Source organism: Leeuwenhoekiella aequorea, assembly GCF_004104375.1.
GTDB classification, from domain to species: Bacteria; Bacteroidota; Bacteroidia; order Flavobacteriales; family Flavobacteriaceae; genus Leeuwenhoekiella; species Leeuwenhoekiella aequorea.
On the sequence record NZ_QOVM01000002.1, the window covers coordinates 576,717 to 692,059 of the forward strand.

Genomic DNA, 115,343 nt, shown 5'->3' on the forward strand with positions numbered 1-115,343 from the left:
AAATAATTAGAAGATAAACTTCTAATAATGAGTACGAACTGGCTCGATTAAATTGAGATTGGCTAGTTCGTACTTTAATAATATTTAAAAATAAAACTATGAGTATTTCAATAAAAAACCAAGTAGCACTAGTCACTGGTGCAAACCGCGGAATAGGTAAGGCAATCACCGAATCATTTTTAAAACACGGTGCAAAAAAAGTATACCTAGCCGTAAGGGATACAACATCAACTCAAGAGCTGGAAGAGACTTACGGTGATCGTGTAGTTACACTGGAAGCTGATGTATCAAACACAGTATCGATTCAGAAACTAGCAGAGCAAACTCCTGATGTCGCTATTGTAGTAAATAATGCAGGTATTGGTTCACCATGTGCAACTCTTGATGAGGATGTTTTAGAAAGCTTAACAAAACAACTTGATGTTAATGCTTTTGGACTTTTACGTGTTGCCACTTCTTTTGCAAAAACCTTAGAAAAAAATAAAGGAGCACTCGTTCAGCTTAACTCGGTAGCTTCTATTAAAAATTTCCCTCATTTATCTACTTACTCAGCATCTAAAGCTGCCTCGTATTCTTTGACTCAAGGATTAAGAGCAGAACTATGTCCTAAAGGAGTAACTATTCTAAGTGTACATCCAGGACCTGTAGATACAGAAATGGGCGCTGCAGCAGGATTTGAAGATGGTGCAGATACCTCAGTGATTGCCGAAGGAATCGTAACTTCTCTTGAAGCCGGGGATTTTCACTTATTTCCCGATGAGATGGCAAAGCAATTTGAAGATGCTTATAGCAACTTTTCTGAGAAAATAGTTTTAGCCGATCTTTCTGAATAATTAAATAATAGACTTATGATCAAGTTAACTGTAATGTATCCTAATAATGTAGACTTAACATTTGATAAGGATTACTATTTAAGCAAACACGGAAATTTAATTGCAGAATTATTAGGTGAAGCAATTATAGATTCTGATGTGAACTTTGGTATTGCTTCAGCATCACCTACTGAGTCCGCTCCTTATGCTGTGATTGCAAATATCACTTTTAAATCTATGGAAAGTTTTGAAAAATCTTTTGGCGCTAATGCCGAAACAATTTTAAAAGATTTACCACATTTTACCAATGCAGAGCCGGTAATTCAACTCAGTGAGATTGTATAAAATTAATAACTTAAAAACCAATCAAGTATGAAAATTAAACTGTTATCAGGAATAGTGAGCTTGGCATTAATCTCTTGTGGATTTAACGATAAATCTAAAGTTGAAATAAGTTCTGAAAATTCTCAAGAAGAAAAAATAGCTGAACCCGAATTTCAAAATAAAGGTCACGAATTAGTTTATGCAGTAGCTCAAAAGGTTGGAAATAAAGATTCACTTTGGGCAAAAAATGATGTGATTTACACATATACTTACAAAACTCCAGATGGTAAAACCGATGTTAGTACCGAAAAATACCTTTTTGACGGTGAACTTTCCTACGGCTCTTATTCGAAACATGAACGTACTCTTCCACAGTTAGAAGGAGTAATTGAGCAGGGATTTGATGGTGAAAATTATTGGTTACGTCACAACGACACCTATTTATCTGATGAGGAAATGATGAAGCAAGTTGCTTTTAATAGACCTACTAATTTTTACTGGTTTACGATGATGCAGAAGCTACTTGACGACGGTATAAACTATGAATACTTGAATAAAAAAACAATCGACAGTATAACCTATGACGTTGTAAAAATAACTTTTGATCTTAATGAGGATAAACCTAAAGATATCTATCAGGTTTATATTAATGAAGAAACTAATTTAATAGATCGCTTTTTGTTTACAGTAGCAGATTTCAATGTTGTAGAAACTCCGTATTTGATGGTTTTAGAATATGAAGAAATCGATAATATGCTGATACCTACATCTCGTAAGTATAAAAAATCATCTTGGGATGGTGAGTTAACAGATGAGCCGTGGATTTATGTAAACTGGACTAATATCAAATTTGATAATGGTCTTAATAAGGATGTTTTCACAAAATAAAGGTGATGACTTATACGCTTTCCCAACAATTATCTAAGCAACAATTAGCCGGTCTTGTATTTAAAGAGGTTTTTAGAACCGCTACAGATAAACCGGGGTTTTTCCATATTAATTTGGGCAGCGATAGTTCGTCAAAAGCGTTAAGATCATTAATGGTGACACTTAAAAATGAGCTATCACTATTATCATTAGTTCATTTTAAAAAGTCATTAGCTTACCATTGGCTGGTGCGATTTGATCAACAGGTAAATACTCCGTTTCACATTGATAATGCAGGAGATCAATCATTTCTTATGTTAGGTTATGAACCTAGTGAAATTGCCAGTGAGTTATCTTTTGCTGATTTTCATAGGTATGCAAAGGCAGATTTAAAAACCTCGGAAAATTATCTAAACACTTTTCAGCCTGTTTTTAAAGCTGAAGAATCTCAACTAGCTCCTTTCACAACCACATTAAATTCTTTTAAGAAAGACTCGTACAACTTGGTGATTATAAATAATAGTCACCCCAGATCCACGGAAACTTTAGGTGTTTTTCATAAAGCACATATTAAACATTGTGATCTACAAAAAAGCAGAATAGTTAACTCAATGCTTATAAATATGGTGGATGAATCTTTTGAGAATAAAACGGAACCGAGTGAAACAAATTTCATAGACACTTCTATAATAAGTAAATAAAAAAATATGGCTAATAAACTGAAAATTGATATTGTATCTGATGTTGTTTGTCCGTGGTGTATAATAGGCTACAAAAGACTAGACAAAGCAATTAGAGAATTAGGTCTGGAAGATCAGATAGAATTAGAATGGCAACCCTTTGAGCTCAATCCAAATATGCCTGTTGAAGGTCAAAATTTACGTGAGCATATAGCTGAAAAATACGGATCTACCACAGCGCAACAAGAAGAATCTCAACAACGTATGATAGATGCCGGTGCTGAGCTGGGATTTACATTTGATTATTTTGAAGAGATGCGAATGGCTAACACTTTTGATGCGCATATCTTGCTAGAATATGCTAAAGATTTTGGGAAGCAAACCGAATTAAAAATGCAATTGATTAAAGCATTTTTTAGTGAGCGTAAAGATGTTTCTAAACAAAGTGTACTCAAGGAGGCCTTGTTGAAAGTAGGTCTTAATGCTGAGGAAGCTTTAAAACGCTTAGATAGTGAAGAAGCACGCTATGAAGTGCGCACAACCCAATCTTACTGGAAAAATCTTGGTGTGAATTCGGTTCCTACCGTTGTATTCGATCGCAAGAGCGCAGTTACTGGCGCGCAGCCGGTAGATGTTTTTAAACAAGTTCTTCTTGAGGCAATGGGCAAGCAAACGAGTTAGCAACAAGCAATATCAGATCTCAAGCTGGGTTAATAATTACTAAGTCTTGAGGGTAAATAAATGATATTTAATGTCATATCCATTTTTTAATTAGGTACTATTTTAAAAAAGCTGATATTAATTTAAAAATTAATATCAGCTTTTTTATTCTGTATAAGTATGTGATTTTTGAATAAATAGCTAAATTACAGTCTATTATCTCCGTGATTATGAATAGTAAAAAATCCTTGAAAATTTATTATCAAGTGGAGAATAAATCGATTTATATCGATGATGATCACAACAGCTATATGTTTTTACAGAAATTTTTAATGGTTCTTATTCTTGCTAACTCAATATTAAATCTCTTGAATATTTTTATGAATAGAATACGTTTTTAATCTGTAGTATGGATTTTAATGGGTGTGCTAAGTATCTATTATTTGTATATCTATTTCTTCAAAATAACCATGAAAGACGAGTTACCCATTTCTCAAATAAGTCACTTATCAAAACGGACATTTTTTAGAATTAATCACTACTCAATTGTATTGAAAAATGGTAAAAAACGAAGCCTTCCTCAAGTGAAAACTCAGGATGACGTTAAACAATTAGAAGTTATACTTGCAACTTTCCAAGCAAATCCTAAGTATAATTAACTACACATTTTGTGAAACTAGAACCGGCCCTTTATAAAATTCATAAGTCTGAATAATGAAGCTTAAAGATAGATTTAAACTTATTTCTTATCATTTTAATTTAAAAAGAAAATTCAAGTTAAGGTTTGCAATTACATTGCGACTAGTGTATCTATATAATTTCTTACACTACAAAAAACCTTCCGCAGTACATGGATAAACTTAAAGGAATTGCCTTCGTTTCGATAGGCGCTGCCAGTTATGGTGTTTTAGCAACCATAGTAAAACTTGCAAATAATGCCGGTTTTGGTACTGCTGCACTTACGTTTTTACAGTTTGTATTTGGAGTAATCGTACTTAGTATAATCTCCTTTGTTTCAGTAAGAAAAAACAATTTAACAGCTACAAACAACACTATTTCCTCAAATAAATCAAAGTTCAAATTGCTGCTCTTCGGGTCTTCGCTCGGATTTACAAGTTGTTTTTATTACCTCGCTATTCAATTTGTACCGGTTTCAATAGGTATTATTCTACTTATGCAAACGGTTTGGATGAGTATCATTCTAGAGTTTTTTACTGAAAGAGAACGGGTTAACAGAACAAAACTTATAGGTGCAATTGTAGTCTTAGCCGGCACAGCCCTAGCCTCTCGCATTTTTGAAAGTGATTTTACATTTAGTCCGTTGGGTTTTGGATATGGTTTTCTGGCTGCTTTATCCTATACAATCACTATGTATGCGACTAATAAAATATCACTAGACTTACCTAACATTACTCGAAGTAAATATCTGGTTCTTGGGGGATTTATTGCTATTATATTCTTTTGGAATTATCAAATCACCGAAGAATTAAATACACTCGAACTTATTAAATGGGGCGTAATTCTAGGGTTATTTGGTACGGTTTTACCTCCAATTTTATTTAATAATGGTGTTCCAAAAATTGGCGCAGGATTAGCTGGAATCTTAGCCACGTTAGAAATACCAGTTTCTATCTTAAGTGCCTATTTTATGCTCAACGAGCGTATAGGATTATTACAAGCATTAGGAATCTTGATCATTTTAATTACAATAATAAAAATCAACACGCATAAAGAAAAAGTCATATGAGTTTTTTAGAAGTAATGCAAAGTCGTTATACAACAAAGAAGTTTGATGCTTCAAAAAAAATAACGCCAGAAAATATCGAAGCCCTAAAAGAAATTCTGCAGTTAGCTCCATCCTCAATAAATAGCCAACCTTGGAAATTTACATTTGTTTCCAATTCAGAAATAAAAGCAAAATTAGCTGACGTATCTTGGATTAATACTTCAAAAATTCTCAATTGCGATACGCTTATAGTTTTAAGTCGTGTTAAAAGTTTAGAAGCTTTTGAAGCACGAATCGAGAAAGAATTACCTCAAGGAGCTGTTGGTTTTTACAATGATTTTATCAAAAAACTACCGGAACCACAAATTTACGCCTGGTTTGAAAAACAAGTATATCTTGCACTAGGGGTATTATTAAGTGCTTGTGCAGATATGGGAATTGATGCAACACCTATGGAAGGAATTGAGCCAGATGCATATGATACAATTTTGGGCCAAAAGGAACACACGACTCTGGTTGCCGTAGCAATTGGATATAGAGACGCAGATGATACAAATCAACCTCATATAAAACCAAAATCCAGAACCGCATTAAAGAATGTGATTGAAGAAATATAATTTGCGTTATTCAAGATAATAGCAAAGTCTGATAATTGTAAATCGGTTATCAGGCTTTGCTGCTAGATATCATGCACACCATTAATCACAAAGTCATCAAATCTTAATATAATCCCAAGCTGAAGACTTTTAAAAAGCAGAACTTTACAACAATTTTTAAGACAGATAATGCAGCACAGAAGTTATGAGTAAAATTAAGACAGCAATAAAAGCGACTTATTTTAGTATCATAGGCAATGTGATTCTAGCTATTTTAAAAGGTATTGCTGGTATTTTTGGAAACTCGTACGCCCTTATTGCTGATGCGATTGAATCTACCGCAGATGTTTTTGCCTCTTTTCTGGTACTATTCGGTTTAAAATATGCAGATCGTCCACCAGATGACAATCATCCGTATGGTCACGGTAAAATAGAACCTCTCGTAACGTTTATGGTGGTTGCTTTTTTAGTTACCTCAGCATCGGTAATTGCATATGAAAGTATCCAAAATATACAAACTCCGCATTTGTCACCTAAGCCCTGGACGTTGCTGGTACTCGGCTCTATAATTATCTGGAAAGAAACTGCTTTTAGAATTGTTTTAAAGCGCAGTATTGAAACTAACAGCTCTTCATTAAAAGCAGATGCCTGGCATCATCGCAGTGATGCAATTACATCTGTAATGGCATTTATAGGAATTAGTATTTCACTGATTTTTGGAAAAGGTTTTGAAGCTGCAGATGACTGGGCCGCATTACTAGCCTCTGGTATAATTATCTACAATGCTTACTTGATTTTTAGACCTGCTCTGGGTGAGATCATGGATGAAAACAGATATGACGATGTCATTGAAGAGGTACGGGTAAAATCTCTGGAAGTTACCGGAGTATTAGATACTGAAAAAGCTTTTATTCGGAAAGCTGGTATGAATTACCATCTTGATTTACATGCAATTGTAGATGGTGATATAAGTGTAACAGCGGGGCATATAATTGCGCATAAATTACAAGATCACCTTAAAGAAGAAATTCCCAACCTCAATTTTATATTAATTCATATTGAGCCTGGGAATCCTGTAGATTTTGACTCTACATCTACAAATTAGATGTAGTGAAATATCTGTTTTTATAAACCGGCAGCGGCGTCTTTGTCTAAAAACCAAGTTAGCTCACCCTCTTTAGGAGCTACTAAACTTGCCGGAAATTTTTTATAATCTTCAAGTTCATTAACTATTAATGATACTTTTTCTTTTTTACTAGCTCCCGTTACTAGAAATGCAATTGTTTCTGCAGCATTTATAACTTTACCGGTAATTGTAATACGTTTTTGACCACTTTCAGGATGCGTAGCTACTCTGCAACTTTCTGGCATTTCCCATAATTCAATCTGATGTGGAAAAATTGATGCAGTATGACCGTCATCACCCATACCTAGAATAACCAAGTCAAAACGCGGTATTCCATTTAAGCTTGGTAAATTATCGCGTAATACATTTGTATAACGCTTCGCCTCTTCTTCAGGATCAGCTTCTCCTAAAATTCGATGAATATTTGCTTCCGGAATATCAATTTTTGAAAGCAAATGAGTAACCGTCATTTTGTAATTACTCTCTTCATCTGTAGGAGCTACACAACGCTCATCACCCCAGTAAAAATGCACCTTCGACCAGTCTATTTGAGAATTATATTCTGAAGCCAGTTGATCAAAAACAATTTTAGGCGTGCTTCCTCCGGAAAGTGCAACATTCACCTCTTTTTTATCAGCGCAAAGTTCTTTGAAAAAATAAGAGAATTCTTCGGCAACTTGCTGTTTTGTATCTTTTATACGTAAGTCCATAACTATGGAAATTTTTAATTATACTTCAATTTAAATAATGCAAAAACCGGATTCATCGGTAAGATGTTCTCCAGGATTTCGCCATCCGTTGCTATCTTCAATAAGATCATCAGAATCTTTGGGACCCCAAGTTCCCGCAGGATAACCGTACGTATTCACATCTTGACCGTTTGCCCAGTATTCCAAAATAGGATCTACAAACGCCCAGGCAGCTTCTACCTCATCTGCACGTGCATATAAGGTCGCATCTCCTTGCATAGCATCTAGTAATAGACGCTCATAAGCATCCATTATATTGGAGTCTGATAAACTGCTATAGTAAAAATCCATATTCGCACGCTCTACCTGAAAGCCTTGACCAGGTACTTTTACACCAAATTTGATTAAAATACCCTCATCTGGTTGAATACGAATAATAAGCTTATTGTCTTTATTATTTATATCCTGATCCTTAAATACCTGATGATGCGGAGTTTTAAAATGTATAACAACTTCAGTTACTTTTGTAGGCATTTGCTTTGCGGTACGCACGTAAAATGGAGTGTCTTTCCACCTCCAGTTATCCACAAAAAATTTAATTGCTGCGTAGGTTTCAGTTTTAGATTCAGGATCTACACCTTCCTCTTCTCTGTAACCTTTTACGCGCTTACCATTGATACTAGAAGCAACATACTGCCCACGCATGGTATTGTGAAACAGTTCTTCTTCAGACCTCATAATGCGTAATGATTTTAAAGCTTTTACTTTTTCATTACGTATTTCTTCAGCATTAGAATTTATAGGTGGCTCCATTACAATTAAAGAGACAATCTGTAATAAATGACTCTGAAACATATCGCGCAAAGCACCAGATTTATCATAATATCCACCGCGTTTCTCTACGCCTACCGTTTCTGCATTTGTAATTTCTACGTGATGAATATAATTTCGGTTCCAGAGAGGTTCAAAAATTGAGTTAGAAAAACGCGTTACAAGTAAATTCTGAACGGTTTCTTTACCCAAATAATGATCTATTCTAAAAATCTGATTCTCTTTAAAGTATTTCTGTAAACCTTTATTTAATTCCTGAGCAGTTTCTAAACTATAACCAAAAGGTTTCTCAACAATTATGCGTCTAAAGCCTTTATCATTTCCAGAACCTTTAGTTAATCCTTGATCTGAAAGATTTTTTGCTATCGGCTCATATAAACTAGGCGGTGTAGAAAGATAAAACATAAAACTACCATTAGTTTTACACTCTTTATCTAAGCTTTCTATACGATTTTTAAGATCTGTATAATCTGAGTCATAATCATCTCCCAGATCCTGATAATACATTATATCTGCAAATTTCTTAATGAATGCCGCATCCTTAGTTTTTACTTCTTCTTTTAAATAGGGACTCTCATAAACAACTTTTTTACGAAACTCTTCGTCGCTCATATTGCTACGGCTTGCTCCTAGAACAACAAAATTTTCAGGGAAATGTCCACCTTCATACAAGTGATATAATGCAGGTATTAATTTACGAGCGGTAAGGTCTCCAGATGCTCCAAATATAACCAGCAATTGATTTGATGTAGAATTCATAAAGAATTTTGATTTTTTAATGATTTTTGTAGTCGATAATGGTTAGTTGCAATTATAACATGAGTTTATACAATAAAGTAGTAATAAGTCAATGTTATCATTTAATTTTGGCTATAACCAATACAAAAATAAGGCATCTTACCTGCACACAAGAGGCTTTATAAAAACATTATAGTGCAAATTTAAAAGAACAATAAATAATTATTATGGAGCATAAAAATTATGATTTTGGCCTTGTAGGTCTTGGTGTAATGGGACGTAACTTTATATTAAATGTCGCAGACAATAATTTTAAGGCCTACGGTTATGATCTGGATCAGGAAAAGGTTGATGCACTCAAGACAGAAGGCGGTAATCTTGAAAAAGTTGATGCATCATCAGATATAACAACGTTTATAAATGCACTTTCTGCTCCGCGAAAAATTATGTTGCTGGTACCTGCAGGTAAAATTGTAGATCAAGTAATAGAATCATTACTTCCACATCTGGATCAAGGAGATATAATTATTGATGGAGGAAACTCTTTTTTTACAGATACAGACCGTCGTGAAGCTTATTTAAAAGAAAAGGGTATAAACTTCTTTGGAGCTGGTGTTAGTGGCGGTGCCGAAGGAGCTCGCAAGGGCCCAAGTATTATGCCGGGTGGAGATGCTGAAGCATACACACATATCAAACCTATTTTTGAAGCAGTAGCCGCAAAATTTAAAGGAGAACCCTGTGTTGCGCATTTAGGTCCTAAATCTGCCGGAAACTATGTGAAAATGGTTCACAATGGTATCGAATATGGTATGATGCAACTTACTTCTGAAATCTATGACCTACTTAAAAAGTCACTCGGATTAAGTAATGATGAATTGCATCAAATATTTGATCGTTGGAACAAAGATCGTCTACAGTCTTTTCTTGTAGAAATTACTGCTGAAATATTTGCTCAGAAAGATGATCTGGGAGACGGAGATCTTGTAGATATGATACTTGATAAAGCCAAGCAAAAAGGTACCGGGAAATGGACTTCGCAAAATGCAATGGATTTAGGAATTCCTGTACCTACTATTGATGTCGCAGTAAGTATGCGTGAGATTTCTGCATTAAAAGAAGAACGTATCGTTGCAGATAAATTATATAGCAGACCAGAACCACAAGAGATTGATAAAGACAAATTAATCGCTATGGCAGAAAAGTCATTATACTTCTCTTTTATAGCTGCATATGCTCAAGGTTTACATCAGCTTGCAGATGCATCTAAAGAGTATGAGTACGATCTCGATATGTCTGTTATTGCAAAAATCTGGAGAGCCGGTTGTATCATTAGATCTGGTTTATTAGATGCTATTTCAGAAGCTTATATTACAGATAAATCACTTCCTAACTTATTACTAGCACCTGCATTTGTTCCTAAAGTACAAGAAACAATGGCGTCTGTAAGAGAGACCGTGGCGTATGCTGCTATGAGCGGAATTCCGGTTCCGGGATTATCTGCATCATTAAATTACTTCGAAGCATATACCTCAAGTCATTTACCACTAAACTTGATACAAGCGCAACGAGATAACTTTGGTTCACATACCTATGAGCGCATAGATCGCGAAGGTATTTTTCACACAGAATGGGGAAAATAAGAACCTATTAAATACAAATTAAAGAGCCCAATAGGGCTCTTTTTTAGTTTAAGCCGTGTTATTTAGAGAATCTCCGTATTTTAAATGCTTCAAAAATTCAATTTTATGTTTAGAATATTACAGCTATTTATTACTTCTTTAGTCTTATTATCCTGCACCGTAAAAGCTCCTGTATTTGATCTTGTTATTCATAATGTTAATATTATAAATCTAGAAAAAGGAGAGATTCTAAATGAACAATCTGTTTTTATAAATGCAGATACTATTCATTCTATAGTACGTACAAAAGATTTACTAACTAGTGCTGCAAAAACACAGATTGACGGAACAGGAAAATATCTTATGCCGGGTTTGTGGGATAATCACGTTCATTTTAGAGGTGGTGACAGCCTTATTGAAGAAAACAAGAAATTCTTAAATCTCTATCTCGCTAATGGAATTACTACCGTGCGTGACGCAGGTGGTGATTTAACAACTTCAGTAATGCAATGGCAAGAGGATATGAAAAATGGAGTTTTAAACGGACCCACAATTTATACTTCGGGACCTAAGATTGATGGTCCCGGCGCAACCTGGGCAGGTTCTTTAGAAGTTTCAACTTCTGAAGACATAGAAAGAGCGCTCGACTCCCTTCAGTCTTTAGATGTGGATTTTGTAAAAATTTATGACAGTAAGATTTCCGCAGAAAATTATCTTCAAACTATTAAAAAAGCAGAAAAACGCAGAATCATAACCAGCGGCCATATGCCCTACTCCGTAACTCTTGAAGAAACTACTGCAGGAGGAATTGATGCCATCGAGCACTTGTATTATATTTTGAAGGGTTGTTCCCTAGAGGAAGCCGCAATAACTGAAGCGGTTAAAACTGGAAAGATGGGATTCTGGTCTTCTTTAGATCGTGTTATCAAAACGTATTCTGAAACTACAGCGACAAAAACATTTAGTAGTTTAACAGAGCGTGATGTGTATGTAGTCCCTACACTACACATAGGTAAAACCCTGAGTTATTTAGATGAGCATGATCGTACAGGAGATACAAACCTCAACTATATAGGTCCTGGAATTAAAAAAACATATAAAGGTCGTATTAATAGTGCACTAGGCGCCTCACCAGTATTTATACGAATGCGGAAAAAATTAGATTCTACATTTGTTAAGTTAACCGGCGAATTGAATAAAAATAAGGTTGGCCTTCTTGCAGGTTCAGATTGTGGTGCGTACAACTCTTACATCTATCCAGGTATCTCCTTACACAACGAACTCGAAGCATTAGTAGGAGCTGGTTTAAGTCCGTTAGAAGCACTTAGAACTTCTTCACAAAATGGGGCTAAATTCTTAAAAAAGACCGTTCCAACAATACAGAGCGGTGGTCGAGCAGATTTAATAATTATAAATACAAATCCGTTGCAGGATGTCAAAAGCACACAAGATATTTATGAAGTAATCAAAGCCGGAAGAGCATTCAATAGAAAAAAACTAGATAGCTTATTAGAAGCTTCAATTTATTAAATTTAAGAGCTAGAAATATTTAATTGCTTATTACCATTAACACAGAAATTTTATGAGTTTAAAAATTACCATACTTCTTCTTCTCGTTACTTTTTCAACTTTCGCACAAAAAATAAAAGTTCCTGTTGATACAACCAGTACATCCACTTATAGTGTTACTATAAAAGGTAAAACCATTCCGTATAGAGCTGAGTTAGGGTTCCAACCAGTATGGGATGAATCTGGAAATCCCGTAGCTACTCTAAATTATACATACTATTCACGTACCGATATTAAAGATGATCAAACGCGACCACTTGTAATAAGCTTTAATGGAGGTCCTGGATCTGCATCTGTATGGATGCATATCGCCTACACCGGACCCAGAATACTTAAAATAACAGATGAGGGCTTCCCGGTACAGCCTTATGGTATAAAAGATAATCCTTACTCGATTTTAGATGTTGCAGATATCGTCTTTATAAATCCGGTAAATACAGGTTACAGCAGAATGCTTCCTAATGAAAAAGGAGAAATGCCAGACCGTAAGGAGTTTTTTGGGGTAAACGCAGATATAAGCTATCTAGCCAGTTGGGTAAATACTTTTGTTACCCGTCACAACCGCTGGAGATCTCCAAAATTTCTTATTGGGGAGAGTTACGGTACAACTCGTGTTTCTGGTCTGGCAATGGAACTACAACAAAGTAAATGGATGTATATCAACGGCGTAATACTTGTATCTCCTACAGAAATAGGCTTTGAATTTGAGGGACCAGTAGAAATCGCAAATCGATTACCTTATTTTGCTGCAGCTGCCTGGTATCACAAAGCTTTACCGCCAGAACTTCAGAATAAAGATTTATTAGAAATGTTGCCTGAGGTTGAAGCCTACGCGGTAAATGAATTACTTCCTGTGTTAGCCAAAGGAGGATCTGCTACTACTATTGAGCGAGCACAAGCAATTGAAAAAACTGCATATTATTCTGGTCTTAGCCAGAAAACGGTAGCCCAGCATAATCTTGCGGTACCATTTAACTACTTTTGGAAAGATTTATTACGTGACAAAGAAGGGTTGACCATAGGACGTCTTGACTCTCGCTATAAGGGATTAGATATTGCTAATGCAGGGTCCTCACCAGATTACAACAGTGAACTCACCTCATGGTTACATAGTTTCACACCTGCGATTAACTACTACATGACTCAGGAACTTAATTTTAAAACAGACCTTACCTATGACATGTTTGGCGACGTAAGACCTTGGGACCGTACTAATAATAATTCTGGCGCCGATTTACGCGAAGCAATGGCAATGAACTCAAATTTGCACCTCTTGGTTCAATCTGGTTACTATGATGGCGCTTGTACGTATTTTAATGCCAGGTATATTATGAATCAGATAAACATCAATGGTAAATTCACAAACCGCATGGATTTTAAAGGATATCGCAGTGGTCATATGATGTATCTACGTAATGAGGATCTCAAAAATGCCAACGAAGACTTACGTGTATTTATAGAAAAAGCAAGTAAGAATATTGCTCAAGGTGCCAAGTACTAAAATTGACAACCATATTTAAGATTCTATTAATCTTAGTTATTCGCTAAGCTTGAATGTATAGATTAAATTTGCAGGATGGATTTATCTCAAGTAAAATTAGTGGTTTCTGATATGGATGGCACACTCCTAAATGATAAAGGGGTGGTTAGTGATTTATTTTTTGAACAGTTTGAACAGCTTAAAAAACATGATGTAAAATTTGTTGCCGCAAGCGGAAGACAATATTACAGTATGATTCACAAGCTCGAGCCTATTAAAGATGAGATTACAATTATTGCAGAGAATGGCGGGATGACGGTTATCGCAGAAGAAGTGACCGATACTTGCACAATAGATACAAACACTGTTCATGATTTGATACGAGATATGCGTAAAATAGAAGATGCGCATATTGTACTTTGTGGTAAAAAACAAGCTTATGTAGAGTCAAAGCATCAGGAGTTCCTAAATATATTTGATGAATATTACTTTAGATATAATCTGGTAGATGATCTTACTGAAATAGAAGATGATGATTTCTTCAAAATTGCCGTTTATAGTTTTGGAGGATCAGAAAAAACAACTTACCCAGCAGTAAAACATCTCGAAGATAGAATTAAAGCTAAAGTGTCTGGTGAAAACTGGTTAGACTTAAGCCATTTACATACAGATAAAGGGCGTGCATTAAAAATTATTCAATCAAAATTGAATATCTCTAAAGAGGAAACGATGGTTTTTGGAGATTACAATAATGATATTGAAATGTTAGCGCTCGCTCATTTTAGTTATGCAATGCAAAATGCACATCCTAACATCATTAAAGCTGCTAATTATAGCACAAAAACCAATAATGAAAATGGTGTAGAATATATACTGGGAAAACTTATTGAAGCAAAAGAGCAGCTAGTTACCAAATAATGTGATAACCACACTTCGTGATCCACCATTATTTCTGTGCTCACATAAGTAAATGCCTTGCCAAGTCCCTAAATTTAATTTGCCATTCGTTACCGGGATTGTGACAGAAGCTCCCATTAATGAGGCCTTGATATGTGCAGGCATGTCATCTGGGCCTTCAAATGTATGTTTATAATAGGGTGCATTTTCAGGCACCATTTTATTTATATGACTTTCAAAATCATCACGTACTGTAGGATCGGCATTTTCATTTATAGTAAGACTAGCAGAAGTGTGTTTAATAAATACCTGTAATTGACCTACTTTAATCTTATTGATGTGCTCTAAGTGGTTTTCAATTTCTGAAGTAACTAAATGAAACCCTCTGGCTTTAGGTCTTAGTTTTATTTCTTTCTGAAAAAAATGCATATATGCTGACTTTAAAATTTAGTTGAATAAAGTTACAGTTTTTAGATAGGCTCTAAAATTTCTAGCTGTGAATAATGCTTAATAATGGTCTTTCAGGTTTTACTAAGGACTCCTATCTTAGTACTGAATCTTTAAACCATAAGAAATGTCAGCAATTCTGAAAATAACTCCGCTTCAAAACCAGTGGGATACACAAGATCCTTTTTTATTTTGTGCTTTTCATCATGATTTATATCCCGAAGGGAATGGACATTCTGGACCTAAAGATTCACTGGCAGGACGCACTATAGGTCAAGATTTTACACAACGTGATGGCTGGGCAATGTACCATGGTTCAAAAGTACCGGGTTTTCCGGCACATCCACATGTAGGTTTTGAGACAGTAACAATTGCAGAAGAGGGATATGTGGATCATTCAGACTCCTTAGGTGCTGCAGGTAGATTTGGTAATGGAGATGTACAATGGATGACTGCTGGTAAGGGTGTTCAACACAGTGAAATGTTTCCGCTACTCAATACTGAAGCTAAAAATCCGCTGCTGTTATTTCAAATCTGGTTAAACTTACCTACAAAGAGTAAAGGTGTGAACCCTTATTTTGGGATGATGTGGCACGAGAACATTCCAGTGATTAGCATAAAAGACACTAATAATAAGCAAACGACAATTAAATTAATTGCCGGTGAATTTTCAGATACCCAATCTCTAAATCCGGCACCAGATTCTTGGGCAGCAGATCCTGAGAATGCAATAAATATCTGGTTGATTACCTTAGAACCAGATGCAGAGTTTACACTTCCGAAAGGAAAATCTGGTGTTAATCGTTCGCTTTACTTTTATGAGGGCAACATTCTTTTTTCCGAAGAATTTACAATCCCCAGTATGCATCAAATAAAAGCAGATGCAACTAAAGATCTAACATTAACAAATTCTGACCAGTTCGCTCAGATTTTACTTTTAGAAGGTATGCCCATAAATGAACCCGTTGTACAACACGGCCCATTTGTAGGTAATTCTAGAACAGATATTGAAAAAGCCTTTAGTAACTTTCAAGAGACCCAATTTGGTGGTTGGCCCTGGCCTTCACAAGAATACACCCACGATGTAAATTTAAAGCGATTTGCGAAATATCCCGATGGAAAGATTGAAGAGTTGGAGTTTTAAAAAGGCTAATGTGAAAATTATCTTAATTTTAATTTACATTTAATCGTACTTAATTGCTATTAAACGGTTAATATTGTATTGTTAAAACTTATCCCAACTTTTATGGTTAAAAAAATTACGCTATTAAGAAAGAGCATTTTACTGTCTTTCCTATTTATTAGTTTAGGATTTTCTACAGCAGCCTATGCACAATGTGCCGGCCAAGATGCCAATTTGAGTACCTGTAATAAAGAGGTAAACCAATTTATTGACCTGTTTGCAGCTTTAGGTGGAAGTCCAGAACGCGGAGGTACCTGGATAGATGTTGATAATACAGGTGGATTAAATGCAACTACTGGTATTCTAAATACGTGGCAAATAAGTAGTGGTGGTACATTTAGTTACACCTACACAAATGCAACGTGCTCACAAAGTGCTACAGTTACCCTAGCATTAGCCGGTTTTCCAGGACAAAGCAATATGCTTGCGGTTGCTTGTGATGATAATACACGGGTTAATCTATTTCAATTTACCGGAGGTAGCCCTGCTGCTACCACTCCCGGAAACTGGATGCTTATTGACGTAAATAATGAGCGTGGCGATAATGTTACCACCATAAGTAATGCTCTTACAGGTCGCAATTTTAATGCTTTACAAGCAGGTACAGGTACTTATACATTTAGATATACAATTACTGATCAACCAGCTATAGATTGCCAGTCTAGTTCAGGATCAACTTCGTCGTTATCGAGTATGGTACGCCTGGAAGTATCCCCTGCACCAAACGCCGGAAATCTTGATATTACGACAAAAACAATTTTCTGTGAAACAGACGATTTTAGCAGCCTGCGTAATTTTGATTTAAGAAATGTGATTGTAAATGAAGATGAAGGCGGTACGTGGACTGAATCTAGAACAAATGAAATTAGCAATGCTAATGATAGTTTTATAGATATTCAAAACATTAGAGATACTTACGGGGTAGGGATTTATTCTTTTACATATACAGTAGAGCCTATTAATCAAATATGTAATGAAAGTGAGATAACAGTAGATATAGTTATTGAGCAAGTTGCAGATTTTAGAAACGCAACTTTAGAATTTTCATTTCCAGAAGCCCTTGATGATGTAATTTGTGAAGATACACTTCCCATAAATCCTGTAGTTACCATCACAGGGGATATTGCAGATATTCCAAATGGTGATTATGTAATGACCTACAGCGTAGGCACTGCTCCTAATACTGGAACAGAAATAATCACAGTGACTATGACTGATGGTATAGGTACATTTAATGCCAATCCTTCATTTTTTACGGGAGTAGGAATTGCAGAACTGGCCATTACATCTATACAGGATCCTAATACAGAAGGTACTTGTATTTCTTACATAGGTGATTTAAGAGATACACTTACAATTATAGGTCTTCCTAATCTTTCAGATATTGCCTTAAGCGTTAATCAGCCATTATGTTTAGAGGAAGATGGTGTATTTAATTTAAGTGATGCAGGTACAACGCCAGAATTAGAACTTATCGATGGTTCTTATAGTTTTACCTATTCTTTAAGTAGTGGTGGTGTAGCAACAACGTATACGCAAAATGCCGATGTAGTAAGCGGTATGGCATCTATAACTCTAGCGTCTAATGCACTTGCTACCGCCGATGATTATATTCTTACGCTACTCAACGTGACGAATGATGCAGGCTGTAGTACAGATACTAGTGTAGAAACAAACTTTACTGTTAATCCTAAACCCAATGCGGAAACAATTGCAATAACTGTTACAGATGCTTGTGAAAATGATCTGGTTACTGTCACCATATCTGACTCTGCTGCAACACCTAATCTTATTGATGGAGTTTATGATTTCAATTATGAGATAAGCGGAGCAATTAACGCAACTAATCAAGTTGCAACCCAAGTTACTATCACTAATGGAACAGGATCTTTCGATTTACCTGCTACGCTTTTAGTAAACGGAGATTCAAGTTTGACCTTAGTGGGGATTGTGAATACGATAACTACTTGTGAAGCAGATAATCTGACAATATCAACTTCAGATTTCACAATTACACCTATTCCCGATGCCTCTAATGCATTACTTGCATTTGCCGATATATGTGAAGACAATACAGGTTCATTACTTATAACTGCACCAGCTATAGAAATTCAAGATGGCACGTATACAGTTTTGTATGACCTAAGTGGTGCCAATGCATCGAGTCAAAACCAATCTACAGTTACATTTACAGCTGGCGTTGGGACATTAGAAATACCTGCGGTACAATTAGAAAATGCCGGTACCAATACAATAACTATAACTAGCTTATCTACGAATGTCTTGAATTGTGAAGCAACAGGCTTACCACTTACTCAGGATTTTGAAATACTTCCTACTCCAGATCTTGAGTCCACAACGATAACAGCTACAGATATATGCTTAGGAGAAAATGGCCAAATACTTTTTTCTAATTCAAATCTTGCCGATGGTTCTTATGAAGTAGAATATGAATTAACTGGAGCCAATTTATATAGTAATCTTGAAACTGTTCAGTTTGTTCAAGGAAACGCCACCCTATCATTAGATGCATCTTTTTTAATGAATGATGGCAACACAACTTTTACTATTGAAGCCATTACTAACCCATTGTCTAATTGTGCAAATACCACTTTATATACAACTTCATTTACTATAAATCCTATTCCTGAACTAGCTACTGAAAGTATAAACGCTTCAGATATATGTTTAGCAGAAAACGGACTAGTTAGTATTTCGAACGCTACAGGTCTTTCTGACGGAGATTATAGTATTACCTATGATCTATCAGGTTCAAATTCTTCAAGCAACCTTTCTGCATCAGTAACCGTTACTAATGGTTCTGGAGTTTTTGAAATACCAGCAACCGTATTAACTCAACTGGGGATTACAACTGTTACTATCACTGCAGTTACAAACTCAACAAGCTGTGCCCCTGGTACATTAAACATCAGTAATGATTTTGAAATTTTTGATCTGCCTGATGCGACCGGTGTAACGTTAACAACAAATGATGTGTGTTTTGGAGAAGCTGTATCTATAGCTATCGATAACGCTTCTTCTCTCACAAATGCTAGCTATATGGTTACCTTTCAGTTAAGTGGTGCAAATACTACGCAAACTATTACTGCCGAACTAACATTTGTATCGGGTTCTGCAAATCTTATACTTGATTCTGAATTACTTACAAATGCCGGTAATACTACTTTTGAAATCTTAGATATTCAAAATTTTACAACGTTATGTAGTGCTTCAAATTTATCTGCAGCGCCGGTTCAATTTAATTTAGAAGATCCTGAAATTCCAACAATTAGTACTACAGGTTCTATTTTCTGTATAAATGATGATCCTACAGTGGCAGACTTATTGGCAAATATAAATTCGTCTTTTGAAGTTCTTGTTTATGATGCACCTACAAATGGTAATTTAATTAGTTCAACTGCTTCTTTATCTGCAAATACAACTTATTATTTTGCCGCGCAGAATACAAGCACCGGTTGTGAAAGTTCGCAGCGCTTAGCAGTTACAGCAGATTTAACTGGATGTGATTCAGTCTTTATTCCTGAAGGCTTCTCTCCTAACGGTGATGGAATAAATGATTTATTTGAAATGAAAAACATTGATATCATTTATCCCAACTATACAATCGAAATATTTAACCGAAATGGAAGCGTAGTTTTTAAGGGTAATGCTTCAATAGGACCTTGGAACGGTCAGGCAAATCAAAATCGCCTAGGTGGAAACACCCTTCCTAATGGAACATATTTCTACATCATCAATTACAATAACGGCCAAAAAAGTTCTAAACAAGGCAAAGTTTACTTAAACAGATAAAAGGATAATCTCAATGAAAAATTCAACTTCAAAATATAGTCTTTTTGCAGTGCTTGTCCTTTTATGTACAAGTATGTTTGCACAGCAAGATCCAGAATACACTCAATATATGTATAATATGAGTGTCATAAACCCTGCATACTCATCAGTAAATAAAGCTAAAATAGGTGGAATTTATAGAGCCCAATGGGTAGGAATAGATGGAGCACCAACAACAGCGAGCTTTTTTGCTCACTTACCTATGTCTGATAAAGTAGAACTAGGTCTAAATATTGTGCACGATGAAATAGGAGATGTTGTACAAGAAACAAATCTAAATGCAGATTTTGCTTATAAGCTACCTATTCAGGAAAACGCTACCCTTGCGCTAGGTTTAAAAGCTGGGGCATCATTTTTCAGTACAGATTTTAGTAGATTACAACTAGGTAGTGGTGGTGCTGCAACAGATCCGTCCTTTGACCAAAATATAAATGAAACCTATCCTACCATAGGTATAGGTGCCTACTACTTTTCTGAAAAGTATTACGTAGGAATTTCTGCTCCTAATCTTGTAGCATCTTATCACCTGGAAGATGAGAACGGAATACAGCGATTAGGAAGTGAGAACACTCATTATTTTCTAACAGGAGGTTACGTATTTGAGCCTACTTCAGATTTTCAGATTAAACCCTCTTTTATGGCAAGATGGGTTAATGGTGCTCCGGTAAGTATAGATGTGAATGCTAACGTGCGTTTCTATCAACGATTTGAAGCTGGTATAGGTTATCGAATTGATGATGCTGTTACCGGCATGCTTAATTTTGAAGTTACACCTGGCGTTCGTGTGGGTTATGCTTATGATTACACTACATCTAACTTAGGTGAATACAACAACGGTAGCCACGAAGTAATGGTTTTGTTTGATTTTGATCTATTGAGCAAGTTACCATCGTATTTAAAATCACCACGTTTCTTCTAATTTACGGTATAATGACTATGAGAACTTACACACTATTTTTTATACTGCTTACCGTATTTCAAGCAGGATTTTCACAAAGTAAATCACTAAAAGAAGCTAATAAGCTTTTTGCAAATCAAGCCTATGTTGAGGCAATAGCGGCTTATGAGGATGAAGAAACACTTGATTCTACAGCATTATTAAATCTAGCAAATGCTTATTATTATACAGCCGATGCTGAGAATGCAACTGCAGCTTTTGCTAAGGCCTGGTCTTCAAATCCGAACCAAAGTCTTTCAACGTATTTTAAATATGCAGATGCTGCAAAACGCACAAATAATTATGATAAAGCGAATGAGCTGCTATCTATTTATACCGGCGAGACTATTTCGATTTTACAGGATGCTGAAGCCACAGGAAAAGATCTTCCGCAGTATTTTGTAGCACAACCTCTTGATGTATCCTCTGCTTATGATGATTTTGGAGCCACGTATTTTGACAGACAAATTGTTTTTGCATCTAATCGGAATACAGAACGCCCCAACTATGCGTGGGATGGCAAACCGTTTTTAGATTTGTATTATGCAACTGTATCTGGATCCGCACTTACAGATGTAGGATTGTTTCCCGGATCTATAAATACAGATACTCACGAAAGTAATGCTGTATTTTCACCAGATGGAAAGCGAATGTTTTTTACAAGAACTAGTCCGCAGCTAACCCGTATCGAAAAAAATAAAGTAGGTGTTCTGCAAATCTACAGCGCTACTTTGGTAGGTACAAAATGGTCTGATGTAAAGTTATTGGAAATTAATAACTCAAAATATTCGGTAACACACCCGGCGATAAGTCCCGATGGAGAATGGTTGTATTTTTCAAGTGATATGCCTGGTGGATTTGGAGGTTTTGATATTTATAAAGCACAGATTAATCCAGATGGAAGTATAACTAATGCTGAAAACCTGGGAGCGCAAATTAATTCTGATAAACTGGAACAATTTCCATTTATCGCTCAAAATGGAGACCTTTATTTTGCAAGTAATAGAGTTGAAGGCTTAGGTGGATTAGATATATACCGAAGTGTTTTAGAAGATGGAAACTTTCAGAAAGCTTTTAATTTAGGTGCCTCCTTAAATTCTAATGCCGATGATTTCTCCATTATTTTGAATGAGAAAGAAGAAAAAGGATTTGTTTCTTCTAACCGCACTGGAAAAGACAAATTATATGCGCTAACTATTTATCCAAATATCGATTATCTGGTATTAGGTAATGTGGACGATAAAAAAACTTCCAGACCTATAGAAGGTGCAGAAGTGACTATGTTTAATGCAGAAACCGGATCTGTTTTAAAAGCAGTATCTGCAAAAGACGGAAGTTTTAAATTTGAAGTAAGTCCTAATAGCTCCTACAATTTTAAAACAAATAAAGAAGGCTATGCTCCTGCCGAAAAAGAGGTGAATATTGAGTATTCACCAAGCACTAAAACAGTTATTAAATTAGAGATGCTTGCATATAAAGATTCTGATAGCCTTATAGTTTACAACGAGCGAAATAACACGACTCAAGTTAATCTGGAGAAAATATACTTTGATTTTGATAAGGCTTCAATACGTAATGATGCTGCACTTATACTCAATAAATTAGTTACTGTTATGCAAAAATATCCTACAATGAAAGTTGAAGTAGCAGCACATACAGATTCTAAAGGTTCAGACAGTTATAATCTCGAATTGTCAGAGCGTCGGGCGCAAGCAACTAAAGCCTATTTAATCTCTCAGGGAATCTCAGAAAGTAGACTAACCGCTAAAGGATATGGAGAGACAGATTTAATAAATGATTGTAATTCTATAAACTGCTCAGATGCACAACAAGATGCTAACAGACGTAGTGAGTTTACGATTATCAATTAATAGTATAGACATAAAAAAACCCGCTCCTAGAGCGGGTTTTTTGTTTTAAGGGAAATTGAAACTTATAGTCCGCTTATATAGCTTCCATAAAGATCTTTAAAGCGCATTCCTTCAGACATGCGGTATTTACTAAGTTTTTTAAATTCAACCAGTGCCCATAGAATAAATTCTTTCATAAAGTATTGATCTTTTTTGTCAAGATCAGGTTGATACGTATTTATTAATGTTTGCAATGGGGCTACCTCATCAAGCATTTTTTTATAAGACGCATCATTTAAATCATCTAACAATTGAAAATCGGTTTGATCAAAGAACCACGCAATGATGGGATCATACGGATTATTTTGATCCTGCTTTTCTAATTTTTTAATTTCTGGAAAATAGGTTACAAATAAGGTCTTGATTGCGTCACCTAATAACATATTTGCTACGGAAGCTGCTCCCTCCTGCTCTCCCTCATAAACTAACTCTACTTTCCCAGTAATTGCAGGGATCATACCTGTAAAATCTCCCAGTCGCACTGTGGTAGTTTCATCTCCTGCCTGTAATGCTCTACGTTCTGCAGTACTCAAAAGATTCTCATATGCTGTAATACTCATACGAGCACTTACACCACTTTTCACATCGATATATTCACTCTCACGGGCTTCAAAACTTATTTGCTCTAAAAGATCTTTAGCTAGCGAAGGAACATAAATTTGTTCCTCACCACGTCCATCTTTACGAGCCTCTTGTTGCGTAATGGTACGGGCAATCTCTATAGTTTCTGGGTAATGCGTGAGTATTTGAGAACCTATTCTGTCCTTCAAAGGTGTTACAATGCTTCCTCTATTTGTATAATCTTCGGGATTTGCTGTAAATACAAACTGAAGATCTAAAGGTAATCGCAACTTAAATCCTCTAATTTGAATATCTCCTTCTTGTAAGATATTAAACAACGCTACCTGAATACGAGCCTGAAGATCTGGTAATTCGTTAATAACAAAAATACACCTGTTGGCACGAGGAATCATTCCAAAGTGAATCACCCGATCGTCTGCATAACTTAATTTTAAATTTGCCGCCTTAATAGGATCTACATCACCTATTAAATCTGCAACAGTCACATCTGGAGTTGCAAGCTTTTCAGCAAAGCGATCATCGCGATGTAACCAATCAATTGGAGTGTTATCTCCTTTCTCTTCGATTAGATTAATCGCATAACGTGATAAAGGTTTGTAAGGGTCATCATTTAATTCAGAACCTTCCACAACAGGCACCCATTCATCAAGTAACTGAACCATAAGACGGGCTAAACGTGTTTTTGCTTGTCCTCGAAGCCCCAGTAAGTTTATATTGTGTTTTGATAATATCGCACGCTCTAATTCTGGAATTACGGTATATTCATAACCATGAATTCCCTCAAACGAGTTCTTTCCTTCCTTGATATTCTTTAATAGATTTTGACGAAGTTCATCTTTAATACCGCGGCTGGTATAATTATCTTTTTTTAATTCGCCTAATGTCTTGATTGCTGGTTTACTCATAGTCTTACTTTATTTTCTTTATCTAGCGTATTCTCTTTTTTCTATTAGTCTCATAATCTTCAAAAATCATTTCTCCTAGTCCTTTTAAACCCGTGTAAAATGCTTTTCCTTGATTAGCTTCTGTAAACTGTCTTACAAATTGCATGAGGTAAGGATCCTGCGCAATCATAAAAGTAGTGATCGGAATTTTAAGTTTTCGTGCCTGACTCGCCTGACTATAACATTTATTAACTATATATTCATCAAGCCCAACACTATTCTTATAATACCTGCCATCAGATTCTCTAATGCAACTGGGCTTCCCATCAGTAATCATAAAAATCTGCTTATTCGTATTCCTTTTACGTCTCAATATATCCATTGCTAACTGAAGTCCGGCAACCGTATTTGTATGATAAGGACCTACTTGTAAATACGGTAAATCTTTAATTTTTATAGGCCAGGAGTCATTACCAAAAACGATAATATCGATTGTGTCTTTTGGGTACCGGGTTGTTATTAATTCGGCAAGTGCCATGGCAACTTTTTTTGCTGGTGTAATGCGATCTTCACCATACAAAATCATACTGTGACTTATATCTATCATTAGTACGGTACTCATTTGTGCTTTGTGCTGCGTTTCTTCAACAATTAAATCGCGTTCTGTGAGATCAAAATTGCCCATCCCGTTGTTTATCTGGGCGTTTTTTAAACTTTCGGTCATTGATACGCGATCGAGTCCATCCCCAAAACGATACTCGCGGGTTTCTCCAGTATGTTCATCTCCGCTACCTACACGATTGGTTTTATGATTACCTAAACCTCCACGCTTTAGATTACCAAAAATTTGATCAAGAGCACGTTGTCTAATAGCTTGCTCAGTTTTAGCAGTAATAGAAATTGATCCGTTACCGTCTGGTTCAATTTCTTCTTTAAGATATCCTCGTTCCTTTAACTCTTCAACAAAATCGTCTAAGGTATAATCGGGATTAGTAAGTTTATATTCTTTATCGAGTTCTTTAAGCCAATCCATTGCTTCGTCAAAATCTCCTGAAGTATGTGTAATCAACTCTTTGAAAATTTCAAATAACTGATCAAACAATGATTGCTCGGGAGCTTCGTATGTTTTAAATACAAAACCCTTGCGTAAATTTTCCTTTTTCATAGTACTTAAAATTACGGATTTTTAGACTTTTCACCTTAGAAAGTAACGAAAAGCTAGGCGTAAAAATTTACCTTAATATGCTATACTATTAGACGTCTTGGACAGCATAGGATTACATATAAAACAAAAAAACCCTTCATTGCTGAAGGGTTTTAAATAGTGACTTATTAAAGTCTTACATTTTTGGCATAACTACTGCATCAATACCGTGAATCACTCCATTAGAAGCATCAACGTCTGCCATAGTTACTTTTGCTTTACTTCCGCTAGCGTCAGTTACAATAACATTCTCACCATCTAAAGTAGCAGTTAACTCACCACCCTGTACAGTTTTAATCACAAAACTTCCATTGTTTTCTTTAATAGCTTTAACTATATCTGCAGCCATATACTCTCCAGAAACTACGTGGTATTTTAATAGACCAGCAAGTTTCTCTTTGCTTTCAGGTTTAGTCAAACCTTCTAAAGTACCTTCAGGTAATTTATTAAATGCATCGTTAGTAGGTGCAAATACTGTGAATGGTCCAGAACCATTTAAAGTTTCTCCTAATTCTGCAGATTGAATTGCAGATACAAGGGTTGTAAAGTTTTCGTTATCCATTGCGATAGTAGCGATAGTCTGCTGCTCTGGCATTGTTTCTTCAGTTTGTGCTTCTGCCTCCATAGCCATTTGCTCTTCGGTCATAGTTTCATCAGCCTCTTTGTTTTCACTGTCTTTGCAAGATGTAAATGCTAAAGTAGCAAGTACTGCCATACTTAAAAATATCTTTTTCATAAGTGTTGATTTTAAATTTTAGTTGTTCAAAAGTATATCGAAATTCGTTCTCTTTTACATTTTAGTATTTAAGCTTCTGTTAATTGTATTTTATTTATGTTAATGCAAAATCAAAATGCCATTCTGAATCTTAATTTTTTAATTTTCTTAACTTTAGAAACTAAATCCAGTTAATTTTAATTATGAAAATAAGATTACTTCTTTCTTTTTTAGCAGTATCGCTAAGCATGTTTGGTCAACAGGTTAATCTCGACCTTTTAAAAAATATTAAACCCCGAAGTGTAGGCCCTGCTGGTATGAGTGGTCGAATTACCGCAATTGATGCCGTTACAAATAATCCCGATATTATTTACGCGGGTTCTGCAAGCGGTGGTATTTGGAAATCAACTTCTGGGGGTGTAACCTGGAAGCCTATTTTTGAAAATGAAGCTACGGCTTCTATAGGAGCAGTGGCAATACAGCAATCAAATCCAGCTGTAGTTTGGGCAGGTACCGGTGAAGGAAACCCGCGTAACAGTCTTAATGGTGGATTCGGAATTTATAAAACGCTTGACGGTGGCAAAACATGGAAATGTATGGGATTAGAAAACACGCGCCATATATATAGGGTGCGTATTAATCCTTCAAATCCAGATATTGTCTATGCCGCCGCTATAGGCTCTCCTTGGGGAGAACATGAAGAACGTGGTGTGTATCGCACAATCGATGGCGGTAAAAACTGGGAAAAAATTCTCTATGTGGATCAAAAAACCGGCGCAGGCGAATTAATTATGGATCCTACTAATTCCAATAAACTTATTGCTGCAATGTGGCAGCATAAGAGAGATCCTTGGTTCTTCAATAGTGGTGGTCCAGGATCTGGATTATACATTACTTATGACGGTGGAGATACCTGGAAAGAAATCACATCACAAAATGGTTTACCAGAAGGAGATTTAGGACGTATGGGTCTTGCCATTGCTCCAAATAAACCAAATATCGTCTACGCCTACATAGAATCTAAGAAAAACGCATTGTACAGATCTAACGATGGCGGTGAAAACTGGAAGAAAGTAAATGATAATATGGATGAGATAGGAAATCGTCCTTTCTATTATGCCGAAATCTATGTCGCCCCTAACAATGAAAATCGTGTCTATACTGTATTTACATATATTAATGTATCTGAAGATGGTGGTGCAAGTTTTAATGAACTAATGCCGGCTTACGGTGTTGAGAATGGTGTTCACCCAGATCATCACGCCTGGTATATACATCCTACAAACGCAGATTTTATGATAGATGGTAATGATGGAGGATTAAATATTACCCGTGATGGCGGAAAGTCTTGGCGCTTTGCGGAAAATATTCCGGTAGGTCAATTTTATCATATTGCTGTTGACAATGAATTTCCATACAATGTTTATGGAGGAATGCAAGACAATGGAAGCTGGAGAGGACCAGCTTACGTCTGGAAAGATCAAGGAATACGCAATGCCTACTGGCAGGAAATATCGTTTGGTGATGGTTTTGATGTAGTACCAGATCGCGATAATTCACAGTATGGATGGTCTATGAGTCAGCAAGGATACGTGAGCAGATATGACCACATTACAGGAAATAACTATTCTGTGCGTCCTACACATCCAGACCCTGAAGTAGAACTAAGATTTAACTGGAATGCTGCTATTAATAGTGATCCTTTTGATAACAGCACATTGTATTTTGGGAGTCAGTTTGTGCATAAATCAACAGATAAAGGTCTTACTTGGAAAGTTATATCGCCAGATCTAACCACCAATAATCCTGAAAAGCAAAAGCAAAGCGAGAGCGGGGGTCTTACAATGGATGCTACCGGTGCAGAAAATCATACGACAATACTTGTAATTGAGCCTTCTCCAGTAGAAAAGGATATGCTATGGACGGGTTCTGATGACGGTAAAGTATTTTATACGTTAAATGGTGGTACAAGCTGGACAGATGTATCAAAAAATATTAAAGGTCTTCCCGAAGGTAGCTGGATAGCTCAAATAAAAGCTTCTGCCACAAATAAAGGTGAAGCCTTGCTTGTAGCCAATAATTACCGCCGTTTTGATTACAAACCCTATGCATACCGTACTACTGATTATGGTAAAACATGGAAAAGCTTGGTTAAAGCGGAAGATGTAGGCAGTTATACACTTTCTATTTTAGAAGATAAAATTCAGCCCAAGCTTATGTTTTTAGGTACAGACGATGGACTCTATATAAGTTTTAATGCAGGTGCAAACTGGCAAAAATGGACTAATGGTTTTCCAACCGTTCCTGTAAAAGATATGGTTATTCAAGAGCGTGAAGATGATCTTGCGATTGCAACATTTGGGAGATCTATCTGGGTGCTAGATGATCTTAAACCTTTGAGAGCATTGGCAAATGACACCCAATTAGTCACAAAAATGAATTCTTCAGAATCACCGGTACTCGAAGTATTCCCCACTCCCCTGACCTATCAAAATGCTTCTCAACAACCTACCGGAAGTAGATTTGGAGCAGATGCTACTTTCAACGGACAAAATCGACCCGGCGGTGCTCACATAAAATATCTTTTCATCCCTAATAAAGATGTCAAGAAAGACTCAGTAAAAAACGAGTCTTTGGAAAATACTATTCAATGGGATAGTATCACCTTAAATATCTATGACGGATCACAATTAATACGCACTTTAAAAACTAAGTCACCAGATAGTGCAGGTACGTATACGATGAGATGGAATATGGATGAAAAAGGCAGCGACAGACCCTCCCGCACGTTACGTGAACGTACTTCAGAAGCTGGTGGTGTTTCTGTAAAACCGGGAAGCTATAGAATCGTTATGAATTATGGCGATCTAGAAGATGAACAATCTATTACCGTTAAAAGCGATCCAAGATTAACTATTTCATCAGAGGCAATTAAAGAAATTTATACCGCTCAGAAAAATTTAGAACAGATGATTCAAATTTCTGCTGATGCTGTAAAACAATTGGTCGAAAGTAAAAACATTGCTAAAGGGTATATAACTGATCTTAAAAAATTAGATAAGAAAAGATATGAAGCACAAATAGATAGTTCGACAGCAATTGTAAAAACAATCGACAGTAAAATTGCTTTATTTTTAGGGAATGAAGATGACAGACAGGGAATTACACGCAATAAGGAGGTCACTGTGTTGAATCGTATATATGAAGCAAACAGCTATGTAAGAAGTAGACCTAATGGAATAACTAAAACGGAAACTATTCTTATAAAGCAAGCTAAAGACGAACTTAATAATGCACTTCAAACCGTCAATTCGTTTTTTAATGAAGAATGGATCTCCTATAAGAATGAGATGCAACAGTTAGAAATTGATCCTTTTAAAGAGGTTAAAATTTTTCAGCTTTAAAGAATCTTTATAAAACATTAAAAATCCCGATTGCTCGTTGCAATCGGGATTTTCTTTTTTATTAGTTTACTATAATACCTAGTTTTTTTGAATGAGAAATCGCTTCAGAACTATTTCTAAAGTAGCAAGTCGCAACTTGCATACGTTCAATATTTTTTAAAGTATCTGCAATTTTTCGTTTTGACGATCTCTTAGTTTGCCTTAAATAAACGGCCTTAATATTTAAAGGAAATATTTTACATATACGTTCATAGATATACGCGTCGTGTTGCGAGTCATCACCTAAAAGCACATACTGCTGCTTCGGGTAAAATGATATTATATCTTTTATCTTAACAAACTTGTGATCGTGATTTCCTCCTCCCGTGGTAAGAAAATCTGATATTCCTGTTTTAATATCTTTTAATTTAATAACCGCCTTAGGTAACTCTTGCAGTTTTGAAAACTGTACGATAAAATCATATAGATTCCATTCACTACTAGATACATAAAAAAACGAATTGCTTTTTCCTTTTTCTTTATGACCACTATTGCTTAATGCTGCATAATGCTTAGCTACATCATCAAATATTTTACGCTTGTTTACATTACGAGCAAGCATCACATATAACTTTTTAAAAATATTACCGCTATGCGAAATAAGAAAGGTATCATCTATATCTGATATAATACTTAATTCACTTTTGTAAGGTTTCAGTAATTCTGCATTTTCAACAATACCATAATTTACTTCATCTAGTTTACAGATAACCTGATACTCGTGCCAGCCACTTTCTAATTTTTCATTAAAAGGAACCGTAAATCTAAAATAGCCATCATCCATAGTACGAGTTGTGACTTCCAGATTTTTAAATCTTAGTTGTACTTCGACATTCTTAAGGGGAGAGATTCTAAACATATGCAATACCGCAAATGCATGTTTAAAGCCTTTGCGATCTGCCTGATATTTATCTGGAGCCCAAGATTTAAAAACGTGCCCAAAAACAATTAGCTCATCGTCATTAACATAACCTCGGTATACTTGTAAATCTAGTTTCACTATTGGTAATTTATTAACGTTGTCGAGTTGTCAAAATACCTAATTTTAAATCGAAATTTACTTAATGAAAGCACAAAAGAGCATATTACTTGTAATCAATCCTATTGCGGGAGACACCGATAAAAAGCCCATTATCGAGGCTTTTAAAAATCACGTAAGAACGAATGGAAATACACCATTAGTTTATGAAACTACGGGTGAAAATGACAATGAAGCTATAGCAAACTATATAGACGATCACGATGTAAAGCGGGTGCTAATTTCTGGTGGTGATGGTACAATACGACAGGTTGCAGACGGTTTGAAAGAGCGCTCAATAAACATTGGGTTATTACCCTCTGGATCTGCAAACGGATTAGCTTCAAATTTTTTAATTCCTGAAAACTTAGAAGACCAACTTGACATTGCGCTGGGAGATACATTTATTGATCTGGATGTTCTTGACATTAATGGTTATACCAGTTTACATATTGCAGATTTAGGTGTAAATGCTAAGCTTATTAAAAACTATGAAAAGTCTGAAATACGTGGGAAATTGGGTTATTTTCTACAGGCTATACCTACCCTATTAAATTCTGATTACCCATTTGAAGTCGAGATTTTTGCTAATGGAAAAAGTCACAAAGAAGAAGGTGTACTCATTGCAATAGCAAATGCTAATAAATTTGGAACCGGTGCAAATATTAATCCGACAGGAAAAATGGATGATGGTCTATTTGAAGTACTTATTTTTAAAAATCTCAGTATTAAAGGTATAATTCAAACCTTTTACGATGATGCGCCACTTGATCCTGACTTTGTAACGGTAATAAGTAGTAAAGAAGCTACTATTAAATGTACTAAACCTATTGCATTTCAAATTGACGGTGAGTTTATAGGTGAGCAGTCGCTTGTTGAGGCAAAAATGACTCCCCATAAACTACGAATTGCTATTCCGTAGAATAATTAAAAATTATGTATTTTGTTAAGCTATCTATAATTCTTTGGTAAGCGATTTGCATTCCTTTAATTTAGCTACACTAAACAATCAAATATATTATTATGAAAAACTACGCAATACTTTTTTCTCTTGCTCTTACACTAGGTTTTACATCTTGTAAAAGCGATAAGAAAGATAAGGAAGAGGATGTAACAACTACTGAAACTACCGAAACAACTGAAGTACCGGTAGTAAAAAAAATAAACGTATCACTTGATGCTAAAAGTGGAAGTACTGCAAAGGGTACCGCTGTTTTTAAAGAAGAAGATGGTAAAGTTGTGATGACTGCTGTCTTTGAAGGATTGCAACCGGGTACTCATGCAATTCATATTCATGAAAACGCAGATTGTTCTGCAGAAGATGGTACTTCTGCCGGAGGACACTGGAATCCTACAAAAATGCCACACGGTAAATGGGGCGATAGCGAAGGATACCATAGAGGGGATATCGGTAATTTTGAAGCAGATGACAATGGTAATGGTACTATTACAATGACTACAGAAGAGTGGTGCATTAGCTGTGAAGATAACACAAAAAACATTGCAGGTAAAGGTCTTATAGTACACCAGGGTGCTGATGATTTCACAAGTCAGCCTAGTGGTGATGCTGGAGCTCGTGTAAGCTGTGGTGGAATCATTGAATAATCTTACTAGAAAATAGATCAAGTACTAAAAGCAGCCTTCTTGGCTGCTTTTTACGTTTTATTTAATACATTTAGCCTTAACTAACTTATGCTATGCAGCCAGACGATTTAATACTGAGATTACAGCAAAAAGATGAAAAAGCTTTTGAACGTTTGTACACATTGTATTCTCAAAGCATTTTTGGAGTAATAAATAGTGTTCTGCACGACACCGAAGCTTCAGAAGAAGTTTTACAGGATGTTTTTATTAAAGTGTGGGACAATTGTGACTCGTACTCCTCAAAAAAAGGAAGATTTTTTACGTGGTTACTTAATATCGCGCGAAATGCCGCTATCGATAAAACCCGTTCTAAATCTTTTAAAAATCAAAAGAAAAACCTCACTCAAGAATATTTCGTAGATATTATTGAAAGCAAGAATAGCTTTTCAAACAAAATGGATGCTATAGGTATTAGTAAGTACATCAAAACTTTAGGGGAAGAATGTAAAAAAGTAATTAACCTGTTATTTTTTAAAGGTTATACGCAAAAAGAAGCTTCTGAAGAGTTGAGCATTCCGCTAGGTACTATTAAAACCCGTAACAGACTTTGTCTAAATAAATTAAGAGAAATACTAGTCGAGTAAGATGAATATACAAGAATATATAAATTCTGGCATCCTTGAATTATACGTTTATGGAGCTTTGAGCCCTCAGGAAAGTGAAGAGGTTTCTAAGGTTCTTAAACAGTATCCAGAGGTTGAAACTGAAGTTTCAGAAATTGAAGAAGCTTTAAAAAGTTTAGCCTCAGCTGCGGCTCCTTATAATCCTGAGCAGATGCTAGCTGCAATAAAAGCTAAATTAATTAGTCACGGCGGGATTGTACAGATGCACCCGACTCCTATTAATAAGCGCGCACGTATTATATCGTTCATAAGCGTTGCCGCCTCATTGATCTTTTTAGTAGGCATCTTTGTACTGCTTAACAGAACAAATAATTTACGTCAAGAACTTCGAGTTGTAGAGGCTAAGAATGCCATAATGCAGACTAAAGTAGATGATTCAGAAAATTCTTTAAATCAAGCTAAAACGATATTAGCAGTAATTAGAGATCCTAAAGTCACAAAAGTGCCTCTTGCCGGTCAACAAGTTGCTCCAGACGCTTATGTTAATGTTTTCTGGGATAAAGAAAATAACAAAGCTTATATAGATGCACTGGGCTTACCAGAACCTCCACAAGGAATGGTTTATCAGGTTTGGTCTTTAAAACTTGATCCACTTACTCCTACAAGTATGGGGTTGTTAGAGGACTTCTCTAATAATGAAAATAAAGTGTTCTCTTTTGATAATCCAAATGAATCTCAAGCTTTTGGAATAACACTTGAGCCTGCAGGTGGTAGTGAAACACCTACTATGGACCAACTTTATACTTTAGGTGTTGTTACGAATAATGCTTAATTAAAATACCGCATAATTATAAATGCCTCTAGAGTTTTCTAGAGGCATTTATAATTAGAAAAAATAGGGCATAAAAAAAGAACCACCTGCCTTCTCCAAAACATGGTGGTTCTCCAACTAACAAAAAATCCAAAAAAACTAATCAACTAACCAATTGATATTCATTTTTCTTTTTCATAATTCCGACTAATCGGGAAACTGGATTTTTTTCCAATTTTAAATAGTTAAATGCCCAACTTAATCTATTTACTACATTTACGTAATAGCGTTTTCTATGGTTTTCTTATTTCTATTTTTTTTGTGTTAAAGTGAATGTTAATATAATAAACCCAGCATTTATCAACGCTACCAAAGATTATTTAAGGAAAATCTGTTAAGTACACAATATAATTTTCGAACTAAGAGTTACACAGACTTAATTTCAAAACAACATTATAATGAATCCTTCATCTCCCGGATGGATAACAAAACACCAACCTATACTTAAGAAGAAAATTCTGGAGCGACAACCAGACTTTGAATTATTTTACAACAACCTTCTGGAAACCGGTTTTTTATATGGTGTTTCTGTTACTACCTGGAGTTATGGCGATCAGGAGCCTTTGCGATGGACGGAAATAGAAAGAACAAAACTCAACTTTCACGATAGCCTGTATTTTGCATATTTCAACTATTCTAATAGTGAAGATGGTTTCTTTGAGGCAATTACAGATTTTTACTCTCAACTTAACCCTAAAGAATTCCATTATTTTGGTTATTTCAAAAAACCAAAACCAAACGCATCTTCATTAGAAAAAATAATACAAGAACGTATTCAAACTAATACTCCGGTATTACAGAAAAACTTTAGCAATCTTATAACCAATGCCCTTTTATTTCTAGATGTAATTGCATTTGATTATTTTCTTAACAAAGGGGTTAATAGTATCACATTTGCTCAAGAGTTAGAAGCCAGACTTATGAATACAATCTGGCTGGCTCTTATGCAAAAAGAGGAGAAAGAGTATTATGATAAGCTGTTACTTAAACTATTTGAAAAATCATTACGCTATTCTAGTAGTTTATCACGTGAAATACAAAATATTGAAGATTTGCAACTCGCAAATTATCCTAAACTCATTCAGAAGAAATATTTATTAGATATGGCAGCACTTGCTATATGGCATGATTCTAGTATAGATCGTTCTGAATATTTATTTCTGAAAAGCTTAGGGAAATCTTTAAAATTACCTCATCAAACTATTGAAACTTCTGCAAATTATGTACACCGCTTCATAGTCAATAACCGCAATAAAATTGCCTATTTTAACTCTAGTAATCCCGTTAAGCATTTTTACAAGCAAACTACAAAAACAGTTAAAATACTAATTCTACGTAATAAAAAACGATTGCTGCAAGAGCTTTCTGAGAGTAAAGGTCTCGTATTATTGTTGAGTCAATCTACATTTAGAGATTTAAGTAAAAATGAGAAAAAGAGGGTAAAAACACAATTACTCAGTATTTGCAAAACTGTACCGTCATTAGCAATATTTATGCTGCCCGGTGGCGGAGTTCTACTTCCGCTTTTAGTAAAATTTATACCCGAACTACTTCCCACTGCCTTTAATGATAACCGACTAGATGATGAACTGGAAACAATATAAAATAGCGGGTGAAAGTTTAAATTATATTGAAGTTATTTAGCAACTTCGCTTTATGCTTCAATTTATCACAAAAGTTAAACTCATATTTAATAATATCACCGGTAAAATAGGTTTTTATCCTTCACTATTTGCCTTTGGAGGTCTTTGTTTAGGTTTTATAATGCTTTATGCAGAAAGTCAAGGCATTTCAAAATTTCTCATAGAAAACGCGCCTAAATTAGTCATTAATGATGCAGATACTGCCCGTACGCTACTAAGTACTTTTATAGGTGGCATAATATCACTTATGGTATTTAGTTTTTCTATGGTAATGATATTACTCAATCAAGCTTCTAATAATTATTCACCCAGAATTCTGCCCGGTTTAATATCAAACAAAAGACATCAGTACGTTTTAGGATACTACATAGCTACATTAATCTACTGCATTCTTGTTCTACTAAGTATTAAACCTACAGATAACAAATATCAGCTTCCAGGTTTTTCGGTACTTATAGGAATAATACTGAGTATGCTGGTACTGGCATTGTTTATCTATTTTATCCATTCAATTTCTGAAGCCATTCAGATTAATAAGATAATTGAAACTATTTATCAAAAAGCAAAGCTTCGCCTTACAGAACTCACAAGTCAAACTGATGAAGAATATAGCCAGGAAGATTTTCCGGATAGCGAAGACTGGAATATTATCCGTATTGATAAAACAGGCTATCTTCAAACCATAGCGACTAATGCCCTACTAGAATTTTGTGATGAAGCTAATTGCAAAGTTGAACTCTTGGTAGCAAAAGGCACTTTTATATTAAAGAATATTCCTATTGTAAAATGTAATATAGAACTCGATGAAAAACAACAAGATCAATTATTTACTTGCTTTGGTTTCTCCCGAAGCGAGATCGTAACTCATAATTATGTATTAGGATTTAAACAGCTCACTGAAATTGCAATTAAAGCAATGAGTCCTGGGATTAATGATCCTGGCACTGCGATTACCTGTATAGATTACTTGTCAGAATTGTTTGCTCTAAGACTATGTAAAAAGGATTTCAGTTATTTTAAAAATAAAGATAATCAAGCGGTAATAAGTTTAAGAACTATAAATTTTAAAGAGCTTATTTACTTTGTATTTGTACCCTTACGCATTTATTGTAAACATGATATAATAATGCTGCACAAGATGCTTACTGCCTTGTATTTCTTATTGCAAAGCGAAAGTGTAATCGATGATGCTCAGGAAATCATTATTAATGAGGCTAACTTAATTTTGCAAGATGCAAAGCAAAGTATCACAAATGAAGAAGATCTAAGCGGCGTATTTGCAATACGTGAGAAAATTGCTGCGATAAATACCACGACTATAGAGCTTGTAGCATTAAACCCTTAGGATAGCCACAATTTAAAGTCCTTTACGCGTTCTCTACTCACAATGATATCTTGATCTGAACAGGATTTCAATTTTACCTGCAGTCGGGAATTTGTATAACTTACAATATCCTCTATCGCTTTTATATTTACAAAGTACTTTCGGCTTACTCTAAAAAATTGATCTGGTGCTAGTTCATCTTCCAAAAGCTCTAGCGTGGTATCCAGTAGATAGTCGCGTTGTTCCCGTGTACGTGCGTATGTCCCTTTATTTTCGCTATATAAACAAACAATATCTTCAACATTAATTAGCTTTATATGCTGCCCGATTTTAACGGTAAAACGTTTTTTATAATCTCGCTCCACCGGATTGATACCTAATAATTTTCGGATATCATCAAAATTCACCTTTACATCTGCCTGAACAGGATTTTGTTTTTTAAATTTTAATACCGCATTTTCCAATTCTTCATCATCTATAGGCTTTAACAAATAATCAATACTATTTAATTTAAAAGCTTGTAGCGCATATTCATCATAAGCAGTAGTAAATATTATAGCACTCGTTACAGTAACGGCATCAAAAATCTCAAATGATAAACCATCACTTAATTGTATATCCAAGAATATTAAATCTGGATGAGAATTATTTGTAAACCAGGTTATGGCTTCTTCTACTGAGTTTAACTGTGCCAGAACATTTAAATCTAAAGCTTCCAGCATTCGAGTAAGACGCCTTGCAGCAGGTTTTTCATCCTCAATAACAAGTACATTCATAATGATACAATGATTAATAAATTAAGAGTCTAATCCCAGTTATTTATAGAAGAGCTTTTTTCTTCTTCCTGCTCTAAGTATTCTTTTATTTTTCGCTGTTCCCATTTTTTATACTTATACTCTATTTTACTACCGCGAGTAATATAGAAATAATAAATAAGGAGACCCATTCCCCAGCAGGATGCCAAGATAACCGGTGACCACCACGGGATGTAACTGCTTATCGCTCCGTCATCAAATAAACCGGCACAAAATGCAAAGTAAGCGAGACAAACCACAATATAAACAGGTATGGAATTATAAAAGTTTTTGAGTTTTTTTACTCGTTTTGCTGCTTCTGTATAATTTGAATGTTCCATTTTATCTTTTTTTTAAACTTATTCCCAACGCCCCATAGTTGATTGCGACTTATCTTCACGATCCATAAATTCTTTTATTTTTCGTTCTTCCCAATCTTTTGAAACAATTGGATTCCAATTAAAAGCTTTCGCTGCATGAAATAACAAACCTATCCCCCATCCAAATGCAGGCCATAAGAACCAAGGGTATCTCAATTCATTTGTATAATAATTTAATGCTGCTAAACCACCTATAACGAGTACATAACTCATTAAACTACCATAAAACTTTTTTAATTCTCTCACTTGTTCTTTAGCCTGAAAGTATCTGCTTTCTTTGTCTAAGTTTTCCATTTGATTTAATTGTTAAGATTAATATAGAGCAAATATCATAGCTTCTTTGGATCTGCTCAAGTTTTAGATACTCGACTGTAGAATTTACTTACTCAATTGTAATTAGTTATCCGTTTTCTTATCCATTAGTTCTCTAATTTTTCGGGCTTCCCAGTTCTTGCCTAGAAATAGATTGTAATTAAACACTTCAGCACCGTGAAAAAATAATCCCAATCCCCATCCTAATGCGGGAAATATCGACCAGGGAAATGAGGTGCTGTATAAATTTAAACCTATGAGTATAGGAATAATCAAACAATAGAGCCCCAGATTTATATAGAAACCCTTTAGTTTTTCTACGTGTTCTTTAGCGAGAGCATATTTTTTCTCTGATAAGTAATTTTGAGTATTCATAACAGGTTGTTTTAATTGATGAGTTAACAGCGGTATTTTCACTATAAATTCTTCTGAGTTTTGCTCAATAAGTATAGTACGCGTTGAAAGCAGCGCATAACGTTGTCTAATATTTATAAGTCCTACGCCACTACTTTTTGCAATTATTTTTTTTGGCTGAAGATTATTACTAATAACCAGATAGTTATCAACTTCTTTGATTGTGATATGTAATTTGTATAAATCACTTACTACATTATGCTTCACAGCATTTTCTAAAAGAAGCTGCAATGCCAGTGGTACTACCTTTGCGGCAGAATTAATGGCCTTATCCGGTATTGAGAATACAATACTATCTTCATAACGCATTTTTAAAAGTGTCATATACGTTTTAGCAAAAGCCAACTCCTCATCTATTGCTATGAGTTCTTTATTTTTTTGCTCCAGAACATATCTATAAACCTTAGAAAGCGAGGTAGTAAATTTTTGTGCCTGCTGCGGATTTTCTTCAATTAGACTGGTAAGTACATTCAAACTATTAAAAAGAAAATGCGGATCTAATTGGTTTTTTAATGCATCAAATTGAGCTGATGCAGTACCTGCGATAATTTTCTGTTCCTTAACTTGTCGATCTTTCTTGTAGCGATAATAGAAAAAAGAATAGAATATAATATTACAAACTAACGCTATGAATATAGGAATCCAGTATTCAGAAAATGATTCCTCTTGTACAAAGAGTACGACATCAATATCTTGAGTAATTGATTTTATAAAAATTCTTACCAGAAATATCCCAACCACAGTTACTAGTAAACTTGCAATTATGGCTTTATAAAGATGTTTTAAAGAATAAAGCTTATCAACGTGCTTTTTAAAGAAATATCTAAATACAGCCATATTAAGCATATACAACGCGACTGAATAAAGGAGACTCTGTAAAAAGTCTATTACAAGATTACTATCTATTCTTAATGTATTACCTAACGCGAGATGTATTGCTAGAAAAACAAGATAGATTGCAATACCTACGACTAGAGCTTTCCCAAACTCTTTTAAAATGTTATTCATACTTTCTTAGGTAGTTGGTCATTTTTTGTTGAGATTATAAAGTTATGACAATCCCTGAAAAGCACTGTTGAAGGTTGAGCTAGTCTAGTTTCTATTGAATGTTTTTCAACAATCTTTGTACGGGGTTGCAAGTTACTTTCTGATGAGTCTGCTAGTAGGATTGCATTAACGATTATTAAAATAAGTTTAAACATAGCCAGCTGTTTTCATTATTAGATACATCAAAGATGATAAACAGTGCTTTATAACCTAAATAGGATTGACTCAATTGTCAAATTAGCCTACTCAAATGTAACATGCTTTATATTTAAGCAGAACGTTAACAATGACATAAAAACTTTTAACGTCAAAATGAATTAATATTTTTGCTCAAATTCCTACACCCCAATTCATGTTACATAAAAAAATACTTCGGGTATTATCGTTTGCAATTAGTTTAATGATTATAATTTCCTGTGCCAGCAAACGCACACAATACCTAGATACTAAAACTAAGACTATTACTACAACAGGTGATACTTCGTCATATCGAAGCGTTTATTTAATGGGAAATTTGGGCTCAAGCAAAAGTGGGCCGAATAAAAAATTAATTTCTGCCTTTGATAGTGTGCAAAGCAGCAACGCAAGCAAAGAAGATTACTTGGTTATTCTGGGAGACAATATTTATGCAAATGCTTTAAAGAAAGGAACAAACGAGGAACAACTAGAACAGAGCATCTCGTTAATCAAATCTTTTAATGGAGAGACGCTTGTAATTCCGGGAGAAAATGAATGGAATGATAAAGGTGCAAAAGGTGTAGAAAAAATTGAAGATTATATTGAAAGTAAAATTGGTAAAGACAATCACTTTCAACCAGAAAATGGTTGTCCATTAGAAACAATAACTGTTGATGATGAAACCGAAATCATTATTGTAGACTCCCAGTGGTATATTGAAGATTGGAGTAAACATCCAAATTTTAATGATAAATGTGCCATAAAAACGCGTACTCAATTAATTACAGCTTTAAAAGACGAAGCCAGAAAAGCTAGACATAAAAATATTTTGCTTGTTATGCATCATCCACTATTCTCAAATGGGATTTATGGTGGTGAAATGAGTACACGATCATTATATAAACCTTCCGCAGAAAATGCCTTTATTCCCCTGGCTGGATTTGGTTGGGCTTTTATGAGAACCCAGGGTGGATTATCAAAGCAAGATCAGTTTAATCCATTAATGAATGACCTAATGCGTGAGATCAAAAAAATGGCCATTGATCTTCCCAGACTTTTTGTACTTTCTGCTCACGAACGCTCACAGCAATATATCGTAAATAAAAATATACGCCAGATTATTTCTGGTACAGGTAGTAAAACGGAATATGCTCGCTTAGGAAAAGATGGATATTTTTCTTCGGTAGCTCCTGGTTTTACCGAGTTGCGTCTCTTCAAAAACGGATCATCAACCGTTCATTATTATACACTTGAACAAAATAAATTAGTCGAGAAATTTTCTAAAGTAGCATTTGCGCAGCCTAAACCTTTTCCCTTAGATTCATTACCTGCTAACTTTTCAAAATTTGAATCCGCTCGAATTTACCCAACAGAGACCGTTAAGGTAACCCCAGAATTTGAAGAGAAATGGGGCAAACACTACAGAGATTTATATGGAGTTGAAATTAAAGCACCAGTCGCGATATTAGATACGCTGTATGGCGGACTTCAAGTAGAGCGAGCCGGAGGAGGAAATCAAACCCAATCTTTACGTTTGGTAGATAAAGATGACAAAGAATACAATATGCGAGCTTTAGCAAAAGATCCTTTTGCCTTTTTAAAATCATCTGGATATGATGATTTGGACGCACAAGCTTATTTTAAAGGTACACTTCCCGCCCAATTGATAGAAGACTTTTATACTGCAGCTCATCCTTATGGAGCTTTTGCAATCCCTAAACTAGCAGGTGCTGCAAATTTAAATCATACGCATCCTAAAGTTTTTTATGTACCTAAACAGCCTCGATTAGGAGATTTTAATCATAGTCATGGAGATCGTTTATATATGATCGTAGAAAAGCCAGATTCTGATTTTAATGGCGATCATATGTTTGGCTTTAATGAAGATGTAGAAAGTACCTCAGATCTTTTTGAAGCAATACGTGAAGATGAAAAAAATCGAGTCGATGAGCTAGAATATATACGAGCGCGGGTTTTTGATATGCTTGTAGGAGATTGGGATCGCCACGAAGATCAATGGCGCTGGGCAGAGCAAAAAGACAGTTCGGGAGTTGCCCATTATATTGCAATCCCAAGAGATAGAGATCAGGTGTTTTCAAAATTTGATGGAAAAATCATTAAAAAACTACAGAAATTTATGCCCAGCACTCGCGAACTGGCAAACTACGGTCCTGATATTGAATTTATAGAAAAATTTAGTGAAAGTGCCATAAATCTCGATCGTGCTGTATTGCAACGTACTTCAAAAAAAGAATGGCTTGATGCAGTAGTATATATTCAAGAAAACATAACCCCAGCAGTGGTGGCAAAGGCCTTTAAAGATATGCCAGAAGAAGTTCAGGATGAAAACTGGAAAAATATTCAGGAAGATTTACTGAAACGAAAAGCGAATTTAAAAGCAATTGTAGAGCGCTATTATGACTACTACATAAGATTTCAGACCTTAAAAGGTACCGATAAGGATGATCACTTTTATATAAATCGCAATTTAGACGGTACAACTCAAATAAAGGCTTATCGCATAGAGGATGGAAAAGATGGTGCTTTGCTTTTTGACCGCCTTTTTAATCCTAAAGAAACAAAGGAGATTTGGATTTATGGGCTAGATGATGACGATCGTTTTACCACCACAGGTGATGCAAAAAGTAAAATTAAACTTGTGATTGCAGGTGGGCAAAATGATGATATTTATGACTTACAGAATGGAAATAATCTTACCGTTTATGATCAACCAAAAGGGAATAAAATTGAAAAAAATAAAGGTGCTCGAGTACGATTTAGTTCGGTTTATGAGAACCATATTTATGATACCGAAAGACTCCCTTCTGAAGCAAAACAAGTAGGTTTAAATGTTTCTTATAATCCAGATTGGGGAGTAGCTCCACATCTAATTATTAAACGTCAAAAATTAGGATTTGAGCGCAATCCGTTTACATCACAATTTGTAGCTGATGTACACTATTTTTCATTAATGCAAGCAGCACAATTTAAAGGTGAAGTTCATTTTTCAAATATTTTTCCGGAGTGGAATTTTAAAATTTCAGGATTAGCAACTACAAATAATTACACTGAAAACTTTTTTGGCTTCGGAAATAAAACCCAAAATAACGCAGCCCATTTTGATCAAAATCGCATAAATATGCAAAAATTTGAAGGTGGCGCAGGTGTGTATTATAACGGAGAATATGGTAGTTCATTTGAGGCGTCTTTTAACTACCAGCAATATAACCTTGATCAATCACTTTTACTCAACAACTACAACCATCTGAATTCTAACAATTATGCAACTTTAAAATCTATTTATTCCTACACGAGTTTAGATCAAGAAAAATTTCCTACACGAGGTATGCTTTTTGAGGCTTCAGGATTTTATAGTGATAATCTGGACAACCGAGAAACAGTCTTTGCTACAGATCCAAAACTTATCTTTTGGAACGCGATAGATTCCTCCAGAGATCTTATTTTAAAAACCCAAATAGATGCCGCACTTCGATTTGGAAATGATATCCCTTTTTATCAAGCAGCAAAATTAGGTGGTAATTCAGGTTTACGAAGTTATCGTTTAGGAAGATTTACAGGCGATCAAATGTTGCATTCTTCAGTAGATTTATTATATCAAATTAAGCCAATTAAAACGGCTTTATTTCCTATTCGATCGCATCTGTATTTAGGATACGATTTAGGTAGAGTTTGGTTGAATAATGAAGATTCAAATCGATGGCATGACAGTTACGGTGGAGGTGTGAATTTTAGTATTGGAGAATTTCTATCTAGTAGCTTTGGATACTTTACCGGTTCGGAAGGGGGGCGTCTTCAGTTTGCTCTAAAATTTGGTGCATAACCCAATTTAAATTTAGATTTTCTAATCTATGTAACCCGAGTTACTGTATACCAGAAGAGGTGTATTATCTTTGCATAAGAAAATAGATAAGATGAACATAGAACAAATTTATACGGGTTGTTTAGCTCAGGGAGCATACTATATTGAAAGTGAAGGAGAAGTTGCAGTTATAGATCCTTTACGGGAAACAAAACCTTATATAGATCGTGCCGAAGCAGATAATGCTAAAATCAAGTATATTTTTGAAACACATTTTCACGCAGATTTTGTGAGTGGACACGTAACTCTTGCAAAGGAAACAGGAGCTGACATCATATATGGCCCTCAGGCAAATCCCTCTTTTGACGCTATAATCGCAAAAGATAATCAGGAATTTAAATTAGGTGCAATTACCATCAAGGCCCTACACACTCCCGGTCATACAATGGAAAGTACTACGTATTTACTGATTGATGAAAATGGAAAAAATCACGCTATTTTTAGTGGAGATACTTTGTTTTTAGGTGATGTAGGTCGTCCAGACCTGGCTCAAAAAGCAAAAGAACTATCTCAAGATGATCTTGCTGGTTTTTTATATGATAGTTTACGTACTAAAATTATGCCGCTAGCAGATGACATTATAGTGTATCCTGCCCACGGTGCCGGCTCTGCTTGTGGAAAAAATATGATGAAAGAGACCGTGGATACACTGGGCAATCAGAAAAAGATGAATTATGCACTACGTGCAGATATGAGTAAAGAAGAGTTTATTGCCGAAGTTACAGATGGCTTACTACCTCCTCCTTCTTATTTTCCGCTCAATGTAAAAATGAATAAAGAAGGCTATGACGATATAAGTGATGTTATTGAACGTGGTACACAAGCGCTGGATCCTGATGCATTTGAAAAAGCCGCAAATGATACCGGAGCTGTAATCTTAGATGTGCGCAAACAATCTGCATATGCCAAAGCTCATATTCCAAGATCAATATTTATAGGTATTGACGGTGGTTTTGCTCCTTGGGTAGGCGCTCTAATAGCAGACACAAAGCAGCCTATTTTATTAGTTGCAGAAGAAGGAAGAGAAGAAGAAACGATTACACGTCTTTCCCGCGTAGGTTTTGACGGAACTATAGGATATTTGAAGGGAGGTTTTAAATCTTGGGTAAGTGCTAATAAACAAACTGATTCTGTACACTCTGTTGCAGCTACTGAATTAGAAAAAGCTGTTAATCAAAATGAAAATACACCGGTCTTTGATGTACGTAAACCAGGTGAATTCGAAGCAGAACATCTAAAGATTGCACAAAGTACTCCCCTAGATTTTATAAATAAACATCTAAAAGATTTCCCTACAAACACAGATTTTTATATTCATTGTGCAGGTGGTTACCGTAGTATGATTGCTGCCAGTATTTTAAAAAGTCGTGGAATTCATAATTTAATTGATGTACAAGGTGGTTATAAATCTTTAAAGGAAACAGATCTAAAAACAACCAACTTTGTTTGCCCATCAACACTAAAAAAGTAATTTGATGAAGTTTATTTTATCCTTTATAATCATTGCGGCATTTACTTTAGGAGTCAATGCACAGAATTCTAAACACCAAATTTTAGACAAGGCTACTTACCAGGATAGTTTAGTTCAACCGAATGCGACTTTAATTGATGTACGCACTTCTGAAGAATATGAGAGCGGTCACCTAGATAAAGCTCAAAATATCGATTTTCTCAACGAAGAACTTTTCATAACAGAGATTGAAAAATTTGATAAGTCACAGCCTATCTATATTTATTGTCGTTCAGGAAATCGTAGCGGAAAAGCAGCTACTTTGATGCAAAAACTTGGGTTTCAAACTATATATGATCTTGAAGGTGGTTATCTGAACTGGACTTCACAATCTGAATTTGAAAAGTGATTATCCATTTATTGTAATCAAGAAAAAATTCTGATTATCCTTTTAATTGCGGTACTTCAATATAGGACCAGATTCATTTCCTAATATTATTAGATTAGTAGTATCAAGAAATAATCCTGTTTCTACAATACCAGGCACTTTAAGTAACTTTATTTCAAGTGCTTTTAGATCTTCAATCTTAAATATATCTACATCTATAATGTAATTATTTTCATCAGTACTATAAGGTTGTCCATCTTTCGTACGTTGTATAGGTTGTAAATTTTCAGCTTCCAAAAAATTTAAAATTTGTTTAGTCGCAAATGGAATAACTTCAATAGGAAGTTTAAACGCACCCAGCTTCTTAACAGCTTTGCTGCTATCGGCTATGATAATATTATACTTCGTATTCCAGGCAAGTATTTTTTCACGAAGTAAAGCTCCTCCTCCACCTTTGATTAGCTGAAAATTTTCGTCACATTCATCAGCGCCATCAATTGTGATGTCTATTTTGTCTATTTCGTGTAAATCCACAATTTTAATCCCTAATTCTAATGCTATTTTTTGTGTAGCCTCAGATGACGGGACGCAGGTCAAATTCATACCTCTCTTTACGAGATCTCCTACTGCGAGAATCATATGCTTTGCAGTAGATCCCGTACCAAGGCCTACAACCATATTATTTTTAATGAATTTAACTGCCTCTAAAGCAGCTTGTTGTTTCTCTTGATCAGCAGTCATCAGATAGAATCTTGTGGTGGTTTAAGTGTTTAAAAATAAGTTTATTTTTTTGAGCAAACGTTTATAATCTTCAGGAGTATCTATGTCTTCAATTTTATTTTTAGTATTCAAAACTATAAGATTTTCCATTCCTGAATTTAAAATATAACGCGCACCTACGTCACCAGAAAGCTTTCCCAATTCTCGATAAAATAGTTGAGGAAAAATTGCCGGCACTCCTAGTTTATCTCCGTAACCAGAAGCAACACAGCTATCGGGATTTTTTAATGCAGTATTGATTAGTACGTTTAAATATGCTGTATTTATAGCAGGCTGATCGGCAAGCATAATTAAAATCGAATCGTATCTCTTTTTCTCTAACTCATTTACACCTGTTGCAATACTATGACCTAATCCCTTCTTCCATTCTGGATTATAAATAAATTGCACATCTTGCTTAATTTCCTTTTTGATAACTTCAGCATTAGCTCCTATAAGACAATAGACAGATGCTATGTTAGCTTTGCCCGCTTGAAAAATTGCGTGGCCTAACAATGTGGTATTTTTATAAGGCAATAGCTGTTTAGCTTCACCCATTCTACTGGCGCTTCCTGCAGCAAGGATTAATACCGCTATCTTCATTTGAATGATTTAAGCTTAAAACTAATCATTGTTTAAAAACTATATATATCCTTTCTGGTTTTTATAATCTGTATAAATAGAAGTAGCCATCGTATAAACTTGTTAAGTTTTTATTAATTTAACCTAAATAAAAATTTCTACTATGCCTATTTACAATCTTACGGTCAATGGCAAATCAATGCAAGTTGATGCTGAACCAGATACACCCTTGCTTTGGGTTTTGCGCGACGAACTTGATCTTGTAGGTACAAAATTTGGCTGCGGTATAGGCCAATGTGGCGCTTGTACGGTACACATTGACGGTGCAGCTACACGAAGCTGTTTGCTACAAGTAAGCTCTCTAGAATCTGCAAAAATAACAACTATTGAAGGGATTTCTGATGATGGCACACATCCCGTTCAAGTTGCCTGGAAAGAGCATGATGTACCGCAATGTGGTTACTGCCAGGCAGGACAAATTATGACTGCGACATCTTTTCTAAAAAATAATTCCACTCCCTCAGAATCTGAAATTCGTGATGCGATGAGTGGAAATCTTTGCCGTTGCGCTTCCTATAATCGCATTGAACAAGCAGTTGCGGCTGCCGCAAAAAAACTATCTTAAAATAGACGTTATGAAAACAACAGTAAAAATGACGTTCAGCAGACGAGGATTTATTCGCACATCAGCACTTGCGAGTGGCGGACTTTTAATAGGTTTTAATTTTCTCACCGCCTGTAAAGAAGAGGTACAACCTCCGGTTGATATAGCCAATTTAAATTTTAATGACTTTAATGCTTACATACAAATTGCAGATAATGGGTATGTAACCATTTTTTCTCCTAATCCTGAAATAGGTCAAGGTGTAAAAACAGCAATGCCAATGCTTGTTGCAGAAGAATTAGATGTCCCGTGGGATCACGTTTTTGTGAAGCAAGCAGGTCTTGATACAGATAAATATAGAGGTCAAGTAGCCGGTGGTAGTCAATCAATTAGGCAAAACTGGGCCGTCTTAAGACAAACTGGAGCAACAGCAAAACAAATGCTTATAAATGCAGCAGCGGCAAAATGGAAAATTAATGCTGATGAAGTAACTGCAACAGGTGGCATTATTACTTCACCCTCTGGTGAAAAATTAGGTTACGGTGATGTGGTGAAAGAAGCAGCAGCTCTCGAGGTTCCTGAAAATGTAGTGCTTAAAGAACCTAAAGATTTCAAGATTATAGGTAAAGATACTTTAAATGTAGATTTAGATAACATTGTTACAGGGAAACCCTTATATGGTCTCGATTACAAAAAGGAAGGTATGACCTATGTATCTGTTTTGCGCCCGCCTGCATTTGGAATGAAATTAAAAGATTTTTCAGATGTAGATTCACGTGCAGTTACAGGGGTTTACGATGTGATTCAATTTGGCGATAAAATAGCTGTTCTTGGTAAAAACACCTGGGCAGCTATGAAGGGTAAAAAGGCATTAAAGGCTAATTGGCAAAATGATGCATTAGAGAGCACAGAAATGCACGATAAAATTTTGCTTGATCTGTTAATCAGTAAAAAAGGCGAAATCCGTAGAGAGGATGGCGATGTTGATAAAGCATTTGCCGAAGCAGACCAAATTATAGAACGTATATACGAATCTCCATTTCTTCCCCATAACTGTATGGAACCGATGAATTTTTATGCGGATGTCACGGAAGAAAAAATTCATCTCGCAGGTCCTATCCAAACTCCGGAAGGTACAGCCGCGCAGGTTGCAAAATTATTAGAACGAGAGCCAGAAGAGGTCGTTTTAGAATTGACGCGTATGGGTGGTGGTTTTGGGCGTAGACTTTACGGTGACTTTGTTTTAGAAGCTGCAGAAATTTCGAACAAAGCTAAAAAACCCATAAAGCTCATATATTCACGAGAGGATGATATGACTGCCGGTATTTTTAGACCTGCAATTAAATATAAAATTTCAGCATCCTTAAAAGATGGAAAAATTACAGGTTACAAACTGAAAGAGGCGGCCATTAATAGCAATATGTATGGTCTTATTCCTCATTTTTTCCCTGCAGGAGCGATTGCTAATTTAAGAATTGAAAGCGCCAATTATCAGAGTAATATTACAACAGGTGCCTGGCGGGCTCCTTATACTAATTTTCTAGCTTTTGCAGAACAAAGCTTCTTTGATGAAGTGGCAGAAAGTCTAAATCAAGACGCTGTACAACTGCGTTTAGATTTGTTAGATAATGTCGTTGACGGAGCAGATGAGCGAATACAGTATTCTGCTTCCAGAATGAAAGAAGTGATTAAAGTTGCCGCTGATAAAGGCAATTGGGGTTCAACTTCAGAAGGCGTTTACAAAGGCTTTTCTGCGTATTACAGCCATAATACACACGTGGCTGAAGTTGCAGAAATACGTATGCAAAATGGAGTGCCAAAGGTGAGCCGTGTAACAGCTGCTGTAGATTGTGGTATTGTAGTAAATCCTACAGGAGCGAATAATCAAGTCGTTGGCGGAGTTTTGGACGGTATAGGCCACGCTATGTATGGTGATTTTATTTTTATAGATGGTAAGCCTTCATCAACAAATTTTGACACCTATCGATTAATACGTATGCACGAAACTCCTAAAGTAGATGTTCATTTTATTGAAAGTGAACGTGCACCTACAGGTCTTGGTGAACCCGGATTACCTCCCGCAGGTGGTGCCGTGGCAAATGCAATTAAAGCGGCTACCGGTAAGCGATTAACAAAACAACCTCTTCTTAAATATCTTACAGAAGCAGAAACACAATTAAAAGGATAAAAAAAAGAGATCTCAACGAGATCTCTTTTTTTTTTAGAATTTATATCCTATTGATACACTATAATTTCTAGGAGCTATAGGGTTAATACTATTATCATCGTGTATGTTGTAGTTAAGCTCATTAGTACAATTTGCAAGCTTTGCACGTAGCGTAATATGATTATTCAAAATGTAACCTATTGTAGCATCTAACTGAAAATAATCGGAAAGAGGTATAAGTTGTCTTCCACTATTAGGGTTTATAGTTTGAAATGACCTACCGGCAAATCGTTCTCCAAAATACGAGCCTATCACACCTAAATTTAGTCCATTAAGAATTCCCGATTCAAAACGGTAATCTGCACTTAAATTTGCGGTATGTTTAGGATTATATCTAAATGAACTTCCTACTATATAAATATTCGATTCAGTATATTTCATCTCATTAAAGCTGTATCCGGCTAATAATCGTAATCCTTTTAAAGGATTAGCTGTAAGATCAACTTCTACTCCTTTACTTTCAGTTGCTCCAGCTAGCTCCTGGACGGTATTATCGGTTAATGAAGTTTGTGCTAGATTACTATTTTTAATTAAGTAGGCAGTTATATTAAAAAGCAATTTGTTTCCGAAGAATTCATTTTTTAAACCTACTTCAAATTGATCGATTATAGATGGTTCTAAAGCGTTGCCATTTATATCAATTCCTGTATTTGTTTCAAAAGAATTTGCAAAGCTGGCAAATATAGAATTGTGTTTTGTAGGCTGAATAATTAACCCAAAACGAGGTGTGAATGCATCATCGTAGAAGTTTATACTACTTGTACTTAAATCTGGCAAGTTTGTAATTTTACTTTCAGTATCTTGATACGTATAGCGCACTCCAGCAAGAACTTTTACATAGTCTGTGATACGTATTAAATCTTGAATATAAATACCAAAACGCGATACCGGCGTAGTCGTTAATCTATTTTGATCAAGCTGTGGAATGTCATTTCTAAAATTAGCATAATCCGGGTTAAATATATTGATTACTTCATAAAAGCTCTCTCCATTATCTTGTTCTGAAAATGTATTGTATCTATAGTTTTTTGTTCGATAATTTTCAACGTCTGCACCTACTAAAAATTGATGTTTTAAAAAGCCTGTATTAAAAATACCTTTTAAGTCAAATTGGTTGATATTATAATTGTCCTGAATATCATTTTTTTGAATATTACGTTGCCAATCTCCATTTTCTTGTATAATACCACCTGAAGTATTAGGACGGGTATTTGCAAACAGATTAGTATTATAATGACGAAAAGAATTAATATAAGTCAAACCCCAACTATCAGAAAATTGATGATTTAAGGTAGCTGTCACCGATAATTGTTCAGAATCAAAATAACCCCACTTCACTCCTGTAAATTGTTCACGAGGAAGATCTACTAATTGGTAATTAATTATACCCGCACCAAAATCTGGTGTACGCGAATCATTTGTATAATCTGCTTCAATAAGTAAATTCGTCTTTTTCCCTAATTTGAATAAGAATGATGGATTAATATAATAAGTTTCAGAAGAAACAAATTTTCTATAGCTGTCTGCAGATGTATAGGAGCCATTTAATCTGAAGGCACTGGTTTTTGATTCATTTAAAGCCCCATACACATCAAATGTGGGTTTTATTAAATCAAAACTTCCCAACGTTAAATCTACTTCACCACCAAATTCAAACTGTGGCTTCTTTGTCACAAGATTAAGTATTCCTCCAGCTTGCACATTACCAAATAAAATAGCTGCACTACCCTTTAAAATTTCAGCTTGCTCTATACCACTTGTTTCAATACGCATTCCATTAAAATAGCGCACCCCATTTTTAAATGTGTTACTACTTCCTAAGCTATATCCACGAGAAGCAATCTCCTCTTGATAACCACCTGTAGTACCCATTATATAAACACCATTGGTGTTTTTGAGAATATCTGTCAGCGAATTTATCTGCTGATTTTCTAATGTTTGTTGAGAAATTACAGCTGCACTTTGCGGTAAATCAAGTGGCTTAATTCCCGCTTTAGCAGCATTAGGTGTTCTATTAAACAAACTACCAGATACGATTACCTCATTTAATTGATTATTAGCTTCTTCAAGTTCTATTACAGAAAGATTAGTGGTTTGCCCACTAATTATATTTACTTGTAAAAACTGAGTTTTAAATCCGAGGTGAGCGATTTTTACTGTGTAAACTCCGGCATTAAGATTATCTATTGTAAAATCACCTTCAGCATTTGATATGCTATATTTATTAAGGTTATCTATACTTATTGTTGCACCCTCAATTTCTTCCTGAGAATTTGAAATAATTTTTCCTGATAAAATGCCCTCTTGAGCAAGCACACTATTAGACACTAGCAGTGCAAAGATTATAAATAGAAACCTTGATAACATCCTTGTTTAGATTAATTAAAAATAATGCGCGAAACTAATCTCAGGAATGATATAAAACAACATTTATTTAGAATAAATCTGCATAATGTTAATGCGCTGTAATCAAGTGTTTTACCAGGTTTATAGTACTTAGAAGATTAATATAGCAATATAATTGAGGAGCAATATCTTAAATAATTGTACCAAATACGTATCCTATAAAAGCAGTTGCGCCCATAGCAAGGGTTCCCCAAAGTGTCACACGAATAACAGCTCTTCCTATTTTAGATCCCCCAGTTCTAGCGGCAATGGCTCCAAGAGTCACTAAAAATAATATTGCACACAAATATTGAATATATTCCATATATTCTATGGGAGCAATAAAACCAACTATCACTGGTAGTCCACCACCAATTGTAAATGCAGCTCCACTATACCATGCTGCTTGTAAGGGCTTCGCTTGTGTAATCTCGTGTATTCCTAATTCGTCTCGTGCGTGAGCTTCTAGTGCATTATGTTCAGTTAATTGTGTAGCTACTTCAAGTGCAACTGCTTCAGTAAGGCCCCTCTTAATATAAATTTGCTTAAGCTCATGCAATTCTACAACAGGCATTGTTTCTAATTCTATCTGTTCGCGATCAAGATCTGCCTTTTCAATATCACTTTGCGAACTTACAGAAACATATTCTCCCGCGGCCATGGATAAGGCACCAGCTACAATCCCGGCCACTCCTGCAAGTACAATGGCTTCTCTATTTTCACTTGCAGCTGCTACTCCTATAATAAGACTCGCGGTAGATAAAATTCCGTCATTTGCGCCTAATACTGCAGCCCTAAGCCAATTACTGCGCTGTGTATAATGATCTTCTTTTTGCATATTACTAAATTTAACCAAATCAAATTGAATCTCGGTTTTCCGCTAAAAAATACTAGCTGGATTACTGTAATTTTAATATCCAGATAGGATATAATTAATACCTTGCTAATCTAAAAATCATAAAATGACTCTTGTTTTTGCTACCCATAATGCAAATAAATTACGTGAAATACAGACTTTAATGCCAAACTATAATCTGAAAAGTCTAACCGATATAGGATGTATTGAAGATATTATCGAAGACGCTGAAACAATAGAAGGTAATGCATTGTTAAAAGCAAAATATGTAAAAGAAAAATATGGCTATGACTGTTTTGCAGATGATACCGGACTAGAAGTTGAAGCGCTCCAGGGAGCACCAGGAGTTTATAGTGCCCGATATGCCGGTGAACAAAAAAATGATGCCGATAATGTAGCCAAATTACTAACCGAATTAAACGGTATAGAAAACCGAAGTGCTCATTTTAAAACTGTTATTGCTCTTTTCATAAATGATAAAACCTATACGTTTGAAGGCATTTGTAAAGGTTCTATCACACGAGAAAAAATGGGTGATAATGGTTTTGGCTATGATCCTGTTTTTGTACCCGAAGGCTATGATATGACATTTGCTCAACTGCCACTATCTACTAAAAATAAAATAGGTCACCGCGGAAAAGCTACTGAAAAACTTATTAATTCACTTCAAAATTTATAAAAATTCGCTGTTATTCTAACCACTTGACCCTTAGATCGATGAGCTAATTCTATTTATTTAAATACAATTCATTGATATTTAGGCAACTAAATGATTACATACATCTACATCTTCTTACATTAATTAACATTATCTTTGCAGCCTCTTAAATCGACGTTGATTTGAGATAATTTTTTTATATGAATACATTTAAAGCGTTAGGACTTAATGATGCCATCTTGCAAGCTGTAACCGATATGGGTTTTACAGAGCCTTCAGAAGTGCAAGAAAAAGCCATCCCGGTCCTATTACGCGAGGCAACAGATGTGGTTGCACTCGCTCAGACAGGTACAGGTAAAACGGCAGCATTTGGTTTTCCGCTTATTCAAAAAGTAGATGCAACCAGTCGCAAAACGCAGGGATTAATAATCTCTCCAACCCGTGAACTGTGTCTACAAATTACAAACGAACTTAAAAGCTACTCTAAATATGTTAAGGGTTTAAATACCGTTGCTGTTTATGGTGGAGCTAATATACAAGAACAAGCCCGTCAGATTTCACGTGGTGCTCAAATAATCGTTGCTACGCCGGGTCGTATGCAAGATATGATGCGACGTAATTTGGTTGACATTTCAGGAATTGATTTTTGTATTCTTGATGAAGCAGATGAGATGCTTAATATGGGATTCTATGAGGATATAACAACAATTCTTGCAGATACTCCTAAAAACAAGCAAACCTGGTTATTTTCGGCTACTATGCCTAAAGAAGTTGCTCGCATCGCTAAGCAATTTATGAATGACCCTATAGAAATTACTGTAGGAACCAAGAATATGGGTGCTGAGAATGTTTCGCACGAATATTATATGGTTAACGCTCGTGATCGTTATCAGGCTTTGAAGCGTCTGGCAGATGCTAATCCTGAAATTTTCTCAGTTGTATTTTGTCGTACTAAACGCGATACCCAGAAAGTGGCTGAACAACTTATAGAAGACGGTTATAATGCTTCTGCATTACATGGAGATTTAAGTCAAAATCAACGTGATCTTGTTATGAAAAGCTTTAGAGCGCGTCAAATACAAATGCTTGTTGCTACAGATGTTGCTGCACGTGGTATTGATGTAGATGATATAACACACGTAATCAACTACCAATTACCAGATGAAATAGAAACCTATACGCACCGTAGTGGCCGTACAGGACGTGCCGGTAAAACGGGTATTTCTATGGTTATTGTTTCAAAAAGTGAAGTACGTAAGGTTAGAACTTTAGAAAAAATAATCAACAAAAAATTCATTCAAAAAGATATTCCAACAGGGATGGAAATTTGTGAAGTCCAGTTAATGCACCTTGCAAATGATATTCGTAATACCACGATTAACGAGGAAATAAACCCTTATCTTTTTAGCATAAATGAAGTTCTCGAAGGCTTAAGTCGTGAGGAACTTATTAAGAAAGTATTTTCTGTAGAATTCACTCGTTTCTTTAATTATTACAAGAAAACAAAGGATCTAAATGCCGGAGTTGTTGCAGATATGAAAGAAGAGTCTGGGGAGTCTACTAGATACTTTATCAATGTAGGTCAGCGTGACGGATTTGACTGGATGAGTTTAAAAGACTTCTTAAAAGATCTTACCGGTCTGGGTGAGGGAGTTTACAAAGTTGATTGTAAAGACTCATTTTCATTCTTTAATACCGATACGGAACATAAGGATACTATTTTAGCTCTTTTTGAAGATTTTAATCTTAAAGGACGCTCTGTACACGTAGAGATTACTAAAGACACCAGAAGTGGTGGCGGCGGTGGCGGAAAACGCAAACGTAACGACAGAAGAAGTGGTGGTTCTGGAGGCGGCGGAAGACGTAGAGACGACTCTGGTGGAGATGGTGGATTCAAGAAGAGGAGATCATCAGGTGGTTCAAGCTCTGGAGGCGGTAGAGGTCGCAGCAGTGAAAATGCTGGTGGTGAACGCAGAGGTAAAAGTAAACCGGAAGGAGAACGCGAAAATAAGAGTCCGTTTTCAGGAAAAAGAAGAAGGAGAGATCGTTAATACATCATTAATTTTCTAAGATTTGTCACATTTGGTATGGTTTTACTGTCTCTTTTTCTAAATTGATTATACTATGAAGAAGATTTTTATACTACTCCTATGTATTGTCTTGCCCACTTTTGCCTTTGCGCAAAGCACAGTGACAGACGATACAGAAGAATCGCTTATTGAAGGTACTGTTATAAACGCAACTACAGAGGAGGTTCTTGAAGGAGTTAATATTATAAATCTAAATACTGTAAAAGGGACAACTACCGCTACAGATGGAACTTTTAAAATCAGGGCGTCTTCAACAGACACCCTGTTTTTTTCATTTTTAGGTTTTAAAACATTACAAGTACGTGTTACAAATGACTGGAAACGTTTTGGCGATGTAAAAGTTAAAATGACAGAAACCGGAATCGCTTTAGAAGAGGTTGTCGTTAAAAATGTCGAATTAACTGGATATCTTGAAATCGACGCTAAGAACGTTCCTGTTTATAAAAATGTGCGTTATAGTATTTCTGGTTTAGATACTGCTTACGAAGCGGGTAATTCGCAACCGGGAGCCATAAACAAAGTATTGAGTGCTATTTTTAATCCGGCAGACTTTTTAAACAAAGTCTTTTCGAATAAAAGTTCGCAAATGCGGAAACTTAGGCAAATGAAAGAAGATGATAATATTAGAAATCTTCTGGTAACTAAGTTTGATAGAGAAACGTTAAGTGCATTGCTACAGGTTCCTAAAGAAGATATAGAAGCTATTCTTGGAAGATGCGACTATTCACAGAGCTTTGTAAAATCTGCTAACGATCTTCAAATATTAGATGCGTTGAGCAGTTGCTATGAAGAATATAAAGTTCTCAATAGAGATAAATAATAAGCAACTTAAGATTTTAAAATAGGAAAGTCCGTAGTATTCACATACTACGGACTTTTTTTTTAGTTCATTCTATATTAACTATAGCCCTTATTTTCTAATTCATAACGTGTCACTAGTTTGTCATAATCTTTCAAATTTCTTTTAAGCCATAACTCCTTAATATCAAGACAATCGGACGCATTTAACTGCCAGTCAAGATTGGATTTGCGTAAACGTTGTGTAAGTTCTTGAAGTAAAATTGCCGCACATACAGAGATATTAAGACTTTGAGTAAAGCCAAATGTGGGTATATAAATGTATTCATCTGCAGCCTCTATTACCGTATCTGTAAGCCCATCTTTTTCACTTCCGAAGAATAAAACGGTAGGTTGATCTAATACAAAATCATCTAACTTATGCGCAGTATGATGCGGTGTCGTCGCAACAATTTTATAACCTTTTTCTTTTAAGGAATTCAATGCTTCTTTGGTGCTCGAATATCTATTTACGGTAGTCCATTTCTGTGCTCCCATAGCGATTTCTCGATCTATACGCTTTCCTTTTAGCTCCTCAATTACGTGCACATCTTGCACACCAAACGCATCGCAACTACGCATCACCGCACTGGTATTATGTAGATGACCTACGTCTTCTATAGCTACTGTTAAAAAACGGGTACGCTGTGCCAGTACCTCTTTAAAAAGTTGTTGACGTCTGGGCGTGAGATAGGTTTCTAAGTAATTGTGAAGACTTTGTTTCATACTGTTCAAAAATAAAATAAGCTAAGCAATCCTACTTGATAATCTCGTTATTTGTGTTAATTCTCCTTGTTGATGGTTATTTTTATACTGGATAAATTATCGGCATAAATTATGAAAAAGGTAGTAGTACTTTCTGGTGCAGGAATCAGTGCAGAAAGTGGTCTTAAAACATTTAGGGATGCTAATGGATTATGGGAAGGTCACGATGTAATGGCGGTCGCCAGCCCAGAAGGATGGCAGAAAAATCAAGATCTTGTTCTGCATTTCTACAATGAACGCAGACGTCAATTAAAGACCGTAACTCCCAATGCAGCCCATTCTGCATTAGTAGATTTAGAAAAGCAGTATGAGGTATCTATTATCACACAAAACGTCGATGATTTACACGAGCGTGCCGGCAGTAGCTCTGTAATTCACTTACACGGCGAACTTTTAAAAGCCAGGAGTTCTGTTGATGAAAATATTGTTTTGAATTGGGATACAGACATTTGCACCGGCGATTTGTGTGAGAAAAATAGCCAGTTACGACCTCATATAGTGTGGTTTGGTGAGCAAGTTCCGTTGCTTGAAACTGCTGCTCATTTAGTATCTCAAGCAGATATAATTATAATCGTAGGAACATCGATGCAGGTATATCCAGCCGCAGGACTCATCGATTATGCTAAGAATTCTGCTCTCATTTATTTTATAGATCCTAATCCGGCATTAAAATCAAAACAAAATTTACACGTAATCCCAGAAAAAGCGTCTATAGCATTGCCTAAGCTGGTTGACGAATTGATATCTAACTAAGGCTTTGATATTTTCATTCTTAGAAATTAAATATTCTAAAACAATCTGGTAACGCATTCTTGCTCTTTGTAGTTTGTTAGTAGGATATAGCTGCGTATCTTTGCTTCTTAAAATTAAAATGCAATTATGTCGCTATCTTCATTAGAAGCTGTATCACCTATAGACGGTAGATATTCAAATAAAACCGAAATATTATCTGCTTTTTTTTCTGAAAAAGCACTTATTAAATACCGTGTAAAGGTAGAAGTTGAATATTTTATTGCTTTATGCGAAATTCCACTTCCTCAACTAGCAGACTTTCCTAAGAAGCATTACGCAGATTTGAGAGGTATTTATGATGATTTTTCTACTGAAGATGCAGAGAACGTTAAAAATATTGAAAATGTTACCAATCACGACGTCAAAGCCGTTGAGTATTTTATAAAAGAGAAGTTTGATGCATTAGGACTTACTAATTCTAAAGAATTTATACATTTTGGACTTACCTCTCAAGATATAAATAATACCGCAATCCCGTTAAGCCTTAAGGATGCAACAAATCAAGTTTACATACCTCAACTTCTTGAAGTTATTGACCATTTAAAACAGTTAGCAGATGAGTGGGAAACTATTCCTATGCTCGCACGTACTCACGGTCAACCCGCATCTCCTACTCGATTAGGCAAAGAAATTGAAGTGTTTATTGTACGTCTGGAAGAACAAATACGTCTTTTAAAGGATATTCCAAGTGCGGCAAAATTTGGTGGTGCTACAGGTAACTTTAATGCACATCACGTAGCCTACCCACAAGTCGACTGGAAAAATTTTGGATCTTCGTTTGTAAACGGAACCCTTAAACTTCATCATTCTTTCCCTACTACACAAATAGAGCATTATGATCACATGGCTGCTCTTTTTGATACCATGAAGCGTATAAATACGATTATCATAGATCTAAACAGAGACTTCTGGCAGTATATTTCTATGGAATATTTTAAGCAAAAAATTAAAAAAGGTGAAGTAGGTTCATCTGCAATGCCACATAAAGTAAATCCTATTGACTTTGAAAATAGCGAAGGAAACTTAGGAATTGCAAATGCTATTTTTGAACATCTATCTGCTAAGCTTCCTATCTCCAGATTACAGCGTGATTTAACAGACAGTACCGTACTACGTAATATTGGTGTGCCTTTAGGTCATACGATAATAGGATTTCAGAGTACATTAAAAGGTCTAAACAAATTGCTATTAAACGAAAGTAAATTTGCTAAAGATCTTGAAAATAACTGGGCAGTTGTAGCAGAAGCTATCCAAACCATTTTGAGAAGAGAAGGATATCCTAATCCTTATGAAGCTTTAAAAGGGTTAACCCGTACTAATGAGGTAATTAATCAAGCATCTATGCACGCTTTTATAGATACATTAGATACTAGTGCTGCTATTAAACAAGAATTAAAAGCTATTACTCCGTCGAACTACACGGGTATTTAAATTACAATAGAAAATCGCTAAATCTGATCTGAGTACAGGTTTGTGTAGTATTCTCCCTGCGGGCCTAGCATGAATACTTAATCAAACACAAGTACTTTCAGGTTTAGCGATGATCTTTTAAATAATTCCGATTTGAATTAAACTAATTACGTATTAGTCTTCGATTAAATCATAGACCTGATTTGCTATTTCTAACTCTTCATTTGTAGGAATAACTAAAACTTTTACACGAGATTCTTGAGCGTGTATCTCTCTTAGCTTCTTAGAACGTTCCGCATTGCTGTTTTCATCCAGATAAACACCTAGATAATTCATATCACGGCAAACTGCACTACGTAAATAACTACTATTTTCTCCAATTCCTGCTGTAAAAACTAGGGCATCCAAACCATTTAATGCAGCAGCATATGCGCCAATATATTTTTTAATACGGTATGCATTCATTTCCAGAGCTAATTTGCACGTGGCATCTCCACTTGCCGCAGCTTCCTCAATATCTCTTAAATCGCTAAAACCTGTGAGTCCCAGCATTCCGCTTTTTTTATTCAGAATATCATTAACCTCACTTATAGAATATCCTAAATGTTCTTGCATATAGAATACCACGCTCTGATCTATGTCTCCGGCGCGAGTACCCATTATAAGACCATTTGCCGGTCCAAAGCCTAACGAAGTATCTATGGGAAGTCCATCTTTAATTGCAGCCATACTACAACCATTACCCAAGTGAATCGTAATAATCTTTGATTCTGGCTTCTGTAAATAGTCAATTGCCTTTTTACTTACATATTTATGACTAGTCCCGTGAAAACCATAAAGTCGTATTCTGTTTTCAGTCATAAAATGTTGTGGTATAGCATATTGATATGCCATTTGCGGGACAGACTTAAAAAAAGCTGTATCAAAAACACAGAACTGAGGCGCCTTATCAAAAAGCTTTTCGGCAACTTCAATTCCCGTTAAATTTGCAGGATTGTGTAAGGGTGCCAAAGAAAATAAGCGTTTGATGTTTTCCTTTACATCTTCATTAATTTCTATAGTTTCCGTAAAACGTTGTCCGCCGTGAACCACGCGATGTCCCACAGCATCTACCTCATCTGTATCATCAATAACCCCATATTTTAAATCCATTAAGAGACTAGAAATTTTGTATAAGCCTGCAGTATGATCTTCAAAATGCGCTTTTTCAGTAAATTCTCTCATTCCGGCTTTATAGGTGATTTGACCACCATCTATACCTATACGCTCTACAATACCCGATGCCATCACACTCGCTTCAGGCATACATATAAGTTGAAATTTTATTGAAGAACTTCCGGAATTTATAACTAATATATTCATCTATTATCTTTTTTTTACAAGCCTTGAGCCTGAATTGCAGTAATAATCACTGTGTTAAAAACATCATCTACAGTACAACCTCTACTTAAATCATTTACTGGCTTATTTAAGCCTTGAAGCATAGGACCGATTGCTAAAGCTCCCGTCTCACGCTGTACCGCTTTATAGGTATTATTACCTGTGTTTAAATCTGGAAAAATTAGAACACTTGCTTCCCCGGCAACTTCAGAATCTGGTAGTTTACTTTTACCAATGGTCGCATCTACTGCAGCATCATATTGTATAGGCCCTTCAACTTTTAAATCTGGACGTATATTTTTAACAAGTAATGTTGCCTCTCGTACTCTATCTACATCTGCCCCTTTTCCGGAAGTACCTGAAGAATACGATAGCATAGCAATTTTAGGCTCTATACCAAATGCCAAACTACTTTCTGCGGAAGAAATAGCAATCTCTGCTAGTTCTTCTGCTGAAGGATTAGGATTAATTGCGCAATCTCCAAAAACAGAAACCCGATCTTCAAGACACATAAAAAATACGGAAGACACTACTGAAACTCCAGGTTTAGTTTTTATAAACTGAAGCGCTGGTCTTATAGTATGTTGTGTAGTATGAGCCGCACCACTTACCATACCATCTGCGTGACCTTTATAAATCATCATTGTGCCATAATAGGAAACATCTGTCATCCAATCACGGGCAATGTCCATATTTACATTTTTATGTTTACGCAATTCATAAAAGGTTTTCACGTAATCATCAAAATGCGCAGACTTTACCGGATCTATGATTGTAATTTTCTCCAGATTGAGCGGTAAGTTTAACTGTACAGCCTTTTCTTTTACTTTATCAGAATCTCCTAACAAAGTTATTTTAACGATATCTAACTCAACTAGTCTAACAGCAGCAGTGAGAATACGTGCATCTGTACCTTCAGGCATCACGATATGCTTTTGTTCTGTTCGTGCTCGTTTCATCAAGCCGTACTGAAACATTCTCGGAGTAATACCTCTAGGTTTGAGATTAATAAGTCGTTCTATCAGTTTATCAAAAGAGACTTCTTTTTCAAAAACGGTGAGTGAAGTTTCAATTTTAGGTTTACTTGAAGCATAAATTTGGGATTTGATATTACCGATACGATTTGTAACCGAAAATGTACCATCACTCACTGAAACTATAGGAACTATTTGAGAAAGACCACGTATGAGCTGTAATATAGGTTCCTCTGGTATGAGACCACCTGTTAGTATAATACCTGAAATTCGTGGATAATTAGTAGATATATGCGCTTGTAAAGCACCTAAAATAATATCGGCTCGGTCGCCTGGAGTAATTACCAGACTATCTTGCTTAAGATGGGTTAAATAATTTCTAAGCTGCATCGCCCCTACCCCAAAATTACCGGTTTGATTGTCTAAAAGATCTTCTCCAAAGAGCACTTCACCATCTAATGCATATACAATTTCTTTAATGGTAGGATGTGCAAGTTCTTCAGTATAAGGAATGGCATATACATCTACATTTTCTGGCAGAAAACTGCGTAATCCTTTTTTTACCTTTTTTAAATTAGAACTCTGCACTTTGTTTGCCACTACTCCTATTACCGAAACGTCTTTATCGAGAAAGCTGGTATATGCAATTTGTAAGCTTCCGAATAAATCCTCTTCAGATTTTCCTACACCGTTACCCACAAGAATTACTGGAAGTCCAAGATTTTTAGCGATCAGCACGTTGGTGTCAAATTCAAACACGGTGCCTTCTCCTGTAAAATCTGAGCCTTCAACAAGTATAAAATCAAAACGCTCTTCGAGGTTTTTATATTTTGTAATTATTATATCGAGAATTTCACCTGCTTTCCCTTTGTTACGCTTTTTAATTACCTCACTTCTTGTAAATGCATATGCCTCCTTATAATCTAACTGAATATCAAAATATGAAAGAATCGTATTAATGTGATTATCCTTTTCCTTGTTTTTCACATCATCTATTATGGGTCTGAAGTAACCTACTTTAGCAGTTTTGCCCAGTAGTGTACGCATAAGACCCAGTGATACAATTGCTTTACCGCTATTAGGTTCTATAGTTGCAATATATATTCCTCTGCTCATCGTTTTGTGTATTTATTTAAAAATACAATTATTCATTTTTAACCCCATACTAGTTAGTAATTATAAGTCGTAAAATCTTTTATAAACTAAAAAGGATCTCGTGAGAGATCCTTTTTTAAACTTTAATTTGGTGGATGTTATTTGTTATTAAAAACATCCATTACACCTTCGAAGCCCGCAGTATTAAATGCAGTACTGCTTGTATCCATAGTCTCTGCAAAGCGTACCATATCTGCGACATTCATTTTATCACCAAGAACACGAGCTAGTAAAAAACCTTTTTTTTCGTCTTGAGCAAATACGACTATCTCATCTATAGACTCTTCCTGACTCTTGATAAATAAACGCATCCGCTGACTGGGATTTCCAAATTTCATCAGCTCCTCATAATTATCATCTGCAAGAATCTCTTTTACTTTTAAGGTTTCAGAAGTATAGAAGTCGCTATCTGTTTTAGCATAAGCCAATAGATTAACTTTCTTTACCGACTTCAACACCTTCTTTTGATCTTCGGTCATTTCTTCTGCAGATGGAGCAATCAAACTTGTAGGCACATCTACTAAAATAAAAGCATCATTTTCCTTACTATCAACATAGTACTCCTGTAGCGTTTGCTTGTCTTGACAACTCGTAAAAGCAATTGCTAAGAGGATTACAAGAATTCCTTTTATTGCATTCATATTAATTTACTTTTACATTTTTAAGCTGCTCACTTCCTTTGAAGTTGATGCTGTTTGCGATTTTACCTATTTCTTTTAAGTTGATATCACCAGTAATTCTGATTAAGACGGTGTCTTCCTTGCTTGAAACTCCATCTAAAAACATCACAAACTCACTTACAAAATTATCGCTCTTTCCCGGTTTGTAGTAAAAATTTACATTTTTACCTTCATCCTTAACCTGCATTAACTGTTGCAAATTTGCACTTGTAAGATAAGACTTAAACTCACCCTTTAACTGCTGAGCAGCATTAGCGTTTTTTGTTGTGAACACCTTAATATCCTGAAGACTGTTAACCATCTCAATGTAACTCTTCATTTCTGGATCTTTAGAATCAAGATCCATATCACTAAGAAGTTTAAACATTTTTTGATTCATTACCATAGAGGTAACTCCTTGCATATCTTCAAATTTTTCAAAATTTTTCTGTGCAAAAGCGGTAAAACTAAATCCTACCAGTATTAATGTAATTACTAATTTATTCATCGTTTTTTGATTTAAATTATTTTAAAATTTCTTTGGTTGTTTCTTCAAATGCATCTAGATTATCTAATTGCGCTGTACTTTTATTCATAAAATTACCCATCATAAAAAGCGCTTGCTTTGTTTTAAGGGCTGCAATTTCAGGATCTTTATAAGTACCTAAGTCATTATCAGACCCACGTTTATTATTAAAGGTCAAAAACAGTCCAAGACAGAGTACAATACTTGCTGCAATAGGTATCCACTGCCACGACTTTTTAGTTTGAGGCAATTCTATTTTACGATTAAAACGTTCTTGTTTTGCTTTCGCGAAAGCTGTAAAAAGAGGCGTATACTCCTCCAGATGCGGGGCTACTTCATCACTAGTAAAGTAATCCCTCAACTTAGCCTCTTGCTCTAAGGAAGTAGTTCCCTCAAAGTAAAGCTCAAGTAGATTTTCGATTTTATTTAATTCCATAATTATGTTTTTTTAGCAATTCTTCACGTATCGTTTTTCGAGCTCTAGACAGCGCGACACGTACCGCTGTTTCATTTAAATCTAATTCTTTTGCAATCTCACTATTAGTATATTGTTCAACATCTCTTAAATGCAATATCATACGTTGCTGCTCCGGCAAATCATTCATTAATATATAAACCCAATTCACACTATCATTAACTTCACTCGCTCTAACGGTGTTATATTGATGATCTTCATAGTTAGTATGCACCAGTTGCAAATTAGAACTGCTTTTGGCTTTTAGCTTATCTAAACAGTAATTCTTAGTCATTGTCACTGCAAATGCCTCTATACTACGCAACTTCGCAATCTTCTTACGCTGTGACCATAATTTGATTAAAATTTCCTGAGTTGCATCTTGAGCTTCATCTTCAGAAACTAGCAGTCGTTTAGCAAGGCGATATAACCTGTCCTGAACTGGAGTAACTTTCGATAAAAACTCTTTTTGGTTCATTTATTGTTAAGGTTTGTTATAAGGAAGACGACTAGCTCTTATTTTTGTTACAGCGATAAAAACCAATACTACAATTATACCGTATTTTTAATATGTACTTAAACAGTTTTATGAAGAAGACTACCTTGCCCCTAATTTTATTTTGTTGCGCATTATTTACCATCTCATGTAGTGAAGATCGTGATGATGTGCAAATAGTAAGTAATCTGGAAATTAAGAACTTTATTTATTCAGCAATGAATATTTATTACCTCTATAAACCGGATGTGCCTGTTTTAGCAAATGATTTTTTTAATGATCAGAGTGACCCAAATAGCTATTTAGATCCATTTAATACTCCCGAAGACTTATTTGAAGACTTACTTTCTGGTCAGGATCGATTTAGCTTTATTACAAATGACTATCGTGAACTAGAAGATAGATTTGCTGGCGTAAGTAAAGATAATGGCCTTGAATACCGGCTGGTGCGTGTAGCTCCGGGTAGTAGCGATATTGTAGGTTATGTGCGTTATATAATTCCTAATTCTAATGCTGCGACAAAAGAAATTAAACGAGGTGACGCCTTCACTAAGGTAAATGGCACTTCTTTAACGCTTACAAATTATATCGATTTGCTTGCATTAGACACGTATACACTTACACTTGCAGATATTACAAATGATGGAACAACCACTTCTATAATTGAGAATGGCAGAAGTGTTACACTTACCAAAGAGGAAGGTTTGATCGAAAATCCTATTTTGATAGCTAAAACACTTACCATTGAGGGGGCTAAAATTGGTTATCTTATGTATAACGCATATACAGCAGATTTTGATGATGAACTAAATGATACATTTGCACAATTTAAGGCAGATGGTATAAGCGACCTGGTCTTAGATTTAAGATATAACGGTGGCGGATCTGTAGAATCTGCAGTTGATCTTACCTCAATGATTACCGGTCAGTTTAATGGTGAAATTATTACTAAGCAACAATGGAATCCTGAACTACAAGCTGCTTTTGAATCTAATGATCCCGAAGATTTACTTGACCGCTTTAATTCTACTATTCGTACCGGCGAATCTATTAATAGCCTTAATCTTTCTCGATTATTTATTATAGGTACTGGGAGCACTGCTTCTGCAAGTGAACTTACAATTATAGGACTTAAACCCTATATTGAGATAAAAACTATAGGCACTACAACTGTGGGTAAATTTCAAGCATCAACGACGCTGTACGATTCAGAAAATTTTGGGAGACAAAATGTCAACCCAAATCACTTCTATGCTATACAACCTTTAATCTACACGTATGCAAATGCCAATGGAACCGTAGGTCCCGCTACAGGAATTGTACCCGATTTTGAAATTGCTGAAACTCCGTCAAATCTAGGAATACTGGGAGATCCTAATGAACCTTTATTAAAAGTCGCGATTGATCAAATATTGGGTCGCAGTTCAGCAACTAAAAGCTCTAAATTGGAAAACTCTATGGAAGTTGTAGGAGAAAGTAAAATGTTTACTCCAAATTTTCAGCGTATGTATGTTTTAGACTTGCCAAATAGATAGTTAAACGCTATTTTGAGCAGCAATATTTACCCAAAATCATTAATTTTTTAAAAATAAATATGAAAAAGTATTTTTTAGTAGCGCTTTTGGCAACCGTCAGTTTTAGTTCCTGTTCTACAAGTGATGATGTTCAAGAGCCAGAAGTAGTTGATCCGGTTGTAGAACCAGAACCAGAAGAAGAGTTAAATCGTTCAGATTATCCTATTCAGGATTTTATGTATGGAGCAATGAATTTGTATTATCTATATAAAGGAGATATTCCTGAGCTTGCAGATACGTTCTTTACTGATGAGGACTCGTACGTAAAGTATCTTTCAGAAAACCCCGATCCAGAAGCATTTTACAATGATGACTTACTATCAGATCAAGATCGCTTTAGTTTTCTTACCGATAATTATATTGAATTAGAAAATAGTTTTTCTGGTGTAAGTAAAAGTAACGGATTAAAGTTTAGCCTTGTCCGTTTTTCAAATTCAGATAATATTTTCGGTTATGTACGCTATGTAGCGCCAAATTCTACTGCTTCTGAAACAATTATTGAACGCGGTGATTTATTTACTGAAATTGATGGTACAACGCTAACAATAAACAATTATCAAACTTTGTTAGCTCAAGACACCTACACGTTAAGTATAGCTGCTGTAGCAAATAATACGGTAAGCCCTACGGGTGAGACCGTAACGCTAAGTAAAGTAGAAGGATTTGAAGAAAACCCAGTGTATATCGCTAAAACATTAGAAATCGACGGTGCAAAAATTGGATATCTAATGTATAATTCATTCGTTTCTAATTTTGATGATGAGCTTAATAATGCATTTGCTCAATTTAAAGCAGATGGAATAACCGACTTAGTTCTCGATTTACGTTACAATGGTGGAGGTTCTGTAGCGACAGCTATCGACTTAACATCTATGATTACTGGTCAATTTGATGGTGAAATTATAACTAAGCAACAATGGAATGCCGAAGCGCAAGCGTATTTTGAATCTCAATCTCCAGAAAGTTTACTAAGTAGATTTAATTCTACAATTTATACAGGTACGGCTTCAGAACAACCTATAAACAGTCTAAACCTTATGCGTTTATACGTCATAGGAACTGGCAGTACAGCTTCAGCAAGTGAACTTACAATTATAGGTCTTAGACCGTATATAGATGTAAAAACTATAGGCAGTACTACAGTAGGTAAATTTCAAGCATCAACAACTTTATATGATTCAGATAATTTTGGCAGAACGAATGCAAATCCAAATCATACATATGCGATACAACCCTTAATCTATACTTACAGAAATGCAGATGATGTGGTAGGACCTCCTACAGGAATCGAACCTGACTTTGAATTAGAGGAAGATCTAACAAATCTTGGTGAATTGGGTAATCCTACTGAACCACTTCTAAGCTTAGCTCTAGATCAAATATTAGGCAGAAGTAGAACTACAAAAAGAAGTGCGGGACCTGCTTATCAACTTATTGGGGAGACCGATATGTTCTCACCTACCTATCAAAGAATGTACGATAACAAACGTCCCAACATAAATAAATAATCTATTAGTATAGTATAAAAAAATCCGCTGATAATTCAGCGGATTTTTTATGCCTTAAAGTTTATAAAATTGTTTAGTTAAAATAGAAACCGTTTGGTCCTAATCCAACTGTTATATTCTTTAATAAACTTCCATTTGTTGAATAGATTTCAACAAAACTATCAGAAGAAAAATCTCCTCCGTCAGCGATGTAAATACGACCATCTTTTGCAGCAAAACCATACATTGCGCCATATTGAGATGTAGAACTATAAGTAAGAAGCGCTTTTTCCGGTTCAGTTGTACTGTTTTGTTCCATCACATAAACAGACCGATTGACAGTGAAATAAGCCTTGTCATCTTCTAAAACTAAATTTGATGCTCCACTCAAATCTGAAAATTCTAAAATACTTATTTGCTCTCCATTATCTTTATTAAACACTTCATATGCATTACTAGAAAGTGTATAAATTGAACCGTCTTCTATATCAAAAGAGTTGACTCCAAAAGCAGTAGAAATTGTTCGTACAACAGCATTTGAAGAAGGGTTTATCACATTTATAGTATTTCCATAACCAAAAGAAGAACCATTTACATAGATCAATCCATCTTCTTCTTCAATCTGTTCCGTATAGCTATCGGTTTCAATAGTTGATTCAACAGATAAAGTTTCTAAGTCAATTACCGCAATGAAATCATCATAACTTGCTGGAGGATTATCATTGTCATAAGTATAATCATCAAATGTATTATTATTGGTTACATAAGCTTTACCTTTATATACAACCCCATATTTTGGTACAGTTAAACCTTCATCAATCACATCAATTAACTCAAAAGTGTAACGGTCTACTACAGTAATTAAATTTGATCCATTAGAAATAATGTAAGCTCTATTATTATCATCAAAAAATATTGATTGTGTGTATGCTCCTAGGTCTGCTGCATTAGGATTAGCGCTTGCAAAAATATCTTGCTCCACGTTACTAAGATCGTCACTTATATAAGTTACTGTACCTATTCCACCCTCATTCAATACAAAAAAACCATCAGTATAATCACCTTCGGGAACTTGATCGATAAGATCATCTGTATCATCAGAACAGCTGTTTAAAATAAATACGCTTAACAGCGCTAAAAGTGTAAGTTTATTGATTTTCATTTTTTATTGTTTATAGTTTAAAATTTAAATACATAGTATAGTTTCGACCTGGCATCCAACGATTCTCAACACTTTGATATTCGGTGTCTAAAAAATTATTAATTCGCCAACCCAGTTCAATTTTTTCTGATTTGCCTAGGCGATATCCTAGACTAAAATTACCCACTGAATAGGCATTCAGATTATAACGGCTGTTGTTATCACTACGCGTAAAGACGGATCCTACATATAGAAATTGTAGGTTAGTATGCAGTCGTTTATAGTTATAGTTCAGACTGGCAGTTGCTTTGTGAAAAGGGACATAAATAAGTTGGTAACCGGTTCCTTTATTTTCTGAAAGCGTATACGCATAGGTTGCATTTAAAGAAACTTGGTGATTATATTTAAAATTTTTGAACCAATTTAAGGCAGATTCTAAACCATAAATCTGCACTTCATCTTCATTAACCGGTCTCCAAACCCCATCGCTTCCAGGCAACCAGCGAATCATATCTCTAACAGAATTGTAATATCCTGTGATATTTAAACGCAACGAGTTGAAATTTAAAACAGCACCTAACTGCCCTTGCAAAGATTTCTCTGGATGTAAATCAGGATTTCCTGCTGATGACCAGTACAGATCATTGTATGTAGGAATTCTAAAGTTTCGGGAAGCATTAACATTTAAACTGAAAAAATCACTAAAGTCTTTTGTAGCTCCAACAGAAAACAAAAATGGACTTTCATAATTGGCTGTAGCTTCTTTTCTAAACCCCAATTCGTATTTAAAGTCTGAACCCAACTGATGTTTCATTAAAAGAGCAGCTGCAAAAATATTCCGATCGTTTTCTCCCAAACTGGAACCTTCTCCAGTCGTGTTAGTATTAGTCAAAACGGTATTCAGAGTTAGATCATCTGTAACCGAATAACTCAAATCATATTTTGCGATAAATGTTTGAGCTCTTCCAAAGGTGAACGAATCGTAATTAAGATTTCCGAAGTACTTATAATATTCATCAAGATAAGCTAAACGGGTAATCGAAGTAAATTCTCCAAATCGACTTTCCCACTCCAGCAAATTCTTACTGTTTAAGTCTTGATATTTAGTGGCTGTTTCTGAAGCTCTTATTAATGAAAAATGGCGCTCCCCGTCAAAAAGTTCACTGAAAATTCTGATGGAATTCTTGTTATTAATCTTAAATCCCAGACCTACATTTAAAGCCGTATTCTCAAATTGACCATTTAAATTCTTACTATCATTTGGGTAATCATAGTCGTTATCGCTACTGTTTCGTGACAATGCCAGATTTAAACTCCATTGGTCTGTACCCAATTTAAAATGGTATCGGGCATCCTTGGTGTTGTAACTTCCGTATTGCAGAAAAAGATTATGCGTTTGTTGATCTTCATATGTTAGCCTCGTATTTAAATGCACACTACCTCCTATAGCACCTGTACCATAAACAACACTACCACCACCGCCTCTTACCGATATCTCGCTATATGCGCCGACATTGACTGTATTAAAATCAAGCTGACCATTAAACTGAGAATTTATATTAATCCCATTCCATAAAACAGCTGTTTGAGATGCACCTGTGCCTCTAAAAGAAGGTGAAGAGACCATTCCCAAACCATTTTCCTTAAAATAAACAGGTGTATTAAAATTAAGCATATTGGTAAGAAGGGCACTATTATTACGTAGCAGAGAATCTGATATACTAATCAGATTTCTTCCGGTAGAAAATTCCTTTAATTTAGAATCTGTTAAATACACAGAATCCAAAGCAGTAAACACGCGTTCCTGACCGGTAACCGATAATGTCAAAAGCATTACCGAAATAATAATGTAGTTTTTTAAATACTTCATATGCGCCAGACCTTTATCCCGAAAGTCATTTGTTAAATGTTATTCCTGGCAGGTCTCCTGGCTTGCGTATAAAGATTAACCTTCCCACCTCATAAGGCAGTGGTATTTAAGAACAATCTTCACCATCCGCTAAAGGCGGATTAAGCTTACAGTTGCGGGAACAGCTCAGGAATTTTCTAACTATGAAATAAAAAATACAAAATCATTAAATTTCGTATTGGCTTTTTCTACTTCGTGTGAAATCACCTGATTCCCTTTTAAGTCATTTTTTAGAATAAAAAATGACACCAAAAACTAAAGCGCGAAGTTAATCAAATGTGTTACGCTACCTTGCTTTTTTTAATTAATCTTACTTTTGAAAAATGAATTATTAGATTCGTGATCAATTTTAAACCTATCTTAACCGAAATGCGCACTTCTGCAATCCTACTATTTATTTGTATTTCTGGACTTTTAAACTCTTGTAAAAAAGAAGTAAATAAGAAAATTTCTGTTAGTGACAAAGGAATCAAACAGCAAATCGATTATGCCACTGGTTTTGAGATTGTAGATTATGGAAGTTATAAAATTCTTTCTGTTACAAAGGCTTGGCCAGATAGTGAAGTCGTTTTCAACTATGCTTTATTAAAGGATGAGGCTGTTTTACCGCATGGAATAGAGGTTGATGCTACTATACAAATACCTGTCAAAAATATTGTAGTTACTTCAACTACCCACCTTCCGGCATTAGAATTATTGGGGGTAACTCAAACACTAAAAGGTTTCCCTAACCTTGATTATATCTCTTCAAAAACAGTGAGAAAGCGTATTGCAGCCGGTCAGATAAAAGATTTAGGTCAAAACGAATCTATTAATACTGAAAGTACAATAAGTCTTCAGCCCGATGTCGTAATAAGTTTTGGAGTTGCCGGTGAGAATAAAGCGCTTAATTCTATACAACGAGCGGGTATTCCTGTTTTTTATAATGGGGATTGGGTTGAAAAAACTCCTTTAGGCCAAGCGGAATGGATAAAGTTTTTCGCTGCGCTATATGATAAAGAAGCTATAGCAGATTCTATTTTTAAAGATATTGAAACAAACTATCTTACTTTAAAAAATAGAGCTCAAAATGCTAACTCTAGCCCTACCGTTTTAAGCGGTGCAATGTTCAAAGATGTGTGGTATCTTCCAAAAGGTGAAAGCTGGGCTGCCCAACTTATCGCAGATGCAAATGCAGATTATTTGTACAAAGATACCCGAGGTACCGGCAGTACATCTCTAAGTATTGAAGAGGTGCTTACTACAGCACAGAATGCTGACTTCTGGATTGCTCCCAATTCTTTTGAAAACTATGACGAATTAGGAAATACCAGTGCAGCTTATCAACAATTTAAAGCTTTTAAAGAACGAAAGATTTATGGATTTGCAAGTGCTAAAGGAGAAACCGGCGGCTTAATTTACTATGAATTGGCTTCCTCCAGACCAGATTGGGTTTTGGAAGATCTTGTAGCTATTTTTCATCCTGAACTAGAATTAGATCATAAACCTCATTTTTTTAAAGCTCTTGATTAGTTCTATAAATCATACTCCAAAAATTTTAGTACTGGTTATATTATTAATAGCCTTCTTTCTAGTGAATATAAGTCTGGGAAGTGTACGTATTCCTGTAGATACTATTATTTCTATTCTTCTTGGCAAAGATCACAACCAGGAAGCGTGGACATATATCATAATCGATTACCGAATTCCAAAAGCCATAGCGGCACTTTTAACCGGAAGTGGTCTCGCAGTTTCTGGTTTGATGATGCAAACCCTGTTCAAAAATCCTTTGGCAGGACCCTATGTTTTAGGGATAAGCAGTGGTGCCAGTCTTGGAGTGGCTTTTTTTATTTTAGGTGGTAGCGCCCTCGGGCTTTCATCTATACTTATCCCGGGAAGCTGGGGAACAGTTTTAGCTGCAAGCTTAGGCAGTTTTGCTGTTCTAAGTGTCGTATTGTTAGTCGCTTCACGTGTACGAGATGCAATGGCTTTACTAATTATAGGTCTCATGTTTGGTAGTTTAACTGCTGCTGTAGTAAGCATCTTAGCTTATTTTAGTCCGGCAGAAGACCTACAGCGTTACATGTTTTGGTCCTTTGGAAGCTTAGGAGATATTTCCTGGGGCGCTTTGCAATTGCTCTGTCTTTGTTATAGTTTAGGAATAGTACTAGCATTAAGTATTTCCAAAAGTTTAAATAGTCTTTTATTAGGCGAATCCTATGCACAGTCCATTGGTGTTTCTATACAGAAAAGCAGATTTATTATTCTAATATCTACAAGTATTCTTGCTGGAAGTTTAACTGCATTTGTAGGTCCTATTGCTTTTGTGGGACTTGCAGTACCCCATTTGATAAGACAATGGTTTACCGCATCTAATCACTGGATTCTTATGCCCGCTTGTATGCTGGGTGGTGCTTTACTTTTATTATTTTGCGATACCATTGCACAAATGCCAGGATTAGATTTTACACTTCCTATAAATGCAATAACTTCTATTATAGGGGCTCCTATTGTTATCTGGCTTCTTATTAGAAAAAAGAAACTCCTATTTTAAAATGATCAAGTCTCAAGATAGTCAGAATCTTTATTGTAAAAACCTCTCTGTAGGTTACACAAATAATGGCAATAAGAAGATCATCTTAGAGGATATAAATCTATCTCTCAAAAAAGGAAATTTCATATCATTAGTGGGTATAAATGGTTCGGGCAAATCTACACTATTGCGCACTTTAGCAGGTTTGCAAAAAGCTTTAGAAGGTGAGGTATATCTAGACAAAAGAAAAATCACTGCCATTGATCCAGTCCAAAGATCAAAAACGCTTAGTCTTGTCCTTACTAATCAGCAAATTTCAAAAAACTTAACGGTATTGGAACTGGTCGCCTTAGGAAGACAGCCATATACAAACTGGCTAGGTACTTTAACAGATAGCGATAAAGAACATATTTTAGAAGCTATTAGAGCTACTGAATTGGAAAATTTTAAAAACACCTCTTGTTTTGAATTAAGTGATGGTCAATTTCAGAGAGCTCTCATAGCACGTGCTTTAGCACAAAACACAGAAATCATTTTACTTGATGAACCTACAACTCATCTGGATCTGCACCATAAAGCCTCTATTTTTTTACTACTGAAGAAAATAGCTCATACTCACAACAAATTAATTCTAAGCACAACGCACGATATAGAATTTGTTCTTTCTCTTTGCGATCAAATGATCGTTATCAAAGGAAAAACCTGTATTACTGATACTCCTGATAATTTAATACAATCTGGAGTCTTTGAAAATCTTTTCCCAGATAATACCATTGGTTTCAATACACAATCAAAACAATTTTTTATTAGATAAGACGCATACCTAATCTGTATCTTTGATAGAAATAAATATCAATGAACGAAAGCTTATTATTTTTAGGTATAGGATTAGGCTGTTTACTTCTTGGTTCTGTGCTTGGTTATTTTATTGCACGACTTAAGAATAAATCAGAAACCGGGATGCTTAGCGAGCGCCTAAATCTAAAATCTGAACAACTATCAAAGTCTGAAAATAAATTAAAAGAGCAAAATCTTAAAAGTGAGCATTTACAGCAAAAAAAAGAGTTTTTGCAAAATGAATTGACCAGCACTACTGTAGCTTATGAAAATCTTGAGCAGCGTATAGAGGAGAAAACCGCCGAATTAGAACAGCTACAACAAAAATTTACTAAAGATTTTGAAATTGTGGCAAGCAAAATTTTAGATGAGAAATCCTCTAAATTCACACTTCAGAATAAAGAAAACTTAGACCTTATACTCAAGCCCCTGCACGAGCGAATTAATAGCTTTGAGAAAAAAGTAGAAGATACAAATAAGGAAAGTTTAGGTCGCCACAGCGAACTTAGACAGCAAATTAAGGGACTCGCAGACCTTAATCTTCAAATGAGTAAGGATGCAGATAATCTTACAAAAGCACTCAAAGGTGATTCAAAAATTCAAGGTAATTGGGGAGAGCTTATTCTTACAAGGGTTCTTGAAAAATCTGGCCTAGAATTAGGCAGAGAATACACCATACAAGATAGTCATCTCACTCCAGAGGGTAAACGCCTACAAACAGATGTTCTTATACATTTACCCGACGGAAAAAAAATGATCATCGATAGTAAAGTTTCTTTAACTGCTTTTGAACGTTTTGTTTCCGAAGAAGACTCCACACTTAAAAGCTCTTACTTAAAGCAACACATAATATCTATTAAAAAACATATAGAGACGCTAAGTACAAAAAATTATTATACACTTCTTGAGGAAAGTCCAGATACGGTCTTTATGTTTATACCCATAGAACCCGCTTTTGCGATTGCATCGGCAAATGAACCACAATTGTATGAAGATGCATTTACAAAAAATGTAATTATAGTTACGCCCTCTACACTCCTGGCGGCGCTAAAATTAGTTGAAAATTTATGGCAGAATGATAGACAAAAACGCAATGCGATCGAGATTGCTACGCAGGCTGGGAAACTTTATGATGCTTTTACCTTGCTTACCGATGAACTTGTTAAAATAGGCAATCAATTGGGGACGGTTAGCACTACGTATGAGCGCACTATGACTAAACTTACCGGAAGAGGTAATCTTATAACACGCGTAGAAAAATTAAGAAGTTTAGGTGCTAAAGCAACTAAGCAGCTAGACAGCAATTTAATTAGAAGAGCTAATGATACTTTAGATTATGAAAAAGAAATTTAGAGTTGCATATTGCAAGCCTGTAAATCACTAAGAACTTTAAAATGAAAAAATTACTTCTAATTGTTTTAGCTGCAATATTTGTATTTGCACTACTTTTTTACAGCTTTATATATGCGGTACCTTACAGTGAAGGAACACGTGCCGGTGAACTGATCAAATTTAGTAATAAAGGCGTTTTGATAAAAACCTGGGAAGGCCAGATTAGTCAAGGGATTAGTGGTGCGCAAATATTTGATTTCTCTGTAATGAGTGGAGAAAAAGATGTTATTGAAAAATTGAAAACGTATCAAGGTAGCTATGTAAAACTTACGTACGTAGAACGTTATGCCACGTTCTTTTTTTGGGGAGACACCAAATATTTTATAACTGAAATTTCAAAAGAAAACTCTCCACACTTCAACAGGCAGTAATAAATAACAAAAATTATTAAAATTGAACACGTTTAAGAAAATTGAACAATCTCAGGTAACTATAAGTGAACTTATGTTACCATCACACACTAATTTCAGTGGTAAAATTCACGGAGGTTATATCTTATCACTAATGGATCAGATTGCATTTGCGTGCGCTTCTAAACACTCTGGAAATTATTGTGTAACTGCATCAGTAGATACAGTAGATTTTTTAAAACCTATAGAAGTTGGTGAGCTGGTTGTTATGAAAGCTTCCGTGAATTTTGTAGGTCGTACTTCGATGGTTGTAGGTATACGTGTTGAATCTGAAGATATTCATAGCGGAATTATTAAACATTGCAACTCCAGTTATTTTACAATGGTAGCAAAAAATGATAAGGGAGAAAGTATGCCGGTACCTGGACTGGTTTTAAAAACAGAAAAAGAAGTCCGTCGATTTTTAACAAGCCTTAGAAGACAGGAAATGAAAAAAAATCACCGAAAAGAAACTTCTTTTAATACAGAGCTTCGGAATGAAGATCTAGAAATTCTTCGAAACTCTCATAAAGTTGAGCTTCAGTACTAAGTAAAAAAAAGCGAACCAATTGGTTCGCTTTTTTTTTTGCTTTTTATATTTCTTAGTTCTTTACGAGCTTCTGTGTAAATGAACGTATACCATTATCAATTTGCACCAAATAAACTCCACGTTTCAATTCGCTAACGTCCATTCCGTTTTGAGCCATTGACGAACTCATTAAATTTCGTTTAACCTGTTTACCTAGTACATCATAAAACGTGATCTCTAAAGGATCTGATTCAGCCGGATTTTCAAAAAATATTCTATCCTTTACCGGATTGGGATAAATTTTATAACCTTCTTTATCTTTAGTAAAAAAAGATTTTGAATCAGTCACTTTAATAGCACCTTTCAATCCTTTCTTAGAACTACTTTCAAATGTATAAATACCTTTCTTATCAAAAACGTATTCATATATACTGCCTTTAGTTTGAAATTTACGTAACCCAAAGGATGATGGAGTGCCAAAAGAAGTATTTATAACATTCTGTGGTAAACTCTCTCCAAAAACCCATTGTACGGTATCTCCTACTTCAACTTCTAATGTAGATTGAAGCGACTTAGAACCAGATTTCCAATCTATTATATGAGTTTCTTGGGCACTAATAGATGCTGCAACAATGAAAATAAATATGTATAACCAGGTAAATTTCATGCCATATTACTGTGTTTGAGGTCATTGTAAAGTTAAATAACTTTCACATATTAAATACTAATATTGTGCCATAATTATAATAATCTTTACTTAATGACGTTGCCCACAATTGATTGTTGCAAAAAATTTATCTACTAAGGTACATTTTTCTTCTGGCATAAAGCTCATAAAATGCATCGTCCTTCAAACTATCTATAAATAAGATACTTTCACCTGTACTTTTCATTTCAGGCCCTAGTTTTTTGTTTACATTATGAAACTTATTGAATGAGAATACCGGTTGCTTTATAGCGTAACCTTCTAATTTTGGATTAAAATTAAAATCGGTTACTTTCTTTTCGCCGAGCATAACCTTAGTAGCATAATTTACATAAGGTTCTCCGTATGCTTTAGCAATAAAAGGAACCGTTCTTGATGCTCTAGGATTTGCTTCTATTATATAAACCATATCGTCTTTAATGGCAAACTGTATATTAATTAATCCTACAGTGTTTAATGCCAGAGCAATTTTATGGGTATGATCTTTAATCTGTTGCAATACAAGATCTCCTAAGTTAAACGGAGGCAAGGTTGCATTAGAATCTCCCGAGTGAATTCCGCAAGGCTCTATGTGCTCCATAATCCCAATTATGTAAACATTCTCACCGTCACAAATAGCATCAGCTTCAGCCTCTATTGCTCCATCAAGATAATGATCTAACAATAGTTTATTATTAGGTATTTTACGAAGTAAATCAACAACAGTCTCCTCTAATTCGTCTTTATTTATAACAATCTTCATTCCTTGTCCACCTAACACATAGGAAGGTCTTACCAGTATTGGAAAATCTAATTTGTCTGCGACAGCAAGAGCTTCTTCTGCAGTTTCAGCAACATCAAATTCTGGATAAGGAATATTATTTTCTTTAAGTAATCGAGAAAAACTACCGCGATCCTCAGCTAAATCAAGAGCTTTATAACTAGTGCCGATGATCTTAATTCCGTAGCGGTCTAATTTTTCAGCTAATTTAAGAGCAGTTTGACCACCCAATTGAACAATTACCCCCACTGGGTTCTCGTGACGAATTATATCATATATATGCTCCCAGAATACGGGTTCAAAATATAATTTATCTGCAATATCAAAATCTGTAGATACCGTTTCGGGGTTACAGTTTATCATTATCGTCTCATACCCACATTCTGAAGCTGCAAGAACTCCGTGAACACAGCAATAATCGAATTCTATTCCTTGACCTATACGGTTAGGTCCAGAGCCTAATACAACTACTTTTTTCTTTTCGGTTACTACACTTTCGTTATCTGCAAATCTTTCGCCAGAGGCTAATTGCATATCATTTTCAAAAGTGGAATAGAAATAAGGTGTCTGTGCAACAAACTCTGCCGCACACGTATCTACCAGCTTGTAAACACGGTTAATTTTCAATTCATCGCGCTTAGTTGTTACCTGGCTTTCTAAGCAATCAAGCATATGCGCGATTTGACGATCTGCAAAACCTTTCTGCTTTGCTTCAAGCAATAAATCTCTCGTTAAGGTTTCTATCTTAAATTTACCTATCTCCTTTTCTAAAGCGTCCATTTCTTCAAATTGCTTTAAAAACCACATATCAATTTTCGTTATCTCGTGGATACGACTTAATGGGATTCCCATTTGAATTGCATCATAAATAACAAATACGCGATCCCAACTAGGATAGGTAAGTTTTTCTATTATTTCGTCATAATTAGTATACCCTTTACCATCTGCACCCAGACCATTTCTCTTTATTTCAAGTGATTGAGTTGCTTTATGAAGTGCTTCCTGAAACGAGCGACCTATACCCATAACTTCACCTACAGACTTCATCTGTAGACCTAAAGTACGGTCACTTCCTTCAAATTTATCAAAATTCCAACGAGGGATTTTTACAATTACATAGTCTAGCGTAGGCTCAAATAATGCTGATGTAGATTTTGTAATTTGATTCTGTAATTCGTCTAAATTGTAGCCTATTGCTAACTTAGATGCAATTTTTGCAATAGGATATCCTGTTGCTTTAGATGCCAATGCCGAAGATCTAGAAACACGAGGATTAATTTCAATTGCAATTATGTCTTCTTTATCGTCAGGACTTACAGCAAATTGTACATTACAACCACCTGCAAAATCACCTATCGAACGCATCATATGTATTGCCATATCACGCATTTTCTGATACGTGGTATCACTCAAAGTCATTGCTGGCGCAACTGTTATAGAATCTCCAGTATGAATGCCCATTGGATCCATATTTTCTATAGCACATATAATTACGACATTATCATTTTTGTCACGCAGTAACTCTAACTCATATTCTTTCCAACCCATAAGAGCTTTGTCGATCATCACCTCGTGAATGGGCGAAATCTCAAGACCACGGCTTAAAAGCTCATCAAAATCTTCAGCTTTATAAACTATTGAAGCTCCTGCTCCTCCTAATGTATAAGAAGCTCTAATTACTAGTGGAAAACCAAACTCCTGAGCTATTTCTTTTCCTTTTAAAAATGATGTAGCAGTTGCCTGAGGGGCCATACCTACACCAATTTTTAGCATTAACTCTCTAAATTTCTCACGATCTTCAGTAATGTTAATTGCATCGATATCAACACCTATTAACTCAACTCCAAAATCTTTCCAAATTCCTTTTTCATCAGCCTCAATACATAAATTTAATGCGGTCTGCCCACCCATCGTAGGAAGTACTGCATCAATTTGAGGATGTTCTTTTAAAATTTTAACCAGTGATTTTGTGGTGAGTGGCAACAAATAAACATGATCAGCCATTGTAGGGTCTGTCATTATTGTTGCAGGATTAGAATTAATTAAAATTGTTTCTATTCCATCTTCACGAAGGGAACGTAAAGCTTGTGTTCCAGAATAATCAAATTCACATGCCTGGCCTATAACGATAGGGCCAGAACCGATAATTAAAATAGACTTTAGATTGTTGTTTTTAGGCATTGTTGGCTCAGATTAAGAGTTTTATATAAAATTACGGAAGGCATATTTATAAAAAAAGGTGTTACTTAAAAAAGTAACACCTTATTATATTAACGGTTGTTCACCATTTTTATCTTTTATGTCTTAGCTCAGAAGATACAGATAGTTTTTTTCTACCCTTAGCTCTTCTACGAGCAAGTACTTTACGACCGTTTGCACTAGCCATACGCTCGCGAAAACCGTGTTTATTTTTTCTTTTTCTCTTTGAAGGTTGAAACGTTCTTTTGCTCATTGTGTATCTTCTTTAATCTTCCTTTAACTTTTCTATACTAAAATGCTTTAAGAAGTACCTTCTCAAAAGCTGGGCGCAAATATACAAACACTTTCCATTTCAACAAATGGAAAGTATATTTTTTTTTAGATTGTTTTTATTACATTTGCTCGCTCTTAAAAACACGAGTATATTCACCTGTTAAATACAGGGTAAACAACACTATTATGTTCAATAAAAATATAAAATTAGTTCTTGCTATACTTATTTTCTGCTTGGCAATCTGGCAATTTATAGATAGATCTATAGGCAACGGTATTATGCTTATACTTTTATCGGGTATTTTTATTTTACTTTATTTCAAAAATGAATTTCTAATATTAGCATTTCTCCGCCTCCGCAAGCAAGATTTTGAAGGATCGAAAAAATGGCTCGACAAGATTAAAAATCCTGAAGCTGCTTTAACCAGAAAACAACATGGTTATTATAACTACTTAAATGGTCTTATGTTATCGCAAACAAATATGACACAAGCCGAAAAATACTTCAAAAAAGCGGTTCAATTAGGTTTGAGTATGGATGCAGATATGGCGATGGCAAAAATAAATCTTGCAGGTATTGCAATGACAAAGAACCGAAGACGCGAAGCTGATTTACTTCTTACTGAAGCTAAAAAACTTGACAAGCACAATATGCTTGATGAGCAAATTAAAATGATGAAGAAGCAGATGAAACAAGCTGCTAATATGCCAAAACAACAATACGGAAGAGGTAGAAGATAATATATAGCACTATTCTACACGCTTCAGAAATCTTCAGGTCGATTATTCACTATCAGAAAGTTACGTTAGTTACCTGATTATTTTAACAGGTTATCGATAAGTTTTCGTTATATCTATATCTAGATTTAACTTCGCTATATACGGATTGTATATGGCAAAAAAACTACTCTTTATCTTATTGGTATCTTTCTTTAATTTATCTGCTCAGGAAACTCACAAAACCCTGTTTTCTGAAGCACTCACATTAAACTTAGACGCATATAACACGAAAGTAGATAATGCTTTAGAACGTGGAGAACTCTCATATGCAAAATCCCTTTTAGATACTCTCGTCAAGGATCATTTACAAGGCACCTACATCGATGCCTTAAAATTTGAAAGCCTTAATACTTTTCTTACTTCAACAGAAGATATTGAACGTCCTACCTTAATACTTACCTATGCCTCTTGGTGTATTCCAAGCGAAGGAGAAATTCCCGTTTTAAATAAGATGGCTGAGCGCTATGGTGATATGATAGATTTCGTTGTCTTATTTTGGGATGATAAATCCACTGTAAAAAAGCTGTCTAAGCAATTTGATAAAAAAATACAAGTCGTTTATGTTGATGAAACTCAGAATAAACATATGCGAACTGTAAATCTTTTGAAGCACTCCTTAGGACTCTCATTATCTTTTGTGATCGCAAGTAATGGAGAAATTCTCGACCTCAAAAGAAGACCTGCAAACAAGCTTAATGCGAGTATCAATCAGACACTAAATGAGAATATGAGATTTCTTGTGAGACAAATTGCAGCAATTAATATAGATCTCAATATAAACCTCAAAGATTTACCAGAGTCTCTGGCTACCTTCTAATTTTTAGAAAAAAGTATAAAAAAAAAGGGAACTCTTCAGTTCCCTTTTTTTTTATACTTTTTCTTGTCTACTGTCCTACTGTGTATGTATAAGCTCCTTTTTCAGGAATCTCAATGTAATACTTTTTACCCGAACTATTGTTTAAGTGATCTTCACGTAACCACGGATTATGCAGTTTTAATATTTTATAATTAATACCATATCCTTGAGCAAACTTCACAAAATTTGTAACTGGCGTGTCTATTTCCACTTTGTATGTTGGCACCTTATTATATAAATCTTTATCTGTAAAATTCAAACCATACTTTTTAGGATCTGATAGGATTTCTTTTAAAGCTAGTATTCTAAAAACATATCTACCCGTTTCCTCTCCTAGCAACAAATCATAATAATCGTGAACTTCTTGCTCTCTCAATCTACGGCTTATACCGGCATTTCCGGCGTTGTAACCTGCTGCTGCCAATGTCCAAGAACCTAAATTATTTTTAGCGTTTTTTAAATATTTACAAGCAGCACGAGTCGATAATTCTACATTATAACGCTCATCAACATTATCATTAACCTCCAGACCTAATTCTTTACCGGTAGAACTAAGAATTTGCCAGAAACCTGTAGCTCGTGCTGGAGACACAGCCTGTGTTAATCCACTTTCTATAACAGCTAAGTATTTGAAGTCATCTGGTAAACCCTCTTCTTTTAAAATAGGTTCGATAATCGGGAAATACTTGTTAGCTCTCTTAATTAACAAAAGAGCATTAGATTGCCAGTAGGTATTTACAAGCAATTCTCTATCCATTCGCTCACGAATGTCAGGATCATTTAAAGCTAATTTTTCTCCCGCAAAATCCATTTCATCAGGTAATGGTATAGCATAAACATTGTAATCATTAACCAGTTTTTCCTCCTTCATAATCTCAGGATCTGCACTTTCCTGCTGTACAGCCTGAATGCAAATTGCCGTTGTCGCCACCAGTCCTACACCAGCTAAAATTGATTTTATATTTACCATTATAATAATTTTAAGTTGATCTGCAAATTAGCGATTAATTCCCGATAATTTTTGGCAGATTATTGTTAAACCACTTACATTTTGTAATAATCATTGCGTGTGTTCCTCCTTTTATCGGTATACACTTATCTATATATTTATACGGAAAAACAGGATCGTCAGTTCCGTGTATATGTACTAAATCTTCATTATACTCAGTTTGCTCCCAACATAACATTTGTTGAAGTGCCCAGTTGAGATAAACTGGATTAGTAATCGAAAGATATTTTTGATATAAAGCAACTTTATGCTTCAGCCGATCTCCAATTGCATAATTTGCCAGAGTATCTATGTTACGTACAAGACTTACAGGAGCTATCCTATACAATCCTAACGCCCTACTAAAGCGCATTCGCTTTGGTAATTCATTTTTACTTTTTACACTGCTTATAATTATCGTTTTCTTAGCGGTAATATATTTTGCCATTTCCTGAACAATCACACCTCCAAAACTAACACCTATAAGGACTGGGTTATCTTCCTTAACCTCTTCTAGCATCTTTTTTGCATAGACTTCTAATGTATCATTTGCCTCAGGAATTTTCCAAGATAGTGGATGCAAGGTAAACTGGGTGTCAGGTAATTTTAAATATTCAAATATACTAGGATTGGCAGCCATCCCAGGCATTAAATAAACATGAATCATATAGCTTAGAATTAATGCTTTAACAGTTAAACCTCAATAAAACCATTAAAATTTTGTATATTTGTAACAATATGTTAACATAACTTTATGTTTTAAACATATTCCAAATTCCTTTCTCGAGTTTAACGTAATTTCTTAAAACAAATTTTATATGGATGTAATGACAGCGATTGAATTAACAGACAACGAGTTTTTAAGACAATTTGAGGCCACCATAGATGGTAAAATGGCAAAAATTGAATATTCTCTTCAAGATCGAAAAATTTTTCTGACAAAGATAAAAATGCCGGAAGGAACTGAAGATAAAATGAATGATTTTATCGTTACTGTTTTTAAAGAAGTCGAAGATCGCAACATCAGTCTGGTCCCTACAAGTCCTGAGATCGCAAAGTTTATGAGGTCTAACCGTAGAAAGTATAAAAAATTACTTCCTGTCGGAATCAATATCTAGACTCAAAATTTTAAAATTAAAAAAACCTGCAAAAGCAGGTTTTTTTTTATGCTGTTAAAAGGTTTTCGTTTTCATATTCAAAACGCACTAAGCCATCTTCATCTATTTCTGTAAGTGTAATACTGTGAATAGTATTTACAAGCCCAGGATCCCAAGGAGCTTTAACCTTGACATAATTTTCAGTGAATCCGTGAATGTAACCTTGCTTATTCTCTCCTTCAAAGAGCACCTTATGACTCGTATTTAATTGGGATTCATAAAATGCTCTCCGTTTTTTTGCAGATAATCCTCTAAGCATTTTACTGCGCTTTTTTCGTTGCCTCAAGGGTATCGCATGCTCCATTTCTGCCGCCTTAGTATTTTCACGCTCTGAGTACGTAAATACATGTAAATATGAAATGTCTAATTCATTTAAAAATGTATAGGTATCTAGAAAATGAGCTTCCGTTTCTCCCGGAAAGCCTACAATAACATCTACGCCTATACAAGCATTAGGCATTAGTTTTTTTATTTCAGATACACGATCTGAATAAAGTTCGCGCTTATATCTTCGACTCATTTTACCCAGTAATTCATTATTCCCACTTTGAAGCGGAATGTGAAAATGAGGTACAAAAGATTTTGACTCAGAGACAAGTTTTATGGTTTCATTCTTAAGAAGATTTGGCTCTATACTAGAAATGCGTAAACGCTCAATCCCATCTACATTATCTAACGCTTTAACAAGATCCAGAAAAGTATGCTCGTGCTTTTTATTACCAAACTCTCCTTTTCCGTAGTCACCAATATTTACACCCGTCAAGACGATTTCTTTAATATCCTGAGCTGCTATCTCCTGCGCATTCTTAATTACGTTAACAAGTGTATCACTTCGCGAAATACCACGAGCAAGCGGAATGGTGCAATACGTACATTTGTAATCACAACCATCCTGCACTTTTAAAAATGCGCGTGTGCGATCTCCTACTGAATAAGAACCTACATAAAAATTTGCATCTTCGATCTCACAGCTATGCACTTCTCCCATATCATTTTTAGAGAGATCATTTAGGTAATCTGTTATCTTGAATTTTTCTGTGGCTCCTAAAACAAGATCCACGCCATCAACATCTGCAAGCTCTTCGGGTTTAAGCTGGGCATAACAACCTACTGCCGCAACAAAAGCATCGGGATTGATCTTTTGAGCCTGCTTTACGATTGTTTTAAAACGTTTGTCTGCATTTTCAGTTACACTACAGGTATTAATTACATAAATATCTGCTGATTCACTAAAATCAACTCGCTCAAAACCTTCACTTTTAAAACTGCGGGATATGGTAGCTGTTTCCGAAAAATTAAGCTTACATCCCAGTGTATAAAAGGCTACTTTTTTACCTGCTTCGTTCATTAGAATCTTCTTCACAATTGGTTACTTTTGCTTTTCTTTCGCTTATGCGAAAAAATATAGCGCCAGTTTAAGACTGCAAAGTTAACTACAATAATTTTATTGCTAAAGCTTTGCGTCAATTCCAAGTTTATTAGATCAAAATGATCCTAAACACGATGCTGATGTATTGCAAAAAACATTTTCATTTAAAAACTAATCACCAATTACCACATTGATATTCAAAGCTATAAAGTCACTTCTACTAGTATTAAGTTTTAGCACGTTTTTTATTTCTTGTGATTCAAAAGAGAATTTTTCACAAGAACTAAAGGTGTTTAGATACAATGAGCATTACAATGTAGCAACATTAGATCCTGCATTTGCCCGTAATCCTCCTATTATTTGGCCTACAAATCAACTATTTAATGGTTTAGTACAGCAAGATGATTCTTTAAACATCAAACCAGATATTGCTAAAAGTTGGGAAATTAGTGATGACACAAAAACCTATACCTTTAATCTTCGCAAGAATGTATGGTTTCATAAACATTCTCAATTTGCAAATGTAGACAGTACACGCACAGTGACAGCTGCTGACTTCGTATATAGTTTTAATCGTTTGAAAGACCCTAGAATTGCCTCTCCCGGCAGTTGGGTTCTAAGTAATGTAGAGCACTATAACGCAGTTAATGATTCTACCTTAGTCATTACTCTTAAAAAAGAATTTCCTGCATTTTTAGGATTACTAGCAATGCGTTATTGCTCTGTTGTACCGCACGAAGTAGTTGATTACTTTGGCACTGAATTTAGATCAAATCCTATAGGAACAGGTCCCTTTAAATTTAAAAGATGGGAAGAAGGTGTTAAACTCGTTCTTAGAAAAAATGAGAATTACTTTGAAAAAGATGAAGATGGAATTCAACTTCCATACTTAGAAGCTATAGCTATTACTTTTTTACCTGATAAACAAAGTGAATTTCTGCAATTTGCTCAGGGCAATCTGGACATGCTAAATAGTCTGGATCCTTCCTATAAAGATGAGTTACTAACTGCAACAGGCCAACTTCAAGAAAAATATAAAGAAAACGTAAATACGATTACCGGTCCGTTTTTAAATACCGAATACTTAGGTTTTTTCTTATCCAGCAATGAAGATGAAGTACGCTCTTTAGCACTAAGAAAGGCTGTTAATCTTGGTTTTGATCGTTTAAAAATGATTAAATATTTAAGAAACGGTATAGGCACACCGGCAAATGCAGGTTTTATTCCCTCTGGTCTACCCGGATTTGGAACATCAGGATTTGAATATAATCCTGTTGAAGCTCGAAAGTTAATTGAGCAGTATATTAAAGAAAGTGGCAATACTTCACCATCAATCACAATAGGTACAAATAGTCAATACCTTGACATTTGCGAATACATACAAAGGGAGTTAGGCAAACTTGGATTATTAATTAATATTGATGTCATGCCACCCTCTACTCTTAGACAATTAAAATCGACTGGGAAATTGGATTCATTTAGAGCCAGCTGGATTGCAGACTACCCAGATGCAGAAAATTATCTATCATTATATTACAGCAAGAATTTCACTCCAAATGGACCTAACTATACCCATTTTAAAAGTGCTGAATTCGATAAATTATATGAAGAGAGTTTCAAAATTTCTGATATCGAAAAACGAAAAGTTCTTTATAAAAGAATGGATTCTATTTTAATATCAAAAGCTCCATTTGTTACGCTTTATTATGACCAGGTTATAAAATTTGTTCATAAGAATGTCACCGGACTCATTGCAAATCCGCAGGACTTTCTTGTTCTTAAGCGTGTTAAAAAATTACCTTTAGATTAGTTCTCAAATCGATTGAACATTTAAGGTTGGAAACTTTAATACCTTCTAAACTTTGCAGTTTCATCAAATATATGCTGAAGGATTGCAGCCTCTTGCTCATCAAAAGCTATATTTCGTCTTTCAGTCACAAGTTTTGCTGTTTGAAAAGCCTTTTCAGTTTTATAGGTAGTGAATCCACTAGCGCCACCCCAAGAAAACGAGGGTACAAAATTACGCGGAAATCCGGTTCCAAAAATATTTACACTTACACCAATTACAGTGCCCGTATTAAACATTGTATTAATACCACATTTACTATGATCACCCATTATAAGTCCGCAAAACTGAAGTCCTGTTTTAGAGAAACCTTCTGTTTCATAATCCCACAAACGTACCTCTTCATAGTTGTTTTTAAGATTACTATTGTTAGAATCTGCACCAATATTACACCATTCTCCTAGAACAGAATTTCCTAAAAATCCGTCATGACCTTTATTTGAATATGCCATTAGCACCGCGTTATTAATCTCTCCACCTACTTTACAGAAAGGACCTATTGTTGTGCCTGTATATATTTTTGAACCCATTTTTACAGTAGCTCCTTCACACAAAGCAAAGGGACCACGTATAAGCGCTCCTTCCATAACCTCTGCATCTTTACCTATATAAATAGGGCCTTCAGATGCGTTTAACGTACAGAAATTAAGAGTTGCTCCTTCTTCAATAAATATGTTTTCAGGATTAATAACCTGAACACTTTTAGGAATTTTCACAGATTCGCGATCTTGAGTTATCAACATATAATCAAGCTCGATCGCACGATGATTTTTACTGAAAATATCCCAGGTGTGTTCAATTTTAAAGAGGGCTTTCGCTCCTATCTCAATTTGAGTATATTCATCAAAATCGATTTCCTCCTGTGTGTCTTGAGTATAAAAGGCTATTACATCTTCGCCGTCAAAAATAGCTTGTCGCGGTTTTAGATCTAGAATCGCTTCAACTAAATCATCTGTAGGTAAATATGAGGCGTTAATCATCACATTATCTTCAAACTCCACCATAGGGAATTTTTCAGATAAATATTCTTCAGTAACAGTTGATGTAGTGCTACCAAGGTGCATCTCCCATTTACCCCTAATCGTTAAAATACCTAATCGCAAATCTGCAACAGGTTTAGTGAATGTTAAAGGTAAAAGCTTATTCCGTGAGGGACCGTCAAAAAGAATATAGTTCATGATGTTTGCTTAAGGTAGAAACTGTTCAGTTTATCTGCTAATATCGTACAAACCGAACTTTTAAATCATAGATTCAGGATCTCAAAAGTAACCAAATACTGCGAATTTTCATTACTCAAAATACCATAAATAAATTGCCATTCTCCTCAGAGTTGAGAATGATATTTTGTGCTGAGCTGGGCCTATGTTTATATTCTTAACTAAGATAAAAAAAAGCTCCTTAACTTTCGTTAAGGAGCTTTCTATTGTGAAAAATGTTAGGGCTTAGTTACCACCTTTTTCCATTTTCTTTTTAAGTGCTGCAAGAGCGTCATTAGCGTCTCCTAAAGTAGGTGCACTAGCTGCTGCAGAATCAGCTGCTTTCTTAGCTGCCTGCTTAACAATCTTAGCTTCCTCTTCTCTAAACAATGAAGTATGCGATGCAACTACACGTTTAAAGTCTTTATTAAACTCAATGATCTGGAATTCGGCGCTATCACCTTTTCCTAATTTGCTACCATCTTCTTTTTCTAAATGACGACCTGGAACAAATGCCACGATGTCTTCGTTAAACTCGATAGTTGCTCCCTTGTCTACTACGTCGCTAATTACACCAGTGTGTTTTGTACCTACTGCGAAATCATCTTCGTACTTATCCCAAGGATTTTCTTCTGTTTGTTTATGACCTAAACTTAATTTACGACCATCAACATCTAGTTCAAGAACTACAACCTCTAGCTTATCGCCAATGTTTGTAAATTCTGAAGGATGCTTGATTTTCTTAGTCCAAGAAAGATCTGAGATGTAAATAAGTCCATCAATACCTTCTTCTAATTCTACGAATACTCCAAAGTTAGTGAAGTTACGTACAATACCTGTATGACGTGATCCTACAGGATACTTAGTAGTAATATCTGTCCAAGGATCTTGAGATAATTGCTTGATACCAAGAGACATCTTACGCTCATCACGATCCATAGTAAGAATTTGAGCTTCTACTTCATCACCAACATTTACAAAATCTTGAGCGCTACGTAAGTGCGTAGACCAAGACATTTCAGAAACGTGGATTAAACCTTCTACTCCTTCTTCTACTTCAACAAAAGCACCGTAATCTGCGATTACAACTACTTTACCTTTTACTTTATCACCTATGCTTAAAGTTTCACTTAGAGCATCCCATGGGTGCTTCTTAAGTTGCTTAAGACCTAGTTGAATACGTGTTTTATCCTCATCAAAGTCAAGAATAACAACGTTTAATTTCTGATCAAGATCAACGATCTCATTCGGGTGGTTGATACGAGACCAAGAAAGATCTGTAATGTGTACCAATCCATCAACACCTCCAAGATCAACAAATACTCCGTAAGAAGTAATGTTTTTAACAGTACCTTCAAGTACCTGACCTTTTTCAAGCTGCCCAATGATTTCTTTTTTCTGCTCTTCAATATCAGCTTCGATAAGTGCTTTATGAGAAACAACAACGTTTTTAAATTCTTGGTTGATTTTCACAACTTTAAATTCCATTGTTTTGTTCACATAAGCATCGTAATCACGAATAGGCTTAACATCGATTTGAGAACCTGGTAAGAAAGCTTCAATACCAAATACATCTACGATCATACCACCTTTTGTACGAGCCTTTACAAAACCAGTAACAATAGTACCTTCTTCGTGAGCTTTATTAACACGATCCCAAGCCTTAATAACACGAGCTTTACGGTGAGAAAGAACTAACTGACCTGTAGCATCTTCACGTACATCAATTAATACTTCAACCTTATCTCCTACTTTAAGATCTGGGTTGTAACGAAATTCGTTAAGTGAGATTACACCTTCAGATTTTGCATTGATATCAATAATAGCATCACGATCTGTGATATTGATTACTGTACCTTCAACAACCTCATCATCAAGAGTATCTACAAAATTTTCTGCTACTAACTTCTCAAATTCATCTAACTTGTCTTCATCGATTGGGTCAATACCTTCCTCGTAGTTGTGCCAGTTAAATTCTTCTAGAAATTTTTCAGGATTTGCTTGAGAAGCAGTTTGGTGGTTCTTTGGCGCTGCTTGTGCAGTGCTTGTTTCTTCAACTGCAGGAGCAGTTTCCGGATTTTGGTTTTCTTCAGCCATTTGCTGATTAATATTTGTATTTTACGCTTTCGCGGAAGCTAAACAACACAAAACCATAAAAGAGGTTTGATTACTTTTCAACACTACCAGCAACGCTAATAATGTAGTCCTTTTGTGCTTCCTTACATTGTCAAAAGGTGTGCAAAATTACATAAAGTTTTCTTATTTTGATATTTAAATCATAAAATATGTTTGGAGAAGTTTCCATAGAGGCATTTCAAGGGCAAACAACTCGCCACGAGTTGTTTGGAAAAAGCTGGAAGACTCAAAATCCGAGAGCAGTTGTATGCATTATTCACGGTTTTGGGGAGCATATAGGCAGATATGATCATGTGATTAGCGAATATACAACTAGTAATATCTCTTGCTATGGCATTGACTTACCGGGTCACGGTAGATCGAATGGGAAAAAGGGAACTGTACAATCACTTCAAGATTATATTCTAGCTGTTGATTTTATTTATGAAAAGGCTGTTCTTGAAAATAAAGATTTACCTGTGTTTCTATATGGGCATAGCATGGGAGGTGGTATTGTATTACGATATTTGTTGCTTACAAGTCTTCCTCCAGCCGGAGCAATTATAACATCTCCTTGGCTCAGTCTTGTAAAAAAGCCCAATGCTTTTGAACTTGTTTTGGGTCGTATGCTTTTAAGTTTTGGTTTTAATAAAAATCAAACTGCTAATCTTGACCCCAATTCGTTGTCTCGTGATGAATCTGTAGGAAAAAATTATCTCAAAGATCCGCTAGTTCACAACACAGCATCTATATGCTTATATTTTGCTATGAATGACAATGGAGTTTATCTGCTAGACCGTTCATTTGATTTTAGAACGCAAATTTTACTTGCTCACGGCACTGAGGATACTATTACAGATTTTAAGGCTTCTAAAACTCTCGCTAAAAGACATCACGACCAGATTACATTTAAAGAATGGAAGGATCTCAAACACGAAACGCATAATGAAACAAATAGCTATGAAGTGCTAAACTATTATAAAAATTGGATTCTGGATAAATCATAAAATAAAAAACCCTCTCTGTAATACAAAGAGGGTTTCAAAAATTGTAAACCTGATTTAACTATCCGTTAAGACGCATAATCGCTTTTTCATTTACAAATTCTTTCAATCCAAAACCACCATGTTCCCTTCCGTGCCCAGAATTCTTTACTCCACCAAATGGCATATTAGGCTGAGCTAAACCAAAACTATTTATAAACACCATTCCAGTGTCAAAATGATTCTTAGCTAATTCAAAAGCTTTCTTCTCATCTTTGGAAAAGATGCCCCCACCTAGTCCAAAACGACTATCATTAGCAATTCGCATAGCATCCTCATTATCTTTAGCCTTAATTAAAGATGCTACAGGTCCAAATAATTCATCGTCATAAGCCGGTTGGCCCGGTTTAACATTACCTAAAATTGTAGCGGGATAATAAAATCCATCCCCATCTGGCATTTTACCGCCACAAAGAACTTCGGCTCCATTTGTAACACTTTCCTCTACCTGGTCGTGCAATTTTTCACGTAAATCTTTACGGGCCATTGGGCCAATATCATTGGATTCATCAGTAGGATCACCAAATTTTAAATTGCGCATTCCTTCAACAAATTTCTTTTTAAATTCGTCATAGACTTTTTCAGCAACTACAAAACGTTTTGCAGCTACACAGGTTTCACCATTATTATAGATTCTACCTTTAATACTCCATTCGACTGCCGTATCAATATCTGCATCTTCTAATACTAAGTACGCATCATTAGACCCTAATTCTAATACGGTCTTTTTGAGAGCCTTTCCGGCTTTCTCAGCTATAATCTTACCTGCATTACTACTACCGGTAAGTGTAACTCCTTGTACATGTTCATTCTCTATAATAGTGTCAGATTGATCATGGCTTATACGTAATACCGTAAATAAATTTTCTGAAAGTCCAGATTCTTTAATTATCTCCTCTATAAGCAATGCAGAACCAGTGACATTTTCGGCATGTTTAAGTAAAATACTGTTACCTGTCATTAGATTAGCAATTGTATAACGCATCACCTGATAGGTGGGGAAATTCCAGGGTTGTATCCCATAAATCACACCTAATGGCGAGTAAGTTATAAGTCCTTTACCACCATCTGGTAAGGTACGCTCTTCATCCTGTAATTCTTTGGGTCCGTTTTCAGCAGTATAATCACATATACCTATACACAAGTCAACTTCTTGGACTCCTTGAGGAAGCATTTTCCCCATTTCCTCAGTCATTAATTTTACAAGCTTATCCTTATTTTTCTCAAAACTCTTACCAATATTTTTGATGTGTTTAGCACGCTCTTCTAAAGAAACATTTTTCCACTTTAAAAACGCTTTGTGCGATGCCTCCACAGCTTCTTTTGCTTCAGAATCGCTCATTAATTTGTAAGAGTTTATTTTTTTTCCGGTTGCCGGATTTATAGTTTCTAAATATTCTTGTTTAGAATCTGATTTACTTTTTTGTTGATCTAGTGTCTCAGTACTCATTTTTATTCTTTTTTGTAGCATTAAGGAGATTCGTTGATTTTAATAGTATCGCAGAAAAACCTATATAATTTTACATAAAATTAAAAAACATACATCGTACGGCTTATCCTTTTAATAAAGCCTTAAGTGCATCTTATAATATATTTATGAGAAAAGAACGCTCTTAGCGTTTGAGAAGTTAAGAAGTACTATTAATTACTCTCTTTTAAGCATAGTTGTAAAAATGAGTATGAGCACAGAAAAAATTAAACCCAATGTAGCAACACCTATCCACCGAAAGTGCTCCCAAGCATACGCACCGGCAATTGTACCTAATGCACCTCCTATAAAATAGCCCACCATATAAATGGTATTTACCCGATTACGTGCATCTGGGTTTTTTGAGAATATAATATTTTGGTTTGTAACGTGTAGTGATTGCAAGCTGAAATCAATAAGTAAAACCCCTATTACGATTCCTATTAATGAATGCTCTGAAAACTGAAACACTATCCAAGATAAAATGAGCAATATCGAAAAAAGTAAAACCAATTTATTTTGATTGTACTTATCATTAAGTTTTCCGGCAAATGCTGCCCCTAAAGCTCCAATCATTCCCAGCAATCCAAACATTCCTGAAACTGCACTGCCATACCCAAAGTTTGTTTCCATAAGAAAAACGAGTGTGGTCCAGAAGGCACTAAATCCGGCAAATGCTAAACCACCGCGTAATGCGGCAACACGCACTTCTGGTTTAGTCTTTAAAATATTTATTAATGAGCGCATTAATTGCACATAAGTACCTTTAAAATCTGTAGCAACATTGGGTAATTTAAAATATAGGATTGCAACATAAATTAACATTATGCCTGCAGCGAGAAAATACATTACTCTCCATCCATAATATTCTCCTACCATACCACTAATAAACCGACTCCCAAGAATACCTATTAAAAGTCCACTCATTACTATACCTATTACTTTCCCCCTTTTCTCTTCAGTGGCTAACTCTGCTGCCATAGGAACAAATAATTGAGGAACCACAGATGAAAAACCTACTAGAAAGCTAGATACAGTAAGTATCCAAAGCGAAGGAGCAATGGCGGTAATTAATAAAGAAATTATAATAGCTATAAAGTCATATAGTATAATTTTTCTTCTTGAAAATTTATCTCCAAGTGGAATAATAAACAATAAGCCGAAAGCGTAACCTAATTGAGTAGCTAAAGGAATTCTGCTTACCTGCGATTCTGAAACTTTAAAGGTTGCCGCAATTAAATTAAGAAGAGGTTGATTGTAATAATTATTCGCAACTACAAGTCCGGCACCTGCTGCCATTAGGTATAACAGGCTTTTGGTAAGTTTTATCGATCCCATTTAGTAGCTTAAAGTACATTTAGCAACGTCCGTAAATGCGATCTTTAGAAAGCTGAAGTAAGATATGAAACTGATCTTCAATATTTGTATGCGTATTGTCTAACAAGATTGCATCATCTGCTTTTACAAGTGGCGAATCTTCTCGAGATGTATCTAAAGCGTCACGCTTCACCACATTTTCTAAAACGGCCTCATACGTTACATTATCCCCTTTGGCAATTAATTCTTCGTAACGACGCCGTGCACGTTCATCTGCAGTTGCAGTCATAAATACTTTTAATTCTGCTTCGGGAAAAACCACAGTACCTATATCGCGGCCGTCCATAACAATACCTTTTTCTTTGCCCATTTCCTTTTGTTTTTCAACAAGTAAATGACGAACCTCTGAAATTGCAGCTATCTGACTTACAAAGTTAGATACCTCTAACGTACGTATCTCCCTTTCAACATTTTCAGAATTGAGATAAACATCTGCAATACCTGTAGAAGGATTCATTTTAAATTTAACCGAAACTTTAAATAGATTTCTCAGAAGTGCTTCTTTATCAAAATGCCCTTCCTTAATATATAAGTGTCGCATTGCAAATAAAGTAACTGCTCTATACATCGCTCCTGTATCAACATAAATATAGTCTAGCTCTTTAGCTAGCATTTTTGCCACTGTACTTTTACCGGTTGATGAAAAGCCATCAATTGCTATTGTTATTCTTTTCAAATTTAAAAATTGACTATTAGAATTCTAATGTATTATTGAGAACAGAATGCGCTATTTATCTTAAATCGATATGTAATCCAAAAAAACTAGAGCTGGCAGCAGAGTTATATCTTGCATAGCTGTAACTAAGCCGCAATTTATTAAACTTCAAAGAAAAACCGGCACTTAGACCTGCGAAACTACGTTGTTTTTGTATGCGTAATTCTTCAGCTCTGCGCAAATTATATCCGAGTCTAATATTAAAGCCACTATCAGGAAACAACTCTGCTCCAATAATCATATGTCGTAGGGCTTCATCGAAAAAATTGATTTTTTCAGGAATCGTATTACCATCTAGATCTACTGTTGCCCGATTGGGGTTTTTAAACGCTAAATTCCAATTTTGCAGATTTTCTAATGTAAAATGCCAGCGCAGCGGTACGTGAGCCGGTTGCTGAGAGATTCCTAAATCTATTTCTAACGGAAGCTTTTCATAGACTGCATCATAGGCAGTAAACTGCGTTCCCAAATTACGTATTACTCCACCTATGTTAAGGTTTAAGTCTTCATTAAGATACATAAAACCAAGATCTACAGCCCCACCTAACGAACTATATTGCTCTAATTTTGATGTGATCAATTTAGCATTTGCACCTACATAGAAATCTGTGTAGGGTATGTTATATGCGTACCCTAATGAAAAAGCAGCTTCTCCCCCACTAAAGTCTGCTGTTGCATTGCCTTGCTCATCATACCCCTCAAAATTTCCGTAATTAATATAAGTTACACCTGCGTGAATAACTTGAGTACGTCTATCATAGAGATATGCGTAACTAGCGCTTCCGTAGTTTACATCTGCGAGATAATTCACATAGTTGAGTGCAAGCTGATTATCCATTTCTGCGTTTATAGATGCAGGATTAAATAATGCTGAAGTGGGATCGTAACTATAATCTGTAACTACTTTTCCACCCATTGCTGCTTGCTTAGGTGATGATACCAGATTGAGAAACTGATAAGTGGTTCGCCCACCCAATTGCGCCTGCAGAACTGAGCAAAAACAAATAAGTAAAAAAGAAAATAGCGTTTTTATCATTCTAAAATCAACCGGCAGCAAATAACAAGCCTACAATATTACTGTATTTATCAGGCATTAAAAAACCCGCTAACTTTTCAGCTAACGGGTTTTAAACTAACCTATAAGAATATTACAATTCTTTTGCATTTTTAACTTTCTCATTTGTAAGTGCCACAGCTAATACCTCACTCATATCATTTACATAGTGAAATGTGAGACCTTTGAGATAATCTTCATTAATCTCTTTAATATCACGCTCATTCTCACTACACATAATTATCTCTTTAATATGCGCACGCTTTGCAGCAAGTATCTTCTCTTTAATTCCACCTACAGGAAGCACTTTACCTCTTAGCGTAATTTCACCTGTCATAGCGATACTTTTCTTCACTTTACGCTGGGTGAATAAAGAAACTAATGATGTAAGCATTGTTATTCCCGCACTCGGTCCATCTTTAGGAGTTGCCCCTTCAGGTACGTGAATATGCACGTTGTATTTCTCAAAAATCGAAGGATCAAGTTTTAACTCAGCTGCATTAGATTTAATGTACTCTAAAGCCAGTGTCGCACTTTCTTTCATCACTTTACCTAAATTTCCGGTAACCGAAAGAACACCTTTTCCTTTTGAAAGAATAGACTCAATAAATAAGATATCTCCTCCTACCTGTGTCCAGGCAAGTCCTGTAACCACTCCGGCCACATCATTATTCTCGTATTTATTACGCTCTAACTTAGGAGATCCTAAAACATCAATAATCGTTTCAGAATCAACTTTAACTTTATACTCCTCTTCCATTGCTATATTCTTGGCTGCGTAACGCACCATTTTAGCAATTTGTTTTTCTAATCCACGTACACCAGATTCACGCGTATAGCCTTCAACTATTTTTTCTAATTGTGGCTTAGCAATCTTTAACTGATCCTCTTTTACTCCGTGTTCTTTTAATTGTTTTGGCAATAAATGACGCTTTCCTATCTCAACTTTCTCTTCGATAGTATAGCCGGTTACATTTATAATTTCCATACGGTCACGTAATGCAGGTTGTATTGCTCCCAAGTTATTTGCGGTTGCAATAAACATCACTTTAGACAAGTCAAAACCTAACTCTAAGAAGTTATCATGAAATTCTGCATTCTGCTCTGGATCTAGAACCTCAAGTAATGCCGAAGAAGGATCTCCTTGATTGCTATTACTTAATTTATCTACCTCATCTAGCACAAAAACAGGATTACTGGTACCTGCTTTTTTTAAACTTTGCAATATACGGCCAGGCATTGCACCGATATAGGTTTTACGGTGACCACGAATTTCTGCCTCGTCACGCAATCCTCCCAGACTCATACGCACATATTCTCTGCCTAAAGCTTCTGCCACAGATTTACCTAATGATGTTTTACCCACTCCCGGAGGTCCATACAGACATAAAATAGGAGATTTCATATCATTACGTAATTTAAGTACTGCCAGATACTCAATAATACGTGTTTTAACATCCTCTAGACCATAATGATCTCTGTCTAGAATACGCTTAGCCCGTTTAAGATCAAATTTATCTTTGCTGAATTTATTCCACGGAAGGTCTAAAAAGAGATCAAGATAATTACGTTGAATACTATATTCTGCAACCTGCGGATTCATTCGTTGCATTTTTGCTAGCTCCTTATTAAAGTGCTTAGCAATCTTCTCATCCCATTTTTTCTTTTTGCCACGCACGCGCATCTCTTCAAGTTCATCCTCCTGAGAAACTCCACCCAGTTCTTCTTGAATGGTTTTCATTTGCTGATGTAGAAAATATTCACGCTGTTGCTGGCTCATATCGTTATGCACCCGGCTTTGAATATCATTCTTAAGCTCGAGTTTCTGCATCTCCGTATTCATATGACGCAGCGTCTGTAGAGCACGCTCTTTTAAATCTCCAATTTCAAGGAGTTTTTGCTTTTCCTCTACCGTTAAGTTCATATTAGAACTCACAAAATTGATGAGGAAAGACTCACTTTCGATATTCTTAATTGCAAAACCAGCTTCGCTAGGAATATTAGGCGACTGCTTAATGATTTGTAAAGCCTGTTCTTTAATAGAATCAATTATCGCTTTAAACTCCTCATTTCCTTTTTCAGGACGAAGTTCTGGCACTTCACGTACTGTTGCTACCAGATATGGTTTTTCAGTAATTACTTCAGCAATATTAAAACGTTTTTTTCCTTGTATGATAACAGTAACATTACCATCAGGCATTTTTAAAACTCTAAGAATACGAGCAACAACTCCGGTTGTATTTATATCATCGGCTGTGGGATTCTCTACAGATTCATCTTTTTGAGAAACTACACCTATTGTCTTTGAACCTTTATTAGACTCGTTAATAAGATCTATAGACATATCACGACCTGCGGTAATAGGAATTACCACGCCCGGGAATAAAACCGTATTCCGAAGTGGTAAAATAGGCAACGTCTCTGGTAATTCTTCTTTATTGATCTCTTCCTCGTCTTCAGGAGTCATTAATGGGATTAAATCTGCTTCACCATCAAAATCCTGCAATGACAGATTGTCAAGATTTGTAAATTTTGTTCTAGCCATATTATTTAACGTCACATTGTCACAAAATTGATTAATTATGCTTGATGTAAACTTTTTTAATTTGATTTAAAACGCTGTAATGCATTCAATTAAACACACTAAAGCTTTCTTGTACTAGTTATAATTCAATTGTTGTGCCAGCGTATTATTATCTTAAATGAAATAAATTTAGAACCAACTGTAACAAATATAAATTAACCTCATCTTTATATTGAAGCACTAACCAATTGAACACTACTAACCATACTATTGATTTGCTTTTAGAGCAATGTAAATGCGGTAATCAGCAAGCACAACTTGCTGTTTATAATCGCTATTACAAAGCGATGTATAATACTTCCCTACGCATTGTTAAAGATAATGCAGAAGCAGAAGATATTATGCAGGAATCATTTTTAAGCGCTTTTACAAAACTGGATAGCTACAATGCCGAATCCTCTTTTGGAAGTTGGTTAAAACGTATCGTAGTAAATAATAGCATTAGCAGTTACAACAAACACAAACGATTAAAAGAAGACGATCTGGATGATACTCTTTATAAATTGGAAGATGATTATGAAGGGTTAGCAGATTGCGATACGAGTGCTTACGAAATTCAACGTGTGCTGCAGACAATGAATGAACTTAAAGATAGTTACCGTGTGGCGCTTACTTTAAATTTAATTGAAGGTTTTGACTATGAAGAGATGAGTGAAATTTTAAATATTAGCTATGCAAATTGCAGAACAACAGTATCGCGCGCCAAAGAGAGCTTACGCAAGAAATTGAGCAATTTAATTAAGAATTAATTACAATGAAAAATAATATAGACACCTGGTTTGAGAAGCAGCGCAATTGCTTTGATATTGCGGAGCCACTTAATGATCACGAGGCACGATTTATTACCAAACTTCAGCAGCATAATGAAAAACAAACTACCAGATTAGGATTCAATTGGTGGAAACCCTTTGCTGCAGCAGCGGCAGTTTTAATCATAGTCTTTGCTGGTTTCAACACCTTTACATCAAAAAGCAATGTTGATCTGGCAGCAGTTTCTCCAGAAATGGCAAAAACTCAAGACTTTTTTACTAAAGCTATTGAAGAAGAATTATACAACATCAATGAAGCAAGAACCCCTGAGACTCAGAAGCTTGTAAATGATGCATTAAAACAACTGAAAACCCTTGAAATCGAATATGACAAATTAACGGCCGACTTAGCAAAAAGTGGAGAAGATAAACGGGTTATTTATGCGATGATCACCAATTTTCAAGCACGTATAAATCTTTTGAACACTGTTCTAGAAGACATTAATTCAATCAAAAACACAGACTATGAAAACAAGTTACTATAAAATTTTATTCCTTTTTCTACTTACCGCTATCACTACGTTTGCAAATACTACAGATCCTAAAAAATATAATGGTAGATATTCTAAAGAGAAAAAAATCACTAAACAGTATAATGTTAATTCAGATGCATTATTAAAAGTGAATAATAGTTATGGTAACGTAGATGTGGTTACCTGGGAGGAGAATCGCATAGTTTTAGAGGTTACCGTTAAAACCAATGGCAATGACGAAGATAAAGTAATTAAAAAATTAAATGAGATCGATGTAAAGTTCAATGCAGATGCAAGTATGGTTTCCGCATATACAGAAATCTCAGACAGCAATAGTTCGTGGTGGAGTTCCTGGATATCGGGATCAAACAACGTGAATATGGAGATTAATTACAAAATCAAAATGCCGGTTACTAACAATGCAGATCTCACTAATGATTATGGTGGAATATCCTTAAACAGACTCAAAGGTCAGGCTAAGATTTCGTGTGATTATGGTCATTTAGACATTGGTGAACTACTGGGTGATAATAATATTTTAAGTTTTGATTATACTAATAATTCTACGATTGCATATATAAGAAGCGGCAAAATAAATGCTGACTACAGCTCTTTCACTCTTGAAAAAGCAGATAAAATTGTTCTTGATGCAGATTACACAAAATCGAGTTTTGGAGCAATCAAAAATTTAAAATATACCTGCGATTACGGAAGCATAAATGCGCGAACAGTGGGAACAGTTACAGGTAATTCTGATTATCTAAGCGTACGCTTAGGTAAAATTAATGGCGCTCTTGATCTAAATATGGATTATGGTTCTTTGAAAATTGAAGAGTTGACGGCAAACTCAGAAAACGTACGTATTAATACCGAATATGCCGGTGTAAAAATTGGTTACAATGCTAACACGTCTTTTAAATTTACTATTAAACTAGACTATGCTAGTCTTAATGGAGAAGATTCTTTTGAGTTTACCAAAAAACAAGTTGAAACAACAGATAAATATTACGAAGGCTATTACGGAAGTTCTTCATCAAAAAATTCGCTCGTTATAAATTCGGAATACGGCGGAGTAAGTTTTTATAAAGTAAACTAATATTAGAAAAAATGAAAAAATTAATAACACTAACGGTAATTTTACTGGTAACTACAGTTTCTAACGCACAATTTTGGGGTAGTAAGAAAATTCAGGGAAATGGAAATCTGGTTACAGATAACCGGGATCTTGGAGACTATGATGAGATAAATGTCGCGGGCTCATTTGATATATTTTTGGTATCTGGCAAAGAAGGAAAACTTAAGGTCGAAGCTGAAAACAATTTACTAGACTATATAATCACTGAAGTTAAAGGTGATAAGTTGAAAATATACACCAGAGAGGGATACAATCTAAATACTTCTAGAAATAAAAACATTACAATTACCATCCCCTTTGAAGATATTTCTAAGGTTAGTATGGCCGGTTCTGGCGATATAATAAGTAAAGATGCTATTGAAGCAGATGTATTTTACTGCTCGGTAGCGGGAAGTGGAGATATGGTATTAGAAATTAAAGCTAAAGAAATTAACGGTTCACTGGCGGGTTCAGGAGACCTTACACTAATAGGTAAAACACAAAAAGTTAGCCTTAAAGTAGCGGGCAGTGGTGATATCGACGCTTCAGACTTAAACAGTGTAGATGCAGAGGCTAGTGTTGCCGGTTCTGGAGATATTAGTTTAAACTGTGATGGAGGGAATTTGAAGGCAAGTGTGGCAGGTTCCGGGGATATTCAATATTCAGGTAAGCCTATCGATATTAACAAAAAAGTAGTAGGTTCAGGAAGCATCAGAAATTAATCCAAAAACTTTCACTATACTTCTTTATAAACCAAAAGGCTGCTTTATGAGCAGCCTTTTGGTTTTAATTTTCATATTTAATTCGTTTTCGGGGTACAAGCAATAATAAAATTACTCCGGCAATAAAAAACACAATAAAAAATAAAATAGCATATCGTATACTGCCGGTAATTTGAGCCACAAACCCGTAACTCAACATACCTATTACAATCCCTATTTTTTCAGAAACATCATAAAAACTGAAATACGAAGCGGTATCAGTTTCTCCTTCTGGAATTAATTTTGAATATGTAGAACGCGACAGGGATTGTATCCCTCCCATTACCAATCCTACAAAGGCTGCTGTAAAATAAAATTCAAAAGGCGTTGTAATGGTATAAGCATAAATACAAATACCAATCCAAATACAATTAATTATAATTAGAGTTTGAATATTTCCAAATCTGGCTGAAGCTTTTGAAGTAAGCCAAGCGCCCAAAACGGCAACAAGCTGAATTAATAAGATGCTAACGATAAGTCCTGTTGTACTATTTGTTGTTCCCCAATCTAACTCTTCAATTCCAAAATAAGTCGCAACCAGCATAATTGTTTGTACAGCCATACTATAGACAAAAAATGCGGTCAAATACGTACGCATAGGTTTATCAGACTTAAGTCTTTTCCATATTTTTTTTAATTCTCTAAAACCATTAAAAAGCACATTCTTGCTGAATTTTTGCTTCTTGGCTCCCTTAGGCAAATGATAATAGGTATACTGGCTAAAACCTATCCACCAGACACCTGTAAGTATAAACGATAATCGTGTGGGAAGCCCTTCATCTTCAAATCCAAATGTTTCATACATTAGAATCATAGCCAGACATAGAATTAGTAAAATCACACTTCCTATATATCCTAAAGAATATCCTTTTGCACTTATCTTATCCTGTTGGTCAGGAAAAGCGATATCTGGTAAATACGAATTATAAAAAACTAAACTTGACCAAAATCCTATTAAAGCTAAAAAATAACAGAGTAAACCAAACCATAAATGTTCCATATTAAACCAGAACAGACCTATACAAGATAATGCTCCTAGATAACAAAAGAATTTCATAAAACTCTTTTTGTTGCCTATATAATCTGCTATACCACTCAACAACGGACTTAAGATAGAAACTACTAAAAAGGCAGCAGCTGTCACATAACTTATAAGCGTATCGTTATTAAAATCAATTCCTAGAAAGGTTACTGTATCATCGAGTATTTTTCCATCTTGATCTTTAGTAAGGGTTAATGCACCATAAAATATAGGAAAAACAGCTGAGGCAATAACTAGACTGTAAACCGAATTTGCCCAATCATAAAAAGCCCAGGCATTCAGTAATTTTTTATTTCCCTTAGGTAATGATTCCATATAAGTGTAGGTTGTTAAGGGCTCTAAATTAAGAAAGCCGCTCTAATAGAGCGGCTTTTCTTATTTATTTTTTGGTTAACTATTTAAACGAAGTTACTCCAAACTTTTTTGCTTCTGCTGCAGCTCTGGGAGCTATAGTAGTTAATGCTTGAATACGTGTATCTGGTGATGGGTGTGTACTTAAAATTTCTGGAGTTCCAGAACTTCCTTGCGCCTTCATACGCTCCCATAATTTTGGAGCTTCGTAAGGGTCATAGCCAGCAATTGCAGCAATGATCGTTCCTATTTCATCTGCTTCAGACTCGTGACTTCTACTAAATGGTAAGATCCCAACGATATTACTGGCCGTTCCGTAATATTGATTAAACAATTGACCAGATTTTGAATCACCTAATGCTAGTCCACCAACTGCTCCTACTACAGATTGAGCTTCCCCAGCAGTCATACGTTGACCACCGTGATTAGCTAAAGCGTGTGCAAGTTCATGTCCTAATATCATTGCTAAACCAGCCTCGTCCTGAGCAACTGGTAGAATTCCTGTATATACTACAATTTTACCTCCTGGCATACAAAATGCATTAATCGCTTCGTCTTGAACCAGATTATATTCCCAACGGTAATCATCTAAGTAATTAGGATATCCCAAAGCTGTCATATAACGCTCTGCCGCTTTTGCAATGTTGGAGCCTACTCGCTGAACCATTTGTGCTTCAGAAGTATTACTCACCACCTTATTTTCCTTTAAAAAAGCATCATATTGCTGAAATGCCATTGGAAATAAAGTAGAGTTATCATATCTGTTAAGCGTTTGCTTACCTGTAAATGGACTTGTTTTACAGCTAACTACAAGTAGTACCGTAACAAGTGCCAAAAGTATTGATCTTGATTTCATCTATATAGTATTTGATTAGTGGCCGAAAGTTACAAATTATCAACTTTGCCTTTTAACATATTAGCTAAACTTTAGCAGATCAGACGCTAACCCATAAGATTTACAACGGCAAAATTCTTACTAAGTTTCAGGCACTTACCATCATTTTCCAGGATGTTTAAATCATATTCTACATTGTCTACTGTAATTGTTTTAATTTCAAAAGACAACCCAATCAGATTCAATTTAATAGTGTCGTAAGAAGTATCATATGTTCCTGATTTATGTTGTTGAATAGTAAGTTCACCCTCTTTACCCGTAAGATTAAAATTGCGTAAACTATATCTTCCCTTCTTGTAGTCATACCCATCATTACCATCTTCATAAACCTGAGAAGCTTCTTTACCTATCTTGAAATACACGTCTAACTTAAGCTCGGTAATAACTTTTTCTTCTACATATTGCTGAACAGGATATCTAGGTATAATTGCACCTTCTTTTACAAACATGGGAATACGATCTAGATCTGCATCGACCCATAATTCACGACCTCCTTCGATTATCGAGTTATCCCAGAAGTTATACCACGTTCCTCGTGCCAAGTACATACGTCTTCCCTTAGAATTAGGCTCGAGAATAGGGCAAACCAGTATACAATTTCCAAAGATAAATTCGTCTGTACGGTAATTTGTATGAGGATCTTCCTGATCATAATATACTAGTGGCTTTATCATAGGTATTCCTTTTGTAGAATACTCATAAAACATCGTATATAGGTAGGGTAAAAATGTATAACGCATTTCAATAAATGCGCGGGTGATATTTGTAATTTCATCTCCAAAAGCCCAAGGTTCTTGATCACCATGATGCCCAGAAGAATGTACTCTGCAAAATGGATGAAAAACACCAAGCTGAATCCATCTTGCAAACAACTCGCCAGTAGGCTGTTCTGCAAACCCACCTATATCTGTACCAGTAAATGACATCCCTGATAAACACATCCGCTGTACTTGGTTGTTTGCAATCCATAGATGTTCCCAGGTAGCAACATTATCACCGGTCCATGAACTAGTATAACGTTGTGCCCCACTGTATGCAGAGCGTGTGATTACAAGTGGCCTTTTAGGATATACATATTTTTTAACACCTTCATAAGTGGCCCGGGCCATTTGAGTTCCATACACGTTATGTGCTTTTCGATGACTGCAAGGATGACCATCATAATCGTGCCTTACATCATCAGGAAATGTCTTACCGGGAACTTCCATAACTGCCGGTTCGTTCATGTCATTCCATACACCACGAACCCCTATATCTCCTACAATATCTTTAAAGAGTCCTGCCCACCAATCCCTAACTTCAGGATTAGTAAAATCTGGAAAAGCACATTCTCCCGGCCAAACTTTCCCAACCATATAGGGTCCGTCTGCGCGTTTACAGAAATAATCGTTTTCTAAGCCTTCCTGATATACCCAATAGTCAGGGTCAATTTTAATCCCTGGATCAATTATTACAATTGTTTTAAAACCGTCTGCTTCAAGCTCTCCAATCATGCGCTTAGGATCTGGAAAATATTCTTTATTCCAGGTAAAGCATCGAAAGCCTTCCATATAATCGATATCCAAATAGATACCATCACACGGAATTCGCAAATCTCTAAATTTTTGTGCCAAAGCTTTTACTGTACTCTCCGGAAAGTAGCTCCATTTACACTGTTGAAAACCTAAACTCCATAATGGTGGTAAATCTGGTTTTCCGGTAAGGTGCGTGTAGTTTGCTACCACATCGCTCATGCTAGGACCATAAAAAAAGTAATAATTCATCTCACCACCAGGAGCCCAAAAACTTGTCACATCAAGACGTTCTTGACAAAAGTCGAAATTGGTTTTAAAGCTATTATCAAAAAAAATTCCGTAAGCCTTTTTTTCCTTTAACCCAATGTAGAATGGTACCGATTTGTAAATAGGATCTGTATCTTTTCCGAAGGCATAAGAATCTGTTGCCCAGTTAGTAAATTTTTTACCTCGTAAATTGAGATGTACCGGTTTATCTCCTAATCCAAAAAATGTCTCACCAGGATGCGCCCGTTTACCCATTTTGACGATATTTCCGCCTAGCGTAAAGCTTTCTTCATAATGAAACCCAATCTCATCTTCATTTATTAAATGGCCTTCTTTATCAAGTATTTTTGTCTGTAAACTTATCTTTTCAATCTTGATAATAAGCTTAGCAGTAGTAACGATATGATAGTTTTTGTTTTCGGTGAGTTCTAGATGATTATAGCCCGTATAACTATCAGTATCAATCGCGTAAGAAAAGTCATCTTCTAAAATTCCGCGAGTTCCATATCTAAAGCGTATTACACTATCACGAATTACAGTAAGTTGAAGTACTACCTCATTTAAAGTCGTAAAATATATAGTATCTACCTCTTGACGAACCTCCTTTATATCATTAGGAAATTGATTCCCTCTTTGTTCTAATTCTGAGTTAATGATCATAACCGCGCTGTACGAATTTATTTAGCCTTACTAAAGTAAGGGTTTAGTATACATTTTGTTAATTATATATCACTCTAATATATAATTACTCAAAATTTATTTAAGGGCAAAAACCATTACTGCTAGCGGGGCGAGATTCACTTCAATAGAATTTTCTCTACCATTCCAGGATGTATTAGATACTGTAATAACATCACTTATATAATCGCCGCTACCACCATAATTACTTGCATTACTATTAAATATCTCGCTAAGCTGCTTGTTTGATTTAAATATTTCTGAAGGTACACCAATTCGGTAATTTTCTCTTGGAACCGGGGTGAAATTACAGATAACTACCAAGGTTTCTTTAGGTTTTTCGCCTTTACGCATATAGGTAAGTACACTGTTTTCACTATCGTTCCATTCTAACCATTCAAAGCCAGAATGATCAAACTGTTTCTCATACAATGCAGGATAATTTTTATATAATTTATTTAAATCCCGAATACAGTTTTGAATCCCAGTATGAAATTCATATTCTAATAAATGCCAATCTAAGCTTTGTTGAAAATTCCATTCTTTGCTCTGCGCAAACTCACCACCCTGAAAAATCAATTTTGCACCGGGATGTGTAAACATATATCCAAACATAAGCCTCAAATTTGCAAAGCGCTGCCATTCGGTACCGGGCATTCTATCTAATAATGACTTTTTACCATATACCACCTCATCGTGGGATAAGGGAAGCATAAAATTCTCTGTAAAGGCGTATGTCAAACTAAAGGTAATATCCTGTTGATGAAATTTTCTGAATGCAGAATCCTTTTTAAAGTATTCAAGGGTATCGTGCATCCACCCCATCATCCATTTCATCCCAAAGCCTAATCCACCATCAAAAACCGGTTTAGAAACGCCTGCATAATTAGTTGATTCCTCTGCAATGGTTTGAACATCAGGATAATTATCATACACTGAAATATTCAGTTCCTTAAAGAAAGAAACTGCATCTAAGTTTTGATTTCCTCCAAATTCATTTGGCTCCCATTCTCCTTCTTCTCTAGAATAATCCAAATATAACATTGAGGCTACGGCATCAACACGCAAACCATCAATATGATATTGATCTAACCAAAACAAAGCATTACTTATTAAAAAGGCTCTAACCTCATTGCGGCCGTAATTAAATATGTGCGATTTCCAATCTGGATGCCATCCTTTTCGAGGATCTGGATGCTCATACAAATGAGATCCGTCAAAGTTACCCAGCCCGTGCGGATCCTCTGGAAAATGAGAAGGAACCCAATCTAAAATCACTCCAATACCAGCTTGATGAAATTTATCGATAAGCAGTTTAAATTCTTCGGGATACCCAAAACGAGAGGTAGGTGCAAAATATCCAGTAAGTTGATATCCCCAACTTGGATCATAAGGATATTCCATAATAGGCATAAACTCAACGTGAGTAAATTGCATATCCTTAACGTAATTCACCAGATCATCAGCCATTTCTGTATAGCTCAAACTTCGATTTTCTTCACCAGTTTTACGCCACGAACTCAAATGAACTTCATATACTGAATAAGGAGCATCTAAGGCATTTTTTGAAATTCTGCTTTTCATCCATTTTTTATCCTTCCATTTATAATCGGCCTCATAAACTACAGATGCCGTTTTAGGAGGATGCTCTGCTCTGCGTGCAAAAGGATCGGCTTTTTCTAACTTTGCATTGTTATTTGAAGATTGAATTTTATACTTATAAATTGTTCCCGCTGATACGCCTGGAATAAATCCTTCCCAAATGCCACTGCCGTCCCAACGTACATTTAATCGATGATCACCTTCAATCCAAAAGTTGAAATCACCTACTACAGATACGGTTTTAGCACTTGGTGCCCAAACCGCAAAATAGGTTCCTTCTTCTCCATCTACTGTCATTGGATGTGAGCCTAGTTTTTCATAGAGTCTAAAATGCTTACCAGCCTTAAATAAATCTATATCGAAGTCAGAAAACCGACTGTATACGCGTACGTTACTCATAATTTTGTTGATTAAGTATATTTGAAATTCCTTTAAGAGGAATTATTGCCCAGGTAGGTCTTGCATTTAACTCATAACCGAGTTCATATACCGCTTTTTCAAGTAGACAATATTGTAATAAAAATTCGATTTCCTTGATATAGCCTATGTTTAAATTAGCTACCTGCACCTCGTTTATATAGGTATGTAAAAAGACGCCGACTATATGACTATATAAGACTTCTGCAATTTTGAAAAGCTCCTCCTGACTGTAATTAAATTCAGATTCATTATTAAAAATTGTAGCATAAATAGCATAATTAAATGATCTAAAAATACCCGCAATATCTTTTATAGGTGGTTGTTTTACTTTACGATCTCTAATAGTACTTTCTGGTTCACCTTCAAAATCAATTATATAAAAATCGTGATCCTGTACCAAAATTTGACCTAAATGATAATCTCCGTGTATACGCAAGCGCTCGCTTTTTAATTTATCCTCATCGAAGTCAAGCAATTGCTTTCGTATTATTTTTTTATTTTTCAAAAGTTCCTCTGCCAGTTCTAAGGCGAGACCGTGCAGTTTGTAAATATTATTTTCAACCAGATTAATTCGGTTTTCAAACTGATATATAAGTCGATTTTTAAGCCAAACCGTATAATCATTGCCAAAAGCTTGCGGAGTGAATGCTGTATTTGAGCGTTCTGAACCAAGAGCTATATGCATTTGTGCAGTACGCGTAGCAATCTGAGCAACATCTTCAAAAAATAATTTAGGACACCAGGCAAGAATATTATTTGGAATTTTACTTAATTCTAATTGCTCAAGATATCGGGTAGATTTGAGTGTATGTACATCTGGATGTTGCTTAGAAATTTCATCAAAAATCCCCTTCAGTTCGTTTGTAAAATACTCCCAGGCATCACCTTGATTAGGTACTAAAGCCTGAAGTAAGCCTAAAGTAATTACATTTTTGTTACTAAATCGCAAAGTGATACTCCCTAGATATTTAGGAGTATTGGTAAAAATACCTTTCATAGTAAGGTATTTACTTATCTCATAATCCGGGTTTTCATCTACATAAACTCTTCTAAATATTTTCAGAATGTATTTCTCATTATAAATTATGGAAGTATTACTTTGTTCAACACCCATTAATCTACTGCTCTCATATCCTTTTGCATCATTTGTGCGGCCCCGGCGGTAAGCTACTTCCTTATATTTAAATTTATCACCCTCCAGAATTTTTTCAAAAATTTGCTTTCTAAATGACTCCAGTAATAACGCATCTACAAGAAATCCTGATATGCCATTTAATTTTATGGGAGTTATGTATTTATCGCCAATTAAACTGCCATCTGTAACAAAGGCAATAGGTAAAAAGTAGTTTTGTACAAAAGCTTCTTTGTAATTTACTTCAAGTACAATGCCATAGAATAAATCATTTTCACGCTCGATAGGAAAATCATCTATAATTTCTATATACTTCAAGGCACTTGCCTTTCCTCCATACCAGCGTTGATTGAGTATGTAAGACTCTAAAATATTCTCACACAATTCTCTTCTAAAACGTTCTTCTTCTAATAAGTTTTTCCAATCGGTGTCATAATGCACCTCAAACTGTCCATCACCATAGCTATCATTACTCATTTTAGAAATCGAATTAGTTAGTTAGTTTTTATCTTATCTGGATATTTTGAAAATATGAAAAGGTAGCGTTGGATGTAGCTCAACATAATTCCACTCTTCTGCCCAATCGTACGTATTAGCTGTTATAAGATCTTCTACGCGAATATGGCTTCCTGGATTGTGCTGCATCAATTCATAAGGCAATCGTACTCTTGCTGCTTGTTTGTAATACGGATCAAGACTAACAATGATTAATAATTCATTGTTCATATGCTGATCCCATTTGTAATAAGCGATTAGACCCTCGTTACCAATATCACAAAATCTAATATTGGTTGTTTGTTGTAAGGCTGGTTGCTCTTTACGCACTCGGTTTATCATTGTAATAAGGCGTATCAGCTTATTATCTATATTCCAATCCCAATGCTGAATTTGATACTTCTCAGAATTGTAATATTCCTCTTTCCCGGGCACCGCATCAGAAACCATAAATTCGAAAACAGGCCCATATAAGCCTATATTACTACTCATCGTTGCAGCCAAAGCATATCGTATGAGGTGCTGCGCTTCGTTAGCTCCTTGTAAGTGATACGGATTGATATCTGGAGTGTTTGGCCAAAAATTAGGACGGTAATATTCCTTTTGATTGGTTTGAGTGAGCTCGGTCATATACTCAGTTAATTCGTGCTTACTGGTTCTCCAAGTGAAATAAGTATAAGATTGTGTGTACCCCTCTTTTGCAAGTTGCTGCATAATTTTAGGCCGCGAGAATGCTTCTGCCAGAAATAAAACATCTGGATGCTTCTTTTTTATTTCAGAAATAAACCAATTCCAAAAGTAAAATGGCTTTGTATGCGGATTATCTACTCTAAAAATTTTAACTCCAAAATCTATCCAATGAAAAGCTACGCTTAGCAATTCATCCCACAGCCCTTGATAATCTTCAGACTCCCAATTGAAGTTTACAATATCTTGGTATTTTTTTGGTGGGTTTTCAGCATATTGCATGGTGCCATCCGGGCGTTTCTTAAACCATTTAGGATGCTTTTTTAAATAAGGATGATCGGGTGCTGCCTGAAACGCAAGATCCATTGCTATCTCAATCCCTAGTTTATTTGCTTCTTTTACCAGACGCTTAAAATCTTTTTCTTTCCCTAATTCAGGGTGAATAGATTTGTGACCTCCTAGTTTTGAACCTATACCCCACGGCACACCAGTATCTCCATCTTGAGCAGTAACCGCATTATTTTTTCCTTTTCGGTTTACCTCACCTATGGGATGAATAGGCGGAAAATAAAGTGTATCAAAACCCATCGCAGCTACACGAGGCAAAAGTCTCTCGCAATCTTTAAAAGTGCCGTGCTTGCCGGGTTCTTCACTGGCTGATCTCGGGAAAAACTCATACCACGTGCTAAAACCTGCTTTTTTACGATCTACATAAACCCGTAATACTTTACTATCTTTAGCAAACAATCTGGTAGGATGATCTGTAAAAATCTTGTGTAAATCTCCTGAAACAGCTAGTTCAATTGCTTCATTATAACGAGATTCATCAGCAAATACTTCAATGGCATTCTTCAGGTATTTCTTCCCTTCTTTATCCAGCTGTTTAGTAATTGCCTTTAGGTATTGTATCCCGTCTAACAATTCGCTTTTTACATGTTGACCATCTTTCAACTTAGCTTCTATACCGTGCTGCCAATTTAAAGCGTGATCTATCCACCCTTTAATTTTGTATTCATAAAAACCTTGCTGCTCTACGTAAAACGCACCCGTGTAAACATCATTAGGATGAGAAGTCAAGCGCACGGTAGACCAGTCAGAATCTTTTTCAGATTTAAAACATATTTCAGCCTGTATCACATCGTGTCCATCACCAAATACATCTGCTTTAATCTCTATGATCTCTCCTACAATTCTTTTAATAAAAAAGTCACCACCATCTAACTGGGGCTCTATATTTTGGATTACGATACGTTCTCGTGTCAAGATTGAATATTTTTAAAAAGTTGATACATAAAATTAGCACTATTTAATTAGTAGCCTACGTAAAATAGTAATTTGACAAGTCATTAACAAAAACAGATGCTTGGTAAGCACTTTTTGTTAAATAAAACTTTAAGAAGCTTACAGCGAATCAGCTTTAAGTAATTTTATATAAAATTTGTTCTATGAAAAAATTAGTACTAGCCTGCCTACTTATATCATTAGGTGCTTGCAAGGGCACGGCACAAAAAGAAAAAAAAGAAACATTTGAAATTAATAAATCTGAATCTGAATGGAAAGCAACGCTGACATCAGAGCAGTTTTATATTCTAAGAGAAGAAGGTACCGAACGCCCCTTTAGTAGTGAATTATTATCTATTAAGGAAGAAGGTACATATGTATGTGCAGCTTGTGAAACTCCGGTTTTTAAGAGCAGTACGAAGTTTGACAGCGGCACAGGCTGGCCTTCGTTTTACGATTACATTAAAGGTAATGTAGCATTTTCTACAGACCAGAAGTTAGGTTATACTCGAAGTGAAGAACATTGCGCAACCTGCGGGGGTCATCTTGGGCATGTTTTTAATGATGGACCCAAACCTACAGGAAAGCGCCATTGTATTAATGGTGATGCTTTAAAATTTATAGCTGCTAAATAATCAAAACTATCAATAACGTACCTATTAGAATTTCTGCCCTAGCGGAAATTAATAAATAAGATTTTTTATGAAAGAATACCCGATACAGAAAACAGAAGCCGAATGGAAAGAACAATTAGGACCAGAACGCTATTATGTTCTGCGCCAAAAAGGTACCGAAAGACCACACACCGGCAAATACAATTTGCATTTTGACAAAAACGGTAGCTATCATTGTGGCGCTTGCGATGCAAAACTATTCGAGGCCAACAGTAAATTTGAAAGTGGCTGCGGCTGGCCAAGTTTTGATGAATCTATAGAAGGTGCCGTAGAATATGTACGGGATACCACATTAGGAATGATGCGTACTGAAATCTTATGTGCCAACTGCGGAAGTCACTTAGGCCACGTATTTGATGATGGCCCTACAGAGACCGGTCAACGCTACTGCGTAAACAGTGCTTCAGTAGATTTTGAAAAAAATAATTAATAGAGATATTCCCAATAAATGAATTAAGCACCAGCAGATTTATTTTTTTGGAACAACTCTTGATACTTCAGTAAGAGACAATCAAATTAAATTATATAGATATGAAAAAAATAACTTTAGTACTTAGCCTTTTTACACTAATTCTTACATCTTGTTCAGGTTCTGACGGAAGGGATGGTATTGATGGATTAGACGGACTAGACGCTCCAAAACCGACAGTGTTTGAAGATAGAGCAGATTATACATATAACGCAGACGGTAACATCTGGGTTTCTCAACTTTTCACGTTTGATGGTTCAGAACCGGGTGATGTTTATCTAGCGTATATTTCCTTAAATAACGATGGGGTATTTACTAATATGCCAACAAGTATTTTTGATGATCAAGGAGAATTTCAATATGTATTTGATCACGACTTTGATACCGTTGAAATGCAAATTATTGGAGATAGTGACATAAGTGGTCTTGATGCTGCCAGTACAACTAATGTACAAATACGTATTGCTATAATCCCAGCTGATTTAGTAGGTAGTTTTGATCAAGCTGATTTTGCAAATTATAATTCATTAATGTCTGCTCTGGATATTCAAGAGTCGGACATACAAACCTTAGATTAAGGTTTAAAGGTTAAAAATAAATTTTATGAAAGGCTTACTCACGGAAATACGCAATTGTACCGTTTGTAAGCCTTTTTTGCCTTTAGGTGCCAACCCCATCATTTCGGCTTCGCCAAAAAGTAAAATAATCTTAGCAAGTCAGGCGCCAGGAAGAATCGCTCACGAGAAATCTATTGCCTGGGATGATCCCAGCGGGCGACGTCTTCGCGAATGGTTAGATGTTGACGAAGAACTTTTCTACAATGCAGATAATTTTGCCATTCTGCCTTTAGGCTTTTGTTTTCCAGGAAAGAGTAAAACCGGTGATTTGCCTCCCAGACCCGAGTGTGCTCCACTATGGCATCAGCAGGTTGTAGAAAAATTTGATGAAAATCCACTTTATATTTTAATAGGTAACCACGCACAAAGCTATTATTTACAAGACAAGCTTACACTTACAAAGCGTATTCAGAATTTTGAAAGCTACCTGCCTAATTATTTTGTACTACCTCACCCCTCGCCTGTTAACCATTTCTGGATTAATAAAAACAAATGGTTTTTAACCGATGTAATCCCACACT

99 protein-coding genes and 1 riboswitch (2 of these 100 cut by a window edge) are annotated in these 115,343 nt (G+C 35.4%); of the genes, 56 read left to right on the top strand and 43 right to left on the bottom strand.

Features of this window, described 5'->3' with window-relative positions; translation table 11 throughout:
- The 10 genes from DSM00_RS06585 to DSM00_RS06630 all read left to right on the top strand — a co-directional run.
- On the top strand, window positions 1–6 hold the final stretch of the coding sequence (locus DSM00_RS06585; protein WP_128757227.1) for a carboxymuconolactone decarboxylase family protein. Its footprint begins 543 nt before the window's first position; the window shows 6 of its 549 coding nt (coding positions 544–549); the start codon falls outside the window, past its left edge; its stop codon occupies window positions 4–6.
- Between the two features lie 92 nt (window positions 7–98).
- Window positions 99–833, top strand: a complete 735-nt coding sequence (locus DSM00_RS06590) for an SDR family oxidoreductase (RefSeq protein ID WP_128757228.1) — start codon at window positions 99–101, stop codon at window positions 831–833.
- A gap of 15 nt (window positions 834–848) precedes the next feature.
- Entirely contained in the window at window positions 849–1,157 is a 309-nt protein-coding gene (locus DSM00_RS06595; RefSeq protein ID WP_128757229.1) for an EthD family reductase, read from the top strand.
- A 27-nt stretch (window positions 1,158–1,184) separates the two neighbouring features.
- Window positions 1,185–2,024 carry a DUF6503 family protein gene (locus DSM00_RS06600; RefSeq protein WP_128757230.1) on the top strand — a complete coding sequence of 280 codons (840 nt, stop codon included), beginning with the start codon at window positions 1,185–1,187 and terminating at the stop codon, window positions 2,022–2,024.
- Between the two features lie 5 nt (window positions 2,025–2,029).
- Window positions 2,030–2,704 carry a hypothetical protein gene (locus tag DSM00_RS06605; RefSeq protein ID WP_128757231.1) on the top strand — a complete coding sequence of 225 codons (675 nt, stop codon included), beginning with the start codon at window positions 2,030–2,032 and terminating at the stop codon, window positions 2,702–2,704.
- A gap of 6 nt (window positions 2,705–2,710) precedes the next feature.
- The gene (locus tag DSM00_RS06610) at window positions 2,711–3,364 is read left to right on the top strand and encodes a DsbA family oxidoreductase (protein WP_128757232.1); all 654 of its coding nucleotides are present in this window, start codon (window positions 2,711–2,713) and stop codon (window positions 3,362–3,364) included.
- Window positions 3,365–3,813: 449 nt separating this feature from the next.
- Window positions 3,814–4,002 carry a hypothetical protein gene (locus DSM00_RS06615; protein ID WP_128757233.1) on the top strand — a complete coding sequence of 63 codons (189 nt, stop codon included), beginning with the start codon at window positions 3,814–3,816 and terminating at the stop codon, window positions 4,000–4,002.
- A gap of 191 nt (window positions 4,003–4,193) precedes the next feature.
- Window positions 4,194–5,090, top strand: a complete 897-nt coding sequence (locus DSM00_RS06620; protein ID WP_128757234.1) for an EamA family transporter — start codon at window positions 4,194–4,196, stop codon at window positions 5,088–5,090.
- Window positions 5,087–5,686 carry a nitroreductase family protein gene (locus DSM00_RS06625; protein WP_128757235.1) on the top strand — a complete coding sequence of 200 codons (600 nt, stop codon included), beginning with the start codon at window positions 5,087–5,089 and terminating at the stop codon, window positions 5,684–5,686. Before DSM00_RS06620 ends, DSM00_RS06625 begins: the two co-directional genes overlap by 4 nt.
- A 184-nt stretch (window positions 5,687–5,870) precedes the next feature.
- Complete coding sequence (locus DSM00_RS06630) at window positions 5,871–6,770, top strand: cation diffusion facilitator family transporter (RefSeq protein WP_128757236.1); 900 nt, start codon at window positions 5,871–5,873, stop codon at window positions 6,768–6,770.
- 20 nt (window positions 6,771–6,790) lie between these two features.
- On the opposite strand, the gene pgl is transcribed toward DSM00_RS06630, so the two are convergent.
- Both pgl and zwf read right to left on the bottom strand, forming a co-directional pair.
- Window positions 6,791–7,501 (bottom strand): 6-phosphogluconolactonase, encoded by a 711-nt coding sequence (gene pgl / locus DSM00_RS06635; RefSeq protein ID WP_128757237.1) that lies wholly within the window; start codon window positions 7,499–7,501, stop codon window positions 6,791–6,793.
- A 30-nt stretch (window positions 7,502–7,531) separates the two neighbouring features.
- Window positions 7,532–9,070: a glucose-6-phosphate dehydrogenase gene (gene zwf, locus DSM00_RS06640; RefSeq protein ID WP_128757238.1), complete on the bottom strand. Its 1,539-nt coding sequence runs from the start codon at window positions 9,068–9,070 to the stop codon at window positions 7,532–7,534.
- Between the two features lie 206 nt (window positions 9,071–9,276).
- Between zwf and gndA the strand changes: the two genes are divergently transcribed.
- From gndA to DSM00_RS06660, 4 genes are all read left to right on the top strand, one after another.
- Window positions 9,277–10,689 (top strand): NADP-dependent phosphogluconate dehydrogenase, encoded by a 1,413-nt coding sequence (gndA, locus tag DSM00_RS06645; protein ID WP_128757239.1) that lies wholly within the window; start codon window positions 9,277–9,279, stop codon window positions 10,687–10,689.
- A 105-nt stretch (window positions 10,690–10,794) separates the two neighbouring features.
- Window positions 10,795–12,198, top strand: coding sequence for an amidohydrolase family protein (locus DSM00_RS06650; RefSeq protein ID WP_128757240.1), 1,404 nt, complete (start codon window positions 10,795–10,797; stop codon window positions 12,196–12,198).
- 52 nt (window positions 12,199–12,250) lie between these two features.
- Entirely contained in the window at window positions 12,251–13,738 is a 1,488-nt protein-coding gene (locus DSM00_RS06655; protein ID WP_128757241.1) for a S10 family peptidase, read from the top strand.
- Window positions 13,739–13,813: 75 nt separating this feature from the next.
- The gene (locus DSM00_RS06660; RefSeq protein WP_128757242.1) at window positions 13,814–14,635 is read left to right on the top strand and encodes an HAD family hydrolase; all 822 of its coding nucleotides are present in this window, start codon (window positions 13,814–13,816) and stop codon (window positions 14,633–14,635) included.
- Here DSM00_RS06660 and DSM00_RS06665 read toward each other — a convergent pair.
- A complete protein-coding gene (locus tag DSM00_RS06665; RefSeq protein ID WP_128757243.1) occupies window positions 14,621–15,043 on the bottom strand; it encodes a secondary thiamine-phosphate synthase enzyme YjbQ in 423 nt (140 codons plus the stop codon). The two genes, DSM00_RS06660 and DSM00_RS06665, sit on opposite strands and share 15 nt — an antisense overlap.
- Window positions 15,044–15,188: 145 nt before the next feature.
- On the opposite strand from DSM00_RS06665, the gene DSM00_RS06670 reads away from it, so the two are divergent.
- From DSM00_RS06670 to DSM00_RS06685, 4 genes are all read left to right on the top strand, one after another.
- Window positions 15,189–16,205, top strand: a complete 1,017-nt coding sequence (locus DSM00_RS06670; protein WP_128757244.1) for a pirin family protein — start codon at window positions 15,189–15,191, stop codon at window positions 16,203–16,205.
- Window positions 16,206–16,307: 102 nt separating this feature from the next.
- The gene (locus tag DSM00_RS06675) at window positions 16,308–20,057 is read left to right on the top strand and encodes a gliding motility-associated C-terminal domain-containing protein (protein ID WP_128757245.1); all 3,750 of its coding nucleotides are present in this window, start codon (window positions 16,308–16,310) and stop codon (window positions 20,055–20,057) included.
- A gap of 13 nt (window positions 20,058–20,070) precedes the next feature.
- Complete coding sequence (locus DSM00_RS06680) at window positions 20,071–21,015, top strand: PorP/SprF family type IX secretion system membrane protein (protein ID WP_128757246.1); 945 nt, start codon at window positions 20,071–20,073, stop codon at window positions 21,013–21,015.
- A 17-nt stretch (window positions 21,016–21,032) separates the two neighbouring features.
- A complete protein-coding gene (locus tag DSM00_RS06685) occupies window positions 21,033–22,904 on the top strand; it encodes an OmpA family protein (protein ID WP_206633792.1) in 1,872 nt (623 codons plus the stop codon).
- A 62-nt stretch (window positions 22,905–22,966) separates the two neighbouring features.
- Here the strand turns inward: DSM00_RS06685 and DSM00_RS06690 are convergent, their stop codons facing one another.
- From DSM00_RS06690 to DSM00_RS06700, 3 genes are all read right to left on the bottom strand, one after another.
- Window positions 22,967–24,430 carry a magnesium chelatase gene (locus tag DSM00_RS06690; RefSeq protein ID WP_128757248.1) on the bottom strand — a complete coding sequence of 488 codons (1,464 nt, stop codon included), beginning with the start codon at window positions 24,428–24,430 and terminating at the stop codon, window positions 22,967–22,969.
- A 22-nt stretch (window positions 24,431–24,452) separates the two neighbouring features.
- Entirely contained in the window at window positions 24,453–25,574 is a 1,122-nt protein-coding gene (locus DSM00_RS06695; protein WP_128757249.1) for a vWA domain-containing protein, read from the bottom strand.
- Between the two features lie 175 nt (window positions 25,575–25,749).
- The gene (locus DSM00_RS06700) at window positions 25,750–26,349 is read right to left on the bottom strand and encodes a fasciclin domain-containing protein (protein ID WP_128757250.1); all 600 of its coding nucleotides are present in this window, start codon (window positions 26,347–26,349) and stop codon (window positions 25,750–25,752) included.
- 182 nt (window positions 26,350–26,531) lie between these two features.
- Between DSM00_RS06700 and DSM00_RS06705 the strand changes: the two genes are divergently transcribed.
- The gene (locus DSM00_RS06705) at window positions 26,532–29,732 is read left to right on the top strand and encodes a WD40/YVTN/BNR-like repeat-containing protein (protein ID WP_128757251.1); all 3,201 of its coding nucleotides are present in this window, start codon (window positions 26,532–26,534) and stop codon (window positions 29,730–29,732) included.
- A 61-nt stretch (window positions 29,733–29,793) separates the two neighbouring features.
- Here the strand turns inward: DSM00_RS06705 and DSM00_RS06710 are convergent, their stop codons facing one another.
- Entirely contained in the window at window positions 29,794–30,771 is a 978-nt protein-coding gene (locus tag DSM00_RS06710) for an App1 family protein (RefSeq protein ID WP_128757252.1), read from the bottom strand.
- 64 nt (window positions 30,772–30,835) lie between these two features.
- Here DSM00_RS06710 and DSM00_RS06715 point away from each other — a divergent pair, with 64 nt between their 5' ends.
- The 6 genes from DSM00_RS06715 (at window position 30,836) to DSM00_RS06740 (ending at window position 36,855) form a co-directional block, all read left to right on the top strand.
- Complete coding sequence (locus DSM00_RS06715; RefSeq protein ID WP_128757253.1) at window positions 30,836–31,711, top strand: diacylglycerol/lipid kinase family protein; 876 nt, start codon at window positions 30,836–30,838, stop codon at window positions 31,709–31,711.
- 101 nt (window positions 31,712–31,812) lie between these two features.
- Window positions 31,813–32,394, top strand: coding sequence for a superoxide dismutase family protein (locus DSM00_RS06720; protein WP_128757254.1), 582 nt, complete (start codon window positions 31,813–31,815; stop codon window positions 32,392–32,394).
- A gap of 92 nt (window positions 32,395–32,486) precedes the next feature.
- Complete coding sequence (locus DSM00_RS06725) at window positions 32,487–33,017, top strand: RNA polymerase sigma factor (protein WP_128757255.1); 531 nt, start codon at window positions 32,487–32,489, stop codon at window positions 33,015–33,017.
- Between the two features lies 1 nt (window position 33,018).
- Window positions 33,019–33,828, top strand: coding sequence for an anti-sigma factor (locus DSM00_RS06730; protein WP_128757256.1), 810 nt, complete (start codon window positions 33,019–33,021; stop codon window positions 33,826–33,828).
- Window positions 33,829–34,265: 437 nt separating this feature from the next.
- Window positions 34,266–35,471: an LETM1-related biofilm-associated protein gene (locus tag DSM00_RS06735; protein ID WP_128757257.1), complete on the top strand. Its 1,206-nt coding sequence runs from the start codon at window positions 34,266–34,268 to the stop codon at window positions 35,469–35,471.
- A 52-nt stretch (window positions 35,472–35,523) separates the two neighbouring features.
- Window positions 35,524–36,855 carry a DUF2254 domain-containing protein gene (locus DSM00_RS06740; RefSeq protein WP_128757258.1) on the top strand — a complete coding sequence of 444 codons (1,332 nt, stop codon included), beginning with the start codon at window positions 35,524–35,526 and terminating at the stop codon, window positions 36,853–36,855.
- On the opposite strand, the gene DSM00_RS06745 is transcribed toward DSM00_RS06740, so the two are convergent.
- The 4 genes from DSM00_RS06745 to DSM00_RS06760 all read right to left on the bottom strand — a co-directional run bounded on the left by DSM00_RS06745 (window position 36,852) and on the right by DSM00_RS06760 (window position 39,742).
- Window positions 36,852–37,610 (bottom strand): LytR/AlgR family response regulator transcription factor, encoded by a 759-nt coding sequence (locus DSM00_RS06745; protein WP_128757259.1) that lies wholly within the window; start codon window positions 37,608–37,610, stop codon window positions 36,852–36,854. The two genes, DSM00_RS06740 and DSM00_RS06745, sit on opposite strands and share 4 nt — an antisense overlap.
- A 29-nt stretch (window positions 37,611–37,639) precedes the next feature.
- Window positions 37,640–37,969 carry a 2TM domain-containing protein gene (locus tag DSM00_RS06750; RefSeq protein ID WP_128757260.1) on the bottom strand — a complete coding sequence of 110 codons (330 nt, stop codon included), beginning with the start codon at window positions 37,967–37,969 and terminating at the stop codon, window positions 37,640–37,642.
- An 18-nt stretch (window positions 37,970–37,987) separates the two neighbouring features.
- A complete protein-coding gene (locus DSM00_RS06755; protein ID WP_128757261.1) occupies window positions 37,988–38,302 on the bottom strand; it encodes a 2TM domain-containing protein in 315 nt (104 codons plus the stop codon).
- Window positions 38,303–38,404: 102 nt separating this feature from the next.
- Window positions 38,405–39,742: a 2TM domain-containing protein gene (locus DSM00_RS06760; RefSeq protein WP_128757262.1), complete on the bottom strand. Its 1,338-nt coding sequence runs from the start codon at window positions 39,740–39,742 to the stop codon at window positions 38,405–38,407.
- Between the two features lie 391 nt (window positions 39,743–40,133).
- Between DSM00_RS06760 and DSM00_RS06765 the strand changes: the two genes are divergently transcribed.
- The 3 genes from DSM00_RS06765 to DSM00_RS06775 all read left to right on the top strand — a co-directional run bounded on the left by DSM00_RS06765 (window position 40,134) and on the right by DSM00_RS06775 (window position 45,697).
- Window positions 40,134–43,799, top strand: coding sequence for a hypothetical protein (locus DSM00_RS06765; RefSeq protein WP_128757263.1), 3,666 nt, complete (start codon window positions 40,134–40,136; stop codon window positions 43,797–43,799).
- A gap of 91 nt (window positions 43,800–43,890) precedes the next feature.
- Window positions 43,891–45,309 carry an MBL fold metallo-hydrolase gene (locus DSM00_RS06770; protein WP_128757264.1) on the top strand — a complete coding sequence of 473 codons (1,419 nt, stop codon included), beginning with the start codon at window positions 43,891–43,893 and terminating at the stop codon, window positions 45,307–45,309.
- Window positions 45,310–45,313: 4 nt separating this feature from the next.
- Window positions 45,314–45,697 carry a rhodanese-like domain-containing protein gene (locus tag DSM00_RS06775; protein ID WP_128757265.1) on the top strand — a complete coding sequence of 128 codons (384 nt, stop codon included), beginning with the start codon at window positions 45,314–45,316 and terminating at the stop codon, window positions 45,695–45,697.
- 42 nt (window positions 45,698–45,739) lie between these two features.
- On the opposite strand, the gene rpiA is transcribed toward DSM00_RS06775, so the two are convergent.
- Together rpiA and DSM00_RS06785 are read right to left on the bottom strand one after the other, a co-directional pair.
- Complete coding sequence (gene rpiA, locus DSM00_RS06780; RefSeq protein ID WP_128757266.1) at window positions 45,740–46,417, bottom strand: ribose-5-phosphate isomerase RpiA; 678 nt, start codon at window positions 46,415–46,417, stop codon at window positions 45,740–45,742.
- A 21-nt stretch (window positions 46,418–46,438) separates the two neighbouring features.
- On the bottom strand, window positions 46,439–47,038 hold the full coding sequence (locus DSM00_RS06785; protein ID WP_128757267.1) for a nucleotidyltransferase family protein: 600 nt from the start codon (window positions 47,036–47,038) through the stop codon (window positions 46,439–46,441).
- A 142-nt stretch (window positions 47,039–47,180) separates the two neighbouring features.
- On the opposite strand from DSM00_RS06785, the gene DSM00_RS06790 reads away from it, so the two are divergent.
- Entirely contained in the window at window positions 47,181–47,642 is a 462-nt protein-coding gene (locus DSM00_RS06790) for a (2Fe-2S)-binding protein (RefSeq protein WP_128757268.1), read from the top strand.
- A gap of 10 nt (window positions 47,643–47,652) precedes the next feature.
- Complete coding sequence (locus DSM00_RS06795; RefSeq protein ID WP_128757269.1) at window positions 47,653–49,809, top strand: xanthine dehydrogenase family protein molybdopterin-binding subunit; 2,157 nt, start codon at window positions 47,653–47,655, stop codon at window positions 49,807–49,809.
- 33 nt (window positions 49,810–49,842) lie between these two features.
- Here DSM00_RS06795 and DSM00_RS06800 read toward each other — a convergent pair whose 3' ends face one another.
- Both DSM00_RS06800 and DSM00_RS06805 read right to left on the bottom strand, forming a co-directional pair.
- Window positions 49,843–52,215, bottom strand: a complete 2,373-nt coding sequence (locus DSM00_RS06800) for a TonB-dependent receptor (protein ID WP_128757270.1) — start codon at window positions 52,213–52,215, stop codon at window positions 49,843–49,845.
- 169 nt (window positions 52,216–52,384) lie between these two features.
- Window positions 52,385–53,071 (bottom strand): VIT1/CCC1 transporter family protein, encoded by a 687-nt coding sequence (locus DSM00_RS06805; RefSeq protein WP_128757271.1) that lies wholly within the window; start codon window positions 53,069–53,071, stop codon window positions 52,385–52,387.
- 124 nt (window positions 53,072–53,195) lie between these two features.
- Here DSM00_RS06805 and DSM00_RS06810 point away from each other — a divergent pair, with 124 nt between their 5' ends.
- The 3 genes from DSM00_RS06810 (at window position 53,196) to DSM00_RS06820 (ending at window position 56,657) form a co-directional block, all read left to right on the top strand.
- A complete protein-coding gene (locus tag DSM00_RS06810) occupies window positions 53,196–53,768 on the top strand; it encodes a non-canonical purine NTP diphosphatase (RefSeq protein WP_128757272.1) in 573 nt (190 codons plus the stop codon).
- Between the two features lie 179 nt (window positions 53,769–53,947).
- Window positions 53,948–55,798, top strand: a complete 1,851-nt coding sequence (locus DSM00_RS06815) for a DEAD/DEAH box helicase (RefSeq protein WP_128757273.1) — start codon at window positions 53,948–53,950, stop codon at window positions 55,796–55,798.
- 73 nt (window positions 55,799–55,871) lie between these two features.
- On the top strand, window positions 55,872–56,657 hold the full coding sequence (locus tag DSM00_RS06820) for a carboxypeptidase-like regulatory domain-containing protein (RefSeq protein ID WP_128757274.1): 786 nt from the start codon (window positions 55,872–55,874) through the stop codon (window positions 56,655–56,657).
- A 77-nt stretch (window positions 56,658–56,734) separates the two neighbouring features.
- Here the strand turns inward: DSM00_RS06820 and DSM00_RS06825 are convergent, their stop codons facing one another.
- Window positions 56,735–57,400, bottom strand: coding sequence for a TrmH family RNA methyltransferase (locus DSM00_RS06825; RefSeq protein WP_128757275.1), 666 nt, complete (start codon window positions 57,398–57,400; stop codon window positions 56,735–56,737).
- 111 nt (window positions 57,401–57,511) lie between these two features.
- On the opposite strand from DSM00_RS06825, the gene DSM00_RS06830 reads away from it, so the two are divergent.
- Together DSM00_RS06830 and purB are read left to right on the top strand one after the other, a co-directional pair.
- On the top strand, window positions 57,512–58,192 hold the full coding sequence (locus tag DSM00_RS06830; protein WP_128757276.1) for an SIR2 family NAD-dependent protein deacylase: 681 nt from the start codon (window positions 57,512–57,514) through the stop codon (window positions 58,190–58,192).
- 126 nt (window positions 58,193–58,318) lie between these two features.
- Window positions 58,319–59,662, top strand: a complete 1,344-nt coding sequence (gene purB / locus DSM00_RS06835) for an adenylosuccinate lyase (RefSeq protein WP_128757277.1) — start codon at window positions 58,319–58,321, stop codon at window positions 59,660–59,662.
- A 153-nt stretch (window positions 59,663–59,815) separates the two neighbouring features.
- Here the strand turns inward: purB and DSM00_RS06840 are convergent, their stop codons facing one another.
- From DSM00_RS06840 to DSM00_RS06865, 6 genes are all read right to left on the bottom strand, one after another.
- Window positions 59,816–61,003 carry an acetate/propionate family kinase gene (locus tag DSM00_RS06840; RefSeq protein WP_128757278.1) on the bottom strand — a complete coding sequence of 396 codons (1,188 nt, stop codon included), beginning with the start codon at window positions 61,001–61,003 and terminating at the stop codon, window positions 59,816–59,818.
- A 14-nt stretch (window positions 61,004–61,017) separates the two neighbouring features.
- Window positions 61,018–63,111, bottom strand: coding sequence for a phosphate acetyltransferase (pta, locus tag DSM00_RS06845; protein WP_128757279.1), 2,094 nt, complete (start codon window positions 63,109–63,111; stop codon window positions 61,018–61,020).
- A gap of 137 nt (window positions 63,112–63,248) precedes the next feature.
- A complete protein-coding gene (locus DSM00_RS06850; RefSeq protein ID WP_128757280.1) occupies window positions 63,249–63,791 on the bottom strand; it encodes a DUF4252 domain-containing protein in 543 nt (180 codons plus the stop codon).
- Between the two features lies 1 nt (window position 63,792).
- Complete coding sequence (locus DSM00_RS06855) at window positions 63,793–64,317, bottom strand: DUF4252 domain-containing protein (protein ID WP_128757281.1); 525 nt, start codon at window positions 64,315–64,317, stop codon at window positions 63,793–63,795.
- Window positions 64,318–64,333: 16 nt separating this feature from the next.
- Window positions 64,334–64,771, bottom strand: coding sequence for a hypothetical protein (locus tag DSM00_RS06860; protein ID WP_128757282.1), 438 nt, complete (start codon window positions 64,769–64,771; stop codon window positions 64,334–64,336).
- On the bottom strand, window positions 64,758–65,267 hold the full coding sequence (locus tag DSM00_RS06865; protein WP_128757283.1) for an RNA polymerase sigma factor: 510 nt from the start codon (window positions 65,265–65,267) through the stop codon (window positions 64,758–64,760). The genes DSM00_RS06860 and DSM00_RS06865 overlap by 14 nt, the downstream gene beginning before the upstream one ends.
- A gap of 110 nt (window positions 65,268–65,377) precedes the next feature.
- Between DSM00_RS06865 and DSM00_RS06870 the strand changes: the two genes are divergently transcribed.
- Window positions 65,378–66,820, top strand: coding sequence for a S41 family peptidase (locus DSM00_RS06870; protein WP_128757284.1), 1,443 nt, complete (start codon window positions 65,378–65,380; stop codon window positions 66,818–66,820).
- A gap of 59 nt (window positions 66,821–66,879) precedes the next feature.
- Complete coding sequence (locus DSM00_RS06875; protein ID WP_128757285.1) at window positions 66,880–68,367, top strand: S41 family peptidase; 1,488 nt, start codon at window positions 66,880–66,882, stop codon at window positions 68,365–68,367.
- Between the two features lie 73 nt (window positions 68,368–68,440).
- Here DSM00_RS06875 and DSM00_RS06880 read toward each other — a convergent pair whose 3' ends face one another.
- Window positions 68,441–69,508 carry a YncE family protein gene (locus tag DSM00_RS06880; protein WP_128757286.1) on the bottom strand — a complete coding sequence of 356 codons (1,068 nt, stop codon included), beginning with the start codon at window positions 69,506–69,508 and terminating at the stop codon, window positions 68,441–68,443.
- Between the two features lie 10 nt (window positions 69,509–69,518).
- A complete protein-coding gene (locus tag DSM00_RS06885) occupies window positions 69,519–71,357 on the bottom strand; it encodes a TonB-dependent receptor plug domain-containing protein (protein ID WP_128757287.1) in 1,839 nt (612 codons plus the stop codon).
- Between the two features lie 30 nt (window positions 71,358–71,387).
- Window positions 71,388–71,664, bottom strand: a riboswitch (cobalamin riboswitch).
- Window positions 71,665–71,765: 101 nt separating this feature from the next.
- On the opposite strand from DSM00_RS06885, the gene DSM00_RS06890 reads away from it, so the two are divergent.
- The 6 genes from DSM00_RS06890 (at window position 71,766) to DSM00_RS06915 (ending at window position 77,076) form a co-directional block, all read left to right on the top strand.
- The gene (locus DSM00_RS06890; protein ID WP_128757288.1) at window positions 71,766–72,908 is read left to right on the top strand and encodes an ABC transporter substrate-binding protein; all 1,143 of its coding nucleotides are present in this window, start codon (window positions 71,766–71,768) and stop codon (window positions 72,906–72,908) included.
- Window positions 72,901–73,929 carry an iron ABC transporter permease gene (locus tag DSM00_RS06895; RefSeq protein WP_128757289.1) on the top strand — a complete coding sequence of 343 codons (1,029 nt, stop codon included), beginning with the start codon at window positions 72,901–72,903 and terminating at the stop codon, window positions 73,927–73,929. The genes DSM00_RS06890 and DSM00_RS06895 overlap by 8 nt, the downstream gene beginning before the upstream one ends.
- Window position 73,930: 1 nt before the next feature.
- On the top strand, window positions 73,931–74,722 hold the full coding sequence (locus DSM00_RS06900) for an ABC transporter ATP-binding protein (RefSeq protein ID WP_164916306.1): 792 nt from the start codon (window positions 73,931–73,933) through the stop codon (window positions 74,720–74,722).
- Between the two features lie 41 nt (window positions 74,723–74,763).
- Window positions 74,764–76,098, top strand: a complete 1,335-nt coding sequence (locus tag DSM00_RS06905) for a DNA recombination protein RmuC (protein WP_128757290.1) — start codon at window positions 74,764–74,766, stop codon at window positions 76,096–76,098.
- 41 nt (window positions 76,099–76,139) lie between these two features.
- Window positions 76,140–76,508, top strand: a complete 369-nt coding sequence (locus DSM00_RS06910) for a 6-phosphogluconate dehydrogenase (protein ID WP_128757291.1) — start codon at window positions 76,140–76,142, stop codon at window positions 76,506–76,508.
- Between the two features lie 73 nt (window positions 76,509–76,581).
- Window positions 76,582–77,076, top strand: coding sequence for an acyl-CoA thioesterase (locus tag DSM00_RS06915; protein WP_128757401.1), 495 nt, complete (start codon window positions 76,582–76,584; stop codon window positions 77,074–77,076).
- 52 nt (window positions 77,077–77,128) lie between these two features.
- Here the strand turns inward: DSM00_RS06915 and DSM00_RS06920 are convergent, their stop codons facing one another.
- The 3 genes from DSM00_RS06920 to rpmH all read right to left on the bottom strand — a co-directional run bounded on the left by DSM00_RS06920 (window position 77,129) and on the right by rpmH (window position 80,973).
- Window positions 77,129–77,722, bottom strand: a complete 594-nt coding sequence (locus DSM00_RS06920) for a T9SS type A sorting domain-containing protein (RefSeq protein ID WP_128757292.1) — start codon at window positions 77,720–77,722, stop codon at window positions 77,129–77,131.
- A gap of 127 nt (window positions 77,723–77,849) precedes the next feature.
- Entirely contained in the window at window positions 77,850–80,702 is a 2,853-nt protein-coding gene (gene carB, locus DSM00_RS06925; RefSeq protein ID WP_128757293.1) for a carbamoyl-phosphate synthase large subunit, read from the bottom strand.
- 109 nt (window positions 80,703–80,811) lie between these two features.
- Window positions 80,812–80,973 carry a 50S ribosomal protein L34 gene (gene rpmH / locus DSM00_RS06930; protein ID WP_028374856.1) on the bottom strand — a complete coding sequence of 54 codons (162 nt, stop codon included), beginning with the start codon at window positions 80,971–80,973 and terminating at the stop codon, window positions 80,812–80,814.
- A 206-nt stretch (window positions 80,974–81,179) separates the two neighbouring features.
- On the opposite strand from rpmH, the gene DSM00_RS06935 reads away from it, so the two are divergent.
- Window positions 81,180–81,734 (top strand): DUF2892 domain-containing protein, encoded by a 555-nt coding sequence (locus DSM00_RS06935; RefSeq protein WP_128757294.1) that lies wholly within the window; start codon window positions 81,180–81,182, stop codon window positions 81,732–81,734.
- Between the two features lie 151 nt (window positions 81,735–81,885).
- On the top strand, window positions 81,886–82,590 hold the full coding sequence (locus tag DSM00_RS06940; protein WP_128757295.1) for a TlpA family protein disulfide reductase: 705 nt from the start codon (window positions 81,886–81,888) through the stop codon (window positions 82,588–82,590).
- 67 nt (window positions 82,591–82,657) lie between these two features.
- On the opposite strand, the gene DSM00_RS06945 is transcribed toward DSM00_RS06940, so the two are convergent.
- Window positions 82,658–83,599, bottom strand: coding sequence for a lytic transglycosylase domain-containing protein (locus tag DSM00_RS06945; protein WP_128757296.1), 942 nt, complete (start codon window positions 83,597–83,599; stop codon window positions 82,658–82,660).
- A gap of 34 nt (window positions 83,600–83,633) precedes the next feature.
- Window positions 83,634–84,284 carry an alpha/beta hydrolase family protein gene (locus DSM00_RS06950; protein WP_128757297.1) on the bottom strand — a complete coding sequence of 217 codons (651 nt, stop codon included), beginning with the start codon at window positions 84,282–84,284 and terminating at the stop codon, window positions 83,634–83,636.
- A gap of 151 nt (window positions 84,285–84,435) precedes the next feature.
- Between DSM00_RS06950 and DSM00_RS06955 the strand changes: the two genes are divergently transcribed.
- Window positions 84,436–84,735 carry a GNAT family N-acetyltransferase gene (locus DSM00_RS06955; protein WP_128757298.1) on the top strand — a complete coding sequence of 100 codons (300 nt, stop codon included), beginning with the start codon at window positions 84,436–84,438 and terminating at the stop codon, window positions 84,733–84,735.
- Window positions 84,736–84,781: 46 nt separating this feature from the next.
- Here the strand turns inward: DSM00_RS06955 and mtaB are convergent, their stop codons facing one another.
- A complete protein-coding gene (gene mtaB / locus DSM00_RS06960) occupies window positions 84,782–86,122 on the bottom strand; it encodes a tRNA (N(6)-L-threonylcarbamoyladenosine(37)-C(2))-methylthiotransferase MtaB (RefSeq protein WP_128757402.1) in 1,341 nt (446 codons plus the stop codon).
- Between the two features lie 211 nt (window positions 86,123–86,333).
- Here mtaB and DSM00_RS06965 point away from each other — a divergent pair, with 211 nt between their 5' ends.
- Window positions 86,334–87,953 carry an ABC transporter substrate-binding protein gene (locus DSM00_RS06965; RefSeq protein WP_394365796.1) on the top strand — a complete coding sequence of 540 codons (1,620 nt, stop codon included), beginning with the start codon at window positions 86,334–86,336 and terminating at the stop codon, window positions 87,951–87,953.
- Between the two features lie 35 nt (window positions 87,954–87,988).
- Here DSM00_RS06965 and DSM00_RS06970 read toward each other — a convergent pair whose 3' ends face one another.
- Complete coding sequence (locus DSM00_RS06970; protein ID WP_128757300.1) at window positions 87,989–89,167, bottom strand: GlmU family protein; 1,179 nt, start codon at window positions 89,165–89,167, stop codon at window positions 87,989–87,991.
- Between the two features lie 264 nt (window positions 89,168–89,431).
- The gene (gene rpsA / locus DSM00_RS06975; protein WP_128757301.1) at window positions 89,432–91,282 is read right to left on the bottom strand and encodes a 30S ribosomal protein S1; all 1,851 of its coding nucleotides are present in this window, start codon (window positions 91,280–91,282) and stop codon (window positions 89,432–89,434) included.
- A gap of 188 nt (window positions 91,283–91,470) precedes the next feature.
- Between rpsA and DSM00_RS06980 the strand changes: the two genes are divergently transcribed.
- Window positions 91,471–92,307: an alpha/beta hydrolase gene (locus tag DSM00_RS06980; protein WP_128757302.1), complete on the top strand. Its 837-nt coding sequence runs from the start codon at window positions 91,471–91,473 to the stop codon at window positions 92,305–92,307.
- 58 nt (window positions 92,308–92,365) lie between these two features.
- Here the strand turns inward: DSM00_RS06980 and DSM00_RS06985 are convergent, their stop codons facing one another.
- The 5 genes from DSM00_RS06985 to lon all read right to left on the bottom strand — a co-directional run bounded on the left by DSM00_RS06985 (window position 92,366) and on the right by lon (window position 99,502).
- A complete protein-coding gene (locus DSM00_RS06985) occupies window positions 92,366–93,793 on the bottom strand; it encodes an NAD-dependent succinate-semialdehyde dehydrogenase (RefSeq protein WP_128757303.1) in 1,428 nt (475 codons plus the stop codon).
- Window positions 93,794–93,988: 195 nt separating this feature from the next.
- A complete protein-coding gene (locus DSM00_RS06990; protein ID WP_128757304.1) occupies window positions 93,989–95,149 on the bottom strand; it encodes an MFS transporter in 1,161 nt (386 codons plus the stop codon).
- A 19-nt stretch (window positions 95,150–95,168) separates the two neighbouring features.
- Window positions 95,169–95,864, bottom strand: coding sequence for a (d)CMP kinase (cmk, locus tag DSM00_RS06995; RefSeq protein WP_128757305.1), 696 nt, complete (start codon window positions 95,862–95,864; stop codon window positions 95,169–95,171).
- A gap of 55 nt (window positions 95,865–95,919) precedes the next feature.
- The gene (gene porQ, locus DSM00_RS07000; protein ID WP_128757306.1) at window positions 95,920–96,939 is read right to left on the bottom strand and encodes a type IX secretion system protein PorQ; all 1,020 of its coding nucleotides are present in this window, start codon (window positions 96,937–96,939) and stop codon (window positions 95,920–95,922) included.
- A gap of 112 nt (window positions 96,940–97,051) precedes the next feature.
- Window positions 97,052–99,502 carry an endopeptidase La gene (lon, locus tag DSM00_RS07005; RefSeq protein ID WP_128757307.1) on the bottom strand — a complete coding sequence of 817 codons (2,451 nt, stop codon included), beginning with the start codon at window positions 99,500–99,502 and terminating at the stop codon, window positions 97,052–97,054.
- A 227-nt stretch (window positions 99,503–99,729) separates the two neighbouring features.
- Here lon and DSM00_RS07010 point away from each other — a divergent pair, with 227 nt between their 5' ends.
- The 4 genes from DSM00_RS07010 to DSM00_RS07025 are packed head-to-tail and all read left to right on the top strand — an operon-like array spanning window position 99,730 to window position 102,659.
- Window positions 99,730–100,290 carry an RNA polymerase sigma factor gene (locus DSM00_RS07010; RefSeq protein WP_128757308.1) on the top strand — a complete coding sequence of 187 codons (561 nt, stop codon included), beginning with the start codon at window positions 99,730–99,732 and terminating at the stop codon, window positions 100,288–100,290.
- A 5-nt stretch (window positions 100,291–100,295) separates the two neighbouring features.
- On the top strand, window positions 100,296–100,835 hold the full coding sequence (locus DSM00_RS07015) for a hypothetical protein (protein ID WP_128757309.1): 540 nt from the start codon (window positions 100,296–100,298) through the stop codon (window positions 100,833–100,835).
- On the top strand, window positions 100,816–101,919 hold the full coding sequence (locus DSM00_RS07020; RefSeq protein ID WP_128757310.1) for a hypothetical protein: 1,104 nt from the start codon (window positions 100,816–100,818) through the stop codon (window positions 101,917–101,919). The genes DSM00_RS07015 and DSM00_RS07020 overlap by 20 nt, the downstream gene beginning before the upstream one ends.
- 11 nt (window positions 101,920–101,930) lie before the next feature.
- Window positions 101,931–102,659, top strand: a complete 729-nt coding sequence (locus DSM00_RS07025; protein WP_128757311.1) for a head GIN domain-containing protein — start codon at window positions 101,931–101,933, stop codon at window positions 102,657–102,659.
- A gap of 64 nt (window positions 102,660–102,723) precedes the next feature.
- Here the strand turns inward: DSM00_RS07025 and DSM00_RS07030 are convergent, their stop codons facing one another.
- The 6 genes from DSM00_RS07030 to DSM00_RS07055 all read right to left on the bottom strand — a co-directional run bounded on the left by DSM00_RS07030 (window position 102,724) and on the right by DSM00_RS07055 (window position 113,044).
- The gene (locus DSM00_RS07030) at window positions 102,724–104,055 is read right to left on the bottom strand and encodes an MFS transporter (protein ID WP_128757312.1); all 1,332 of its coding nucleotides are present in this window, start codon (window positions 104,053–104,055) and stop codon (window positions 102,724–102,726) included.
- Between the two features lie 79 nt (window positions 104,056–104,134).
- The gene (locus DSM00_RS07035; protein WP_128757313.1) at window positions 104,135–104,947 is read right to left on the bottom strand and encodes a M48 family metallopeptidase; all 813 of its coding nucleotides are present in this window, start codon (window positions 104,945–104,947) and stop codon (window positions 104,135–104,137) included.
- Between the two features lie 86 nt (window positions 104,948–105,033).
- The gene (locus DSM00_RS07040) at window positions 105,034–107,427 is read right to left on the bottom strand and encodes a glycoside hydrolase family 31 protein (RefSeq protein WP_128757314.1); all 2,394 of its coding nucleotides are present in this window, start codon (window positions 107,425–107,427) and stop codon (window positions 105,034–105,036) included.
- A 96-nt stretch (window positions 107,428–107,523) separates the two neighbouring features.
- The gene (gene glgB / locus DSM00_RS07045; RefSeq protein ID WP_128757315.1) at window positions 107,524–109,446 is read right to left on the bottom strand and encodes a 1,4-alpha-glucan branching protein GlgB; all 1,923 of its coding nucleotides are present in this window, start codon (window positions 109,444–109,446) and stop codon (window positions 107,524–107,526) included.
- Window positions 109,439–111,076, bottom strand: a complete 1,638-nt coding sequence (locus tag DSM00_RS07050) for a phosphotransferase (RefSeq protein WP_128757316.1) — start codon at window positions 111,074–111,076, stop codon at window positions 109,439–109,441. Before DSM00_RS07050 ends, glgB begins: the two co-directional genes overlap by 8 nt.
- Before the next feature lie 33 nt (window positions 111,077–111,109).
- Window positions 111,110–113,044, bottom strand: a complete 1,935-nt coding sequence (locus DSM00_RS07055) for an alpha-1,4-glucan--maltose-1-phosphate maltosyltransferase (RefSeq protein ID WP_128757317.1) — start codon at window positions 113,042–113,044, stop codon at window positions 111,110–111,112.
- A gap of 182 nt (window positions 113,045–113,226) precedes the next feature.
- Between DSM00_RS07055 and msrB (DSM00_RS07060) the strand changes: the two genes are divergently transcribed.
- The 4 genes from msrB (DSM00_RS07060) to DSM00_RS07075 all read left to right on the top strand — a co-directional run.
- Window positions 113,227–113,697 carry a peptide-methionine (R)-S-oxide reductase MsrB gene (msrB, locus tag DSM00_RS07060; RefSeq protein ID WP_128757318.1) on the top strand — a complete coding sequence of 157 codons (471 nt, stop codon included), beginning with the start codon at window positions 113,227–113,229 and terminating at the stop codon, window positions 113,695–113,697.
- A gap of 67 nt (window positions 113,698–113,764) precedes the next feature.
- Entirely contained in the window at window positions 113,765–114,166 is a 402-nt protein-coding gene (msrB, locus tag DSM00_RS07065) for a peptide-methionine (R)-S-oxide reductase MsrB (protein ID WP_128757319.1), read from the top strand.
- 101 nt (window positions 114,167–114,267) lie between these two features.
- Window positions 114,268–114,783 (top strand): hypothetical protein, encoded by a 516-nt coding sequence (locus DSM00_RS07070; protein ID WP_128757320.1) that lies wholly within the window; start codon window positions 114,268–114,270, stop codon window positions 114,781–114,783.
- Between the two features lie 25 nt (window positions 114,784–114,808).
- Window positions 114,809–115,343: the 5' portion of a uracil-DNA glycosylase family protein gene (locus tag DSM00_RS07075; RefSeq protein ID WP_128757321.1), read on the top strand. It continues 35 nt past the right edge of the window; 535 of the gene's 570 nt are visible here — the first part of the coding sequence; its start codon is at window positions 114,809–114,811; its stop codon lies off the right edge, out of view.

What these genes read in the sequence shown, in the direction of transcription:
- DSM00_RS07025 (WP_128757311.1), top strand. Translation starts at nt 101,931, where the DNA reads ATGAAAAAATTAATAACACTAACGGTAATTTTACTGGTAACTACAGTT.
- DSM00_RS06890 (WP_128757288.1), top strand. Translation starts at nt 71,766, where the DNA reads ATGCGCACTTCTGCAATCCTACTATTTATTTGTATTTCTGGACTTTTA.
- DSM00_RS06770 (WP_128757264.1), top strand. Translation starts at nt 43,891, where the DNA reads ATGAACATAGAACAAATTTATACGGGTTGTTTAGCTCAGGGAGCATAC.
- DSM00_RS06860 (WP_128757282.1), bottom strand. Translation starts at nt 64,771, where the DNA reads ATGGAATTAAATAAAATCGAAAATCTACTTGAGCTTTACTTTGAGGGA.
- DSM00_RS06595 (WP_128757229.1), top strand. Translation starts at nt 849, where the DNA reads ATGATCAAGTTAACTGTAATGTATCCTAATAATGTAGACTTAACATTT.
- DSM00_RS06745 (WP_128757259.1), bottom strand. Translation starts at nt 37,610, where the DNA reads ATGAATGTACTTGTTATTGAGGATGAAAAACCTGCTGCAAGGCGTCTT.
- DSM00_RS07050 (WP_128757316.1), bottom strand. Translation starts at nt 111,076, where the DNA reads ATGAGTAATGATAGCTATGGTGATGGACAGTTTGAGGTGCATTATGAC.
- DSM00_RS07015 (WP_128757309.1), top strand. Translation starts at nt 100,296, where the DNA reads ATGAAAAATAATATAGACACCTGGTTTGAGAAGCAGCGCAATTGCTTT.
- zwf (WP_128757238.1), bottom strand. Translation starts at nt 9,070, where the DNA reads ATGAATTCTACATCAAATCAATTGCTGGTTATATTTGGAGCATCTGGA.
- DSM00_RS06760 (WP_128757262.1), bottom strand. Translation starts at nt 39,742, where the DNA reads ATGAATAACATTTTAAAAGAGTTTGGGAAAGCTCTAGTCGTAGGTATT.
- DSM00_RS06940 (WP_128757295.1), top strand. Translation starts at nt 81,886, where the DNA reads ATGGCAAAAAAACTACTCTTTATCTTATTGGTATCTTTCTTTAATTTA.
- DSM00_RS06785 (WP_128757267.1), bottom strand. Translation starts at nt 47,038, where the DNA reads ATGAAGATAGCGGTATTAATCCTTGCTGCAGGAAGCGCCAGTAGAATG.
- DSM00_RS06590 (WP_128757228.1), top strand. Translation starts at nt 99, where the DNA reads ATGAGTATTTCAATAAAAAACCAAGTAGCACTAGTCACTGGTGCAAAC.
- DSM00_RS06910 (WP_128757291.1), top strand. Translation starts at nt 76,140, where the DNA reads ATGAAAAAATTACTTCTAATTGTTTTAGCTGCAATATTTGTATTTGCA.
- purB (WP_128757277.1), top strand. Translation starts at nt 58,319, where the DNA reads ATGTCGCTATCTTCATTAGAAGCTGTATCACCTATAGACGGTAGATAT.
- DSM00_RS06755 (WP_128757261.1), bottom strand. Translation starts at nt 38,302, where the DNA reads ATGGAAAACTTAGACAAAGAAAGCAGATACTTTCAGGCTAAAGAACAA.
- DSM00_RS06695 (WP_128757249.1), bottom strand. Translation starts at nt 25,574, where the DNA reads ATGAAAAAGGAAAATTTACGCAAGGGTTTTGTATTTAAAACATACGAA.
- DSM00_RS06840 (WP_128757278.1), bottom strand. Translation starts at nt 61,003, where the DNA reads ATGAATATATTAGTTATAAATTCCGGAAGTTCTTCAATAAAATTTCAA.
- DSM00_RS07020 (WP_128757310.1), top strand. Translation starts at nt 100,816, where the DNA reads ATGAAAACAAGTTACTATAAAATTTTATTCCTTTTTCTACTTACCGCT.
- DSM00_RS06945 (WP_128757296.1), bottom strand. Translation starts at nt 83,599, where the DNA reads ATGGTAAATATAAAATCAATTTTAGCTGGTGTAGGACTGGTGGCGACA.
- carB (WP_128757293.1), bottom strand. Translation starts at nt 80,702, where the DNA reads ATGCCTAAAAACAACAATCTAAAGTCTATTTTAATTATCGGTTCTGGC.
- gndA (WP_128757239.1), top strand. Translation starts at nt 9,277, where the DNA reads ATGGAGCATAAAAATTATGATTTTGGCCTTGTAGGTCTTGGTGTAATG.
- DSM00_RS06825 (WP_128757275.1), bottom strand. Translation starts at nt 57,400, where the DNA reads ATGAAACAAAGTCTTCACAATTACTTAGAAACCTATCTCACGCCCAGA.
- DSM00_RS06685 (WP_206633792.1), top strand. Translation starts at nt 21,033, where the DNA reads ATGAGAACTTACACACTATTTTTTATACTGCTTACCGTATTTCAAGCA.
- DSM00_RS06810 (WP_128757272.1), top strand. Translation starts at nt 53,196, where the DNA reads ATGACTCTTGTTTTTGCTACCCATAATGCAAATAAATTACGTGAAATA.
- DSM00_RS06765 (WP_128757263.1), top strand. Translation starts at nt 40,134, where the DNA reads ATGTTACATAAAAAAATACTTCGGGTATTATCGTTTGCAATTAGTTTA.
- DSM00_RS06980 (WP_128757302.1), top strand. Translation starts at nt 91,471, where the DNA reads ATGTTTGGAGAAGTTTCCATAGAGGCATTTCAAGGGCAAACAACTCGC.
- DSM00_RS06790 (WP_128757268.1), top strand. Translation starts at nt 47,181, where the DNA reads ATGCCTATTTACAATCTTACGGTCAATGGCAAATCAATGCAAGTTGAT.
- DSM00_RS06655 (WP_128757241.1), top strand. Translation starts at nt 12,251, where the DNA reads ATGAGTTTAAAAATTACCATACTTCTTCTTCTCGTTACTTTTTCAACT.
- DSM00_RS06670 (WP_128757244.1), top strand. Translation starts at nt 15,189, where the DNA reads ATGTCAGCAATTCTGAAAATAACTCCGCTTCAAAACCAGTGGGATACA.
- glgB (WP_128757315.1), bottom strand. Translation starts at nt 109,446, where the DNA reads ATGAGTAACGTACGCGTATACAGTCGGTTTTCTGACTTCGATATAGAT.
- DSM00_RS06720 (WP_128757254.1), top strand. Translation starts at nt 31,813, where the DNA reads ATGAAAAACTACGCAATACTTTTTTCTCTTGCTCTTACACTAGGTTTT.
- DSM00_RS07040 (WP_128757314.1), bottom strand. Translation starts at nt 107,427, where the DNA reads ATGATCATTAACTCAGAATTAGAACAAAGAGGGAATCAATTTCCTAAT.
- msrB (WP_128757319.1), top strand. Translation starts at nt 113,765, where the DNA reads ATGAAAGAATACCCGATACAGAAAACAGAAGCCGAATGGAAAGAACAA.
- DSM00_RS06850 (WP_128757280.1), bottom strand. Translation starts at nt 63,791, where the DNA reads ATGAATGCAATAAAAGGAATTCTTGTAATCCTCTTAGCAATTGCTTTT.
- DSM00_RS06775 (WP_128757265.1), top strand. Translation starts at nt 45,314, where the DNA reads ATGAAGTTTATTTTATCCTTTATAATCATTGCGGCATTTACTTTAGGA.
- DSM00_RS06675 (WP_128757245.1), top strand. Translation starts at nt 16,308, where the DNA reads ATGGTTAAAAAAATTACGCTATTAAGAAAGAGCATTTTACTGTCTTTC.
- DSM00_RS06880 (WP_128757286.1), bottom strand. Translation starts at nt 69,508, where the DNA reads ATGAAAATCAATAAACTTACACTTTTAGCGCTGTTAAGCGTATTTATT.
- DSM00_RS06935 (WP_128757294.1), top strand. Translation starts at nt 81,180, where the DNA reads ATGTTCAATAAAAATATAAAATTAGTTCTTGCTATACTTATTTTCTGC.
- msrB (WP_128757318.1), top strand. Translation starts at nt 113,227, where the DNA reads ATGAAAAAATTAGTACTAGCCTGCCTACTTATATCATTAGGTGCTTGC.
- DSM00_RS06610 (WP_128757232.1), top strand. Translation starts at nt 2,711, where the DNA reads ATGGCTAATAAACTGAAAATTGATATTGTATCTGATGTTGTTTGTCCG.
- DSM00_RS06875 (WP_128757285.1), top strand. Translation starts at nt 66,880, where the DNA reads ATGAAAAAGTATTTTTTAGTAGCGCTTTTGGCAACCGTCAGTTTTAGT.
- lon (WP_128757307.1), bottom strand. Translation starts at nt 99,502, where the DNA reads ATGGCTAGAACAAAATTTACAAATCTTGACAATCTGTCATTGCAGGAT.
- pta (WP_128757279.1), bottom strand. Translation starts at nt 63,111, where the DNA reads ATGAGCAGAGGAATATATATTGCAACTATAGAACCTAATAGCGGTAAA.
- DSM00_RS06630 (WP_128757236.1), top strand. Translation starts at nt 5,871, where the DNA reads ATGAGTAAAATTAAGACAGCAATAAAAGCGACTTATTTTAGTATCATA.
- DSM00_RS06625 (WP_128757235.1), top strand. Translation starts at nt 5,087, where the DNA reads ATGAGTTTTTTAGAAGTAATGCAAAGTCGTTATACAACAAAGAAGTTT.
- rpmH (WP_028374856.1), bottom strand. Translation starts at nt 80,973, where the DNA reads ATGAGCAAAAGAACGTTTCAACCTTCAAAGAGAAAAAGAAAAAATAAA.
- DSM00_RS06800 (WP_128757270.1), bottom strand. Translation starts at nt 52,215, where the DNA reads ATGTTATCAAGGTTTCTATTTATAATCTTTGCACTGCTAGTGTCTAAT.
- rpsA (WP_128757301.1), bottom strand. Translation starts at nt 91,282, where the DNA reads ATGGCTGAAGAAAACCAAAATCCGGAAACTGCTCCTGCAGTTGAAGAA.
- DSM00_RS06650 (WP_128757240.1), top strand. Translation starts at nt 10,795, where the DNA reads ATGTTTAGAATATTACAGCTATTTATTACTTCTTTAGTCTTATTATCC.
- DSM00_RS06920 (WP_128757292.1), bottom strand. Translation starts at nt 77,722, where the DNA reads ATGAAATTTACCTGGTTATACATATTTATTTTCATTGTTGCAGCATCT.
- DSM00_RS06855 (WP_128757281.1), bottom strand. Translation starts at nt 64,317, where the DNA reads ATGAATAAATTAGTAATTACATTAATACTGGTAGGATTTAGTTTTACC.
- DSM00_RS06915 (WP_128757401.1), top strand. Translation starts at nt 76,582, where the DNA reads ATGTTACCATCACACACTAATTTCAGTGGTAAAATTCACGGAGGTTAT.
- DSM00_RS06815 (WP_128757273.1), top strand. Translation starts at nt 53,948, where the DNA reads ATGAATACATTTAAAGCGTTAGGACTTAATGATGCCATCTTGCAAGCT.
- DSM00_RS06985 (WP_128757303.1), bottom strand. Translation starts at nt 93,793, where the DNA reads ATGAGTACTGAGACACTAGATCAACAAAAAAGTAAATCAGATTCTAAA.
- DSM00_RS06900 (WP_164916306.1), top strand. Translation starts at nt 73,931, where the DNA reads ATGATCAAGTCTCAAGATAGTCAGAATCTTTATTGTAAAAACCTCTCT.
- DSM00_RS06950 (WP_128757297.1), bottom strand. Translation starts at nt 84,284, where the DNA reads ATGATTCATGTTTATTTAATGCCTGGGATGGCTGCCAATCCTAGTATA.
- DSM00_RS06865 (WP_128757283.1), bottom strand. Translation starts at nt 65,267, where the DNA reads ATGAACCAAAAAGAGTTTTTATCGAAAGTTACTCCAGTTCAGGACAGG.
- DSM00_RS06665 (WP_128757243.1), bottom strand. Translation starts at nt 15,043, where the DNA reads ATGCATTTTTTTCAGAAAGAAATAAAACTAAGACCTAAAGCCAGAGGG.
- DSM00_RS06730 (WP_128757256.1), top strand. Translation starts at nt 33,019, where the DNA reads ATGAATATACAAGAATATATAAATTCTGGCATCCTTGAATTATACGTT.
- DSM00_RS06740 (WP_128757258.1), top strand. Translation starts at nt 35,524, where the DNA reads ATGCTTCAATTTATCACAAAAGTTAAACTCATATTTAATAATATCACC.
- DSM00_RS06725 (WP_128757255.1), top strand. Translation starts at nt 32,487, where the DNA reads ATGCAGCCAGACGATTTAATACTGAGATTACAGCAAAAAGATGAAAAA.
- DSM00_RS06795 (WP_128757269.1), top strand. Translation starts at nt 47,653, where the DNA reads ATGAAAACAACAGTAAAAATGACGTTCAGCAGACGAGGATTTATTCGC.
- DSM00_RS06905 (WP_128757290.1), top strand. Translation starts at nt 74,764, where the DNA reads ATGAACGAAAGCTTATTATTTTTAGGTATAGGATTAGGCTGTTTACTT.
- DSM00_RS06970 (WP_128757300.1), bottom strand. Translation starts at nt 89,167, where the DNA reads ATGAACTATATTCTTTTTGACGGTCCCTCACGGAATAAGCTTTTACCT.
- pgl (WP_128757237.1), bottom strand. Translation starts at nt 7,501, where the DNA reads ATGGACTTACGTATAAAAGATACAAAACAGCAAGTTGCCGAAGAATTC.
- DSM00_RS06680 (WP_128757246.1), top strand. Translation starts at nt 20,071, where the DNA reads ATGAAAAATTCAACTTCAAAATATAGTCTTTTTGCAGTGCTTGTCCTT.
- rpiA (WP_128757266.1), bottom strand. Translation starts at nt 46,417, where the DNA reads ATGACTGCTGATCAAGAGAAACAACAAGCTGCTTTAGAGGCAGTTAAA.
- DSM00_RS06735 (WP_128757257.1), top strand. Translation starts at nt 34,266, where the DNA reads ATGAATCCTTCATCTCCCGGATGGATAACAAAACACCAACCTATACTT.
- DSM00_RS06605 (WP_128757231.1), top strand. Translation starts at nt 2,030, where the DNA reads ATGACTTATACGCTTTCCCAACAATTATCTAAGCAACAATTAGCCGGT.
- DSM00_RS06870 (WP_128757284.1), top strand. Translation starts at nt 65,378, where the DNA reads ATGAAGAAGACTACCTTGCCCCTAATTTTATTTTGTTGCGCATTATTT.
- DSM00_RS07070 (WP_128757320.1), top strand. Translation starts at nt 114,268, where the DNA reads ATGAAAAAAATAACTTTAGTACTTAGCCTTTTTACACTAATTCTTACA.
- mtaB (WP_128757402.1), bottom strand. Translation starts at nt 86,122, where the DNA reads ATGAACGAAGCAGGTAAAAAAGTAGCCTTTTATACACTGGGATGTAAG.
- DSM00_RS07035 (WP_128757313.1), bottom strand. Translation starts at nt 104,947, where the DNA reads ATGAAATCAAGATCAATACTTTTGGCACTTGTTACGGTACTACTTGTA.
- DSM00_RS06750 (WP_128757260.1), bottom strand. Translation starts at nt 37,969, where the DNA reads ATGGAACATTCAAATTATACAGAAGCAGCAAAACGAGTAAAAAAACTC.
- DSM00_RS06700 (WP_128757250.1), bottom strand. Translation starts at nt 26,349, where the DNA reads ATGAAAAAGATATTTTTAAGTATGGCAGTACTTGCTACTTTAGCATTT.
- DSM00_RS06885 (WP_128757287.1), bottom strand. Translation starts at nt 71,357, where the DNA reads ATGAAGTATTTAAAAAACTACATTATTATTTCGGTAATGCTTTTGACA.
- DSM00_RS06830 (WP_128757276.1), top strand. Translation starts at nt 57,512, where the DNA reads ATGAAAAAGGTAGTAGTACTTTCTGGTGCAGGAATCAGTGCAGAAAGT.
- DSM00_RS06620 (WP_128757234.1), top strand. Translation starts at nt 4,194, where the DNA reads ATGGATAAACTTAAAGGAATTGCCTTCGTTTCGATAGGCGCTGCCAGT.
- DSM00_RS06600 (WP_128757230.1), top strand. Translation starts at nt 1,185, where the DNA reads ATGAAAATTAAACTGTTATCAGGAATAGTGAGCTTGGCATTAATCTCT.
- DSM00_RS06715 (WP_128757253.1), top strand. Translation starts at nt 30,836, where the DNA reads ATGAAAGCACAAAAGAGCATATTACTTGTAATCAATCCTATTGCGGGA.
- DSM00_RS06990 (WP_128757304.1), bottom strand. Translation starts at nt 95,149, where the DNA reads ATGGGATCGATAAAACTTACCAAAAGCCTGTTATACCTAATGGCAGCA.
- DSM00_RS06705 (WP_128757251.1), top strand. Translation starts at nt 26,532, where the DNA reads ATGAAAATAAGATTACTTCTTTCTTTTTTAGCAGTATCGCTAAGCATG.
- DSM00_RS06955 (WP_128757298.1), top strand. Translation starts at nt 84,436, where the DNA reads ATGGATGTAATGACAGCGATTGAATTAACAGACAACGAGTTTTTAAGA.
- DSM00_RS06660 (WP_128757242.1), top strand. Translation starts at nt 13,814, where the DNA reads ATGGATTTATCTCAAGTAAAATTAGTGGTTTCTGATATGGATGGCACA.
- DSM00_RS07030 (WP_128757312.1), bottom strand. Translation starts at nt 104,055, where the DNA reads ATGGAATCATTACCTAAGGGAAATAAAAAATTACTGAATGCCTGGGCT.
- DSM00_RS06615 (WP_128757233.1), top strand. Translation starts at nt 3,814, where the DNA reads ATGAAAGACGAGTTACCCATTTCTCAAATAAGTCACTTATCAAAACGG.
- DSM00_RS06805 (WP_128757271.1), bottom strand. Translation starts at nt 53,071, where the DNA reads ATGCAAAAAGAAGATCATTATACACAGCGCAGTAATTGGCTTAGGGCT.
- DSM00_RS06820 (WP_128757274.1), top strand. Translation starts at nt 55,872, where the DNA reads ATGAAGAAGATTTTTATACTACTCCTATGTATTGTCTTGCCCACTTTT.
- porQ (WP_128757306.1), bottom strand. Translation starts at nt 96,939, where the DNA reads ATGATAAAAACGCTATTTTCTTTTTTACTTATTTGTTTTTGCTCAGTT.
- DSM00_RS06690 (WP_128757248.1), bottom strand. Translation starts at nt 24,430, where the DNA reads ATGAGTAAACCAGCAATCAAGACATTAGGCGAATTAAAAAAAGATAAT.